At 65.1% G+C, this 115,343-nt stretch carries 97 protein-coding genes (1 of these 97 running past the window's edge); 69 read left to right on the top strand and 28 right to left on the bottom strand.

Annotation, left to right across the window (positions count from 1 at the left end; all coding sequences use genetic code 11):
- The 15 genes from H578_RS0107115 to H578_RS0107045 form a co-directional block, all read left to right on the top strand.
- Positions 1–429 carry the end of a carbohydrate ABC transporter permease gene (locus H578_RS0107115; RefSeq protein ID WP_022873004.1) on the top strand. 534 nt of this gene lie to the left of the window's left edge, so 429 of the gene's 963 nt are visible here — the last part of the coding sequence; its start codon lies beyond the left edge, outside the window; it ends in the stop codon at positions 427–429.
- A 15-nt stretch (positions 430–444) separates the two neighbouring features.
- Positions 445–1,335 (top strand): carbohydrate ABC transporter permease, encoded by an 891-nt coding sequence (locus H578_RS0107110; RefSeq protein ID WP_084710049.1) that lies wholly within the window; start codon positions 445–447, stop codon positions 1,333–1,335.
- Positions 1,332–3,356 (top strand): alpha-galactosidase, encoded by a 2,025-nt coding sequence (locus tag H578_RS15245; protein ID WP_022873002.1) that lies wholly within the window; start codon positions 1,332–1,334, stop codon positions 3,354–3,356. Before H578_RS0107110 ends, H578_RS15245 begins: the two co-directional genes overlap by 4 nt.
- A gap of 49 nt (positions 3,357–3,405) precedes the next feature.
- Entirely contained in the window at positions 3,406–4,131 is a 726-nt protein-coding gene (locus H578_RS0107100) for an SDR family NAD(P)-dependent oxidoreductase (protein WP_022873001.1), read from the top strand.
- A gap of 37 nt (positions 4,132–4,168) precedes the next feature.
- A complete protein-coding gene (locus H578_RS0107095; protein ID WP_028464033.1) occupies positions 4,169–4,885 on the top strand; it encodes a FadR/GntR family transcriptional regulator in 717 nt (238 codons plus the stop codon).
- Positions 4,882–6,030, top strand: a complete 1,149-nt coding sequence (dgoD, locus tag H578_RS0107090) for a galactonate dehydratase (protein WP_022872999.1) — start codon at positions 4,882–4,884, stop codon at positions 6,028–6,030. The genes H578_RS0107095 and dgoD overlap by 4 nt, the downstream gene beginning before the upstream one ends.
- Before the next feature lie 10 nt (positions 6,031–6,040).
- Positions 6,041–6,670: a bifunctional 4-hydroxy-2-oxoglutarate aldolase/2-dehydro-3-deoxy-phosphogluconate aldolase gene (locus H578_RS0107085; protein ID WP_022872998.1), complete on the top strand. Its 630-nt coding sequence runs from the start codon at positions 6,041–6,043 to the stop codon at positions 6,668–6,670.
- Positions 6,667–7,623 (top strand): sugar kinase, encoded by a 957-nt coding sequence (locus H578_RS0107080; protein WP_245554942.1) that lies wholly within the window; start codon positions 6,667–6,669, stop codon positions 7,621–7,623. The genes H578_RS0107085 and H578_RS0107080 overlap by 4 nt, the downstream gene beginning before the upstream one ends.
- A complete protein-coding gene (locus H578_RS13955; protein ID WP_022872996.1) occupies positions 7,620–8,609 on the top strand; it encodes an SMP-30/gluconolactonase/LRE family protein in 990 nt (329 codons plus the stop codon). The genes H578_RS0107080 and H578_RS13955 overlap by 4 nt, the downstream gene beginning before the upstream one ends.
- An 88-nt stretch (positions 8,610–8,697) precedes the next feature.
- Positions 8,698–9,747, top strand: coding sequence for a galactose-1-phosphate uridylyltransferase (gene galT, locus H578_RS0107070; protein ID WP_022872995.1), 1,050 nt, complete (start codon positions 8,698–8,700; stop codon positions 9,745–9,747).
- The gene (gene galK, locus H578_RS0107065) at positions 9,748–10,908 is read left to right on the top strand and encodes a galactokinase (protein WP_022872994.1); all 1,161 of its coding nucleotides are present in this window, start codon (positions 9,748–9,750) and stop codon (positions 10,906–10,908) included.
- A gap of 16 nt (positions 10,909–10,924) precedes the next feature.
- A complete protein-coding gene (locus tag H578_RS0107060; RefSeq protein ID WP_022872993.1) occupies positions 10,925–12,109 on the top strand; it encodes a Gfo/Idh/MocA family protein in 1,185 nt (394 codons plus the stop codon).
- Positions 12,106–12,798 (top strand): ThuA domain-containing protein, encoded by a 693-nt coding sequence (locus tag H578_RS0107055; protein ID WP_022872992.1) that lies wholly within the window; start codon positions 12,106–12,108, stop codon positions 12,796–12,798. Before H578_RS0107060 ends, H578_RS0107055 begins: the two co-directional genes overlap by 4 nt.
- An 8-nt stretch (positions 12,799–12,806) precedes the next feature.
- Positions 12,807–13,925, top strand: coding sequence for a Gfo/Idh/MocA family protein (locus H578_RS0107050; RefSeq protein WP_022872991.1), 1,119 nt, complete (start codon positions 12,807–12,809; stop codon positions 13,923–13,925).
- A 135-nt stretch (positions 13,926–14,060) separates the two neighbouring features.
- The gene (locus tag H578_RS0107045; protein WP_022872990.1) at positions 14,061–15,359 is read left to right on the top strand and encodes an ABC transporter substrate-binding protein; all 1,299 of its coding nucleotides are present in this window, start codon (positions 14,061–14,063) and stop codon (positions 15,357–15,359) included.
- An 87-nt stretch (positions 15,360–15,446) separates the two neighbouring features.
- On the opposite strand, the gene H578_RS0107040 is transcribed toward H578_RS0107045, so the two are convergent.
- Positions 15,447–16,427, bottom strand: a complete 981-nt coding sequence (locus H578_RS0107040) for a LacI family DNA-binding transcriptional regulator (RefSeq protein WP_245554940.1) — start codon at positions 16,425–16,427, stop codon at positions 15,447–15,449.
- 189 nt (positions 16,428–16,616) lie between these two features.
- On the opposite strand from H578_RS0107040, the gene H578_RS15600 reads away from it, so the two are divergent.
- The 6 genes from H578_RS15600 to H578_RS0107010 all read left to right on the top strand — a co-directional run bounded on the left by H578_RS15600 (position 16,617) and on the right by H578_RS0107010 (position 24,437).
- Positions 16,617–17,852, top strand: a complete 1,236-nt coding sequence (locus H578_RS15600) for a sugar ABC transporter substrate-binding protein (RefSeq protein ID WP_022872988.1) — start codon at positions 16,617–16,619, stop codon at positions 17,850–17,852.
- On the top strand, positions 17,849–18,763 hold the full coding sequence (locus tag H578_RS0107030) for a carbohydrate ABC transporter permease (RefSeq protein ID WP_022872987.1): 915 nt from the start codon (positions 17,849–17,851) through the stop codon (positions 18,761–18,763). The genes H578_RS15600 and H578_RS0107030 overlap by 4 nt, the downstream gene beginning before the upstream one ends.
- Positions 18,760–19,575 carry a carbohydrate ABC transporter permease gene (locus H578_RS0107025; RefSeq protein WP_022872986.1) on the top strand — a complete coding sequence of 272 codons (816 nt, stop codon included), beginning with the start codon at positions 18,760–18,762 and terminating at the stop codon, positions 19,573–19,575. Before H578_RS0107030 ends, H578_RS0107025 begins: the two co-directional genes overlap by 4 nt.
- Before the next feature lie 23 nt (positions 19,576–19,598).
- Positions 19,599–21,575, top strand: a complete 1,977-nt coding sequence (locus H578_RS13945; RefSeq protein WP_022872985.1) for a glycoside hydrolase family 127 protein — start codon at positions 19,599–19,601, stop codon at positions 21,573–21,575.
- Between the two features lie 151 nt (positions 21,576–21,726).
- Positions 21,727–23,832 (top strand): beta-galactosidase, encoded by a 2,106-nt coding sequence (locus tag H578_RS0107015; protein ID WP_022872984.1) that lies wholly within the window; start codon positions 21,727–21,729, stop codon positions 23,830–23,832.
- A 92-nt stretch (positions 23,833–23,924) separates the two neighbouring features.
- The gene (locus H578_RS0107010) at positions 23,925–24,437 is read left to right on the top strand and encodes a hypothetical protein (RefSeq protein ID WP_022872983.1); all 513 of its coding nucleotides are present in this window, start codon (positions 23,925–23,927) and stop codon (positions 24,435–24,437) included.
- Between the two features lie 36 nt (positions 24,438–24,473).
- On the opposite strand, the gene H578_RS0107005 is transcribed toward H578_RS0107010, so the two are convergent.
- The 5 genes from H578_RS0107005 to H578_RS0106985 form a co-directional block, all read right to left on the bottom strand.
- Complete coding sequence (locus tag H578_RS0107005) at positions 24,474–26,072, bottom strand: aldehyde dehydrogenase (NADP(+)) (RefSeq protein ID WP_022872982.1); 1,599 nt, start codon at positions 26,070–26,072, stop codon at positions 24,474–24,476.
- 93 nt (positions 26,073–26,165) lie between these two features.
- Positions 26,166–27,119, bottom strand: coding sequence for a 5-dehydro-4-deoxyglucarate dehydratase (gene kdgD / locus H578_RS0107000; protein WP_022872981.1), 954 nt, complete (start codon positions 27,117–27,119; stop codon positions 26,166–26,168).
- Between the two features lie 93 nt (positions 27,120–27,212).
- Positions 27,213–28,103, bottom strand: coding sequence for a LysR family transcriptional regulator (locus H578_RS0106995; RefSeq protein ID WP_022872980.1), 891 nt, complete (start codon positions 28,101–28,103; stop codon positions 27,213–27,215).
- 140 nt (positions 28,104–28,243) lie between these two features.
- Complete coding sequence (locus H578_RS0106990) at positions 28,244–29,377, bottom strand: L-talarate/galactarate dehydratase (RefSeq protein WP_022872979.1); 1,134 nt, start codon at positions 29,375–29,377, stop codon at positions 28,244–28,246.
- Between the two features lie 92 nt (positions 29,378–29,469).
- Entirely contained in the window at positions 29,470–30,486 is a 1,017-nt protein-coding gene (locus H578_RS0106985) for a LacI family DNA-binding transcriptional regulator (RefSeq protein ID WP_022872978.1), read from the bottom strand.
- 42 nt (positions 30,487–30,528) lie between these two features.
- Here H578_RS0106985 and H578_RS0106980 point away from each other — a divergent pair, with 42 nt between their 5' ends.
- From H578_RS0106980 to H578_RS13940, 4 genes are all read left to right on the top strand, one after another.
- Positions 30,529–31,011, top strand: coding sequence for a 6TM ABC transporter family protein (locus H578_RS0106980; protein ID WP_156837247.1), 483 nt, complete (start codon positions 30,529–30,531; stop codon positions 31,009–31,011).
- 17 nt (positions 31,012–31,028) lie between these two features.
- Complete coding sequence (locus H578_RS0106975; RefSeq protein ID WP_022872976.1) at positions 31,029–31,376, top strand: L-rhamnose mutarotase; 348 nt, start codon at positions 31,029–31,031, stop codon at positions 31,374–31,376.
- Positions 31,377–31,831: 455 nt separating this feature from the next.
- Positions 31,832–32,992 carry an L-rhamnose isomerase gene (rhaI, locus tag H578_RS0106970; protein WP_022872975.1) on the top strand — a complete coding sequence of 387 codons (1,161 nt, stop codon included), beginning with the start codon at positions 31,832–31,834 and terminating at the stop codon, positions 32,990–32,992.
- A 34-nt stretch (positions 32,993–33,026) separates the two neighbouring features.
- The gene (locus H578_RS13940) at positions 33,027–34,058 is read left to right on the top strand and encodes a LacI family DNA-binding transcriptional regulator (RefSeq protein ID WP_022872974.1); all 1,032 of its coding nucleotides are present in this window, start codon (positions 33,027–33,029) and stop codon (positions 34,056–34,058) included.
- Positions 34,059–34,064: 6 nt separating this feature from the next.
- Here the strand turns inward: H578_RS13940 and H578_RS0106960 are convergent, their stop codons facing one another.
- Positions 34,065–34,913, bottom strand: a complete 849-nt coding sequence (locus H578_RS0106960; RefSeq protein ID WP_022872973.1) for a fumarylacetoacetate hydrolase family protein — start codon at positions 34,911–34,913, stop codon at positions 34,065–34,067.
- 204 nt (positions 34,914–35,117) lie between these two features.
- Here H578_RS0106960 and H578_RS0106955 point away from each other — a divergent pair, with 204 nt between their 5' ends.
- Both H578_RS0106955 and H578_RS0106950 read left to right on the top strand, forming a co-directional pair.
- Positions 35,118–36,416: an ABC transporter substrate-binding protein gene (locus tag H578_RS0106955; RefSeq protein ID WP_022872972.1), complete on the top strand. Its 1,299-nt coding sequence runs from the start codon at positions 35,118–35,120 to the stop codon at positions 36,414–36,416.
- 71 nt (positions 36,417–36,487) lie between these two features.
- Entirely contained in the window at positions 36,488–37,525 is a 1,038-nt protein-coding gene (locus H578_RS0106950; protein WP_022872971.1) for a zinc-dependent alcohol dehydrogenase, read from the top strand.
- A gap of 4 nt (positions 37,526–37,529) precedes the next feature.
- Here the strand turns inward: H578_RS0106950 and H578_RS0106945 are convergent, their stop codons facing one another.
- Positions 37,530–38,327 (bottom strand): IclR family transcriptional regulator, encoded by a 798-nt coding sequence (locus tag H578_RS0106945; protein WP_022872970.1) that lies wholly within the window; start codon positions 38,325–38,327, stop codon positions 37,530–37,532.
- A 141-nt stretch (positions 38,328–38,468) separates the two neighbouring features.
- Between H578_RS0106945 and H578_RS0106940 the strand changes: the two genes are divergently transcribed.
- Together H578_RS0106940 and H578_RS0106935 are read left to right on the top strand one after the other, a co-directional pair.
- Complete coding sequence (locus H578_RS0106940) at positions 38,469–39,527, top strand: Gfo/Idh/MocA family protein (RefSeq protein ID WP_022872969.1); 1,059 nt, start codon at positions 38,469–38,471, stop codon at positions 39,525–39,527.
- On the top strand, positions 39,527–40,405 hold the full coding sequence (locus tag H578_RS0106935; protein WP_022872968.1) for an amidohydrolase family protein: 879 nt from the start codon (positions 39,527–39,529) through the stop codon (positions 40,403–40,405). Before H578_RS0106940 ends, H578_RS0106935 begins: the two co-directional genes overlap by 1 nt.
- A gap of 29 nt (positions 40,406–40,434) precedes the next feature.
- On the opposite strand, the gene H578_RS13935 is transcribed toward H578_RS0106935, so the two are convergent.
- The gene (locus tag H578_RS13935; RefSeq protein ID WP_022872967.1) at positions 40,435–41,379 is read right to left on the bottom strand and encodes an aldo/keto reductase; all 945 of its coding nucleotides are present in this window, start codon (positions 41,377–41,379) and stop codon (positions 40,435–40,437) included.
- A gap of 89 nt (positions 41,380–41,468) precedes the next feature.
- Here H578_RS13935 and H578_RS0106925 point away from each other — a divergent pair, with 89 nt between their 5' ends.
- Both H578_RS0106925 and H578_RS0106920 read left to right on the top strand, forming a co-directional pair.
- A complete protein-coding gene (locus H578_RS0106925) occupies positions 41,469–42,401 on the top strand; it encodes a dihydrodipicolinate synthase family protein (protein ID WP_084710047.1) in 933 nt (310 codons plus the stop codon).
- On the top strand, positions 42,401–43,558 hold the full coding sequence (locus H578_RS0106920; protein WP_022872965.1) for a mandelate racemase/muconate lactonizing enzyme family protein: 1,158 nt from the start codon (positions 42,401–42,403) through the stop codon (positions 43,556–43,558). Before H578_RS0106925 ends, H578_RS0106920 begins: the two co-directional genes overlap by 1 nt.
- Positions 43,559–43,610: 52 nt before the next feature.
- Here the strand turns inward: H578_RS0106920 and H578_RS13930 are convergent, their stop codons facing one another.
- The 3 genes from H578_RS13930 to H578_RS0106905 all read right to left on the bottom strand — a co-directional run bounded on the left by H578_RS13930 (position 43,611) and on the right by H578_RS0106905 (position 47,552).
- Entirely contained in the window at positions 43,611–44,693 is a 1,083-nt protein-coding gene (locus H578_RS13930; RefSeq protein ID WP_281163349.1) for an ABC transporter substrate-binding protein, read from the bottom strand.
- A gap of 76 nt (positions 44,694–44,769) precedes the next feature.
- Positions 44,770–46,089 carry an ABC transporter substrate-binding protein gene (locus tag H578_RS0106910; protein ID WP_022872963.1) on the bottom strand — a complete coding sequence of 440 codons (1,320 nt, stop codon included), beginning with the start codon at positions 46,087–46,089 and terminating at the stop codon, positions 44,770–44,772.
- 191 nt (positions 46,090–46,280) lie between these two features.
- Complete coding sequence (locus tag H578_RS0106905) at positions 46,281–47,552, bottom strand: cupin domain-containing protein (RefSeq protein WP_022872962.1); 1,272 nt, start codon at positions 47,550–47,552, stop codon at positions 46,281–46,283.
- 226 nt (positions 47,553–47,778) lie between these two features.
- On the opposite strand from H578_RS0106905, the gene H578_RS0106900 reads away from it, so the two are divergent.
- The 5 genes from H578_RS0106900 (at position 47,779) to H578_RS0106880 (ending at position 54,694) form a co-directional block, all read left to right on the top strand.
- Positions 47,779–48,987, top strand: coding sequence for a Gfo/Idh/MocA family protein (locus H578_RS0106900; protein ID WP_028464027.1), 1,209 nt, complete (start codon positions 47,779–47,781; stop codon positions 48,985–48,987).
- Positions 48,988–49,021: 34 nt separating this feature from the next.
- Positions 49,022–49,783 (top strand): DeoR/GlpR family DNA-binding transcription regulator, encoded by a 762-nt coding sequence (locus H578_RS0106895; protein ID WP_022872960.1) that lies wholly within the window; start codon positions 49,022–49,024, stop codon positions 49,781–49,783.
- A 113-nt stretch (positions 49,784–49,896) separates the two neighbouring features.
- Positions 49,897–51,936: a bifunctional rhamnulose-1-phosphate aldolase/short-chain dehydrogenase gene (locus H578_RS0106890; RefSeq protein ID WP_022872959.1), complete on the top strand. Its 2,040-nt coding sequence runs from the start codon at positions 49,897–49,899 to the stop codon at positions 51,934–51,936.
- Between the two features lie 36 nt (positions 51,937–51,972).
- On the top strand, positions 51,973–53,403 hold the full coding sequence (locus tag H578_RS0106885) for a rhamnulokinase (RefSeq protein WP_022872958.1): 1,431 nt from the start codon (positions 51,973–51,975) through the stop codon (positions 53,401–53,403).
- Between the two features lie 34 nt (positions 53,404–53,437).
- Positions 53,438–54,694 (top strand): alpha-hydroxy acid oxidase, encoded by a 1,257-nt coding sequence (locus H578_RS0106880; RefSeq protein WP_022872957.1) that lies wholly within the window; start codon positions 53,438–53,440, stop codon positions 54,692–54,694.
- 119 nt (positions 54,695–54,813) lie between these two features.
- Here H578_RS0106880 and mmsB read toward each other — a convergent pair whose 3' ends face one another.
- The 5 genes from mmsB to H578_RS0106855 all read right to left on the bottom strand — a co-directional run bounded on the left by mmsB (position 54,814) and on the right by H578_RS0106855 (position 61,179).
- A complete protein-coding gene (gene mmsB / locus H578_RS0106875) occupies positions 54,814–55,995 on the bottom strand; it encodes a multiple monosaccharide ABC transporter permease (protein WP_022872956.1) in 1,182 nt (393 codons plus the stop codon).
- 15 nt (positions 55,996–56,010) lie between these two features.
- The gene (gene mmsA / locus H578_RS0106870) at positions 56,011–57,564 is read right to left on the bottom strand and encodes a multiple monosaccharide ABC transporter ATP-binding protein (RefSeq protein WP_022872955.1); all 1,554 of its coding nucleotides are present in this window, start codon (positions 57,562–57,564) and stop codon (positions 56,011–56,013) included.
- A 36-nt stretch (positions 57,565–57,600) separates the two neighbouring features.
- Positions 57,601–58,758 (bottom strand): multiple monosaccharide ABC transporter substrate-binding protein, encoded by a 1,158-nt coding sequence (gene chvE, locus H578_RS0106865; protein ID WP_022872954.1) that lies wholly within the window; start codon positions 58,756–58,758, stop codon positions 57,601–57,603.
- Between the two features lie 277 nt (positions 58,759–59,035).
- On the bottom strand, positions 59,036–60,061 hold the full coding sequence (locus H578_RS0106860) for a LacI family DNA-binding transcriptional regulator (protein WP_022872953.1): 1,026 nt from the start codon (positions 60,059–60,061) through the stop codon (positions 59,036–59,038).
- 86 nt (positions 60,062–60,147) lie between these two features.
- Positions 60,148–61,179 carry a LacI family DNA-binding transcriptional regulator gene (locus H578_RS0106855; protein WP_022872952.1) on the bottom strand — a complete coding sequence of 344 codons (1,032 nt, stop codon included), beginning with the start codon at positions 61,177–61,179 and terminating at the stop codon, positions 60,148–60,150.
- A gap of 108 nt (positions 61,180–61,287) precedes the next feature.
- On the opposite strand from H578_RS0106855, the gene H578_RS13925 reads away from it, so the two are divergent.
- The 12 genes from H578_RS13925 (at position 61,288) to H578_RS13910 (ending at position 78,110) form a co-directional block, all read left to right on the top strand.
- Complete coding sequence (locus H578_RS13925; RefSeq protein ID WP_022872951.1) at positions 61,288–62,418, top strand: Gfo/Idh/MocA family protein; 1,131 nt, start codon at positions 61,288–61,290, stop codon at positions 62,416–62,418.
- Positions 62,419–62,421: 3 nt separating this feature from the next.
- Positions 62,422–63,339: a DUF6807 domain-containing protein gene (locus H578_RS0106845; RefSeq protein WP_022872950.1), complete on the top strand. Its 918-nt coding sequence runs from the start codon at positions 62,422–62,424 to the stop codon at positions 63,337–63,339.
- Positions 63,336–64,106, top strand: coding sequence for a cupin domain-containing protein (locus H578_RS0106840; RefSeq protein ID WP_022872949.1), 771 nt, complete (start codon positions 63,336–63,338; stop codon positions 64,104–64,106). Before H578_RS0106845 ends, H578_RS0106840 begins: the two co-directional genes overlap by 4 nt.
- A 129-nt stretch (positions 64,107–64,235) precedes the next feature.
- Complete coding sequence (locus tag H578_RS0106835; protein WP_022872948.1) at positions 64,236–65,624, top strand: dicarboxylate/amino acid:cation symporter; 1,389 nt, start codon at positions 64,236–64,238, stop codon at positions 65,622–65,624.
- A gap of 308 nt (positions 65,625–65,932) precedes the next feature.
- The gene (locus H578_RS0106830; RefSeq protein ID WP_022872947.1) at positions 65,933–68,857 is read left to right on the top strand and encodes a TIGR03773 family transporter-associated surface protein; all 2,925 of its coding nucleotides are present in this window, start codon (positions 65,933–65,935) and stop codon (positions 68,855–68,857) included.
- Between the two features lie 103 nt (positions 68,858–68,960).
- The gene (locus tag H578_RS0106825; protein WP_022872946.1) at positions 68,961–70,472 is read left to right on the top strand and encodes an anchored repeat ABC transporter, substrate-binding protein; all 1,512 of its coding nucleotides are present in this window, start codon (positions 68,961–68,963) and stop codon (positions 70,470–70,472) included.
- Between the two features lie 57 nt (positions 70,473–70,529).
- Positions 70,530–71,537, top strand: a complete 1,008-nt coding sequence (locus tag H578_RS0106820) for a choice-of-anchor M domain-containing protein (RefSeq protein WP_022872945.1) — start codon at positions 70,530–70,532, stop codon at positions 71,535–71,537.
- Positions 71,530–72,363, top strand: a complete 834-nt coding sequence (locus H578_RS0106815) for an anchored repeat-type ABC transporter ATP-binding subunit (RefSeq protein ID WP_022872944.1) — start codon at positions 71,530–71,532, stop codon at positions 72,361–72,363. The genes H578_RS0106820 and H578_RS0106815 overlap by 8 nt, the downstream gene beginning before the upstream one ends.
- Positions 72,356–73,336, top strand: coding sequence for an anchored repeat-type ABC transporter permease subunit (locus tag H578_RS13920; protein ID WP_022872943.1), 981 nt, complete (start codon positions 72,356–72,358; stop codon positions 73,334–73,336). Before H578_RS0106815 ends, H578_RS13920 begins: the two co-directional genes overlap by 8 nt.
- A 175-nt stretch (positions 73,337–73,511) precedes the next feature.
- On the top strand, positions 73,512–76,169 hold the full coding sequence (locus H578_RS0106805; RefSeq protein ID WP_156837246.1) for a choice-of-anchor M domain-containing protein: 2,658 nt from the start codon (positions 73,512–73,514) through the stop codon (positions 76,167–76,169).
- A 29-nt stretch (positions 76,170–76,198) separates the two neighbouring features.
- Positions 76,199–77,182: a choice-of-anchor M domain-containing protein gene (locus H578_RS15595; RefSeq protein WP_169558507.1), complete on the top strand. Its 984-nt coding sequence runs from the start codon at positions 76,199–76,201 to the stop codon at positions 77,180–77,182.
- On the top strand, positions 77,166–78,110 hold the full coding sequence (locus H578_RS13910) for a lytic transglycosylase domain-containing protein (protein ID WP_022872940.1): 945 nt from the start codon (positions 77,166–77,168) through the stop codon (positions 78,108–78,110). Before H578_RS15595 ends, H578_RS13910 begins: the two co-directional genes overlap by 17 nt.
- 53 nt (positions 78,111–78,163) lie before the next feature.
- Here H578_RS13910 and H578_RS0106785 read toward each other — a convergent pair whose 3' ends face one another.
- Positions 78,164–79,201 (bottom strand): GTP-binding protein, encoded by a 1,038-nt coding sequence (locus H578_RS0106785; RefSeq protein WP_022872939.1) that lies wholly within the window; start codon positions 79,199–79,201, stop codon positions 78,164–78,166.
- Between the two features lie 68 nt (positions 79,202–79,269).
- Here H578_RS0106785 and ykgO point away from each other — a divergent pair, with 68 nt between their 5' ends.
- A complete protein-coding gene (ykgO, locus tag H578_RS15920) occupies positions 79,270–79,392 on the top strand; it encodes a type B 50S ribosomal protein L36 (protein WP_084710041.1) in 123 nt (40 codons plus the stop codon).
- 47 nt (positions 79,393–79,439) lie between these two features.
- Here the strand turns inward: ykgO and H578_RS0106780 are convergent, their stop codons facing one another.
- From H578_RS0106780 to H578_RS0106770, 3 genes are all read right to left on the bottom strand, one after another.
- Positions 79,440–80,393, bottom strand: a complete 954-nt coding sequence (locus tag H578_RS0106780) for an NAD(P)/FAD-dependent oxidoreductase (protein ID WP_022872938.1) — start codon at positions 80,391–80,393, stop codon at positions 79,440–79,442.
- A gap of 192 nt (positions 80,394–80,585) precedes the next feature.
- Positions 80,586–81,521, bottom strand: a complete 936-nt coding sequence (locus H578_RS0106775) for an electron transfer flavoprotein subunit alpha/FixB family protein (protein WP_022872937.1) — start codon at positions 81,519–81,521, stop codon at positions 80,586–80,588.
- Positions 81,518–82,333, bottom strand: coding sequence for an electron transfer flavoprotein subunit beta/FixA family protein (locus H578_RS0106770; protein ID WP_022872936.1), 816 nt, complete (start codon positions 82,331–82,333; stop codon positions 81,518–81,520). Before H578_RS0106770 ends, H578_RS0106775 begins: the two co-directional genes overlap by 4 nt.
- Positions 82,334–82,622: 289 nt before the next feature.
- Between H578_RS0106770 and H578_RS0106765 the strand changes: the two genes are divergently transcribed.
- The 5 genes from H578_RS0106765 to H578_RS0106745 all read left to right on the top strand — a co-directional run bounded on the left by H578_RS0106765 (position 82,623) and on the right by H578_RS0106745 (position 87,464).
- On the top strand, positions 82,623–83,027 hold the full coding sequence (locus H578_RS0106765; RefSeq protein ID WP_022872935.1) for a DUF4190 domain-containing protein: 405 nt from the start codon (positions 82,623–82,625) through the stop codon (positions 83,025–83,027).
- Positions 83,028–83,141: 114 nt separating this feature from the next.
- The gene (locus H578_RS0106760) at positions 83,142–84,278 is read left to right on the top strand and encodes an acyl-CoA dehydrogenase family protein (protein WP_022872934.1); all 1,137 of its coding nucleotides are present in this window, start codon (positions 83,142–83,144) and stop codon (positions 84,276–84,278) included.
- 4 nt (positions 84,279–84,282) lie between these two features.
- Positions 84,283–85,401: an o-succinylbenzoate synthase gene (gene menC / locus H578_RS0106755; protein WP_022872933.1), complete on the top strand. Its 1,119-nt coding sequence runs from the start codon at positions 84,283–84,285 to the stop codon at positions 85,399–85,401.
- A 50-nt stretch (positions 85,402–85,451) separates the two neighbouring features.
- Positions 85,452–86,603 (top strand): M20/M25/M40 family metallo-hydrolase, encoded by a 1,152-nt coding sequence (locus tag H578_RS0106750; RefSeq protein ID WP_022872932.1) that lies wholly within the window; start codon positions 85,452–85,454, stop codon positions 86,601–86,603.
- 12 nt (positions 86,604–86,615) lie between these two features.
- Positions 86,616–87,464 (top strand): GNAT family N-acetyltransferase, encoded by an 849-nt coding sequence (locus H578_RS0106745; protein ID WP_022872931.1) that lies wholly within the window; start codon positions 86,616–86,618, stop codon positions 87,462–87,464.
- Here H578_RS0106745 and H578_RS13905 read toward each other — a convergent pair.
- Positions 87,454–90,714 (bottom strand): beta-phosphoglucomutase family hydrolase, encoded by a 3,261-nt coding sequence (locus tag H578_RS13905; protein WP_022872930.1) that lies wholly within the window; start codon positions 90,712–90,714, stop codon positions 87,454–87,456. The genes H578_RS0106745 and H578_RS13905 overlap by 11 nt on opposite strands.
- 169 nt (positions 90,715–90,883) lie before the next feature.
- On the opposite strand from H578_RS13905, the gene H578_RS13900 reads away from it, so the two are divergent.
- The 5 genes from H578_RS13900 to H578_RS13890 all read left to right on the top strand — a co-directional run bounded on the left by H578_RS13900 (position 90,884) and on the right by H578_RS13890 (position 95,933).
- Complete coding sequence (locus tag H578_RS13900; RefSeq protein ID WP_022872929.1) at positions 90,884–91,855, top strand: acyl-CoA thioesterase; 972 nt, start codon at positions 90,884–90,886, stop codon at positions 91,853–91,855.
- Positions 91,856–92,167: 312 nt separating this feature from the next.
- Positions 92,168–93,271 (top strand): CPBP family intramembrane glutamic endopeptidase, encoded by a 1,104-nt coding sequence (locus tag H578_RS15590; protein ID WP_022872928.1) that lies wholly within the window; start codon positions 92,168–92,170, stop codon positions 93,269–93,271.
- A 151-nt stretch (positions 93,272–93,422) separates the two neighbouring features.
- Positions 93,423–94,772 carry an MATE family efflux transporter gene (locus tag H578_RS0106725; RefSeq protein WP_028464018.1) on the top strand — a complete coding sequence of 450 codons (1,350 nt, stop codon included), beginning with the start codon at positions 93,423–93,425 and terminating at the stop codon, positions 94,770–94,772.
- Positions 94,773–94,802: 30 nt separating this feature from the next.
- The gene (locus tag H578_RS0106720) at positions 94,803–95,423 is read left to right on the top strand and encodes a hypothetical protein (RefSeq protein WP_022872926.1); all 621 of its coding nucleotides are present in this window, start codon (positions 94,803–94,805) and stop codon (positions 95,421–95,423) included.
- 78 nt (positions 95,424–95,501) lie between these two features.
- Complete coding sequence (locus H578_RS13890; protein WP_022872925.1) at positions 95,502–95,933, top strand: hypothetical protein; 432 nt, start codon at positions 95,502–95,504, stop codon at positions 95,931–95,933.
- 257 nt (positions 95,934–96,190) lie between these two features.
- Here H578_RS13890 and H578_RS0106710 read toward each other — a convergent pair whose 3' ends face one another.
- Positions 96,191–97,084: an ArgP/LysG family DNA-binding transcriptional regulator gene (locus tag H578_RS0106710; RefSeq protein ID WP_022872924.1), complete on the bottom strand. Its 894-nt coding sequence runs from the start codon at positions 97,082–97,084 to the stop codon at positions 96,191–96,193.
- A 74-nt stretch (positions 97,085–97,158) separates the two neighbouring features.
- Between H578_RS0106710 and H578_RS0106705 the strand changes: the two genes are divergently transcribed.
- Positions 97,159–97,920, top strand: a complete 762-nt coding sequence (locus H578_RS0106705) for a LysE/ArgO family amino acid transporter (protein WP_022872923.1) — start codon at positions 97,159–97,161, stop codon at positions 97,918–97,920.
- Here the strand turns inward: H578_RS0106705 and H578_RS15585 are convergent.
- The gene (locus tag H578_RS15585) at positions 97,917–98,705 is read right to left on the bottom strand and encodes a CGNR zinc finger domain-containing protein (protein ID WP_022872922.1); all 789 of its coding nucleotides are present in this window, start codon (positions 98,703–98,705) and stop codon (positions 97,917–97,919) included. The genes H578_RS0106705 and H578_RS15585 overlap by 4 nt on opposite strands.
- A 258-nt stretch (positions 98,706–98,963) precedes the next feature.
- The gene (locus tag H578_RS0106695) at positions 98,964–99,434 is read right to left on the bottom strand and encodes an SRPBCC family protein (RefSeq protein WP_022872921.1); all 471 of its coding nucleotides are present in this window, start codon (positions 99,432–99,434) and stop codon (positions 98,964–98,966) included.
- A 61-nt stretch (positions 99,435–99,495) separates the two neighbouring features.
- Between H578_RS0106695 and H578_RS15580 the strand changes: the two genes are divergently transcribed.
- The 4 genes from H578_RS15580 to H578_RS13865 all read left to right on the top strand — a co-directional run bounded on the left by H578_RS15580 (position 99,496) and on the right by H578_RS13865 (position 104,944).
- Complete coding sequence (locus H578_RS15580; protein WP_022872920.1) at positions 99,496–100,815, top strand: hypothetical protein; 1,320 nt, start codon at positions 99,496–99,498, stop codon at positions 100,813–100,815.
- A complete protein-coding gene (locus H578_RS15575; RefSeq protein WP_022872919.1) occupies positions 100,812–102,362 on the top strand; it encodes a phytoene desaturase family protein in 1,551 nt (516 codons plus the stop codon). Before H578_RS15580 ends, H578_RS15575 begins: the two co-directional genes overlap by 4 nt.
- A gap of 168 nt (positions 102,363–102,530) precedes the next feature.
- On the top strand, positions 102,531–103,634 hold the full coding sequence (locus tag H578_RS0106680; RefSeq protein ID WP_022872918.1) for an LLM class flavin-dependent oxidoreductase: 1,104 nt from the start codon (positions 102,531–102,533) through the stop codon (positions 103,632–103,634).
- Between the two features lie 140 nt (positions 103,635–103,774).
- On the top strand, positions 103,775–104,944 hold the full coding sequence (locus tag H578_RS13865; RefSeq protein ID WP_022872917.1) for a hypothetical protein: 1,170 nt from the start codon (positions 103,775–103,777) through the stop codon (positions 104,942–104,944).
- A gap of 31 nt (positions 104,945–104,975) precedes the next feature.
- Here the strand turns inward: H578_RS13865 and H578_RS0106670 are convergent, their stop codons facing one another.
- Both H578_RS0106670 and H578_RS15570 read right to left on the bottom strand, forming a co-directional pair.
- Complete coding sequence (locus H578_RS0106670) at positions 104,976–105,533, bottom strand: hypothetical protein (RefSeq protein WP_022872916.1); 558 nt, start codon at positions 105,531–105,533, stop codon at positions 104,976–104,978.
- Between the two features lie 282 nt (positions 105,534–105,815).
- Entirely contained in the window at positions 105,816–106,943 is a 1,128-nt protein-coding gene (locus H578_RS15570) for a polysaccharide deacetylase family protein (RefSeq protein ID WP_022872915.1), read from the bottom strand.
- 191 nt (positions 106,944–107,134) lie between these two features.
- Here H578_RS15570 and clpB point away from each other — a divergent pair, with 191 nt between their 5' ends.
- Together clpB and H578_RS0106655 are read left to right on the top strand one after the other, a co-directional pair.
- Positions 107,135–109,765: an ATP-dependent chaperone ClpB gene (gene clpB, locus H578_RS0106660; RefSeq protein WP_028464014.1), complete on the top strand. Its 2,631-nt coding sequence runs from the start codon at positions 107,135–107,137 to the stop codon at positions 109,763–109,765.
- Positions 109,765–109,962, top strand: a complete 198-nt coding sequence (locus tag H578_RS0106655; protein ID WP_022872913.1) for a hypothetical protein — start codon at positions 109,765–109,767, stop codon at positions 109,960–109,962. Before clpB ends, H578_RS0106655 begins: the two co-directional genes overlap by 1 nt.
- Positions 109,963–110,039: 77 nt before the next feature.
- Here the strand turns inward: H578_RS0106655 and H578_RS15565 are convergent, their stop codons facing one another.
- On the bottom strand, positions 110,040–110,768 hold the full coding sequence (locus tag H578_RS15565; protein WP_022872912.1) for a septum formation family protein: 729 nt from the start codon (positions 110,766–110,768) through the stop codon (positions 110,040–110,042).
- Positions 110,769–110,922: 154 nt separating this feature from the next.
- Here H578_RS15565 and H578_RS0106645 point away from each other — a divergent pair, with 154 nt between their 5' ends.
- The 3 genes from H578_RS0106645 (at position 110,923) to H578_RS0106635 (ending at position 115,167) form a co-directional block, all read left to right on the top strand.
- Positions 110,923–111,102 (top strand): DUF3073 domain-containing protein, encoded by a 180-nt coding sequence (locus H578_RS0106645; protein ID WP_022872911.1) that lies wholly within the window; start codon positions 110,923–110,925, stop codon positions 111,100–111,102.
- A gap of 14 nt (positions 111,103–111,116) precedes the next feature.
- Positions 111,117–112,097 carry a Sir2 family NAD-dependent protein deacetylase gene (locus tag H578_RS0106640; protein WP_022872910.1) on the top strand — a complete coding sequence of 327 codons (981 nt, stop codon included), beginning with the start codon at positions 111,117–111,119 and terminating at the stop codon, positions 112,095–112,097.
- Between the two features lie 115 nt (positions 112,098–112,212).
- Complete coding sequence (locus H578_RS0106635; protein ID WP_022872909.1) at positions 112,213–115,167, top strand: helix-turn-helix transcriptional regulator; 2,955 nt, start codon at positions 112,213–112,215, stop codon at positions 115,165–115,167.
- The last annotated feature ends 176 nt before the right edge of the window (positions 115,168–115,343 follow it).

The following is a 115,343-nucleotide window of genomic DNA, read 5'->3' as shown; positions in this document are numbered from 1 at the left end:
CTGGCCGATCCGGACCTGGCGCTCTACGCGGTGCTCATCGCCGCGGTCTGGCGGCAGGTCGGCTACATCATGGTCCTCTACCTGGCCGGGCTGAAGAGCTGCGACGAGTCGCTGGAGGAGGCCGCCGCCGTCGACGGCGCCAACGCGTGGACGCGGTTCTGGCGGATCGTGATGCCTCAGCTCAAAGGGGTGCACACCGTGGTCTTCGCGGTCACCGTGATCGACTCGCTGCGCACCTTCGACATCGTCTGGGCGATGACCCGCGGCGGCCCGTACAACGAGACCCAGCTGCTGAGCACCTACATGTTCCAGCAGGCCTTCACCACCGGAAACCTGGGCTACGCCTCGGCGATCTCCGTGGTGATCTTCGCCCTGGCCATCGGCTTCATCATCACCTACCTGGTCCGCCAGTCCCGCAACGAGGACTGAGGAGGAGAGCTCACCATGACATCAACGACGACAACGACGACGTCGTCGCCCCCCACGGCCCGCGCGCGGCAGGTGCGCAGGCGGCGTCGTCCGGCGCGCTCGCCCTGGCTGCACGTGGCGATGGTCCCTATCTCGCTGCTGTGGATCAGCCCCATCGTCTTCGTCGGGTTCGTCTCCATCCGTTCCTTCGACGACATCGCCACCCGCGGCATCGGTGCGCTGCCGGCCTCGATCTCCTTCGAGGGGTTCGTGACCGCGTTCGAGGGCGGCGGGCTGTGGAGGGCGCTGGGCAACAGCATCGTGGTGACCGCCGGGGGAGTCTTCCTCTCGCTGGCGCTCTCCGCGGTGGCGGCCTATGCGCTCAGCCGCTTCCAGATCCCGCTGCGCAAGACCATCCTGCTGACGATGCTCGCCGGGAACCTGCTTCCCCCGCAGATCCTGCTGGTGCCGGTCTCGGCGATCACCGACAGCCTGGGGATCTACGACACCCTGTTCGCCCTGACCATCGTGCAGGTCGGATTCGGCATCGGCTTCTACACCTTCGTGCTCTACGGGTTCATGCGGAACCTGCCCGACGAGGTCTTCGAGGCCGCCCGCATCGATGGTGCCGGAGCGGGCAAGATCTTCTGGGCCATCGTGCTGCCGCTGTCCCGGCCCTCGATGGCCGCGCTGGGCGCACTGTCGACCACCTGGATCTTCAACGACCTGATCTGGGCGATGACGGTGCTGCGGACCGAGGACAAGTTCCCGATCACCGCCCAGCTGCTGAACATGATGGGCGGGTTCGGCAGCTCCTGGAACGTGATCGCCGCCGGTGCGCTGGTCGCAGCGATCCCCACCGCCGTGGTGTTCTTCATCTTCCAGAAGCAGTTCGTCTCCGGGCTGCTCGTCGGGACGGACAAATGAGCGGCCAGGACATCGAGCAGCACGGCCTTGAGGCATGGCGGCTGGCCACCCGCTCCGGGGAGTATGTGGTGGGCCTCGCGCCCGAGCGCAGGGGTCTGGTGCTGCTGCATTGGGGGGAGGCGGGACAGGCCGCCGGCGAGGCGCGGCTGCCCCGCCGCAGCACCTCCTTCGAGGACCCTCTGGACCTCCTGCCCCTGGAGGCCACCGCCCTGGGCACGCGCTCGGTGCACAGCGCCGAGCTCGTGGTCCGCAGAGCCGACGGGCTGCGTGGGGCCCGTCTCGAGCTCGACGGCGAGGTCGTCCTCGACGAAGGTCATCTGATCTGCCCGCTGGCCGACCCCCTCATAGGTCTGCAGGTCGAGCTGCACCTCCGCACCCGGCCCCAGCACGAGGTCGTGGAGAAGTGGACGGTGCTGCGCAACACCGGCGAGACCGATCTGGAGCTGCTGCGCGCCTGGGGCGGGGCCTTCGAGGTGCCCGGCGGCCAGGGGGCGACGGTGGACCTGCTCCACGGGGCCTGGTCCCGGGAGTACGGACAGGCACAGGTGCAGCTGGGCGCCGGCACGCTGAGCATCGGCAGCCGGCAGGGCATCACCTCGCACACCTACGCCCCGGTCATGACGGTGCGCGGCGGCCGGGACCCGCAGCTCGCCCATTCGGCGGCGCTGGGGTGGAGCGGCTCCTGGCGGATGAGCGCCGATGCGCCGCCGTTCACCGGCCGGATACGCATCGCAGGAGGGCCCGACGACGAGTCCGGCGTGCTCACCCTGGGCCCCGGGGAATCGCTGAGCACCCCGGTGCTGGCCGGTCTCCAGGTCCGCGGAGACGCCGACGCGGTGGCCCAGGAGTGGCACCGCTATCAGCGCAGTCTGAGCCGTAGCACCGGTCCCGAGCATCGTCCGGTGGTCTGCAACTCCTGGTACGCCACCGGCTTCGACGTGGAGGTGGACCACCAGCTGCGGCTGGCCCAGGCCGCCGCCGACATCGGCGCAGAGGTCTTCGTGGTCGACGACGGGTGGTTCCGAGGCAGGACCTCGGACCGGGCCGGACTGGGCGACTGGGAGGTGGACTCCCAGAAGTTCCCGCGAGGCCTGGAGGAGCTGATCCACGGAGTGCAGGCACGCGGGATGCGGTTCGGCCTCTGGGTGGAGCCGGAGGCGGTCAACCCGGACAGCGACCTGTACCGCGCCCACCCCGAGTGGGTCCATCAGGTCCGAGGCCGGCCCCTGCGCACCCTGCGGAACCAGTACATGCTGGACCTGGGCCGCCCGGAGGTCGAGGACTGGGCGACGGACATGCTGCGCGGCCTCCTCTCCCGGTACGACATCACCTATCTGAAGTGGGACATGAACCGTTCCATCGAGGACGGCGGGCAGTCGGCCCCTGGCGGGGACGACTGGTCCTGGCGGCACACCCGGGCCTACTACCGGATCCTGGAGATGATCCGCCGGGAGTTCCCTCAGGTGACCGTGGAAGGATGTGCCGGAGGTGGAGGCAGGATCGATCACGAGGTGCTCGCCCGCACCGATGTGGTCTGGCCCAGCGACGAGACGGGACCGCGGGACAGGCTTGCCGTGCAGCACGGCTTCCTGGGCGCCTTCCCCAGCTGGGTGATGAGCTCCTGGGTGACCGACGAGCCCGATGTGCTCGACCGGGATCCCGCGAGCCTGGAGTTCCGGTTCGCCGTGGCGATGGCCGGGGTGCTCGGCATCGGGGCGGACCTGCTGGGCTGGGACGAGGCTGCCCTGGGCAGGGCACGTGAGCTCGTGGAGCTCTACAAGCAGGCCCGCGCCACGGTCTTCGAGGGGACCGTGCACCGCCACGGCGACCCCGCCGGGGAGTTCTGCGCGGTGCAGTACACCGGTGAGGAGGCGGTCTTCGTCCTGGCCTACAGGCGGCCCGGCGGGCCCGAGCCGGTGGAGCTCCCCCTGAAGGGGGAGGCCGGCCGGAGCATGCCGCCGGTGCCGATCCGATGGCGGTGGGGGGACTGTGACGCCGTCCTGCTGCCGCGGAGCGCATAAATCATTAAATAGGCCTACAGTGGAGCAGGTCCTAGGAAGGAGATGGCCCATGCCTACGGCAGTCGTGACCGGTGCCGCCCGCGGGATCGGCCTGGCCACCGCGCAGACCCTGCATGCCGCAGGCTGGCAGGTGGCGCTGACCGATGTCGACCCCCTGGTGGCCGAGCGCGCCTCTGCCCTGGGCGCCGGTGCGAGGGGATGGGCGGCCGACGTCGCCTCCGCGCCCGACTGGCAGCGGCTGGTCGGCGAGGTGCGTGAGGAGCTCGGCCCGGTCGGTGCGCTGGTGCTCAACGCGCTGGCCACCGATGTCACGCCTCTGCATGAGATGACCCCGGAGTCATGGCAGCGTCAGCTCGACGTCAACCTCACCGGGGCCTTCCACGGGGTACGCGCCTGCCTGCCGGATCTGCGCGAGGGAAGGGGCGGCGTCGTCATCGTCTCCTCGGTGCACGCCCACTTCGGGCTGCCCGACGTCCCCGGCTATGCAGCCTCCAAGGCGGGGCAGACCGGGCTCACCCGTCAGCTGGCCGCGCAGTACGGCTCGCAGGTGCGGGTCAACTGTGTCACCCCGGGCCCCATCCGCACAGCGCAGTGGGACAGGGTGACCGAGGACCAGAGGGAACACAGCGCGGCCCAGACCGCATTGGGCAGACTGGGGGAGCCGGAGGAGGTCGCCGAGGTGATCGCCTTCCTCCTCTCGGAGAAGTCCTCCTACATGACCGGGGCCACGGTCGCCGTCGACGGCGGCTGGAGCATCACCAAGGACTCGGCATGAGCGAGCAGAACGTGTGTGAGGAGCTGAAGAGACAGTGGTGAGCGGCTATAAGGGACGAGGTGTGCACGGCAGCACCGTGGAGCTGCTGGGTGCCCGGATCGTCAACGGGAGCATCGCTCCCGGAGAGGTCCTGGACCTGCAGGAGATCGGCCAGGAGCTCGACCTCTCGCTGACCTCGCTGCGGGAGGCGATCAAGGTGCTGATGGCCAAGGGGCTGCTGGACGCCCGTCAGAAGAAGGGCACCTTCGTACGCCCCCGCTCTGAGTGGAACGCCCTGGACAGCGACGTGCTGCGCTGGCGGCAGACCGTGGGAGACTCCGAGGCGGTGCTGCGGGACCTCGCCGAGGTCAGGACCGCCATCGAGCCCCGGGCCGCCGCACTGGCCGCCGAGCGCCGCACGGAGGAGGACGTCGCCGCGCTGCAGGAGGCGCTGGAAGGGATGAAGGCCGCCCGCGGCGGCAGCGCCGACGAAGCCGCCCGCGCCGACCTCGTGTTCCACCAGGTGCTGCTGCGCGCCACCGGCAACGAGCTCTTCGCCCAGATGAGGGTCTTCGTGGAGCCTGCCCTGATGGTCCGCGATCAGCTCGTCCACGATCACAAGGTCGCCGATCCGGTCCCCTCCCACCAGCGGGTGGTCGAGGCGATCGTGGCCCGAGAGCCCATGCAGGCCGCCGATGCGGCGATGTCGCTGCTGGAGCAGAGCGTCGAAGACGTCACCCGCGTGCTGGGCGACGAGCGAGGAGAGAAAGCATGAAGATCACCAGGATCGAGACATTCTCCGTGCCGCCGCGGTGGGTCTTCTGCCGTGTGGAGACCGATGAGGGCATCGTCGGCTGGGGCGAGCCCGTGATCGAGGGCCGCTCGGAGACGGTGCGCGCCGCCGTCGGAGAGCTGTCCGAGATGCTCATCGGCCAGGACCCTCGGCAGATCGAGCGCCATTGGCAGAAGATGACCAAGGCGGGCTTCTACCGCGGCGGACCGATCCTCTCCAGCGCGGTCTCCGGGCTGGACCAGGCGCTCTGGGACATCCTGGGCAAGTCCCTCGGCGTGCCCGTGCACGTGCTTCTCGGCGGCCCGGTGCGGGACAGGGTCCGTATGTACGGCTGGATCGGTGGGGACGACCCGGCCGGGGTCGCCGACTCCGCGCGGCGGCAGGCCGAGGCCGGGCTGACCGCGGTGAAGATGAACGCCACCGGCCGGTGGGACCGCATCGCCGCAGCCCCCAGCATCCGCGAGGTGGTCGAGCGTGCCGAGGCGGTGCGGGAGGCGGTCGGTGAGGACTTCGGCATCGCCCTGGACTTCCACGGCAGGGTCGGTCCGGCCGACGCCCGCAGGCTGCTGCACGCCCTGGAGCCGGTCTCCCCGCTCTTCGTGGAGGAGCCGGTCCTCCCGGAGCTCGGCTCCCGGCTGCCGGCGCTGGCCGCCTCCACCACCATCCCGCTGGCCACCGGGGAGCGGCTCTACGACCGGGTCAGCTTCCAGCCGGTGCTCGAGGCCGGCGTCGCCGTCGTCCAGCCAGACCTCTCCCATGCCGGAGGGATCTCCGAGTCTCGGCGCATCGCCGCCCTGGCAGAGATGCACGGCGCGCTGTTCGCCCCGCACTGCCCGCTGGGGCCGCTGGCACTGGCCTCCTGCCTGCAGGTGGACTTCGCCACGCCGAACTTCCTGATCCAGGAGCAGTCCATCGGCATCCATTACAACGACGGCGCGGCCCAGCCCCTGGACTACGTGCTCGACACCGCCCCGCTGCAGTTCCCCGACGGCTGGATCCAGCGGTGGGACGCCCCCGGCCTGGGGGTGGAGGTCGATGAGGAGGCCGTGCGGGCCGCCGACGCCCGCGGCGGCAGCTGGCGCAACCCGGTCTGGGAGCACCCCGACGGCTCCTTCGCGGAGTGGTGAGGAGAAGGCCATGACACAGCAGAGCTTCATCGACCGGTTGGGCGATCACCGGCTGCTCGGCATCATCCGGGGCAGCGACCCGGAGGCCAGCATCGCCTCGGCGCTGGCGCTCGCCGAGGCGGGCGTTCGGTTCTTCGAGATCTCGCTGACCAGCGCCGGGGCACTCCAGGTCCTCCGAGAGGTCACCCGGCAGGCGGGCCGTGAGGTCGAGATCGGTGCCGGCACGGTGCTCACCGCGGCCGAGGTCGACGCCGCTCTGGAGCACGGGGCCGGCTATATCGTGACCCCGGCCCTGGCGCCCTCGGTGCCGTATGCGGTCTCTGCCCAGGTGCCGGTGCTGGCCGGGGCACTGACCCCCACCGAGGTGCTCAGCGCAGTGGAGCAGGGAGCGGATGCGGTCAAGATCTTCCCCGCAGGGCGGTTCGGTCCCGGCTATCTGAAGGACCTGCGCGGGCCGTTCCCGGAGGTCCCGCTGATCCCGGTCGGCGGAGTCGGGGCGGAGGACGTGCCGGGCTATCTCGCGCACGGCGCGCTCGCCGTCGGGGTGGCCAGCCCGCTCTGCGGCGACGCGCCCGACGGCGGCAGCCTCGAAGGTCTGCAGGCCCGTGCCGCAGAGTTCCTGCGGGCTGTGGCGCGGTGAGCGGCGCATCTGTGGCCGAAGGATCCGACGGCATCGACGTGCTCACCGTGGGCGAGACCATGACGGCGGTGCGCTGCGCAGGGCCTCTGCGGCTGGGCGGTCCGGCCCAGATCACCGTGGCCGGGGCGGAGAGCAACCTGGCGATCGGCCTGGCGCGGCTGGGCCATCGTGCGGCCTGGTCCGGCCGGCTGGGGCCCGATGAGTCCGCCGAGCTGATCCTGCGCACCCTGCGTGCGGAGGGCGTGGACACCAGCACCGTGGCCCGGGACCCGGAGGCCGGGACGGGGCTGCTGCTCTTTGAGCGGCGTCTGGCGGACCTCACCCGCGTGGAGTATCACCGGGCCGGCTCGGCCGGATCCCGGTGGAACGCCGGGGACATCGAGCCTGCGCTTGCCCTGAGGCCCAGGATCGTGCACGTCACCGGCATCACTGCCGCACTCTCTGGTGCGGCCCGGGAGGCGCTGAGCGACCTGGTGGCCGGTGCACGCGGACAGGGTGCGCTGGTCAGCGTGGACGTGAACTTCCGCGGCAGGCTCTGGAGCCGGGATCAGGCCCGGCCCATGCTGCGGGATCTCGCCCGCCGGGCCGACGTCGTCATCGCCTCCGAGGACGAGCTGGAGCTGGTGGCCGCCGAGCCGGAGGAGCTCCTGGAGGCCGGGGTGGGCGAGGTGGTGACCAAGCGCGGCGCGGCAGGAGCCTCTGCGCTGACCCGTGAGGGCGAGGTCTCCGTGCCGGCGCGGCGGGTGCAGGTGGTGGACACCATCGGTGCCGGGGACGCCTTCAGTGCGGGCTATCTCTCCGGGGTGCTGGACGGATGTGAGGTGGACCAGCGCCTGGCGCGCGGGGCGACGCTCGGGGCCTTCGCGGTGGCCAGCGCGGGAGACTGGGAGGGCCTGCCGACACGGGAGGAGCTTGCCCTGCTCGACGTCGACGAAGGAGAGAGCATCCGATGAGCGAGAACGTGACGGATCAGAAGCGCCCGGGTCAGAACCAGGCCGAGGGCTCTGTGGTCGCCGGCAGCTGGGAGCCAGTGGACCAGCGCCGCTGGCAGCTCGGTGAGGGCGCTCGGTACCTCGGTCCGGCCTCCGAGGGCCCCGGCGGCTTCGTCTGCGTGGACCTGCTGCGGGGCCGGCTCTTCAGCACATTGGGCGAGCCGGACGCCCAGCTGACCCTGCGCGCAGAGCTGGACCGTCCGCTGGGTGCTGTCGCCCTGCGGTCGGGCAGAGCCGGGAGCTGGGAGGAGAGCACCTGGGTCGCCGCCCTCGGGAAGGGGCTCTCGCTGCTGCGCGCCGAGGACGGCGTCCTGCAGGAGTCCGAGGTGCTGGCCTCCCCGGCGGAGCGTCAGGCCCAGCCCGAGCTGCGCGTCAACGACGCCGTCGCCGATCCGCACGGCCGCTTCTGGGTCGGAGCCATGGCCTACGAGGGCGACGAGGGGCAGGGCTTCCTGGCCCGTCTGGACCCCGACGGCGGCGTCGAGATCGTCCTGGAGGACATGTCGATCCCCAACGGGCCGGCTTTCAGTCCCGACGGGCGCACCATGTACTTAGCGGATACTCCCACTGGCCAGATCACAACCTACGATGTCGACCCCGCCACTGGCAGCCTCAGCGCACCACGGCCTTTCGTTCAAGTGGAAGAGGGCGGCCCCGATGGAATGACTGTCGATGCTCAAGGCTGCCTCTGGTCCGCAGTCTGGGGTGCCGCCTGCCTGCACCGGTACAGCCCCACCGGTGACCTGCTGGAGCGGATTCCTGTCCCGGCGCGGCAACCCACCAGTGTGGCGCTCACCGCCGAACCCCCGTACCGGGCGCTGGTGACTACCGCCGCCATCGGTCTGGAGACCTCCGCTGCGCACGACGGTCGGGTGCTCACCGCACCGGTCACCGTGGCCGGCATCAGCACCCCGGTCTACGGGTTGGGCGCAATAGACGTGACCTGAGCCACCGAAGCTGGCATGCTTATGCGGGGTCTGTGCACCGCTGAAGGACCGGACCTGCCTCGTACCGCCACCACCAGCTGAGGGAGACATGAACAAGACGACGGCGAATCTGGCCGATGGCCGGGAGATCTTCTTCTACGACGACGAACCCAGGCAGCGCACCGTCGTCGACCCTCGGGATATCGAATACGCCGGTGGAGGTTCTGAACTGCGCTGGGACCCGTTCCTCGCCGAGTACGTCGCCGTGGCTGCGGCCCGGCAGAACCGCACCCATAAACCCGCAGCGGACAGTTGCCCGCTCTGCCCATCCACAGAGGACCGACCCACCGAGGTGCCCCAGGCGAGCTACGACGTCGTCGTCTTTGAAAATCGTTTCCCCTCCTTCTCCGGGGGCCACGGCCGATGTGAAGTCGTCTGTTTCACCCCCGAGCACACCACCTCCCTGGCGCAGCTGAACACCCGGCGGCTACGCACAGTGGTCGACGCCTGGGCAGATCGGACTGAAGCGCTGCTGGGCAACTATGGGGTGGAACAGGTCTACTGCTTTGAAAACCGCGGCGAGGAGATCGGGGTGACCCTGCACCACCCCCACGGCCAGATCTACGGCTACCCCTTTATCACCCCACGCACGGAAAAGATCCTCGCCTCGGCGGCGGCACACCGGGAGGCCACAGGTGAGGACCTCTTCGCCACCACCCTGGCCGCCGAGCAGGCCGCAGGGGAACGGATCGTGGCCAGCAATGAGCACTGGACCGCGTTTGTGCCCTCATGGGCGCGCTGGCCGGTGGAGATCCACATCTACCCGCACCGTGACGTTCGCACCCTGCCGGAGCTCACCGAGGCCGAACGCGACGCTTTCGCCACCCTCTACCTGGACGTGCTGCGCCGGGGGGACAAGCTCTTCGCCACCCCGCTGCCGTACATCTCCGGCTGGCAGCAGGCGCCGGCCTCCGCAACAGGGGACTTCCGCCTGCACCTGCAACTGTTCTCCATCCGCCGGGCGGACAACAAACTGAAATACCTGGCCGGCTCCGAATCCGGGATGGGCGTCTTCATCAATGACATCCCCCCGGAGCACATGGCCGCCCGGCTGCGCCAGACCACCATCACCGCCGACGACGCCGAGGTGAGCGCCTGAATGCCCACTGTCGACATCACCGCGCTGAAGCAGACCTTCACCGAACTCTACGGACGTGACCCCCACGGCGTGTGGGCCGCCCCCGGCCGGGTCAACCTCATCGGAGAACATACCGACTACCAGGGTGGGTTCGTCATGCCCTTCGCCCTACCGCACGCCACCTACGCGGTGGCCGCCCGCCGCGACGACGGGGTGATCCGGGTCCACTCGGCGAACAACGGAGAGACTCACCAGGCCGAGGTCGCAGCCTTGCACCCGCAGTCCGTCCAGGGCTGGCCGGCCTATGTGCTGGGCATGTTCTGGTCCCTGAAACAGACCGGGTATGAAGTCTCCGGGGCGGACCTGGTCATCGAGACCGCGGTGCCTCAGGGGGCGGGGCTCTCCTCTTCGGCGGCCCTTGAGTGCTCCACCGGGCTGGCAGTCGCTGAGCTCAACGGGCACGACGTCGCCCCCCTCACCTTGGCGCAGATCGCTCAGCGAGCAGAGAACGACTTTGTCGGCATGCCCTGCGGGTTGATGGACCAAATGATCGCCATGCTGGGCCGCGAAGGACACGTGGTGCAGTTCGACAACCGTAGCCTTGAGGCCGATATCGTGCCGTTCAACGCCGAAGGTGCGCAGATCCTGGTGGTCGACACCAAGGCCCCGCACCGGCTGGTTGATGGGGAGTACGCCGCACGCCACCAACAGTGCCAGCAGGCCGCCGAGCTGCTGGGCATCGGCCAGCTGCGCGAACTCAACGACCCCGGTGCCCCGACCCTCAGCGATGTCCTCACCCGTCTTGAGGACGAGGTGCTGCGCAAGCGAGTCCGCCACCAGGTCACCGAAAACCAACGGGTGCTGGAAACCGGGCAGGCACTGGCCGCCGGTGACCTGGTCACCGCCGGGGAACTGATGAGCGCCTCCCACGCTTCGCTGCGGGACGACTACGAGGTGACCGTCCCGGAGGTCGACCTCGCCCAGGAGACCCTGGTGGAGGCCGGAGCCTACGGCGCCCGAATCACCGGTGGCGGGTTCGGTGGCTGTGTGATCGCCCTCGTGCGGACCGGAGACACTGACCGGCTCGCCGCAGCGGTGCAGGATGCCTACGCCCAAGCCGGCTACACCGAGCCGGGTCCGTTCGTCGCGGTGCCCTCGGCCGGTGCCCGGCGCATCGAGTGAGACGATCGGAGCCGCTATGACTCAACCGCTGCGGGTAGCGGTGATCGGCCACGCCTTCATGGGAGCCGCCCACACCCATGCCTGGCGCACCGCCTCCCGGTTCTTTGACCTGCCGTACACGCCTGAGGTGACGTTGCTGGTGGGTCGTGACCCCGAACGCACCGCCGCAGCCGCGACTCGGCTGAACATCGCTGAGACCAGTACCGACTTCTCTCAGGCGGTGAACCGGGAGGATATCGACGTCGTCGACATCTGCACCCCCGGCAACACTCACGCGGAGATCGCGGTGGCCGCGCTCGAAGCCGGTAAGCACGTCCTGTGTGAAAAACCTCTCGCCAATACCGTCGCCGAGGCCGAACAGATGACCGCCGCCGCAGAGCGAGCAGCCCACCGCGGAGTCCACAGCTTCTGCGGATTCAGCTACCGCCGCGCCCCCGCACTGGCCCTGGCCCAGCAGTTCGTCGCCGAAGGTCGACTCGGTCAGATCCGACACGTCCGTGCCCAATACCTGCAGGACTGGTTAGCCGATGCGGATGCACCGCTGACCTGGCGGCTGGATAAGGACACCGCTGGAAGTGGAGCCTTAGGCGATATCGGCGCTCACTCTATCGACGCCGCCCAGTGGGTCGCCGGGCAGCGGATCGAGGGGGTCTCGGCGATGCTCCACACGTTTGTGCCCACCCGCCCGCTCACCGGAGACACCCAAGGGCTCGGGGGAACCGGCAGCGCAGAAGCCGCCCGCGGAGCCGTGACCGTCGACGATGCCGCCGCCTTCACCGCCCGGTTCAGCGGCGGGGCAGTCGGAGTGTTCGAAGCCACCCGCTTCGCCCTGGGTCGGCGCAACGCCAACCGCCTGGAGATCAACGGATCCCACGGGTCGGTGGCCTTCGACTTCGAGCGGATGAACGAGCTGCAGTACTTCGACGGCCGAGAGGAGCAGGCCGCCCAAGGTTTCCGCACCATCCAGGTGACCGACGCCGTCCACCCCTACACCGACCACTGGTGGCCGGTGGGACACGGCTTGGGCTACGGGGATCTCTTCGTCCACCAAGTCGCCGACGTCGTCGCCTCCCTGCACAGCCGGCACCCGGCTCAGCCGGACTTCGCCGAGGCGCTCGATGTCCAGCGGGTCCTTCACGCCGTGGAGACCTCCGCCGGTGAGAACAGCCGATACACCCCCGTGGAAAGGCACCAGGTATGACCAAACGAGCGCTCATCGTCCGCGGCGGCTGGGAGGGCCACCAACCGGTGGAGACCACCGACTTCTTCCGCCCCTTCCTCACCGCCAGCGGCTACGAGTACACCATCCACGACTCCCCGGAGATCTACGCCGATGAGCAGACGATGGCTGCCACTGACCTCATCGTGCAGTGTTTAACCCAATCGACCATCGAGAAGGAACAGATCGCCGGGCTGCGCACCGCCGTGGAGGCCGGCACGGGGCTGGCCGGCTGGCACGGTGGCATCATCGACTCCTTCCGGGCCAGCGATGACTACCTCCACCTGATGGGCGCTCAGTTCGCCCACCACCCCGGAAAACACCCCGAGGAGCGTATCGGGGAACAGTCAGACAACTACATCCCCCACCGCATCGACATGCTCCCGGCAGCTGCCGAGCACCCCATCACCCGCGGTATCGACAGTTTCGAGCTGGTCACCGAGCAGTACTGGGTGCTCCACGACCAGCTCATCGACGTGCTGGCCACCACCACCCTGCCGGCCCGAGAATTCGACCCCTGGCACCGTGAACACGTCAGCCCCGCGGTGTGGACCCGGCAGTGGGGCAAAGGCCGGATCTTCGTGGCCACCCCCGGCCACCGGGTGGAGAACCTCGAGCACCCCAGTGTGCGGACCCTCATAGAACGCGGCATGCTCTGGGCCAGCCGGTGACTCCCAGGGTGAACACGGCAGGGTCCGCGGTCAGCACATCAGCGGGGCTGCGCATCGGCATCGTCGGCGCCGGGGTCATCAGTGCTCAGTACCTCGCCACGATCGCCCGACTGCAGGACCTGCGGCTGACCGCAGTGGCTGATCTTGACCTGCAGCGGGCGCGCGCGGCGGCCGAACCCCACGGTGCCCGCGCCCTCACCGTGGAGCAGTTAGTGGAAGCCGAGGACGTCGACGTCGTCCTCAACCTCACCATCCCCGCCGCCCACGCGGAGATCACCCTGGCGGCGGTGGCCGCGGGGAAACACGTCTACGGGGAGAAACCCCTGGCCGCCAACACCGCTGAGGGGCATCAGATGCTCACCGCCGCTCAGGAGGCCGGATTGGTGGTCGGCTGCGCCCCCGATACGTTCCTCGGTACCGGGGTGCAGACCGCCCGCCACGCGCTCGACGACGGCGTCATCGGCACCCCAGTCAGCGCCACCGCGACCATGGTCACCCCCGGACACGAACGGTGGCACCCCCACCCGGACTTCTACTACCAGCCCGGCGGGGGACCGTTGCTGGACATGGGTCCGTACTACATCACCGCCCTGATGACGCTGCTGGGGCCGGTGAGCCACGTGATGGGAGCAACCTCCGCACTCCGGAAGGAGCGAATCATTGGCTCCGGGCCCCGGGCCGGGGAACAGATCCCCGTGCGTACCGCCAGCCACGTCACCGGCATCCTGATCCACACCAGTGGGGCGATCTCCACGCTGGTGACCAGCTTTGACGGCACCGCCACGCAGGCGGCCCCGATCGAGATCCACGGCACCGAAGGGTCTCTGGCCGTTCCGGACCCCAATACCTTCGGCGGCACGGTCTCAGCTATCACCACAGGCCACCAGTGGCAACAGCTCCCCGTTGCTGCTGGGTACCGCCAGGCCGCCCGTGGGTATGGACTGGCCGATCTGTACTGGTCCGGGGCTTTCACTGGTGCCCCGCAGGCCGGACGGGCTCGGGGCGAGCTGGGCCTGCACGTGCTTGAGGTCATGGAGAGCGTGCTCTTAGCGGCAGAGACTTCTCAGGCAGTCACCCTCACCACCTCTGTCCAGCGCGCGGCTGCGGTCGCACTCGACCCCCGGTAGAGGATCTCCGCTTCTCCGGCGGCGCTCCGTGGAGGCTGGCGAGCAGGCGTTACCGGTGAGTTTTGACACATGTCTGATGCGGGACATACGGTTGTAAATCGATTTAATCCGTATCACCACCCCTGAGGACGCACCATGACTGACAACACCCCTGTGCGCCGTCGTGCTCTCAAGCTCACTGCCGCTGCCTGTGCGGGCATCCTGGCCCTGAGCGCCTGCGGTAACGGCGGAGACGACGACGGCGAGATCACCTTGACCGTGGCCTGGTGGGGCTCCGACACTCGCCACCAGAACACCTACGACATCATCGAGGCCTACGAAGAAGAGAACCCCGGAATCCGCATTGAGCCGCAGTACGGCGACTGGGACGGGTACTGGGACCAACTGGCCACACAGTTCGCCGGCGGAGACGGCCCCGATGTCATCCAGATGGACGACAACTACCTGCGCGAATACGGTGAGCGCGGGCAGCTGCTGGAGCTGACCGAGGTGGACGTCTCCGAGCTCGACGAGGATGCCGTGGAGAACGGTCGCACCGAGAACGAAGGCCTCATCGGTGTGACCACCGGTATCAACGCCATGGTGCTGCTGGCCAACCCGGACATTTTTGAGCAGGCCGGTGTGGAGATTCCCGACGACACCACCTGGACCTGGGATGACTACCGGGAGATCGCCGCCACCATCACCGAAGAGGTTGAGGACGTCTATGGGGCCACGGGCCCCGGACAGCCGCCGGACCTGCAGATGTGGCTGCGCCAACAGGGCCAGCACCTGACCACCGAAGAGGGTGAACTCGGTTTCGACGCCGCCGACGCCGAAGAGTACTTTGAGCACCTCCTGCAGTTCATGGAGGAGGGTGCCTATCCGCCGGCTGCGGTCATTGCTGAGGACCAGACCCCGGGTCCGGATGAGTCGATGACCGGCTCCAATGAGGTTGCCATGGGGATGTGGTGGACCAACCAGGTGCCGGCGATCTCCGAGGCTGCTGGAGTGGACATGGTGCCGCTGCGGATGCCATCCCAGACCGGCAATGCCGAGGAGAACGGCATGTGGTTCAAGTCCACCATGCTGTGGTCGGCCAATGCCGGCACCGACCATCCAGAGGAAGTCCAGGACTTCATCGAGTGGATGGTCAACTCCGAGGATGTCGCCCTGATGAACGGTACCGACCGTGGGCTGCCCTCCCACCCGGCCGGACGGGAGGCCGTGCTCGAGGAGCTCGACGGGCCGGACCTGACCTCCGCGGAGTTCCTGCTGGAGATCGAGGATGAGGTGGCCGCCCAGGATGCTGAGCCGGTTCCGGCTATGGGCTTCAGCGCGATGCAGGAGATCCTCCGCCGCTATGAGCTTGAGGTCTTCTTCGAACGCCAGAGCCCGGCCGAGGCCGCTGAGGCCATGATCGCTGAGATGGAGTCCGAAGTCGGCGCTCCGTGAGCATGACAACGAGGACGGGATGAGCAATCCCTGAGCAGGTGGGGTGTCGCCGTATGGTGGCACCCCACCGTTGTCTGTGGTGAGGGGTTAAAGGCCCACGGAGGATTCGCGGATGACCAACTGTGGCTCGACCACCTCGCGGGAGCCTTCCGGTACGGCACTGTCCAACGCCAGGGACAGAAGCCGGGCGGCCCGGCGGCCAATCTCCTTGAACCGGAAGTCGACGCTGGTCACCGGGGGTTGACCACCGCTGACCAGCGGATCCCAGTTGTCGAAGCTGGCCACCGCAATGTCCTCAGGGATGCGATAGCCCATGGCCTTGACGGTTTCGATGATCCCCCGGGTGATCCGATCACTGCCCCCGATGATGGCATCGACCGGATGATCCCCCTCCATGAGTACACGGGCAGCGGCACGTCCCCAGGTTTCAGTCCAGGAGCCGAACAGTGGTCTCGCTGTGAGGTTCAGATTGTGCTCCGCCAGCACAGAGGTAATTCCTTCCACGCGTTCCTGTGCTGCGGAGTAGGCCGGGTCCCCGGAGATGTGGGCGATGTTCCGCCGTCCCAAAGCCAGCATGTGCTCGGCGACCAGCTCTCCGGCCCGGACATTGTCAGTGGTGACGCAGTGGTCGTTGTCATCTTCGGAGGCCGCATAAGCGTAGACCACAGGCATGGGAACTCGATGGCTCACCGACGGCCGGGTGTCCGGACGGGCGCCGACCACAATGAGCCCGTCGACCTGTCGACTGACCAGCGCGCGGAGGTGGTGACTTTCCCGGATGGGATCACCCCGTCCATCGCAGAGGAAGACCGAGGTCCGGTCCGCACCGAAAGTATCCTCAGCACCCATGAGGATGGGCAGGCTGAACCGTCCTTCGAGATCATCGGTGATGAGCCCGACGGTGCCAGTGCGGGTGGTGTGCATCGCCTGAGCCAGAGCATTGGGTGTGAAGCCAAGGTCTTCGGCAACGTGCCGTACGCGGGCTTGGGTCGCCTCGCTGACCTGACCACGGCGACCGTTCAATGCTTTGGAAGCCGTGCTGGGGGAGACGCCGGCCGTTGCGGCCACATCACGCAGTGTCACGCGTTTTCGGTGTATTTCCATTGCAGCTCCCGGATGTACCTTCCATGGCAGTAGGCCTGACAAGGATACCTGCTATATCCCCTCAATAAGGTATTGCATGTGATCTACCTCACTGCTATGTTGAGCGAAAACGATTTCGGTCGTTTCTCGCACCGCTCATAGAGGAGGAATCCCATGTCACCCACTCGAAGCCTTGCTACCGGGGCAGCGCTCACCGGATTGCTGGCCGTTTCAGCCTGCGGTGGAGACGCCGCCGGGGATGAGGAACAGACGCTGACCGTCTGGCATTACTTCGCCGAAGATGCTCAGGTCGAGCTGATGGATACCTACAAAGAGAGATTCGAAGAAGCCCATGACGGCGTCACCGTGGAGAACGTCTACGTCCCCTATGACGAGATGAACTCCCGCTTGGTCAACTCCGCCGGCGCGGGGGAAGGTCCCGACGTCGCGGTCTTCAACGGAGCCGAAGCCTCCATCTTGGCCCTGGGTGGAGCGCTGGCCCCTATCGATGAGTACTGGGAAGGCTTCTCCGATGCCGACCTCATCTCCGACTCGGTGTTGCACGAAGTCGACGAGGAACTCTACGCCGTGCAGGGTTACGTCAATTTGCTGGGTCTCTGGTACAACGCAGAAATCCTCGAGGAGATCGATGTGGAGGCGCCCACCACCATGGAGGAACTGGAAGCGGCCATGGCCGAGGCCTCCGAAGCGGGGTACCGCGGAATCACCCTCACGGGATTGCCTAACTCTCAAGGGGAGTGGCAGGCCTATCCCTTCCTCAGCGAAGAGGGGTTCAGCTACGAATCCCCGGAGGAGGAAGCTCTGGTCAATGCTTTCACCCGGGTCGAACAGTGGGTCGATGAAGGCTGGCTCTCCCAAGAAGCGGTCACCTGGGACCAGACTGTTCCCTTCCAGGAGTGGTCCGCCGGGGACACCGCCTTCGCGGTGAACGGCAACTGGCAGCGCGGTAACGCCGAGGCCGACGCCGACTTCAACTACGGCGTGGTGCCACTGCCCCTGTCCGAGAGCGGCCAGGTCTACCTGGGCGGTGAGGGACAGGGCATCGGGGTCAACAGCGAGAACCCAGATCTCGCCTGGGAGTACCTCGAGTCCACCTACCTCGACCCCGACGGACAGTTGGAAGCCCTCGAGATCGTGGGATCGCTGCCATCACGCTCAGATGCTGCGGAGGAAGATCTCGTCACTGAGGATGAGATTCTCGCACCCTTCAGTGAAACGGTTTCCCAGTTCGGGGCGACCTACCCCGATGGCGTCATTCCGCCGGAATCGGTGGGAGACGTTCAGGTGGGAATGGCCCAGGCCTGGAGTGCCGTCATCGGCAAGCAGTCCTCACCAGAGGATGCCGCCGCTGACGCCATGTCGGTCCTTGAGAGCCTGCCTGAGCAGTGACAGCAGTTCCGGTTGTTCCCAGTCGGGCTCGCCGGCGGGGGTGGCATAACTCCCGCCGGCACCTGATCTTCGCGCTTCCGGCAGCCCTGTTCATGGCGGTCTTCGCCGTCTACCCGCTGCTGCAGCTGGCCTGGATGAGCGTCCACGACGTCACCCAGGCCACGTTGAACCAAGGCGGTTGGGATTTCGTCGCCTGGGATAATTTCCTGCGCGGCTTCACCGCCGGAGAAAGTCCCGCCGCCATTGTGCGCACCCTGGTGGTGGTCTGCATCGTGACCGTCGCGGGTATGCTGCTCGGCCTCGCTGTGGCGATCGCCTTGCGCACTAAGGGGTGGTGGTCGGCAGCACTGTTAGCGCTCATGGTCTTTGTGTGGGCCTTGCCCCCGGTGGTCAATGGCTCGGTATGGAAGTTCCTCTTGGCCGAAAGTGGACTGGTCAACACGCTGCTGGGCTTCATCGGGATCAGCCCGGTGCCCTTCCTTTATGACCCGCAGTGGGCGTTGATCTCGGTCGCCTCGGTGGCGGCCTTCGCCGTCATCCCATTCAACGCCCTGGTTTTCCGGGCCGCGCTGATGGCCATCCCACCGGAGATCTTCGAAGCAGCGGCCGTCGACGGCGCCACACGATTCCAGGAAATCCGTCACATCATGCTCCCTGCAGTGCGTGGAACCACGCTGGTGCTCTTCGTGCTCACGGTCGTCTACGGTTTCCGCAGTTTTGACTTCATCTACGTGATGACCTTCGGCGGCCCGGGGACGGCGACAGCGACCCTGCCCTTCCTGGGATACCTCCAAGCCTTCAACCGATACGACTACGGCCTGGGTTCGGCCACATCGTTCCTCGCCGTCGTCGGCGTGCTCGTGCTGGCGGGGGTCTACGCACGCACCATCGGAAAGGAGGAACGGTCATGAATACCAGCGCCGGACCGGTCGCGATCCTGACCAAGCTGTTCTTCACCCTGCTCTACGGGGTACCGATGGTGTGGATCGTTCTGACCTCCTTCAAACGTTCCTCGGATGTCTTCGATCCTTCTGCGGCCTTCGTCTTCGAACCCACGGTCCAGGCCTATACCCGGAATCTCAACAGCAACCTCTTCGATGCGCTCCAGCAGTCGGTCAGCATCGCAGTGGGAACCACGGCCCTGGTGCTGCTGATTGCGGTTCCGGCGGCCTATGCCCTGGCACGAGTGGCCCACTGGTCGGTCACGCTGGGGCTGGTGGCCCTCATCGTGCTGCAAATGATGCCCCAGACCGCACTGGTTATCCCATTGTTTCGGCACTTCGGCCAGTGGGGACTGTTGGACTCCTTGACCGGGGTCATCATCGCCGACACAGCCCTGCTGGCACCCTTTGCCACCTTGTTACTGAGACCTTTCTTCCGAGCGGTTCCCATGTCATTGGAAGAATCAGGCTCTCTCGATGGGGCCGGTATGTTCCGCACCTTCTGGTCCATCGTGCTGCCATTGGCGCGCAACGGGGTCTTGACCGTCGGATCGATCACGTTCCTGCTGGCCTGGGGAGAGTTCCTCTACGCGGTGAGTTTCATGCTCAGCCCCGGCGGTTACCCCCTCTCGGCTCTGCTGGCCCAGCAAGTCTCCGCCTTCGGCATCGACTGGCCTGGCTTGATGGCCTTAGCGGTGCTGACCTCGATTCCCATCCTCATTGTGTTCGTTTCAAGCTACCGGCTGCTCCGCGACGGATTAACCGTCGGGGCAGTCAAGTGACCCCGTCTGGAGACGTATTCGATATGACTATTTCCCCCGTTCAACCCCGTGCCGGCCGCTTCCGACCGCTCGGCATCGAGGAGGTCACCCTCGAGGGTGGCTTCTGGGGGCAGCGCCAGGAGCTGACCCACTCGGCGGTCATTCCGCATGTCGAGCACTGGATCGAGAAGACAGGGTGGGCGGCGAATTTCGACCGTGCAGCAGCCGGTACGCTCCCTGCGGGAAGAAGCGGTCGGGAGTTCTCCGACTCTGAGGTCTATAAGCTGCTCGAAGGGATGGCCTGGGAAATCGGCCGCACCGGAGACCAACACCTCGAAGCGCGTTTCCAGGCCCTCAGCGCCCGGGTCGCTGCCGCGCAGGAAAGCGACGGCTACCTCAACACCATGTTCGGACGACCAGGGCAACAGCCCCGCTACTCTGATCTGGAATGGGGGCACGAACTCTACTGCTTCGGTCACCTCATTCAGGCCGGGGTCGCGCGGGCCCGTTGCTACGGAGAGGACCTGCTGGTACGCACTGCGGTGGCGGCTGCTGAGCACGTGTGCCGAGAGTTCGGCGCGCCCGATGACCCGCGCATCTGCGGACACCCAGAAATCGAAACAGCACTGGCCGAACTCTCTAGGGTCACCGGGGACACGAAATACCTCCGCCAGGCGCAGCAATTTATCGAGCGGCGGGGACGGGGCGCGCTGGGGAAGATCTTCTTTGGACAGGAGTACTTCCAGGACGACACACCGGTCCGGACAGCGACCACGTTACGGGGGCACGCGGTCAGGGCCCTGTACCTCTCCTCTGGAGCGGCCGACGTCGCCATCGATACTGGAGATGACGAACTTCTCACCGCCGTGTCGAATCAGCTCACCAGCGCACTGGCCCGGCGCACGTACCTCACCGGCGGAATGGGCGCCCACCACGAAGGGGAGGCCTTCGGTGGGGACTTCGTGCTTCCCCCCGACCGCTCCTACTCTGAGACCTGCGCCGGCATCGCCTCGGTCCAGCTGAACCATCGTCTGCTATTGGCCACCGGTGATCCGGTGCACGCTGATGCCATCGAACGCACGCTCTATAACGTCATCGCTGCCGCCGTGGCGCAGGATGGGCGCAGTTTCTTCTATACGAACACCCTGTATCAGCGTGTTGCCGGGGACTCCCCGGACCAGGAGGAACCGAGCCCCCGAGCCGCCTCCAGTGTGCGGGCTGCCTGGTTCGACGTCTCCTGTTGTCCCACTAACTTAACCCGCACATTAGCGTCCTTGGGCGCCTACGTGGCCACTGCCGATGATGACGGTCTCCAGGTGCATCAGTACATGCCAGGTACGGTGGAGACCACACTTGCCGGTGGCCGGAGGGTCACCCTGCGTATCGAGACCGACTACCCCTATGCCGGCAGTGTGCGCATCCACGTGGTGCAGGCCCCCGAAGACTGGCGACTGAGCCTACGCGTCCCAGCATGGGCGCAGGGGACTCGCATCTGGTGGGGCAGCCACGAGCCGGTCAGCGCTGATCCTGGCAGTTTCCACATTCCCGGGACCGGTGAGTCGCAGACGGGCCTGGCAGCCGGGGACACGGTCACCGTGGAATTACCGGTGGCCCCCCGCTGGACCTGGGCCGACCCCCGGGTTGATGCCGTGCGCACACACGTCGCGGTCGAATGCGGTCCGGTGGTCATGGCCCTGGAATCCACGGACCTGCCAGCAGAGATGGTCCGCCAGGGAGTCAGTGATGTCTCCGGAGTGCGCGCTGATCCCCGATACCCGTTACGCGGGGAAGGTAAGACCGTCTACGTGCCGGTGCGGGCCCATCGGGACACCGACCGTGCCTGGCCCTATGCGCCGACGGCCACCCCCGAACCCGGTGAGAGTGATGATGTGCTCTTCATCCCGCTGATCCCTTACCACCGCTGGGGCAACCGCGGGCCCGCCACCATGCGCGTCTGGTTGCCCGAGGTGCCAGCAGCCAGTGCTCAGCTACGTCAGCGGCACACCGAGGCCTCCCCCTGATGTGACCCTGGTGAGGTGCCCCGCTGCCGTGAGCACCTTGGATGAGGGGGACATCACTTTATCGATAGGGTGGTGCCGAGCCACTGCCCTTCAGGGGTAGATACAGCCTGGCACCTGAGGGTGCCCGGAGACCTCCGAACCAAGGAGAGAGATGAGCACCAACCGCGCACGCACTGACTCAGCACCTGAATACCGCTGGCCGGAGAAAGTCCCCGGACTGGCCTATGGCGGGGACTACAACCCCGAGCAGTGGCCCCAGCAGACCCGGCTAGAAGACATCGAGTTGATGACCGAAGCCGGAGTGAATCTGGTCAGCGTGGGTATCTTCTCCTGGGCGATGCTCGAACCACGTCAGGGCGAGTACGACTGGGGCTGGCTCGATGAGACCCTCGACCGGCTCGCTGAGGCCGGTATCTACGCGGCTTTGGCGACCGCCACGGCCTCCCCGCCGCCATGGTTGACCCATCAGCACCCCGAGATCCTGCCCCAGACGGCTGAGGGTGTCACCCTGTGGCCTGGGGCCCGCCAGGCATACTCGGTCTCCAACCCGGTCTTCCGCGACTACGCCGTGGGCATGACCCGAGCTATGGCAGAACGCTATGCCGACCACCCCGCCCTGGCACTGTGGCACGTGGACAATGAGATCGGCTGCCACAATTCCCATGACTTCTCCGACGACGCCGCTGCGGCCTTCCGCCGGTGGCTTGAGTCCCGCTACGGGACAGTGGAAAATCTCAACGCCGCGTGGGGAACGGCCTTCTGGTCCCAGCGGTATTCCAGTTTTGAGGAGATCTTGCCTCCGCGCACTGCGCCCATGTTCGTCAATCCCACCCAGAAGTTGGACTTCTACCGGTACTCCTCCGATGAGCTGCTCAGCTACTTCCGGGACATGAAAGCCGTACTGCGTGAGGTCACCCCTGATGTCCCGGTGACCACTAATTTCATGTGCACCACCCGTTCGAAGAACATGGACTACTTCGACTGGGCCGACGACATGGATGTCATCGCCACCGATCACTACACCATCGCCGATGACCCGCAGCGCCACATTGAACTGGCCTTCAGTGCTGACCTCACCCGCGGTGTGGCCCGCGGCAAGCCGTGGATGCTCATGGAGCACTCCACCTCCGGGGTGAACTGGCAGCCGCGGAACCACACCAAGCCCCCGGAGGAGATGCTCCGCGACTCCCTGGGGCACGTGGCCCGGGGAGCTGATGCGGTGATGTTCTTCCAGTGGCGGCAGTCCAAAGCCGGTGCGGAGAAATACCACTCGGCGATGGTGCCCCACGGGGGCCGTGACACTGACGTCTACCGCACCACCGTGCGCCTCGGGGATGCGCTGAAGCAGTTGGAGCCGGTCAAGGGCACTGAGGTCACCGCTGAGGTGGCGGTGCTCTTCGACTACGAGGCCTGGTGGGGAGCCGAACTGGACTCCCATCCCAATAATGACTACTCCTATCCGGAGGAGGTGCTGCGCTGGTACCGCGGCCTGTGGAATCTCGGGGTGACCACCGACGTCGTACATCCCAGTGATGACCTCAGCGGGTACCGCAGCATCATCGTCCCGGGGCTTTACCTCACCGACGACGCCACAGCGGAGCGGATCGCCGAGGCCGCCTCCCGAGGAGCTAGCGTGCTGGTCACCTACTTCTCCGGCATCGTTGACGAGTACGACAATGTCCGCCTGGGCGGTTACCCGGGGGCATTCCGCCAACTGCTCGGTATCCGCACCGAGGAGTTCTGGCCTGTGCAGCCGAACGAGCGAATCACCCTGGATGATGGCAGCACCGCTGACTTCTGGAGCGAGAAGATCACCGTCACCGACTCCGGTTCTGGTGCCGCTGAGGTGGTGCGCCGTTTCGCGACCCTTCAACGGGTCGATGACCCTGCCGCTGCCGCTGCGACCACAGCGCCGACCGGTATCTTCACCCTGGCGGGGCTACCCGCGGTGACGCGCAACACCGTCGGCGAAGGGGCAGGGTGGTACGTGGGCACCCGGCCCGACGACGACGCGGTGAAGAGCATTCTCACCGAGGTGCTCACCGAAGCCGGTGTCGCCCCGGAGCATGAAGACGCGCCCGAAGGGATCGAAGTGGTCCGGCGCCGCAGCGAGACCGAAAGCTTCCTCTTCGTCTTCAACCACACCGGCAATGACGCCAAGCTCAAGGTCAAGGGGCACGAACTGCTCAGCGACAGCAAGATCAAAGGCAAGCTGAACGTCCCTGCTGGAGGAATCGCCGTCGTCCAGGAGACATAGCCGCCCGCCGTGCCCAGCTGCTGCCCAGGCGCAGTCAGGAGAATGTGTCCTGGATCATATAGCTGAACCCAGCGATCAGGAAGGTGGTGGCCATGAGTCGGACAACGGACCGGCCCTCTGTGCCGCGCGTGCAGCCCCGGCGGCCGGGGACCATGAAGGCGGCGGCGTTTCTGATCGCGGCCGCCGGGGTCACCATCATCGTGTCTGGAGCGCTCTTCGGCCTTGCCGCCCCAGACCCCGCGGAGCTCGGGCCCTTCATTCGCGCAGTAGGCCGCCTCGGCATCGCCGCACTTGTGGGCGTCCCGCTCCTGCTGGTTGCGGCTCGCGGCACCAGCGGTTCGCGACGGTGGCGAGTGGCGGCCACTGCCATGATCGCCCTCACACCGGCCCTCCTGCTGCTGCATCCCGCATTGGTGTTGACGGTCCTGCCGGCCCTGGTGGGCCTGGTGCTTCTCTGGGTGCCTGCGAGCAACGCGTTCGTCCGCGCGACCCAGGAACCTCAGTCGCGCTTAGACATGGGGCGGATCGTCAAGGACGACACCTTCCAGAGCAGGATCCCCTTCAGCAATCTCGGCCAGGGCGTCCACCAGCCGCCCGGGCTGTGAGCCCCAGCTCTTCTTCGGTAGAACGTCGCTGGAGGGTCAGGACTCGAGCTGGAGGTCGCCGTCGATGCGCCGGTTGAGGTTCCACGGGTTGTCGGCCTTGACCGGTTCCGGCAGCAGCTCCTCCGGCAGGTTCTGATACGCCACTGGACGCAAGAAACGCTCAATGGCTAGGGTCCCCACACTGGTGGTGCGGGAATCCGAGGTGGCCGGGAAGGGGCCGCCGTGCACCATGGCGTGGTTGACCTCCACCCCGGTGGGCCAGCCATTGGCAAGAATCCGGCCCGCTTTCTGCTCCAGCAGTGGCACCAGCGGGGCAGCCTGAGCGTAGTCGGACTCGGCCACATGAATAGTGGCGGTCAACTGGCCTTCCAGCCGCTGAGTCGCCTCGGCCAAATCGGCCGGGGAGTCATAGCGGATCACCAGGGAGGCGGCACCGAAGATCTCCTCGTGGAGGACCGGGTTGTTCCGGAACTGCTCAGCCGAGGCCTGGTACACCGCCGGCGCCGGGGCGTTGTCATGGGGCCCTTCGGCTCCCCGGCCGACCAACTCCACTCCCGTCTGGGCGGCCAACTGCTCCACGCCCTGCTTCCAGGACTGGCAGATTGAGGCAGTGAGCATCGTCTGTCCCTCCACTTGGGCGGCGGCCTCACCCACAGCGGTGACAAAGCGGTCACCAGCTGTGCCGGATGGCACAAAGACCAGACCCGGCTGAGTGCACAGCTGACCCGAGGAGCCGGTGACCGAGGTGATGTACGCCTGAGCAAGTGCGGCGACGTCGTCGTCGTTCTTCTCCAGAACACCGGGGAAGAAGAACACCGGGTTGATACTGCTCATCTCCGCGTACACCGGAATGGGAACCTCACGGGCAGCGGCGGCCTGCATCAGCGAAACCCCGGCGGCGCGGGACCCGGTGAAGCCCACCGCGGTGATCGCCGGATCAGAGGCCAGGGCCTGGCCGATCGAAGCACCCGGACCGTAGATCAGGCTGAAGACCCCAGGATGAAGGTCGGCATCGGCCACCGCCTGGGTGATCGCCTGACCGACGATCTCTGAGGTTCCCGGGTGGGCGTTGTGGGCTTTGAAGACCACAGGACAACCGGCAGCTAGGGCGGAGGCGGTGTCTCCACCGGCCACCGAGAAGGCCAGCGGAAAGTTGCTCGCACCAAAGACGGCCACCGGACCCAAGGGGATACGGCGCTGGCGAATATCCGGGCGCGGCAGCGGCGTGCGGTCTGGAATCGCGGGATCCCAACGGACCCCGCGGAAATCCCCGGCGCGGACCACAGAGGCGAACAGGCGCAACTGGTTCACCGTGCGACCGCGTTCCATGGTCACCCGGGCCTCGGGCAACCCCGTCTCGGCCATCACCCGGGCGGCCAGTTCCTGCCCCACGGCCTCGATATTGGCGGCGATGGACTCCAAGAAGCTCGCGTGGGCTTCCGGTTCCAGCGTGGAGAAGCTCGGGTAGGCCTCTGCCGCAGCGGCGGTGGCCTGGCTCAACTGTGATTCGTCAATGAGGGTGTAGCCGGGCTCCAGCTGTTCCCCGGTGGCGGGGTTGTGGCCGTGGACAGTGCGGCCAGTGCCGGGCACCTGCTGACCAGCGATGAGGGAGGATCCGGTGAGATTCTGCGGCATAGTCGTGACTCCTGTGGTGAACGGATCAGAGGGTCTTCAGCCCCGCAGCTGAGGGGCCCCGGGGCGGTGGAGCATGGATGATAAAGCGGGGGATCAGACAGCCGAGAGTGCTTCGGCCCCACTGGTGGGACGGATGCCGGCGGCGTCGATGAGATCGGAGAGATCCTGGACATCCTGCTCGGTGAGATCCTGCAGCGGTGGGCGAACCGGGCCAACGTCCCGTCCCACGGCCTTCAGTCCTCCTTTGACGATGCTCACCCCGTAGCCCTTCACCCGGTCACGGATCTGAAGGTAGGGCAGCACGAACCGGTTGAGTTTCTCGGTCACCGCGGCACGGTCCTGGCGGCGCACATCGGCGTAGAACTCCAGGGCGAACTCGGGGACAAAGTTGTACATGGCTGAGGAGTAGGTGCTCATCCCCAGCTGCAGCATCGGTAGGGCGAAGGTCTCCGCTGTGGGCAGTCCGCCCAGGTAGAACAGCCGGTCACCGTTGGTGGCCACCACCCGGGTGACCGCCTCGATGTCCCCGGTGGCGTCTTTGAAGCCGATGAAGTTCTCGTGTTTCTCCGCCAAGCGGGCCACGGTCTCCGCTTTGTAGACCGCGTTGGCTCGGTTGTAGACGATGACCCCGATGCTGGTGGCCTCGCAGACGGCGTCGACGTGCGCCTCAAGCCCGGCCTGATCGCATTCGGTCAGGTACGGCGGCAGCAGCAGCAGGCCCTCGCAGCCGGCAGCCTCGGCCGCCTGGGCGTTGGCTACAGCCTGGTAGGTGGCACCTCCGGCGGAGCCCAGCACTGGCACCGCCCCGGCGGCCTCTTCTGCTGCGGCGCGGACCACCTGGGCGTTCTCTTCCACCGAGAGGCTGAATCCCTCACCGGTGCCGCCGGCGGCGAAGAGCCCGGCCACGCCCTGCCGGGCCTGCCAATTCACATGGGCCCGGTAGGCGTCTTCATCGATCTGCAGGTCTTGTGTGAAGGCGGTGACGGGGAAAGAGAGCAGACCGTCCTTGAGGTGGTCGGCTAGTTCCTGCGGGGTGTACTGGGGCACGAAGATCTCCCTTGCGATCAGTCAGGGCGCGGCAATGCTGCCCTCACCCTATGGATGGTTTCCGGCGTAGTCCACGCCTTGTTTTGTATGGGCTTATGTGCCGGAGGCATCGCGCTCAAGAGCGGTCAGCAGCCGGCGCAGCGCAGGGTTGAACCGCTGGCGGTTCCACACCGCGTGCAGTTCAACCACATTGTCCGGAGAGGCCTCCAGGCTCAGGTGCTCCACGCCGTCGATGCCGAGCTTGCGGGCCGAAGCCGGCACAAAGGCGGCGCCCCGGCCGGCAGCGACCAACGAGATCATCGTCAGGATCTGACTGACGGTGTGGACCACATTGCCGTGGTGGATGGGGACATTGCGGATGGACAAATCGTAGAAGTACCGCGCTTTGGAAGGGTGGTGCATGATGAGCGGCACGTTTTTGAGGTCTTTGGCGGCTACTGGGCGGCCTAACTCGGTGAGCCGGTGCCCGGCCGGGACCGCAAGTTCTAAGGGCTCGGCGTGCAGCAGACGGGAGTCAAAGAGGTCTGAATCGAAGGGTGGGCGGGCGAGTCCGACGTCGATCTCGTCCTTGGACAGGGCCGCGATCTGTTCACTGGTCACCATCTCCCGTAAGTCGACGTCGACCTCGGGAGCGGTCTCGGCCAGATCGGCCAGTAATTGCCCTAGCACGCTGAACCCGGAGGCCGCGGTGAAGCCGATCCGCAGCACCCCCGCCTGGCCGCGGGCAATCCGTCGGGCGGCCTGAGGGGCCTGTTCAGCGGTAATGAGGACTTTGCGGGCCTGCTCGAGGAAGGCGGTTCCAGCGGGGGTCAGGGCCACCCGGCGGTTATCTCGTTCGACCAGCTTGACGCCGACGGACTTCTCCAACTTCTGGATCTGGCGGCTCAGCGGGGGCTGGGTCATATTGAGCCGCTCAGCGGCCCGCCCGAAGTGCAGCTCTTCCGCCACGGCGACGAAGGAACGCACCTGATCGAGGGTAAACACGATGCCCTCCAGGTATCAATAGACGAGAAAAACAAACCTAGTGTGCATCATCGTGCCATGTGGTGTGTGTCATATCAAGTCCCTAGGTGTGTCGCGGTGTGGCAAGGAAGCCGATGAGCGGAGCCTGCGACGTCGTCGGTTTAGGGAGTGCCGAACTCGACGGCGTCTGTGGTCCAGGCACGCGACTGCTCGCTGAAGGTCAATCCCAGGCCTGGGCGGTCCGGGACGTGCATCCGTCCCTCCGAGATCTCCAGGCGTTCGTTGAAGAGCGGGTCCAGCCAGTCGAAGTGCTCCACCCAGGTCTCCCGCGGGTAGGCGGCGGCCAAGTGGAGGTGGATCTCCATGGCGAAGTGTGGAGCCAGATCCAATCCGGCCTGATCGGCGAAGGCCGCCAGCCGCAAAAACTGGGTGATACCGCCGACCCGGGGTGCATCTGGCTGGATGATGTCGCAGGCGCCGGTCGCGATGAGTCGTTCGTGTTCAGCCACCGAGGCCAGCATCTCGCCGGTGGCGATGGGAGTGTCGAGGGCGTCAGCCAGCGCGGCGTGACCTTCGGCGTCATAGGCATCCACCGGTTCCTCAATCCACACCAGGTTGAATTCCTCGAGTCGGCGACCCATTCGCAGCGCGGTGGTGCGGTCCCACTGTTGATTGGCATCGACCATGAGCGCAACGTCCTCGCCCAGATGCTCCCGCACGGCGGTGACGCGCCGGATGTCTTCAGCCGAATCCGGCAAGCCCACTTTGATTTTGATTCCGCCGACGCCGGCGGCGAGCACCTCATCGGCCCGGGCAGTGATCTCCTCAACACTGGCGTGCAAGAAGCCTCCGGAGGTGTTGTAGGTCCGGACCGCGTCCCGGTGGGCACCGAGTAGCTTGGCCAGCGGCAGGCCGGCTCGCTTGGCTTTCATATCCCAGAGGGCGACGTCGATGGCCGCCAGAGCTTGTGTGGCCACTCCGCTACGCCCCACTGAGGCCCCGGCCCACAGCAGCTTGGTGTAGAGCTTGCCGATGTCGTTGGGATCTTCGCCGATCGCGTGAGCTGCGACTTCCTTGGCATGGGCGTATTGGGCCGGCCCACCGGCGCGTTTGGAATAGGAGAAGCCAACGCCTTCGAACCCTTGCTCGCTGGTGATCTCTGCGAAGAGGAAGACCACCTCGGTCATCGGTTTTTGGCGACCGGTGAAGACTTTGGCATCTGAGATGGCGGTGTGTAGCGGCAGCGTGACGGAGGACAGGCGGATATGGCGAATGGCATCAGTGGTGGAAGTCACATGGTGGATCCTAGCGAGGGGAGCCACTCTGCGGCAGTGACGCGGGCCGGACAAGAGATGCCGGTACGGTATCTCACCACACCGGCATGGGATCACTCACCCAGGGTCGACTCACGGGCGACGAGGCTGGGAGTGAACACCACGTGCTCCACGGGAGCTTCCGGGTTTTCGATCGCGGTCTGCAGCAGTTGCGCAGCCCGGCGACCCATATCGGCGGTGGGCTGGGCGATCGAACTGATCGGCACTGTGGCTGAGGCGGCGAACTCGATGTCGTCATAGCCGATGAGGGCAATATCCTCAGGCACTGTGACCCCGGAGCGGGTGAGCTGTTGCAGCGCCCCGAGGGCCACCAAATCGTTGGTCGCGAAGACGGCGTCGGGTCGGCTTGAGACGGGGCGGCTGAGCAGTTCCTGTACGCCCCGTCGGCCGGCCTCAATATTCATCGCGCCGGTGTCAAAGAATTCCACCAGTGCCGTGCCGTTGAGTTCGGAGCGTTCCACAGCGGTTTTCGCCCCGCCATACCGGTGGGCCACCTGACGGATCGTGCCGGGGCCTCCGATCACCGCAATGCGTCGCCGTCCCAGCTGCAACAGGTGCTCCGCAGCAAGCCGGCCCCCGAGGGTGTCATCGACGGAGACTGAGGAGAACTCATCGGTACCGGCTTTGCGGTCCACGATCACCACCGCCGTGCCGCGTGCGGCGACTTTGCGCAGCCGAGCGAGGACATTGCCCACCGGCGAGATGAGGATCCCAGCCAGGCGCTGCTCCTCGAAGAGCTGCAGATGGGTCAACTCCCGAGCAGTGTCCTGGTCGGTGTTGCCCAGCAGCATGGGTCGTCCCAGTTCGGCCAGGGTGTCCTCGGCACCCTGGGCCACACCGGTGAAGAACGGGTTGGACGAGTCCATCACGATCATGCCGACCGCGCGGTTGCGCTGCTGGCGCAGTTGCCGGGCCGCGTCATTGCGGACGTAGTCGAGTTCCTCGATAGCCACCTGTACCCGCTTCAGGGTGGCGGCCGAGACCTTTTCGGGGTGATTGAGGGCGTTGGAGACCGTTGCTGGGGAGACGCCCGCCCGTGCCGCTACGTCCCGCACCTGTGCCGAAGCCATGCGGTTTAGGATACAGCTCACATTTCAGGCACGATGGTCACTATGCCTGATAAGGTCCCGCCCCCCAAGACCCTTCGTCGTCTCCTCCACTGCGTCCTCGGTGCCCTATGCGGCACGCTCGTGGTCGTCCTGGTGGGTATGCCGTATCACATGCTCATCGGACGCTTCGGCGCTGATGCCCTCGTCGAAGCCTTATGGGCCTATCTGGGGGTGTATGTCCCGCTCGGGGTCGTGGCGGGAATCTTCGCCGGGCTCATCTCTGCCGTGGGCCGGTGGTTGTGGAGTTCTACGCCACTGGAGTCAGCGATTGCCGCCGGAGCTGCTGCCGCGGCCATCGGGTTGGCGGTGACCTTCGGATTCGTCTTCGGTACCGGTGACCCGGTCTTCGATATTGCGTGGATGCTGCTGGTCGCCGCCGGCGCCGGATGGGGCGGATACCGGCTCGATCAACGTCTGGACCCCACCGAACCGATGAACACCGACGACGGCCCCACCAGCCGCGGCGGTATGGCCGATTACCAGTAACCACCAGAGGAGAACACATGCGTAAGGTCTGCTTCCAGCTCCAGGTCAAACCCGAGCGGATGGATGAATACATCGAGCGTCACGCTGCGGTGTGGCCCGAGATGCTGCGCGCATTAAAGCGCAATGGGTGGAACAACTACTCGCTGTTCATTCGTGAGGATGGGCTACTCATCGGCTACTTCGAGACCGAATCCCTTCAGGCCGCTCAAGCTGCCATGGAAACCGAGGAAGTCAACGCCCGGTGGCAGGCGGAGATGGCCGAATTTTTCGTGGCCCTCGAGGGCGCCCGCCCCGACACCGGCTTCGTGGAGCTCAAAGAGGTTTTCAACTTGGAGGAGCAGCTGGCCGCCGTCGAAGACGACTAAAGCCGCCGTGGGTTCCCGGCATCGATGAAATCGAGTCATTGGACCTGCTTATCCGTCGTTGAACGGTGATGTCCGTGTCCTTCCCTCCGGGAATCTATAAACAAGACCGACTAGCAGCAGCAGTTCGAGATGATCCGGAACATGCAGCAACGACATTGCGAGCTCTGGGATATCCCGTGGAGTGGACTCATTCGAACCAAGCACCCCCACAGCCTGCTGTCGAAAAACTACAGCAGCTGTGAACGACTCTTCGAGCGTTTAGCAACCTTATGTCGTCGCCTGCGAGTCGACCCTGGGTGAGTGACTTCTGTGGCGGCGTCGAACACATGATTGACACTGCTGTGACCTGAGTCATAACATCGTGGCATTGAAACGATTTACTCGCGTGGGGGACGCCTGCGTGGGCCACGACCTGTGACCCAGCTGCCGAACGGGGCTGGAAGAGAAGAGGACCAATGCCGACCTTCGCAGAGATTGCTCCCCAACTGGAGCACCAGGCCATCGAAGTGCCCTCCTGGGCCTACGGGAACTCAGGAACCCGGTTTAAGGTTTTCGGATCCCCCGGCACCCCGCGAACGGTCGAGGAAAAAATCGCCGACGCCGCCACGGTCCACCGGTTCACCGGACTGGCCCCCAAAGTGGCTCTGCATATCCCCTGGGACCAGGTGGACGATTTCGGTGCGCTGACCCGTTACGCCCAGGACCAGGGCATTGAGATCGGCACGATCAACTCCAACACATTCCAGGATGATGACTACAAGCTCGGTGGGTTGACCCATCACGATGACTCCGTGCGCCGAAAGGCCATTGACCACCACCTGGAGTGCATCGAGATTATGAACGCCACCGGGTCGCGGGACCTGAAAATCTGGTTAGCTGACGGCTCCAACTACCCCGGGCAGGCGGATATGCGCGGCCGGCAGGACCGGCTGGCCGACTCCCTGCAGACAATCTACGCCCAGCTCAGCGGTGAGCAACGTCTGGTCCTGGAGTACAAGATCTTCGAGCCCAGCTTCTACCACACCGATGTGCCGGACTGGGGCACCGCCTTGGTGCACGTCCAGGCCCTGGGGGACAACGCCGTGGTCTGCCTCGACACCGGCCACCACGCCCCCAGCACCAATGTGGAGTTCATCGTCACCCAGCTACTGCGGGTCGGCAAACTCGGTTCCTTTGACTTCAACTCCCGGTTCTACGCCGACGACGACCTCATCGTCGGCTCCGCTGACCCCTTCCAGCTGTTCCGCATCCTCTTCGAAGTGATCCGCGGTGGCGGCTACGGACCCGAGTCCGAGGTCGCCTTCATGCTGGACCAGTGCCACAACATCGAGAAGAAGATCCCGGGGCAAATCCGCAGCGTGCTCAACGTTCAGGAGATGACCGCCCGGGCACTGCTGGTGGACCGGGACGCCCTGGCCGCCGCCCAACAGGCTGGTGATGTACTTCAAGCCCACCAGATCTTCATGGATGCCTTCTACACCGACGTCCGGGCCGACCTGGCTGCCTGGCGGGAGTCCCGTGGACTGCCTGCAGAGCCGATGCGCGCCTATGCCGAGTCCGGCTATCAGGAGAAGATCGAAGCCGAGCGCGTCGGCGGCACGCAGATGTCCTGGTAAGGCCAGCTGCTCGCAGCGGTGAGATGCTCGTGACATGAGTCAAACGAAGACGACGATTCGCGACGTCGCGCAGCGCGCGGGAGTCTCAGCCGGCACGGTGAGCAATGTGCTCAACCGGCCCTTCTATGTCAACGCCGATACCCGCCAGCGGGTACTGGAAGCCATCCGGGAACTGAACTTTGTGCCCCAGCAGCGGGCGCGCCAGTTCCGCCCTGGCCGGGTGCGGTCCCTGGGGGTGGCGGTAGCTAACCTGGGCAATCCGTTCTTCGTGGATGTGGCGTTAGGAGCCGAAGAGGCCGCGCGCAGCCGCGGAGTCGGCGTCGTGATCTCCAACAGCGCTGACGATGCCGAACGGGAAAACCAAAACCTCGAGCTGCTCACCCAGCAGCGGGTTCAGGGGCTCATTATCTCCCCGGTGGATGAACTCAGTTCCCGGTTGCAGATGATGCACGACCGTGGGGTGCCCATGGTGTTCGTGGACCGGGTCGGGGAGGAATACCAGCACGCCTGGAGCGTGGTGGTCGACGACGTCGCCGGTGGCAGACTGGCTGCCGAACATGTCCTGGAGCGCGGGTACCGGCGGTTAGGGTTCGCCGGGGATCCGGAGATCTCCCCTAAAGTGCGGCGGCGCTTGCGGGGAGTCAAAGAAGTCCTTGCCGGGCACGACGACGTCGTCCTTGAGGTCATCTCCACCGGCACCTGGACTGTGGAGTCGGGTCGGGAGGCCGCTGAGCACGTGGTGGATATGCCCGCCGAGGAGCGCCCGGCGGCCCTGCTGTGCGCCAACGACCATATGGCCCTCGGGGTTCTGCAGAGTCTGAGCCGGGCCGGACTGCGGGTTCCCGAAGATATCGCCGTGGTGGGTTATGACGACCTGCAGTGGGCCGCAGCCGCCAACCCGCCCCTGACGACGGTGCGGCAGCCACGGTATGAACTCGGGGCGACCGCGGTGGAGATGCTGCTGGAACTTTTTGACCGCAACGGGGCCGAAAACGGCGCCCCCCCGGCTGGATCACCCAAACACGCTGTGTTGACCCCTGAGCTGGTCGCCCGGGATACCACCTGAACCACCTCAGGTCTGGTGAAAGACCTGCCGCTGACGGCCCAACCCCTCCACCTCGATCTCGACGACGTCCCCGGCCGTTAAGTACGGGTACTTCCCGGAGAGTGCTACTCCCTCTGGTGTGCCGGTGAGGATCACATCCCCCGGCTCTAAGGCCATGTGCTGGCTGAGGTGGTAGACGATGTGCTCTACGCCGAAGATCATGTCGGCGGTGGTGGAGTCCTGGCGCGGTTCACCGTTGACCCAGGACCGCAGCCGGAGGTGATGAGGATCAATCTCATCGGCTGGAACGAGCCACGGGCCCAAGGGGGAGAAGCCCGGGGCGCATTTGCCCTTGGACCACTGACCGCCGGAGGTTTCCAGCTGGAAGGTCCGCTCGGAGAGGTCATTGCCGGTGAGGTAGCCGGCGATGTGTTGGCGAGCGTCCTCTTCGCTGGACAGGTAGAGGGCACGTTGGCCAATCACGATGCCCAGTTCCACCTCCCAGTCCGTGGTGGTGCTGCCGCGGGGGATGTAGGCGTCGTCATGGGGCCCGGCCACTGTATTCGGGGTCTTGAGGAAGATGACCGGCTGCTCAGGCGGTTCAGCCCCTGATTCGGCGGCGTGAGCCCTGTAGTTCATGCCGATGCAGAGCACAGCCGAAGGTCGGGCGATAGGGGCACCCACGCGCTGGTCCTCGGTGCTGACTCGTTTCAGTGCTCCCGTGCCCAGGGCTTCACGGACCCGAGCGATCCCGTCGCCGGCGAGAAAAGCGCCGTCGATGTCGGTGGTCAGCGGTGTCAGGTCGTAGTCGAGGCCGTCGTCGCCGGTGACCACTGGTTGTTCGGCGCCAGGCTGGCCGATTCTCTTCAGGTGCATCCTGAGGTCTCCTTCTTCAGGGGAGTGATTCGTGCAGAACAAGGGGTTGGGGCCTCGACGGAAGGGGCCACCCACCCGCCAGAACTTCAGCATACAGAAATAGACTTCAACATCCTGTTGCCAGAGTGGCACGCATCACTATAGACTCCAGAAGTCAACTTCACCATGATGAATATTTCATCGCGATCGACCAAAGGATCCGTCATGAGATTCAAACAGGCCCTCACGGTTACGGGTGCACTGAGCACCGCCGCTCTGCTGCTCTCCGCATGTGCCCAGGGAGAGGCCGAAGGCTCCGACGACGACGCCGGCAACGGCGAAGCCGAAGACGTCACCATCTCGTTTACCTGGTGGGGCGGGGACGCGCGCTACCAGAACACCCAGGAGATGGTTGACCTCTTCGAAGAGGAGTACCCCCATATCTCCGTGGATATCCAGTACGCCGACTGGCAGGGCTACTGGGACCAGCTGGCCACTCAGGCCGCTGCCGGGGATGCGCCAGATGTCATTCAGATGGATACCCGCTACTTACGCGAGTACATCGAAAACGGAGTCCTGTTGGAACTCGACGCGGTCGAGACCAGCGAATACGCCGAGGAGCTGCTGGAAAACGGGCTGCATGAAGGCAGCCTCTATGCCCTACCGGTGACGTCGAACTCTTTTGCGCTGGTGACTAACGAGGAACTGTTCACTGAGGCTGGGCTCGAGCTGCCCGACGACGAGACCTGGACGTGGGAGGACTTCACGGAGATCACCGCAGAGATCTCCGCCAATACGGACGGGTATGGTCTGGGGCGTCCTCCCGGTGATGCCGGACTGGAGCTGTGGTTGCGCCAGCACGCCGGAGTCAACCTGGTCGACGGGGAAGGGGAACTCAGTTGGCAGCCAGAGGACGCGGAGTCCTACTTCGACCTGTTGCAACAGATGTCGGATAGCGGCGCTTTGCCCTCGGCTGAGGAAGTCTCCGAGGACCGGGCTGCGGGCAATGAGCAGACCTTTATCGGTACGGGTCAGGCGGCCTTGAGCCCGGGATTCGATGCCAATGCCGTGGGGATCTCTGCAGCGGGGGATCTGGAACTGACGGCCTTGCGCTGGCCCAGCCCCACGGGCTCCTCGGCTGATGCGGAGTTGTTCTACCGGGCTTCGATGTTCTTCTCGGTGTACTCCGGCAGTGAGCACCCCGAAGAGGCTCAGCTGTTGGTGGACTTCCTGGGTAACAACGAAGAAGCCGGGCAGATCCAACTCATCGAACGCGGAATCCCCGGTAATGAAACGATCCGGGACCTCATTCGTGACGACCTCGACGACATTGAACGTGACGTCCTCGAATACAACGAATCCATCGCTGATGTGGCCACTGAACCCCCGCCGTTGCCGCCCGAGGGCTACGGCGCGGTGGAAGACATCGTCTTCCGCTATGAAGAGGAGTTCCTCTTCGGTCGGGTCAGCGCTGCCGAGGCCGCCGAAGGCGTCCACCGCGAAATCACCGAGGCCATCAACTAAGACCGGTTGATCCGCTTCAGCGGACTATTCGACCCCCTGTGAGACGAAGGACTCGAGAGCGAAGGAGAATAATGCGCGCACTGGTTCTGGAGGACTTCGGCCGGTTGGCCGTCCACGATGTGCCGAAACCGCAGCTTCAGGCGGGGCACGTGCTGCTGCGCATCATCGCCGTCGGGATCTGCGGATCTGATCTGCACGGATTCACCGGGGAGAACGGCCGTCGCCACCCCGGGCAGATCATGGGGCACGAGGCCGTCGGACGCATCGCCGAACTCGGTGAGGGGGTCAACCCCGCCGACTTTCCCCTCGGGGCGGCAGCGACCTTCAACCCGGTGGTGGTACCCGAAGACCAGCTGGAGGATTACCGGGGCCGGGAGCAGCAGGCTCCGGGAAAGACGGTCCTGGGGGTGCATCCGCACGTCACCGCCGCCTTCGCGGAGTACATCAGCGTGCCCGCCCGCAATGTGATCCTGGTGGGGGAGGAAGTCCATATCGACTATGGGGCTCTGATCGAACCCTTGGCCGTGGCCGCTCACGCGGTCACACAGGCCGGGATTCATCCCGGGGATCGGGTGCTCATCGTCGGCGGCGGGCCCATCGGACAGTCGGTGATCGTCGCCGCCCAGCAGGCCGGTGCGGACAGCATCATCGTCAGCGAACTCGACCCGCGCCGCCGGGACCTTTGTGCGCAACTGGGAGCCATGGTCCTGGACCCGGCCGGCGCCACCGGGGATCAGCTGCTGGAAACGCCCGCTGATGTGACGGTCGATGCTGTGGGTGTCACTACCACCCTGCGGCAGGCTCTGCGCAGCACCCGTGACGGCGGCACCGTCTGCCTGGTCGGGATGGGCACACCCACTGTGGAAATCAGCGCCTACGCCATCTCCACCGAAGAGCGCGCACTGGTGGGCAGCTTCACCTATACCGCCGAAGACTTCCGCCGCGCCGCTGAGTGGGTTGCCCAGCAAGTCACCGACTTCGCTCCGTTACTCTCCGCCACGATCCCCATGGAGGAGGCCCAGGCAGAGTTCACCCGTCAGGCTGCCGGTGAGGTCGCCCCCGGAAAGGTGCTCATCCGCATCAGCGAGCAGACCCGCGAGGCCCCCTGAGGCGCTACCGGTGGCCCAGGGCGGCGGAGAACCCTTCGGCTGCCCGCTGGATGACCTTCAGGCTCTGCTGTTCGAATTCCTCAGTGAAGCGGACTACCGGTACGGAGACGCTCATCGCCGCCACCACTGTGCCGCGGTGGTCCTTCACCGGCACGGCCACGCAACGCACCCCCACGGTGTACTCCTCGTGGTCGGTGGCGTAACCGCGCTGGCGGACACCGCGCAGGTGCTCGAGGAGTTCGTCGATGTCCTTGATGGTGGTCTCGGTGTACTGTTCCAGTTCGGCGTCCCCGATGCGGCGGCGGACCTCAGTGTCCTCCAGCGCGGCCAGCAGCACCTTCCCGACCCCAGTTGCATGGGCCGGAAGCCGGCCGCCCACGTGCGATTCCAACACCAGGCGCTGATCGCCTTCGGCCTTGGCGAGGTAGACGTTATGGCGACCACCATCGAGCACCGCCAGCTGGATGGTCTCATTGAGTTCATCGCGGGCGGAGTTCATGAATGGCTGGGCGCGTTCGGCCAGGCTCAGCGCCCGCTGATAGGCGTTGCCGGCCTCCCAGGCGCGGATCCCCAGGGTGTACTCGCGGGTTGATTCGTCGAACTCCACCCACTGAGCCGCATGCAGGGTTTTGATGAGCGCGTGCAAGCTGGACTGCGGGTAACCGAGTTCCCGGACGATCTCCGGGAACCGCATGGGGGCCCCTCGCTGGGCGAGTAAGTCCAGGATCGCCAGGGCGCGGACCGCTGATTTCACGGCGCCTTCACCGGTGGATGCGCGCCGCGCAGCTTTTTCTTCACTCATGTGAAGTTCCTATCACATAGTTGACCATGCCGGGGTGCGGTGCTTGAATCACCCTGTGCACACCCTACCGATCCGCCCGACGCCGCCGGCCCGCCTCCGTCACAGAGACTCCCCTCTGCTCACTAGCGTGAGTGAGGTGCGATGAGCCGCGAACCGGTGCGTGTCGGCGTCGTCGGCGCCGGCTGGTGGACCACTAAAACGCACCTGCCAGTGCTGACGACCCACCCCGACGCCGAGGTTGTGGCGCTCTGTGACCTCGACGCCGAGCGCGCCTCCGCTGCCGCCGAGGCCTTCGGTGTTCCTGAGGTGTTCTCCGATGTGCATCAGCTGACAGAACTGGTCGACGCCGCCGTCGTCGCCACTCCGCAGGGAGCCCACCACCAGCCCGCCGCCGTACTTCTTGATGCGGGAATCGACACCCTGGTGGAGAAACCGTTGACAGTGGACCCGGCGGAGGCCTGGGACTTAGTCGCCCGTGCTGAAAGCAGTGGGGCTCGGCTGCACGTGGGTAATACTTTCCCCTATCAGCCGGCAGTGCAGCGGGCGCGCGAGATCCTCACCTCCGGGAGGCTCGGCGGTCGGGTGCTTGCCACTGGACTGTTCTCCACTGCGGTGTCCCACCTCTATTACGGCAACACGGAGCCGGCTCGCACCAATACCGGGGCGCTGGCGGCACCCATGCCCGCCACCTACGCCGACCCGGACTCCGGGGGTCATCTCTACACCCAGCTCAGCCACGCGGTGGCGGTGCTGCTGTTCATCCTCGATGAGCCGGTTGTGCGCGTCTGTGCGCTGGAGCATCGCGGCGGAGCCGAGGTGGACATCGCCGACGGACTGACCATGACCACCGCCTCCGGCATGGTGCTCACCCTGGCGGGGGCGGGGACTGTGCCCGCCAATGACCAGCGGGTCGAGGAGTACCGGTTCTTCGGTGAGAGTGGAACGCTACTGCTCGACACGGTTGCCTCCACGGTCGAACTGCGCCATGGATCTCGGGAGGGTTCCGGTGCGTGTGAGCAGGAGCGGTTCGCCGCGACTGATATTGCCGTGAGCCCACCCCAACAGCTCATCGCCTCCGCCCAGGGAGCCGAGGTGATCGCCCCCGGGCGGCTCGGGGCCCGAGTGGTGGAGGTGCTGGCCGCCGCCCGGCAGTCCGCCCGCACCAACGGTCAGCCCATTGAGATCAAGGAGCACGCCTGATGCCTCAGCCACAGCGCATCGTTGACGCCCACCACCACCTGTGGGATATCGAACGCAACCGGTATCCCTGGGACTTCTCTTATCTGGCGCAGGACTACACCGCGGATGTCGGAGCCGCCCCGGTGGTCGGCACCGTGCACGTGGAGGCCGCCCACGATCCACATCACCCGGTGGCGGAAACCCGATGGTTGGAGGAGGTAGCCCAACACAGCGGTTTCCCGCAGGCCATCGTCGCCTACGCGCCGCTGGAATCCGCCGCATTGCGCCAGTTGCTCGATGACCATGCCGCCGCCAGCCCGCGGCTGCGCGGCATCCGACAGATGCTCAACTGGGAACCCCAGGACCAGATCGCCCGACGGCCAGGTCTCCTCGACGACCCCGCATGGGAGGCCGGACTGGATGAGCTGGCTCGGCGTGAGCTCAGCTTCGACCTGCAGGTCTTCCCCTCCCAGCTGCAGCGGGCCGCCGAAGTGGTCGCCGCTCACCCGGAGGTGCTCTTCATCCTCAACCACGGGGGATACCTCCAACAGGCTACTGATGAACGGGATGACCTGTGGCGGGCGGGACTGCGCGCCCTGGCTGCTTCGGAGAACGTCGTGGTCAAAGCCTCAGCCTACGGGTCCGTGGAACCGGCATTCTCCGAGGAGGGGCTCACACGTTACGTGACCGAACTGGCCGAAGTGTTCGGCGTCGAACGCCTCCTCTGGGGCAGCAATGTACCGGTAGAAAAACAGCACGTGAGCTTCACGAACCAACTGGATGCTTTCCTGCGGGTTACCGCTGATTGGTCAGTGACCGAGCGGGCGGCCTTCTATGCGGAGAACGCACTGCGGATCTACCGCATCGACGAGGCTGACCTGCTGGCCCCCGCGGAGTAAGTGGGCGACTTCAATCAACAGTCCGGTCCTCAGTCCACGCCGGGAACGTAGACCCCCGCTGCGCTGAGTGCCTCCCAGGCCGTCTCCGGGACCACCGCGGAGGCACAGGCGATGAGGTCCTCTAAGTCGGCTCGGTGGCGCGGCCCCCACAGCACCCGGGAGACTGCCGGATGCCGCAGTGGATACTGCACCGCAGCGGCACGCAGACTGGTTCCGGCTGCGGTGCAGACCGTCTGCAGGTAGTGGGCGCGGGCCAACTCTGCGGCCTTGGCCGGCCGGTAGTCCACCCGGGTGGCCGACTGCGGATCAGCGAGCAGTCCCGTATTGAACACTCCGCCGATCACGACGTCGACCCCTCGCCGGGCGCAGAGCTGTAGTAGCTGGGCAGCGGACTGATCTAACAGAGTGAACCGCCCGGCGATGAGGACTTCGTCAAGATCGAACTGTTTGACCGCCGCGGTGGCGAAGTCCACTCGGTTGGAGCCGAGGCCGATCCGATCCGTCAGCCCCGCAGCCCGCATCCGCACCAGTTCCGGCAACGCCTCAGTGAGTGCCTGCTGTGGGTGATAGTCCGGATCGTGGAGCAACAGGGTTTCAGTCCGCGGGCAGCCCAGCCGAGCCAAGCTCTCCTCATAGGAGGTGCGCACCCCAGCGGCGGTGAGGTCGAAGACGGTGCGGACGTCGTCGCGGGTGAACTGGTCCTCCGGCACATTCTGCGGGCGTTGGTCCCCCAGGGGGCGGACGAGCCGCCCGGTCTTCGTCGATAGCAGGGGCGCGGGTACGTCTGGAGACTTCTGGCGTAGCCGCAGCACGCTCTCACCGAGGAGCTGCTCGGCCCGGCCGCAGGCGTACATCGGCGCAGTATCCACGTGAGACACCCCGGCGTGCAGGGCGGCGGAGACCACGGCGGTGAACTCCTCGGGCTCGGGAGTGTGTGCTGCCAGAGCCGCTGTGCCCAGACCGTAGTGCCTCATGTGACCACCTCAAGGGAACTTCAAGAATGTGTAGCTGACTTCATAATCTAGTAGTATTGTGGTGCTTCACACAATACTGACGGAGGACTATGAGTACGCATTCGCCTGCGCCCCTGCGCGGGATCCCCCCGGTTCTCGTGACCCCCTACACCGCAGCAGGCGATATCGACCATGCCGGGGTGAAACGCCAAGTCAACTGGCTCCTGGAGCAGGGCGCACAAGCTGTTGCCCTGGGGCTGGCCAGTGACGTCACCCGGCTGACGGCCAAGGAACTCGCCGGACTGGTGGAAACGGTGAAGCACCAGTTACCGCAGGCCACGCCGCTGATCTGCGCGTGCACCGGCGCCTCCACCCGTGTTGTAGTGGATCTCGGCACCCGGCTCGCTGCCGCCGGAGCCACGATTCTGATGGTCTCCCCGCCGAAAGTGCCGGGGTTGACTGCCGAGGCGGTGCTGGGTTTCTACCGGGACCTGGCTGGAGTGCTCGAGGTCGGCATCATCGTCCAAGACGCGCCCCAGGAGACCGGAGTGAGCGTCAGCGATGACACGATCTCCCGGCTGGCCATGGAGGTGCAGCAGGTCATCGGGGTCAAGCTCGAATCCCCGGACGCTCTGGAGCGTATGGCTCGGCTTTCTGTACCGCTGCGGGAGGCCGGAGTGCTCATGCTCGGCGGCGCCGGTGGTGCCGACTACCTGCTGGAACTGGAACTCGGTGCCGGAGGAACGCTGCCCGGACCGGCGTTGGCCGATGTATTCATTCGGATCGACTCTCTGTGGCGGGCCGGTGACCCGGAGGCCGCAGCCGCCTTGTTCTACCGGTATGGGCCCGCCCTGGAGATCGCCCGCCGGGGCATGGTGCCCTTTGTCTATGCGCAGAAACGGTTGCTGCAGACCCGTGGCGTGGCTACTGGTCTGCACGCGCGTCAGCCCGCTGCCGCGGTGCCGCCGTGGATCGAAGAGCACGTGGAGACCATCTGCACCCGAGTGGCCGGTCTTGAGGCCACCGAGACGAAAGGACGCTAATGTCGGTTCCTGTCATCACCAGTTGCCAGCTGGAGTTGCTCAGCTATAAGTACACCCCTCAGGAAGCCTGGGGCTGGCCCGGGGGCCGCTATGACGGCTGGACCTCTGGGTTTATCCGCCTCACCGGTGAGGACGGCACCGTCGGCTACGGGGAGATCGGTGACGGGCTCAACGTGCGTCAGATGGTCCGACCCATCGTTGACTGGACTGCTGAACGGGTCACCGGTTTGCCCGCCGAGCCGCGGGGAGTGCTGGAAAAGCTCACCCGCGCGGCTCCCAGCTGGGGGCACGGAGGGCTGTATCAGAGTGTGGTTAGCGGGATCGAGGCTGCCTGCTTCGACCTTCTTGGACGGCACCTCGGGGTCCCTGCTCACGTGCTGGTCGGTGGGGCCTACCGCCGAGAACTTCCCGCCTATGCCAGCGGGGGTCTCGCTGAAGACCCTGAGGAGCTCGCCGCGGAAGTGCGCGGTTATGTGGCCGATGGGTTCCAGGCGGTGAAGATCCGCATTGGCTACGGTCTGGATCGAGATGAAGAGCGCGTCGCCGCGGCCCGTGAGGCGCTGGGTCCTGACGGTGATCTCATGGTGGACCTGGGGGCCAGCTATCTGCCGGATCCTCCGGATGTGCACCAGGTGATCGCCATGGCCGCCCGGTTCGAGCCGTACCGTCTCTACTGGTTCGAAGACCCCCTACCGCGGACTGAAGTTCACGCCCATGCGATTCTCCGCGGTGAGATGCAGACCCGCCTGGCGTTCGGGGAGGCCGAGCGCACTCCGGACCACATTGTGCGGATGTTGGAAGCCGGTGCCGTGGATATCATCCAGCCCGACGCCGTCTCCACCGGTGGAATTCTCCGACTCGTCGAGTTGGGTGCCCTGGCTCAGTCTCACGGGGCCCGCCTGGCTCCGCACACCTGGTGCAGCGGCCCGGGGCTGATGGCCAACCTGACAGTGGTGGCCGCCTCCCCGGCGGCGGTTTACCTGGAGGTTCCCAGGGTGCCGAACCCGCTGCGGGAGCAGACCCTGCAGGAACCGCTCACTCTGGTCGATGGCAAGGTGCAATTGCCCGACACACCAGGGTTGGGGCTCAATGTCACCGAGGAGATCCGTTCCTGGAGTTACGACCCCACCGCCGGGCCTCGCCTGGCCAACGCCTAACCACCGGCCGGCCTCTCCGGGGCTAAGCACGGGGCTGACCGGACGGTTCGGTTCAGTCGAGAACATCTTCGGCTTCTGCCATGAACCCAGAGGCAGCTTCCTCTGCGCTCATGCGATCGAAGTAGACCTCTTCTTCGTAGCGGCCGAGGATATCCGGCACGGCACTGAAGCCCACCGGGGGCACTGGCTCGGCTTCCCCGACTTCATCTTCGATCTCGGTGAGGAACTCCGCCGAGCGCTGGTCGTAGCCTTCCAGGTCGTCGAGGATGTGATCCAGAACCTCCTGGTTCGGCGGAACGCCACGCTCGGTGAGCAGGATCTCCCCGGCCTCCGGTGAGTTGACGAAGAAATCGATGAACAACTGGGCTTCCTCCGGATGGTCGGTCCCGGCATAGACGGACAGCTGTTGGGAGGGCTTCATCCACACTCCGTTCTCCGTGGCAGTGCCAGCCTGGCTAGGCAGGCGTAGCAGCTCAATCTCGGAGCCGGATGCGTTGGCCACACTGGTCAGCTCATTGGACCAGATGGACCCCATGGCGGTCATGTTCGTGCTGACCGGCCGTTCCTCAATGCCGCCGTCGAAGGCCTCAGACAGCAGCTGGATAGGTGGGGTGCCGCCGTCGGCGATCATCTCGTCAGTGAGGGTGAGGTACTCGGTCAGCTGATCCTCGCTCAGTCCCAGTTGCCCTTCTTCGGTCACCAGGGTGGAGCCATGTTGGCGTAGCCAGGCTTGGAGCATCCCGTCGCCGGTGGCGCCGCTACTGCCATAGGCGTCCTCAAGATTCTCGCTGAGCTCCACGGAGAGTTCGTAATAGTCGTCCCAGGTCCAGGTGGTGTCATCGGGCAGGTCAATTCCGGCTTCGTCGAAGAGATCCACGTTAGCCGCGATGGTCAGGGCATTGGTCCCCACGGTGATACCGAAGAGGCCTTCCTCGGTACGGCCGGTGTCCACCACGTTCTCATCGAGACCAGAGGTGTCGACCTCGGTGAGGTCCAGCAGCGAGTCGCGGTCGGCGTACTCCCGCAGATAGACATCGTCCATTTGAAGGATATCGGGGGCGTCGCCGCCGGCTACCTGGGTGGTGAGCTGGTCCCAGTACCCTTGCCAGTCGCTGTACTCCGGTTCCACCGTGATGTGGGGGTAGTCGATATACGTGAAGGGCCCGACGTCGTCGCGCTGTCGACGTCGGGCCCTTCACGGGTCATGGGGTTCAGTTCAGAGCGTCTTCAGCCTCCTGAATGAAGTTTTCCGCGGCTTCTGCAGGAGTCTGGCGTTCGAAGTAGACCTCCTGCTCATAGCGGCCCAGGATGTCCTGGATGGCGCCGTAGCCGGCTGGCGGCACCGGCTCGGCCTCGCCGACTTCATCGCCGATGTCGACCAGGAACTCCGAGGCACGCAGATCAGCCCCATCGAGGCTGTCCAAGACGGTCTCTTGCAGGTCCGTGTTGGGGGTCAGTCCACGCTCGGTCTGCAGGATTTCCGCGGCTTCCTCCGAGTTGACGAAGAAATCGATGAACAACTGGGCTTCCTCTGGGTGATCGGTGCCGGCGAAGACCGAAAGCAACTGTGAGGGCTTGTACCAGGATCCGTTGTCCTCAGCACTGCCGCTTTGGCTGGGTAGGCGCAGCGGCTGCAGTTCTGCGCCCGAGGCGTTCTCTAGGCTGGGCATCTCATTGGACCAGCGCATGTGCAGTGCCGCCTCGTTGGTGCCGATGAGACTCTCTTCCGGACCGGCGTCCCAGGTCTCGGCCAGGTGCGCCGGGTCCGGAGTGCCGCCTTCCTGGACCATGTCCAGGTTGTACTGGAAGAACTCCTCGGCCTCGGCGGCGTCGAAGCCGAGTTCGCCGTCCTCGGTGACCAGTTGGCTGCCGTTCTGACGTAGCCAGGCCTGCAAGGAGGCAATCCCGCCGCCGGTGGTGGACCCGTAGGCGCCCTCGAGGTTGTCACTGAGTTCCACGGAGATCTCGTGGAAGTCCTCCCAGGTCCAGGTGGTGTCATCGGGTAGCTCAACGCCGGCCTCCTCGAATAGGTCGGGGTTGGCCACCACGGTCCAGGTGTTGGTGCCTACGGTGACGCCAACCAGACCGTCCTCGGTGGTGCCTGCGTCAACGATCGCCTCGTCGAAGTCGGAGACATCGACCTCGGTGAGATCCAGCAGGGTGCCCCGGTCGGCGTATTCGCGGAGGTACATGTCATCCATCTGGAAGACATCCGGTGCATCCTGGGCTGCGGTTTGGGTGGCCAGTTGATCCCAGTAGCCCTGCCAGTCGCTGTATTCGCCGGCAATGGTGATATCGGGGTGTTCGGCCTCGAAAGCTTCGATGACCTCGTAGGTCAGGTCGGCGCGGTGATCGGAGCCCCACCAGGCGAAGCGCAGTTCGACGCCGTCGTCATCGTTGTCACCGCCGCCACAGGCGGTCAGGGCCAGTGCGCCGATGAGTCCCGCGCCGGCCAGGCGGATGCTGGGGCGGAGGGAGCGGTTACGGCGGCCGGCATGGCGGTCAGAGTGCAGAGAACGGGTGCGTGACATGGATTCCTTCGGACGGAGAGAGTACTCATCAGAGGTTCAATGAACCTTTTGCGCCAGACTATCGTGATGAGGCTCATACGTTCAAAGTGGGGACGCTTAAGTCCTCCATCCGCCGCGACTGCTCGACGGCAGGAGCCCAGACGCAGCCGCCTGCATCAGCAGACGAGCGTCCAGGCTCCTGAAGGGATGTATCAGCTGAAGAGGTGCTGGTCTCGAGTCCATTCGGCGCTGGTGGGGCCGAAGTGCTTCAGGATGACCAATTCCTCCGAGGGGGAGGTGTTCTTCACGGTGACGCCGGCACGAGCAGCCTCGGCGGTGACGAAGTACTCGTCATAGGTCAGCTGGCCATAGCGGATCAATGTCGGTGATTCCAGAGGCTGGGTATCCCCGCCGGTGGTGGTGATCTCCCCGCGCCCAGCCACCACGATGAACCCGTAGGCGTCCTGATCGTCCACGCTCACCGAAGCACCCGGTGCCACAGTGAGCTCCTTGGCGCTAAAGGCTTCCGAGCGATAGGTGACCCATTTCTCTCGGTAGCCGGGGTCGCCGTCGTCGTGAGCGCTCTGAGAGGCGGAGGTCTCCACTGGCGGTGTGAATCGGCTGGACCAGAAGTTCGGGTCGGTGTTGAGCTCCCAGTCGATAAGGTCGACCACGAAGTCCAGGTCACCGTGATGCTCGGTGGGAATGTCCTTCCAGAGCAGTTCATCGCCTACTTCGCGGTGGTTGGACCAAGACTCACACATGGCGAAGACATCCGAGGCGGCCTGCGGCTCGTAGGTGCACACGCTGGCTGGGGCGTGCAGTACCCCAGCGGGAACATCCCACCCAGTCCCCAGGGTGATCCGGTAAGCCTTGGAGAGCTCAGTGATGCGGTTATCCCCGCCGCGGAGGAAGGCGGCCAGCTTGTCCTTGACCTGCTCGCGGGTCACCTCCGGGTGCAATCCGAAGTAGGTGACTCCCACCTCACCGAAGTGGTCGTTCATCTGCGGTGGGTAGTAGTACGCCTCCGGTTTCGGCTCCTTGCCCACCAGCTGGGCGTGCTCATGCCGGTGATGAATATGGAAGGGTAGGGGTGCTTGATTGTCGAAGAACTTGGAGTACATCGGCCAGGCGCGGTGGCTCTCCCAGAGGTCCCCAATCGCCCGAGCACCGAAGTGTTCGATGAATTCGTCGAAGGGGACGACGCCGCCGTCAGGGTCCACAGCCAGGGATAGTCCCTCATAGGGATCAGTCAGAGGTCCGTTCTCAGCTCGCACCGCGGAGGCCAGCCAGCGCTCGTCAATACCGCCGCGGTCCTTGGCCAGTGGGAAATAGTCGTTAGGGTGCAGTTTCAGTCGCCGACCAGGTGTGCAAAAGGCGCGCGGTACCCAGGCCGGAGCCAATCGCACCACACCGCTGGCGAAGGCTCGGTCCATCGCCTGTGCAGAGGTTGTTACGCCCTGATACGGCCCTGCTGTGGTCATCTGCTTACTCCTCGAGAAGTCAAAGGCGGTGAAGGGGAGTCCGACGACGACGTCGCCCCTCGTAAATCGTTTCATTGAACTGACAGTGACGCTAGTCACCTGAGGATCAGCATGTCAATAGAGAGACGAGCGTGAAATGTGACAGGGTATATCGCACAAACTGTCTCCTACTGTGCGAAGAGGAATTCTCGTGCCGTTCACCCTTCCGCCCGAGCCGACCACCCCGATGACGAGCGAGGCCGGGAGTTTCACCCTGGGCATCGTCGGGGCTGGCCAGTTCGCCGGTAGTTTCGCAGCGCTGTGGAATCTGCACCCGAATGTCGTCCAGTTGAGGGTGACTGATGTGCTGCCCGAGCGGGCGGAGAAACTAGCTGCACGTTTCCCCAGGGCTGAGGTGGTCGCCAGTTTCGAGGACATGCTGGCCTCTGATGTGGATGCGGTGGCGATTTTCACTCAGCGCTGGACCCACGGACCATTGGTGGTGCAGGCCCTGCAGGCGGGAAAGCACGTCTACTCGGCGGTGCCGATGGCGGTTGAGATCACTGAAATTGAGCAGATAATCGCAGAGGTTGAGCGCACCGGTCTGATCTACATGATGGGTGAGACCAGCTACTACAATCCCGCCACGGTGTACATGCGGCACAAGATCCGAGCCGGAGAGCTCGGCCGGGTCTTCTATGCCGAAGGCGACTATGTCCATGACATGGACCTAGGCTTCTACGCTGCCTATCAGTACAGCGGTGGGGAGAACTGGAAAGCGACGGCGTCGTATCCGCCCATGCTGTACCCGACCCACGCGGTGGGGGGTGTGCTGGGAGCATTGCCTGCCCGGGCCGTGAGCGTCAGTTGTATAGGAATCGAAGATGATCGCGGCGACGGGGTCTTCGACCGCGAGGTCAGCCAGTTCAACAACAGCTTCTCCAATGCCACCGCGTTGTTCGAACTCTCCGATGGCGGAGCGATGCGTACTAACGAGATGAGACGAGTGGGATATCCCTCGCCGATCCGGGAATCAAGGTTTCGGTTCTTCGGCACAGAGGCCAGCTTCGAACAGTTGGCCCACCACACGGTATGGAATGACAAGAAGGACTCATACGACATCTCCGAGCAGTTCATTCCGGTGCGGCGTGGAGCAGAGACCCTCCAGGAGGTTGATCCCGACCTGCGGGCCGCCTTCAGCTCCGGAACTGCCCCGGTCCACGAAACTGCCCGATTGCCTGCTGAGTTCGACGGTGCTCCCAATGGGCATGAAGGTTCCCACCACTACCTCGCCGATGACTTCGCACGGGCCGTGGTCACCGGCCAGCAGCCACCGGTAGATGCCCACCGGGCGGCAATTTTTACTGCCCCGGGGATCATTGCTCATACCTCTGCCTTGGAAGGCGGTATCCGTCTACCCATCCCGGACTTTCGTGAGGCTTCAGGCTCCGAGTGAGCTCCTCAACCAGGCTCGGGTAGCATCGCGGTCTATGGCGACCTCATCCTCCCTCGGTGCGGAGAGCCGCCGTGCCACATTGCTGGAGATCCTGCAGGCGCAGGGGCGGATCAGCATCGCCGAGGCTGCCGATAACCTCGACGTCTCCCCGATGACCCTGCGGCGGGACCTCGCCGATCTTGAAGCTGCCGGTCGGCTCCGCAGGGTTCGGGGTGGCGCCGTCGCCCCACCCCAGCCGCGTAGTTTTGCCGAACGCAGTGCGCGCCGGGCGGCTGCCAAGCGCACGATCGCGCAGAAGGCCCTGCAACTGGTGCCTGCAGAAGGGATGTGCGCGGTCGATGCCTCCTCCACCGCGGGTGTGCTGCTGGCGGGCCTGAGTGAGGCAGCCGACCTGACCGTGGTGACCAATTCAGCGGAGAACTTCGAGGCTGCGGCTGGTAAACCAGGTATCACCCCGGTGCTCATCGGTGGGCATCGGCAGGCCACCACCCGCAGTTTCGTGGGACCGCTGGCTGAGCTTGTGGCCTCGTCAGTGCACTGCAGCCGGTTCTTCACCTCGGCCGCCGCGCTGGACGCCACCTGGGGGAGTTCTGAATCCACTCCAGAGGAGGCCTCGCTGAAGCGCACTGTTGTCGAGCACTCGGATTCCACAGTACTGCTGGCTGATTCCTCCAAACTGGAAACCCGTGCCGCCGCCCGGGGAATTGCGCTTGAGGACGTCGACTTACTCGTCACTGAGCTGGATCCCTCCGATTCCGCACTGGACCCCTACCGCGAGCTCATCGACCTCGTGTAGACAGGACATGAGTCACATCCCACTCATTGATCTACATCACAAGCAGTGATAGTTTGTGTTCGATTGAACAGAATCGAACATCCCGTGGAACTGGCAGAGGAACAGGGGTCCCCATGGACAAGCAGGCCACCGTCTCCGCGCTCATCGAGCGCTCCAACCGATTGGGTTCTGACCCGAAGAACACCAACTACGCCGGCGGTAACACCTCCGCCAAGGGCACCGACCGTGACCCGGTCACCGGTGAGGACGTCGAACTGCTCTGGGTCAAAGGTTCCGGCGGTGACCTCGGCACCTTGAAGGAATCCGGCCTCGCCACCCTCCGGCTGGACCGGATGCGTGCCCTGGTGGACGTCTACCCGGGCGTGGATCGTGAAGATGAGATGGTCGCTGCCTTTGACTACTGCCTCCACGGCAAGGGCGGGGCAGCCCCCTCCATCGACACCGCGATGCACGGGCTGGTCGACGCCAAGCACGTCGACCACCTCCACCCCGATTCCGGTATCGCCATCGCCACGGCCGCTGACGGCGAGGAGCTGACCCGCACCATCTTCGGTGACAAGGTCGTCTGGGTGCCTTGGCGTCGCCCCGGCTTCCAGCTGGGTCTGGATATCGCCGAGATCAAAAAGCAGAACCCGCAGGCCATCGGCTGCATCCTCGGCGGCCACGGCATCACCGCCTGGGGGGACACCTCGGAGGAGTCCGAGCAGAACTCGCTGTGGATCATCGACACCGCCCAGCGTTACATCGACGAGCACTCCACACCGGAACCCTTCGGCCCTGCGCTGGAAGGCTACGCTGCTCTGCCGGAGGATGAGCGCCGGGCCAAGGCGGCTGCGCTGATGCCGACTATCCGCGCCATCGCCAGCCAGGACAAGCCCCAGGTGGGGCACTTTACCGACGACGACGTCGTCCTCGACTTCCTCGCCCACGCGGAACACCCGCGCCTGGCTGAGTTGGGTACTTCCTGCCCGGACCACTTCCTGCGCACTAAGGTCAAGCCCTTGGTGTTGGACCTGCCAGCCGATGCCGACATCGACACCGCCAAGGCTCGCCTGCGTGAACTACACGCCAGCTACCGCGAGGACTACCAGGCCTACTACGACCGGCACGCCGATGCTGACTCACCCGCCATCCGCGGGGCGGACCCGGCCATCGTGCTGGTGCCCGGGGTGGGCATGTTCAGCTTCGGCAAGGACAAGCAGACCGCCCGGGTGGCCGGTGAGTTCTACATCAACGCCATCAACGTGATGCGCGGGGCTGAGGGGATCTCCACCTACACTCCCATCGACGAGCGGGAGAAGTTCCGCATCGAATACTGGGCGCTGGAGGAAGCCAAACTGCAGCGGATGCCCAAGCCGAAAGAGCTGGCCACCCGCATCGCTCTGGTCACCGGGGCAGCCTCCGGGATCGGACGGGCTATCGCTGAACGGCTCGTCGCTGAAGGGGCTGTGGTTGCCATCGCTGATCTCAATCTTGACAAGGCCCAGGAGACTGCCGCGGAACTGGGTGGCCCGGATAAGGCCATTGGGGTTGCCGCCGATGTCTCGGATGAGGCCGCGGTCCAGCGGGCGGTGGATGAGACGCTGCTGGCCTTCGGTGGTCTGGACATCGTGGTGAACAACGCCGGGCTGAGCCTGTCGAAATCCCTGCTGGAGACCACAGAGAAGGACTGGGACTTACAGCACGACGTCATGGCCAAGGGCTCCTTCCTGGTCTCGAAAACTGCCGCGAAGGTTCTCATAGAACAGGAACTCGGCGGCGACATTCTCTACATCTCGTCGAAGAACAGCGTCTTCGCCGGCCCCAACAACATCGCCTACTCCGCGACCAAGGCAGACCAGGCCCACCAGGTGCGCCTGCTGGCCGCTGAGCTGGGTGAGCACCAGATCCGGGTCAACGGGATCAATCCCGACGGCGTGGTGCAGGGCTCGGGCATCTTCGCCTCCGGCTGGGGTGCCAACCGCGCTAAGACCTACGGCATCGAGGAAAAGGACCTGGGCAAGTTCTATGCTCAACGCACGATCCTCAAGCGGGAAGTGCTGCCCCAGAACGTCGCCAATGCCGCCTTCGTGCTGCTGAGCCAGGACATGTCCCACACCACGGGACTGCACGTACCGGTCGACGCCGGGGTGGCCGCAGCCTTCCTGCGCTGAGGCACTGAACCGCTCAGGCAAGGAGTCAGGACTGATATGAGTACGACGACGCATCTCGCCGTGGATCTCGGCGCCTCCTCCGGACGCGTGGTGATGGGCAGGATCGGACCCGACACTCTGGAACTCCACGAGGCCGCCCGCTTCGCCAACGGCCCGGTGGACCTGCCCGACGGGCTGCACTGGAACCTGTTAGGGCTCTATGAGAACGCCCTGGCCGGACTCAGCAGTGCGGTACGGCAGGCCGCCTCGGATGGCACCGGTGCGGTCAGCATCGGGATCGACTCCTGGGCGGTGGACTACGGGTTGTTGCGCGGCGAAAGCCTGCTCGGCACCCCGTTCCACTACCGCGATTCCCGGACCGAACGCGGGGTGCAAGCGGTCCACCAGAAGGTGCCCTTCGAAGAGCTCTACCGCCGCAACGGATTGCAGTTTCTGCCGTTCAACACGCTGTACCAGCTGGCCGCTGAAGACCTGTTGAATGACGCCGAGGCGCTGCTGCTGCTCCCGGATCTGCTCGGCTACTGGCTGACCGGCCAGCGACTCACTGAGGCGACGAACGCCTCCACCACCGGGCTGCTGAATGTGCACACCCAGGACTGGGACACCGAGCTGATGGGTCAACTCGGCGTTGACCCGGGTCTCTTCACACCTGTGGCACCCTCGGGCACCACCCTGGGGCAGACCCGTGAGTCCCTGACCGGGTTGCTGGCCGGACAGCGACTACCGGTGACCTTAGTGGGTTCACATGACACAGCCTCCGCGGTCGTCGGGGTCCCGCTCTCCAGTAGGGACGCGGCGTATATCTCCTGCGGAACCTGGGGGCTGGTCGGCCTGGAACTCGACACTCCCGTGGTGACCGAGGAGTCGCGGGCGGCGAACTTCACCAACGAAGGCGGCGTCGACGGTCGCACCCGTTTCCTCACCAATGTGATGGGTACCTGGCTACTTTCGGAAACACTGCGGATCTGGGAGCAGGATTCCGGGCAGCCACAGAACTTGCCCGCCCTGCTCGATGCCGCCGCCCAGGTGCCCGATGTCGACGTCGTCGTCTTCGATGTCCAAGATGAGCGGTTCGTGCCACCGGGGAATATGCCCGAACGCATCGCCGCCCTGTGCGCGGAGACCGACCAGCCCGCACCCACGGAGAAACCACAGATCGTCCGAGCGATCGTGGAGTCGATCGCCGCCGGGTTCGCTCGCGCCCTCGACGATGCCGCCCGGCTGGCCGAAAAGCCTGTCGATGTGGTGCACCTGGTCGGTGGTGGTTCACTCAATGCCCTGCTGTGCCAGGCCACGGCCGACCGCTCGTCTCGCCCGGTGATCGCCGGCCCGGTCGAGGCCACCGCCATCGGCAATCTGCTCATCCAGGCGCGCACCGCCGGGACGCTTTCGGGCACCCTGGAGGAACTGCGCGAACTCATCACTCGCACCCACGAGCCCATCACCTATCGCCCGCGGGCGACATAAGCTACAGAGGATTACGTACCTCTAAGGAGAATCCATGGTCCAGCGTCAGATCCCCAAGCCCCGCGACCTCGCGCCGCTGATGCAGTTTAAGAAGTTCGACTTCAATGCATCCCGGCGCCGGCTCTCGGCGGCACTGACTATTGAGGATCTGCGCGCCATCGCCAAGCGCCGCACACCCAAGGCTGCCTTTGACTACACCGATGGTGCCGCCGAGGGGGAACTCTCCCTGGCTCGGGCGCGGCAGGCCTTCGAAGACGTGGAGTTCAACCCCTCGATCCTGCGGGACGTCTCCACGGTGGACACCTCCACCGAGATCTTCGGCGGACCTTCGGCCTTGCCATTCGGTATCGCCCCGACCGGGTTCACACGACTGATGCACACCGAAGGTGAGGTCGCCGGAGCTGGGGCCGCCGGGGCGGCCGGTATCCCCTTCACTCTCTCCACCCTGGGCACCACCTCCATTGAGGAGGTCAAGGCGGCCAACCCGCATGGGCGCAACTGGTTCCAGCTGTATGTGATGAAGGACCGGCAGATCTCTTACGAGCTGACTGAACGGGCCTCGGCCGCCGGGTTCGACACGATTTTCTTCACCGTGGACACTCCTATCGCTGGGGCGCGGTTGCGGGATAAGCGCAACGGGTTCTCCATCCCGCCGCAGCTGACGATCAACACGATTCTCAACGCGATCCCCCGGCCGTGGTGGTGGTACGACTTCCTGACCACCCCACCGTTGGAGTTCGCATCCCTGACCTCCACAGGAGGCACCGTCGGGGAGCTGCTGGACAAGGCGATGGACCCTTCCATCAACTTTGAAGATTTAAAGACCATTCGCGAACTGTTCTCCGGCAAACTGGTGGTCAAGGGCGTGCAGAACGTCGAAGACGCCAAGAAGCTCGCCGATCTGGGAGTCGACGGTATTGTGCTCTCCAACCATGGGGGGCGGCAGCTGGATCGGGCCCCGGTGCCGTTCTACCTGCTGCCGGAGGTGGTCCGGGAGGTCGGCAATGACCTCGAGGTCACCCTGGACACCGGGATTATGAACGGCGCTGACATCGTGGCTTCCCTGGCGCTGGGAGCGAAGTTCACCTACATTGGCCGGGCTTACCTCTACGGGCTCATGGCCGGTGGCCGGGCCGGTGTAGACCGGACTATCGAGATCCTCACCGACCAGATCGTGCGCACGATGAAGCTGCTGGAAGTTTCCGAGGTCGGCGAACTGGAGCCCAAGCACGTCACCCAGTTGCGTCGGCTGCAACCGCGCAGCACCGCCGCTGTGACTGCCCCACACTGAAACTGCACCTGCCTTGACCCGCCGTGCGGGGAACACTCCGCAGCGGGATGTACGACGGCTCCGGGAATATGCCCGGGCTGATTCCCGGAGCCGCCAGGGAGATGGGGTGTGAGGCGGGTTTATTTCTCTACGGCGACGCGCTTCTTGTTCCAGACGTCGAAGGCGACCGCGAGCACCAGCACCACACCCCGAACCACATTCTGGGTGGACTGGTCGATGCCCATGATCTGCATCCCGTTGGACATCACCGCCATGATGAGTCCACCGATGATCGCCCCCTGGACCTTGCCCACACCGCCGGTGACCGCGGCCCCGCCGATGAACGCTGCGGCGATGGCATCGAGCTCGAACATGTACCCGGCTCCAGGCTGGGCGCTGTTGGAACGAGCCGAATACACGATGCCGGCGATCGCGGCGAGCACTCCCATATTGACGAAGAGCAGGAAGTTGACCCGCTTGGTCTTCACTCCGGAGAGCTTCGCGGCCTGCAAGTTACCGCCCATGGCGTAGATGTGTCGGCCAAACACGGTGCGCTGGGTGACGAACCCGTAGATGAGAACCAGGGCGGCCAGCAGGATCAGCACAATGGGCAGCCCCCGGGCATTGGCCAGACGCCACGCGAAGGCCAGAATCACCGCAGCGACCACGAGGATTTTCACTGCGAAGAGCCACAGCGCCTCCACCGGCTGCTTATACTTCAGCTTCCGCATCCGCACCCGCCACTGCTGGACTGCGAAACCCAGCACCGCCAGCACGCCGATGAGCAGAGTGAAGACGTCATACCCAGGACCGCCGAGTAGCCCGTTGAGGAAGCCTCCGGCGATCATCTGGTACTCGGAAGGGAAAGGGGAGAGCGAGACATTGTCCAGAGTCTGCATGGTCAGTCCGCGGAAGATGAGCATCCCCGCCAGGGTGACGATGAACGCAGGGATCCCCACGATGGCGACCCAGAACCCCTGCCATATCCCCACCAGCACACCGGTGATGAGCGCGGCGATGATCCCCACCCACCAGGGCATGCCTTCTCGGATGACGACGACGGCGGCCACCGCACCGGTCAGCGCCACCACCGAGCCCACCGAGAGGTCGATGTGTCCGGCCACGATAATCATCACCATCCCGATGGCCAGGATGAGGATGTAGGAGTACTGCAGTACCAGGTTGGTGATGTTGCCCGGGGAGAGCAGCGTCCCACCGGTCAGGATGGTGAACAGCACCACAATGAAGACGAATGCAACGTAAATCCCGCTCTGACGGATATTGCGCGTCATGAGCTCCAGCAGATTCGATGTACCTGCCATCGGTGGTTTCTCCCCTCAGTCCGTGGCCGCTGCGACAGTGTCAGCGGGTTCTTGGGTCATCAGCTCCATCAGGCTTTCCTGGGTGGCCTCCTCCGCACGCTGCTCTCCAGTGATCCGACCTTCAGAGAGGGTGTAGATGCGGTCGCAGATACCGAGCACCTCCGGTAGTTCCGAGGAGATGACGATGATTGCCTTCCCGGAGGCGGCAAGTTTGTTGATGATGGAGTAGATCTCGTACTTGGCGCCGACGTCGATCCCACGGGTGGGTTCGTCGAGGATCAGCACCTCCGGCTCGGTGTAGAGCCACTTGCTCAGCACCACTTTCTGCTGATTGCCTCCGGAGAGTTGCCCGACCACGGACATCACCGAGGGTGCCTTGATGTTCAGTGACGTCCGGTAGCGCTCGGCCACGGCGATCTCCTCATTGCCGTTGACCACCCCGCCGGTGGCGATCTTGTGTAACCCCGCAGCGGTGATATTGCGTCGGATGTCCTCAATGAGGTTCAGTCCATAGCGTTTGCGGTCTTCACTGACGTAGGCGATCCCGTGGTCGATGGCCTCGGAGACGCTGGTGAGCTTGACCGGTTCGCCGTGCAGATAAGCGGTGCCAGAGATGTCCCGGCCGTAGGACTGGCCGAAGATGCTCATGGCCAGTTCCGTCCGGCCCGCCCCCATGAGCCCGGCGATACCGACGACTTCCCCGGCGTGCACCTTCAGGCTGGCCCGGTCGACCATCACCCGGCCCGGCTGGGTCGGGTGCATCACCGTCCAATCCTCGATGCGGAAGACCTCTTCACCGATGACCACATCACGTTCGGGGTACATGTGCTCCATGTCCCGGCCGACCATGCCCTTGATGATCCGGGGTACGAGGTTCTCCCCGGTGTGCATATCGATGGTCTCAATGGTGCTGCCATCGCGTAGCACCGTGGTGGCATCGGCGATCGAGGCGATCTCGCCCAGTTTGTGGGAGATGATGATGCACGTGACTCCCTCATCCCGCAGCCCACGGATGATGCTGAGCAGGTGCTCGGAGTCGTCGTCGTTCAATGCTGCGGTCGGTTCGTCGAGGATGAGGAGTTTGACGTTTTTACTCAGGGCCTTGGCGATCTCAACGAGTTGCTGCTTGCCCACGCCGAGGTAGCCCACCGGTGTGACGGGGTTTTCATCCAGCCCCACCTTGTGCATCAGCTCCACAGCCTTGGCATTGGCCTCGTGCCAGTTGATGACCCCGCCGGTGGCGACTTCGTTGCCGAGGAAAATGTTCTCCGCCACTGAGAGGTGAGGCACCAGCGCCAACTCCTGGTGGATGATGACGATGCCGCGTGCTTCGGAGTCGTTGATCGACTGGAAGCTGACCTTTTCGCCGTCAAAGACGATGTCGCCGTCATAGCTACCGGCGGGGTGGACGCCGGAGAGGACCTTCATCAAGGTGGATTTCCCGGCGCCGTTCTCCCCGCAGATGGCGTGGATCTCGCCGCGGCGAACGGTGAGGGTGACATCGCGCAGAGCGACGACGCCGGGAAACCGCTTGGTGATGGACCTCATCTCAAGGATGTGGTCGCTCATGACCTGCTGCTCCTTCTCGAGGGTGCCGGTGGTGGACTACAGCTGGCCGGTTTCGACTTGTTCTTCGGTGTAGTAGCCGGAGTCGACGAGGATCTCCTCGTAGTTGTCCTGCAGGACCATCTCCACCTCGAGCAGGTAGGAGGGGACCACGATCTCCCCGTTGTCATAGGTTTCGGTGTCATTGGGCTCGGGTTCGGAGCCGGAGAGGTACGCCTCGGCGGCATCAACGGCCTGCTCTGCGAGCAGACGAGTGTCCTTGAAGATCGTGGAGTGCTGGACCCCCTCAGCGATCAGCGAGATCGAGGCGATCTCAGCGTCCTGCCCGGTGACAACCGGCAGTCCGTCCTCGATGGTGTCTCCCCAGCCGTCATTGCGCAGGGCGTTGATGATGCCGCGGGAGAGCGGATCAGCCGGGGCCAGTACCCCGTGTAGCTCCTCGCCACCGGAATAGTGGGTGGTCAACAGGTTCTCCATACGCTCCTGGGCGGTCTCCTGTTCCCAGCGCTGGGTGGCCGCCTGGTTGATGTCGGTCTGACCGGAGGGCACCTCCAAGGTGCCGTCGTCGAGGTAGGGCTGCAGCGTGTCGATAGCGCCCTCCCAGAACAGGTGGGCGTTGTTGTCATCAAGCGAGCCGGCGAACAACTCAATGTTCAGCGGACCCTCCGGTGCGTCGTCGGCCTCTTCAAAGTTCTCGTCGAAAATACCCAGCCCGTAGAGCAGGGCAGAGGCCTGGTTCACCCCGACCTCGTAGTTGTCGAAGGTGACGTAGAAGTCGACGTTCTCACTGTTGGTCAGCAGCCGGTCGTAGGCAATGACCGGGATTCCGGCATCGGCTGCGGCGTCGAGCTGGCTGGTCAGGGCCGAACCGTCGATGGAGGCGATGATGAGGACATCGACTTCCTGGGTGATCATCTGGTCGATCTGCTGAGACTGGGTGGGGATGTCGTCATCGGCGTACTGTAAGTCGACGTTGTAACCCTGTTCCTCGAGCCCTTCTTCCACTGCGGCTCCGTCGTTGAGCCAGCGTTCGTAGGTTTGGGTGGGCATAGCCACCCCCACGGTGAGGTCCTCAGGGTCGGCTTCGGGATCCGGCCCGGAGGCTCCGGCGCCCTCACCTTCACAAGCGGTGAGCGCCAATGCCATGGCGGCGGAGGTTGCCAGGACTGCCTTGGTGCGAATGTGTCGGACTGACATGGTGTCTCCTTTGAACTGGACCTGCCGGTCTGGCAGGGGTATGCGCACGGCCCCTCTGCGCGGACCTCACGGCCTCTATGCGGTGAGATGCATCACGTGATGCATGTCTCAGCAATGTTAACGTTCACATAGTTACGGATGTCAAGGGCTCGCGCGAAGTTCAGCAGCGAAGCCCCTGGTGAGCGCTTGAACAGCGAGTCAACCGGGCCGGTGAGGCAGCCCCAGGCGGTGTGTCCCAGGCGGTGGCGAGTACTGTGCCGATGGCGCCAGTGAGACCTTAGCTGCGCGCGGCGGTGGACCCGCGGATGACCAGTTCGGGGCCGATGAACTGAGGTACCTGCATCAGGCCACGACTGTCGGTCAGCAGTAGCTCCAGGGCCGCCCGGCCGGCTTCCTCGAAAGGCTGGGAGACTGTGGTCAGCGGCGGGGAGAAGTACCCGGCGGCGTCGACGTCGTCGTACCCCACCACGGAGATGTCCTGCGGCACGGTGAGCCCGTGTTCTTTCAGTGCCTTGATGGCCCCCAGGGCGATGAAGTCGTTGCCGGCGAAGAGGGCATCGGGTGGTTCATCATTGAGCAGCAGGGTCTGTGCGGCCACATAGCCGTGCTCGGCGGTCCAGCCTTCGGCTTCGACCATTTCCGGGGCGGTCATATCCGCAACCGCCAGGGCTTGCCGCCAGCCGATGATGCGGCCTCGGGCGTCATACCAGTCGCTGGGGCCGGCGATATGGGCGATGCGTTGGTGACCTTGTTCGATGAGGTGGTCCACCGCCCGTCGGGCACCGAGTTCCTGGTCAATGCCGGCGACGTTCATGTTGTTCGCCGGCCACAGCCCGGAGGTGACAATGACCACCGGGATTTTCTTGGACAGTTGCTTGGCGGCCTCGGCGATCGTGGGCACAGGGGTGATGACCACGATGGCTTCGATGCCATGGCCCAAGAAGAACTCCAGGGTGTGGGCCACCGTTTCTGGCCGGGCATCACGGATGACGCTCAAGGCCGTGGCGAAACCATGCTCCCGGGCAGCTTCCTCAATGGCCAGGGTCATCCGGGTCGGGCCGAAATCAGTCTCTCCCTGGCTCACCACGCCGATGAGGCCGCCGCGCCGGGTCTTCAGTGCTCGGGCCTGAGCATTGCGACGGTAGCCGAGCTCGCGCATAGCCCGGTCCACCCGCTCGCGGGTATCGGCACGTACGGCTTCGGGATGGTTGAGCACCCGGGAGACAGTTTGGTGGGAAACACCGGCATGCCGGGCGACGTCGATCATCGACGGCGGCCGGCTCCCGCTTTTGCCCAGTGCCACCAGGCGCACCCTTTCTTCAGCCCTCGGGAAGGACCCGCGAACGCTCACATCCTGTCATATGCCGGGCGCTGCGCCGGGGGTGAGCTTCAGCGTTGAGGGGTGGAGGCCCGGAGGATGACTTCGGTGTCGATGCTCACTTGGGCCGGTTCTTCGTCCTCCTTTGGGCGCAAGGCCAGCTCCACTGCCTGTTGTCCCAGAGTGGACAGCGGCACCCGAACAGTGGTCAGCGGTGGGGTGACATCCCGGGCCAGGGCGATGTCATCGAATCCGGCCAGGGAGACGTCCTCGCCCGGGGTGAGCCCTGCATCGCGCAGCGCCGTTCCGGCCCCAATGGCCATGAGGTCGCTGGTGGCGAAGATCGTGTCGAGATCTGCGCTGCGCCGCAGCAATTCCTCCGCCCCGGCGTATCCACCTTCGCGGGTGAAGTCCGCCTCGACGACGGCGTCGTCGTCGAGTTCGATCCCCGCCTGTTTCAGGCCTTCCCGGAACCCGCGGACCCGGTCCTCATTGGTCAGGTACTTCCGGTGCCCGGTGACAATGCCGAAGCGCTGCCCACCGCGGGCCACCAGGGCCTCGGCCAGCTGCCGGGCGCCTTCCCGGTTGCGGATCTCAATGAGGTCATATGGGGAGGGTCCCTGAGAGATCACCACGACTCGTCCCCCGGCGGCCGCATAGGCCTGCAGCTGCTCATTGAAAGCCTCTGCCTGGGGGGAGTCCGGGTGACGGGAACCGGTGACGATGATCGCCTGGGGGCGCTGGGAGCGGAAGGTCCGCACCGCGGCGAGTTCATCCTCGGCACGACGCCGTCCCACCGCCATGGTCACCATCATTCCGTGCTCACTGGCTTCATCGAGCACACCGGCGGCAATGGTGCTGAAGTAGGGGTCGGCGATATCGGCGACGAGGACCGCGATAGTCGGTGAGGCGCCTTTGGCCACTGTCTGCGCTGACAGATTCGGCAGGTATCCCAGCCGGGCGGCCACCTCTTCGACGTGCTTTTTGACCTGTTCGTTGACCCGGCGAGTACTGCCGTTGATGGCCCGTGATGCGGTCGCGATGGAGACTCCGGCGGCCTTGGCCACCTCCTCGAGCGTGACGTGATGTGGTGTAAGCGTCATGGTCCCTCTTTTAGTTGCATCGGTAAGCGTTTGCCTCTAGCCTAGTGGAGGATGTGAGCCTGGTCACCCAGGACGCAAGACTACGCGTCGAAGGATGGAGCGCCGTACATGACCGCAGAGACTGTGACCACCCCCGCATCGGGCACCGGAGAAAAGGTCCGCGTGGGGCTCATCGGGGCCGGCGGTATCGCCGGAATCGCGCACTTGCCCACACTGAAAGCGCACCAGGATCGGGTCGAGGTCGTCGGGATCGCGGACCTGGATGCTGATCGGGTGACACAGGTGGCTGATGAGTGGGGGATTGCTGGTCGGTATGGGTCGGCTGAGGAGTTGTTGGAGGCTCAGCGGCCTGATCTGTTGGTGATTTGTACTCCTCCGGTGGCTCATAAGGACGCGGTGATTGCTGGGTTGAAGGCGGGGGCGTGGGTGTGGTGTGAGAAGCCTCCGGTGTTGACTCTGGCGGAGTATGACCAGGTGGCCTCTTATGAGCAAGAAGGTGGGCCGTATGCCTCCTATGTGTTCCAGCACCGGTTTGGGTCTGGGGCTAAGCGTTTACGGGAGCATGTCGAGGCCGGGACTCTGGGGCGGCCGTTGGTGGCGCTGTGTAATACCTTGTGGTTCCGTCCGCATTCTTACTATGAGGTGCCGTGGCGGGGGAAGTGGGAGACCGAAGGTGGTGGCCCTGCCATGGGGCATGGGATCCATCAGATCGATCTGTTGTTAGAGATCCTGGGTCCGTGGGAGGAGATCACCGCTCGGGCTGAAGTGCTCGATCGCAAGATCGAGACAGAGGATTTCTCTACCGCGATTGTGAAGTTCGCCAATGGGGCGGTGGCCACGGTGGTGACCTCGGTGGTCTCTCCGCGGGAGGTTTCTTATCTGCGGTTTGATTTCCAAGACGCCACAGTGGAGGTCGAGCACCTCTATGGGTATGACAACAATTCGTGGAGGTGGACTCCGGCTCCGCATAAGGAAGATATCGCTGAGGTGGAGTCGTGGAAGCCCGCTGATAATGTGCCGTCTTCGCATAAGCAGCAGTTAGCGGAGTTGTTGGACTCGATGGCTGCTGGTGCCCGGCCTCGAGCCTCCGGAGAAGACGGACGCCGGACCCTGGAGTTCATCGCGGCGTTGTATCAATCCGCTGAAACCGGTCAGACCATCCGCCGGGCCGAACTCACCCGCGAAGGCACCTACTACCACGGCATGCACGACAACACCTACGTCTACGGAAAGAAGTAAGCCATGGCCCAGTTCGATGTGGAGAACCTCGGCACAGCGCTCGCCGTCACTGCCGGGGATACCGAGATCCTGCGCTACGTCATCCACCCGGACTCTCCCCAGGATGAGGCACCCAAGCCCTACTTCTTCCCGCTGCGGTTCCTCGACGGGGCAGAGGCTGCGGTCCGCCGCCCCTGGGATCACCGCTGGCACACGGGGCTGCAGTTCACCTGGTCCCATGTGGCCGATCAAAACTTCTGGGGTGGGCCCACCTTCCACGTCGACGACGGCTACAAGATGCGTGGCAACGTCGGCAGTATGAAGCACACCGGGTTCGCTTCTGAACCCACCGGAGGCGACGACGTCGTCTTCGACGAGACTCTCGAATGGGTCACCTCCCGGGATGAGCACTGGTTCAACGAGCACCGCGTACAGCGTGTGCACTCCCTGGACACTGACCGTGGCATCTGGGCAGTGGATCTGGACACCGAGCTGACCAATGTCTCCGGTCAGACCCTGCCGCTGGGCAGTCCCACCACCGCTGGGCGGCCCAACGCTGGCTACACCGGCTGGTTCTGGCGCGGACCGCGGTCCTGGACTGGCTGCGAGGTGGTCAACTCCAACGGTGAAGAGGGCGAGGACAACACGATGGGCTCCGTCGCCGACTGGGTCGCCTTCTCCTCTGAGCACGACGAGCTCGATGGCGGCGGCACAGTGCTGGTGATCGCCGGGTCCTCCACCTCCCAGGATGCTGAGGTGCCGCCGATCAAGTGGTTCACCCGCACCGGAATCTTCACCGTGGCCTCCCCCTCACCGGCCTTCGACCAGGAAATCCACCTGCCCGATGGCGGTACGCTGACGCTGAATCACCGGTTCGTGTTCATCGCGCACCAGTGCAGCCGGGAGGAGCTGACCTCCCTGGGAGAGGAGTTCGCCCTGTGAACCAGTCCGCCGGTACCCCCCAGCCCCCACCGAATAGTCTGCCGCGATTCCCCGGTGGGACCTCAGTCAGTCACCTGTGCGTCTACGACTGGGAGACCCCCGATGGTCTCCACGGCGGGTCCCCCCACTTGCACACCCTCTCCACGGAGGCCTATGTGGTCACCGCCGGGCAGGGTGCGGTGCAGACCATCAGCAGCGAGGGTCCCGCCGAGGACACCTTGCAGCCCGGCTCCCTGCTGTGGTTCACCCCGGGGACCATTCACCGGCTCATCAACGAGGCTAACCTCGAACTCGTTGTCGTCATGCAGAACGCCGGGTTGCCTGAGGCTGGCGACGCTGTGCTGACTTTCCCCGAGGAGATCCTCGCCGACCCGCAGAAATACCAGCAGGCTGTGGCACTGCCCACGGAGGGTCCAGAGGAGAAACGCGCCGAGGCGGCACGCCGACGTCGTGACTTAGCCATCGAGGGGCAGCAGCAGATCCTCGAAGCCTTCAACGCCGGCAACGGTCCCGAACACATGCGCCGACTCTGGCGTCAGGCCACCGCCCTGGTCACCCCCAAAATTCCGCACTGGCGGCAGATCTGGTCCGCCAATGTGGAGGCCCAAGCCGAGCTGACCCGCCGGCAGCTGACCGCATTGGAGAACGGTAACGGTGAGCACCTGGGACAGTCCCAGGTGATCCGCGGGGCACCGCGGCCCGGACCGCGCCTGTTCGGCATGTGCGGGCGGCTGCAGACCTGGAAGGCCGAAGACTTCACCGCCTGAGAGGTCGGTCACACTCCACCATTCCCCTCTGCGCTGATTCGGGATAGGTTTGTGCCCACGCAACTGGTCTGAATCTCGGCTCACGCCCTTCGACAACGCCGTGCGTGAGCCCGCACCGTGGGAGGCAGCGTGGCACAGCAGAAGAACGAGCAGACACACCAACCGAGCCTGTGGCGCCGGTATCTCGACTTCCCGCTGATCTGGAAGCTGACCATCGCCCTGGTCCTGGGTATCGTCGCAGGGCTGATCTTCGGACCGGATATCTCCATCATCGAACCGCTGGGGCAGATTTTCATCAATCTGCTCATGATGCTGGTGATGCCGCTGATTCTCTTCACCCTGGTCGCCGGGGTGGCCTCCGTCTCCCCGAAGACTATTGGTCGCATCGGCGGCAAAACGCTGCTGTACTACATGGTCACCACCGCCTTCGCCATGGTGATCGGCATCGGCCTGGCGCTGCTCATCTCACCCGGTACGGGCCTGGACTTGCCCTCCGATGCGGAGGCCGACGAGGCGGAGGCGCCTCCGCTGGCGGAGGTGCTGGTCGACATCGTGCCGGACAACATCTTCGGAGCACTGGCTGAGGGTCAGGTCCTGGCGGTGATGTTCTTCGCCCTGGTGGCCGGGGTGGCGCTGGCCTATATGCAAGACAGCAGTGATGAGCGGCTCTCGTCGATCGCTGCGGATATCCGCCGGTTCGTCGACGGTGGCGTGGAACTGGTCTTCATCATCATCCGTGGTGTGCTGCAGTACTCCCCGATCGGTGTCTTTGCCCTCATTGCCGTCGTCGTGGGGGAGACCGGCACCGATGCCCTGCTGCCGTTGTTGACGCTGACCGGAACCGTCTATGCGGGGATCGCCATCCAGATCTTGGTCTATGTGGGCCTGCTGGCCTTGTTCCGCGCTCCCGTTGTCCGCTTCTTCCGCGAAGCGAAGGAGCCGATGCTCACTGCCTTCGTCACCCGTTCCTCGGGTGGGACCCTGCCGGTCTCCACCCAGGCGGCCGAACGTCTCGGTGTCCGCCGGGGTGTGTACTCCTTCACCCTGCCCTTGGGTGCCACGGTGAATATGGACGGAACGGCGATCTATGTGGGGGCCGCGACGGTTTTCGTCGCCAATGTCACCGGAACGGAGCTGAGTCTCACACAGCTGGTGACCGTGGCGGCGGTCGGGGTGCTGGCTTCTATTGGAACCGCAGGTGTGCCGGGGGCCGGGCTCATTATGCTCACCATGGCGGTCACCGCGGCGGGACTGCCCATGGCGCCGGTGGCCTTGGTTGCTGGGATCGATGCGATCTTGGATATGGGGCGGACCATGAACAACGTCACTGGAGATCTGGCCGGTACCCGCATCATTGCCAAGACCGAGCCCGGAATGCTCGTTGATCCGGACAACCCACCCGAGGGCCCGGACGATCCGGAGGACACAGCACCCGGAGGTGGGCAAGAACCTCAGGGTGAGCAGGCACCCACCTCCGCATCGGAACCCACAGTGGACGACGACGTCGACCGCACCTAGTTCCGGGATGTTTCCTCAGCCGCTGCGCTCAGGGTAGCGGTGCGCGGCGTTCCATCTTAGGTATTCCGTACCCCAGGCTGTGACGTCCGGCTGGGGTCAGCAGCCTTGCCCAGTGTGCGTGACGGTGTCGGTGAGAAGACCCTTCAAGGGGGACTCTCGACACAATTAGTGTAAATGAGAATCGTTCGCTATAGTTGTGCTGTCTTGTCGAGAGATCTTCTACCTGCCACAGCAATCCGGGGGAACGTGGCACACAGAAGACCGCACACCGTCTATGCGCCAACGCGCTGGATTGCTGAGAAAACCGTATGAATTCATCACTCGTGACCGGCCCGGCTTCCCCACGGCGGCGTTATGGTCGGGGGGCTTCTGCCGCGGCCATCCTCGGGAGCCTGGCCCTCACCCTGGGGCTGGTCGCGCCGCACGCAGCGGCTGCCCCCGCACCTGAAGGGGTCCCGGAGGCAGACGACCGCGAGGTCACCATCGACCGCGGCCATGTCGACGTCTTTTATCTCAACCATGAAGACGGCGAGCCATACTTGGCGTTGAAGGATGACACAGTCTCCCCCTATGCAGTCCGTGACGCCGACGACGTCATCCTGCGGGTTCCCGAAGAGGCTCTCATAGAGTTCCCTGAAGCCCCCGCGGTGCCGGCCGACCTGCAGGGCGAAGAGGTCTACTGGCTGCCCGACCCCCAGGATCCCGACCTCGTCTGGCCCGGCTGGGAGTCCCAGCCGCTCGCCGGGATGGTGGAAGGCCACAGCAGCGGCGATATCACCGTGGACATCACCATCGAAGAGCTCGATGGGCCTGGGGAGGTCTACCTCTGGACTGGTAGCAGCTTGGACCCCACCGCTCAGCCGGTGCTGAGCGAAGGTTTCCAGTTCCCCGGCACGATCCACCAGGACTATCTGGCCCATGTCCACGCTGACTGGGCCTTCACCGAGCCGGGGGACTACTGGTTCACCACCTCTGCCGAAGTCCACATCACCGACACCGGCGAAACGTTCGAAACCAACCAGCAGGTCTACCACTTCTCCATCGGTGACTTCGACCGCGATGACCCGGAGCCCACGGAGACCGAATCCCCGACGGAGACGCCCACCGAGACTGAATCTCCGACGGAGGAACCCACAGAGACAGAGTCCCCGACCGAAACCGAGTCCCCGACCGAGACGTCCTCTCCCACCGAGGATCCCACGGAGACCGAGTCCCCCACCCAGCAGCCCACAGACCCCTCCCCGACGCAAAGCCCTACGACCACGCAGACCCCCACCCAGCCGCCGGGTGACGATGAGAATGATGATGACACCCCGGAGTTGGGTAATGGCGGTAACGGCAACGGTGAAAGCACCCGTGAACGCTGCTGGGACCAGTACCCCATCGACCAGGGGCACGTGGACGCCTTCTACTTCAATGATGACGACGGCGCCCCCTACCTGGCACTGAAAGATGACACGGTCTCCCCGTATGCCATCCGGGATCCCTTCGATGTGGACCTCCAGGTCAAGGAGTCCGCACTGACTCAGATGCCCACTGAGGACGTCGTCCCCGAGGGCATCCAGGGGCAGGAGGTCTATCACCTGCCCGACCCGCAACACCCTGACCTGCTGTGGCCTGGCTGGGAGTCCCAACCGCTGGGTAATACCAGTTATGACGTCGTCGACATCCACATCACCGACGTCGAAGGCCCCGGAGAGATCTACATGTGGACGAACTCCGGGTTTGGGGAGCTCTCCGAGATCCTGGCCAACGGCTACCAGCTGCCCAACACGATCCACCAGGACTACCTGGCCCACGTCCACGCTGACTGGGCCTTCACCGAACCCGGGGCCTACTACCTCACGGTCCAAGGCACGGTCACCGATTCCGGCAGCGGGAATGCCGTGGAAACCAACGAGGCTGTCTATCTCTTCACCGTGGGTGAAGAGGGCTTGTCCGATGACTCCCGTTTCGACTGCAGCCACCTGAACCCCACTCCGCCTCCCAGCGGTGACGGCCCCGGTGACAACGGGGACAACGGCAATGGCGGTGGCAACGGGGCACCGCCCAACGGCGGCGGAACCGGACCCAACGGCGCACCCGGCGGCAACGGTCCCGGAGGTGGGGGCGGCGGAAGCGCACCCACTGACGGTGAGCGCTGCATCCCGCTGGAGGAATACAACCGTCTCTACGGTGACGGCGGCTCAGGCAACGGCACTGACGACGGCGGCAACGGCTCCGGAGGCGGGGCCCAGGACGGACCGGAAGAAGGGCCCGACGGTGGGGCTGACGAAGAGATCGCCCCACCGAGTGGAGAGGTGGACTACGGCAACGAAGGCCACTTCGACGTCGGCCCCGTCTACGAAGACGGCGACTTCCGCTTCATGATTAAAGATGACCGCACCGCACCCCCGGTGTGGCGGGACTACAACGAGATCATCTTTGTCCTTGACGACAACGCCCATCGCCCGGCTGACACCTTGCCGGCGGACCTGGACTTCGTCTCCGGAGGCGACGACGTCTGGATGATTCAACAGATCCAGGAACCCGGGGTGCCCTGGCTGGGGTGGAACACTCAGCACGAAACGATCGTCAATGGCCCCGGCGGCGACGGTGTGACGATGACCCTGGAGAGCGTCGACGGGCCGGGTGAGATGGCGGTGTTCCTCAACGGGAACTTCGGCGACCTGGTCGGTGACCCGGTCTTCGACACCGTAGGTGGACCCTCCAGCTTCGAGGTCCCGGCGAACACCCACCAGCACGGCAACTGGGTCTTCACCGAACCCGGCAGCTATGACGTGACCATCACGTTCACCGCCGACGGGTACTCGGACACCGGGGTGCTGAGCTTCGAGGTCGGCAACGGCTCCGGGCCCCAAGCCTCCGGTGTGAGTGAGCAGGTGGCTCCTGCCGCCGGAGTGCTAGCAGTGGACCGGGTCTCCGACACGGTCGAAATCGGCGGTGAAGACGAGGACTCCCGCAACGGGGATGACGACGCCACCGGCGACGAGGAGAACACCAATGGCGGCGGTTCCGGAGGCGGGGGCAACGATGTCCCCGAACTGGGTGCGGGCCAGGGGCTCACCCCGGACGGGAGACCCTGCACCCTGGCTCAGACCGGTGCCAGTGCTGAGATGCTCACCGGGCTCGGGGTCAGCCTGCTGGTCCTCGGCGGAGGATCCGCGGCCCTGATGTTCGCTCGGCGCGCCCGCCGCGAATCCGAGGTGTCTGCCCTGTATGCAGCACGCTGATTGGAGAACTCCTGTGCCCCGTCGGCACCCCGGACGACGACTAGATCGGTCGGCGGGGCACAGGTCCTCTCAGGGCAGCACGCGGTTAGCGGCCCTCGCTGCCGTGGCGAGTCTGGCCCTCACCGGTTGCGCGGAGGCTGAGGCCGCCCCGGAGGAGGATGAGCTTTCGATTGTGACCACCACCGGGATCCTCGCGGATCTGACCCGCAACGTGGTCGGCGACCGAATGCGCGTGGACCAGATGGTGCCTGAGGGTGCCGACCCGCATAGCTACGAACCCACCCTGCGGGATGTGCGGACCGTGGCGTACGCTGATGCTGCGTTCTCCAACTACATGCTGTTGGAGGACCACGCGATCATCCGCACTCTGGATGCCAATATCCCCGCGGATGCGCCGAATGTCTCGCTCGCCGAATCGGCGGTGCAGTACTCCGCGGAGATCATCCCCCTGGTGGAGAACGTGTCCCTGGACACCATCTGGTTGGGCATGCGGGTTCGCGGCACCGGCGAGCAGTACGGAGCGGACCGCACCTCCCATGTGGAGTTGCGTGCCACGGAAGTGCAGGGCCCCGGGGATCTGGTCGCCTATCTCACCGAGTCATTTGGCACCCCGCGGTTCTACATCGACTCCTCGGATGGGATCGATGACGACGACGCCACGCGCCTGCCCACGAATGCTCACACCCATATGAGCTGGGCCTTCACCGAACCGGGGGTCTATGAGTTGACGCTGGAGGCGGACCTGCACGTTGATGAGGAGACCAGCGTGTCGATCGCCGAGGAAGCGACCTTCACCTTCGCGGTGGGGGTCAACCCGCACGCGATCGAGGGCGCTGAGGACGCCGAGGTGCTCACCCACGGCCACGGGGACCTCGCCGTGGATATGGATACCGAGGAGATCTACCTCTACTACGACCCCCACGGTGGTGGAGACCAACTCCAGGAGGAGTACTCCGGGGAGGACGTCATCATCGAGGTGCCCAATCGGGCCTTGCATGAGATCCCCCCGGATCCAGGTTTTCGGTTCCTGGGTCGGGCCGGGGATCAGATCTACCAGCTGCCTCAGGCGGTCCTCGGGGCCCATGTGCACGGCGAAATTGACCCGCACCTGTGGCATAACGTCTCCAATGCTCAGGCGTATGTGGAGATCATTCGGGACACGGTCATTGACTTGGATCCCGAGCATGCCGATGACTACCGGGCCAACGCCGATGCCTACCTCTTGGAGCTAGAGGAGCTGGATGAGTACATGGCTGAACGCATCGGTCAGATCCCTGAGGCCAATCGGCACCTGGTGACCACCCATGACGCCTTCGGTTACCTCGGTGCCGCCTATGACATCGACATCGCCGGTTTCGTCACCCCGAACCCCTCGACCGAGCCCTCCATGCAGGAGCGACGCCGGCTCGTGGAGACAATCCGCAATCTCCAGATCCCCGCGGTCTTCCTGGAGCCGAATCTCATCGCCCGGTCCTCCACCTTGGAGGAAACCGCCGCGGATCTTGGTGTTGAGGTCTGTGAGATCTACGGTGACGCGTTCGACGACGACGTCGACACCTATGTGGAGATGATGCGCTTCAACGCCGACTCGCTGCACACCTGTCTGACCCCTTGACCATCACCGCGGCGGATTCGCGGAAACTTCCGTACCACCCACCTGGAGAGGAGACGCATGTCTCACCCTGAAACGACCCTCTGGCGCCGGCTGCTGACCGCAGGGGCCGCTGCAGGCCTGTTGCTGACCACCGCGGGGACCACCGCGGCGGTGGCCACTGAGGAGGATGATCCCCTCGATCAGACCGTCGAACGTGACGAGGAGGTCGGTGAGGAACGGGTCGTGCTCGAACGCGGTCACGTGGACCTCGGGCCGCGTCTGATCGACGGTGAATGGCAGCTCATGGCCCGGGATGACTCCATCGCCCCACCGGTGTGGCGCTTCCTCGATGACATGGTCTTCCACATGAGGGATGCCTCCATCCAACAGGCACCCGATGACGAGCAGTACGACTTTATCCCCGCCGAACCCGGTGAAGACCTCTACCTCATCCCGCAGACCGAGGACTACGACGTCCCCTGGCTGGGTTGGAACACCCAGGATCCCGACGTCGTCGAGCAACTGGTCCGCGGGATGTCCCTGCGTCTGCACGCGGTCGACGGGCCCGGAGACTTCACGCTCTTCCTCCAGTCGGGCAACTTTGACCCGCCCCAGCAACTCTGGGACTCCACCACCTTGGAGGAAAGCGGCGCTCAGGACATCTGGGCGGATACGAACACTCACGTCCACGGCAACTGGGTCTTCACCGAGCCGGGTATTTACCTCCTCGACGTCGAAGTCCTCGGTGATCTCGACGACGGCACTGAAGGTGCCGACCGGGCGGTGTTGCGCTTCGCCGTCGGGGAGGACACGGACCCGCACGAGGCTTTTGAGGCCGAACTCAGTGAAGACGCCGTCGAGGCCGGTGACCAGGGTGAGGATACGGATATCGACACCGGTGAAGCCGGTGACACTGCCGCCGTCGATGAGGACGGCCTGCCGCTGGCGACCGTGGCGATCGTCGTCGGTGTAGGAGTGATCCTGCTCGGGGGAGCGGCCCTGGCCGTGGGGCTGCGTTCCCGTCGGGCCAAACAGGCCGCTGAGGAAGAAGTATCCGCCACCGGTGCACGGAGGGGCCATGACTGAGACCACCGATACCTGGAATGGTCGCGCTGACACGGGCCCGGCCGTGGAGACTTCCGCTGAGGAGGCAGTGCATCTCAGTGATGGATTGCAGGTCGAAGGTCTCGCCGTGGACCTCGGCGGGCGCCCGGTGCTGCGTGGGGTGGACCTCAGTGTGGCCGGGGGAGAACTGGTGGGGCTCATCGGCCCCAACGGTGCCGGTAAAACCACGCTCATCCGCTCGGTGCTGGGGCTGACTCCGGTACGCGAAGGGCACATCACCGTGGAAGGCCAGGCCAACACCCGGGCTCGGCGGGGCATCGGATACGTGCCGCAGCGTCATGAGTTCGCCTGGGATTTCCCCATCAGTGTGCACGACGTCGTCCTTTCCGGTCGGGTGGGAACCATCGGCTGGTTCCGCCGGGCCGGGGTGGAGGATTACCGGGCCACCCGGGAAGCCCTCGACCTGGCGGATATGACCCACTTAAAGGACCGACCGGTCGGTCAGCTCTCCGGTGGTCAACGTCAACGGGTCCTGGTGGCCCGTGCGCTGGCCCTTCGACCCCAGGTGCTGCTGCTGGACGAACCGTTTACCGGTTTGGACATTCCCACCCAGGAGCTGCTCACTGACCTGTTCCGAGACCTGGCCAGTCAAGGACGTGCCCTGCTGATGACCACCCACGATCTGGCCGGGGCGATGCACACCTTCGACCGGCTTTACCTCATCAACGCATCCGTGGTGGCCTCCGGGCGACCCGGTGATCTGCGTGATGCCGAGATCTGGACCCGGGCCTTCGGTTTCCGGGAGGATTCACCGCTGCTCAACGCGCTGGGAGTCAAAGATGTCTGATGTGCTGTTCTCACTGGGGATGCTCACTTTCGGGGAGTTCCTCCAAGACCTCACCAACCCGCTGTTGTCTTTCTTACCCAAGGCGTTGGTGGTCGCGGTCATGGCCGCGATCATCTGCGGGGTGATCGGTAGCTATGTGGTGCTGCGCGGCATGGTGTTCGTCGGTCACGCCGTGGCCCACTCGGTGTTCCCCGGTATCGCTCTGGCCTTCATCCTCCAGGGTTCCCTGGTGCTCGGCGGCATGATCGCCGGGGTGGTGACTGCCGTGCTGGTGGCAGTGTTCTCACAGAACCGCCGGCTGAAGGAGGACGCCGTGATCGGGATCTTCTTCGTGGCGGCCTTCGCCCTGGGTATTGTCATCATCTCTACGGCCCCGGGGTACTCCGGTTCTCTGGAGAGTTTCCTCTTCGGTTCTATTACCGGCATCCCGGATTCGGATATCTATGTGGTGGCCGGGGCGGGATTCCTGCTGTTGGGGGTGGCATTCCTACTGCACAAGGAATTCGTGGCTGTCAGTCTGGACCGGGAAATGGCGCGCTCGGCTGGTCTGCCTATCCTGGCGCTGGACATCGTGCTGTATGTGATGGTCTCTGTCGCCGTCGTCGTCTCCGTGCAGGTGATCGGCAATATTCTCGTCGTCGCACTACTGGTGGTCCCCGCGGCCACCGCTCGGCTGTTGACTGACCGGCTGGGGTGGATGATGTTCCTCTCCCCGACCATCGGGGCACTGTGTGCCTTCTTCGGCCTGTACCTCTCCTGGGCGATTGATTTGCCCACCGGTGGAACGATCGTGTTGTTGGCCACCGCGGTGTTCCTGCTGACCTGGGTGCTCGCGCCCAAACACGGTCTGCTGGGCAAATGGTTGGCCTCCCGCAGCGTGGATGACAACGACGACGAACCTCACCTTGAAGACGCTGCGCCGCCTCAGACCCTGCGCGCTGGAGAGGACGAACCTGCCGCCACACTGCGCTAGGGCTGCTTTCTCAGTTGACCGCATCAGCACCTCCACGTAGCATGAATGAAACTGAGAGTCATTCGCATTAGATAGCCGGGAGAGGTTCTGGGGTTCTCCGACGGTTCTCTTCAGCGGCTCCGTTTCCTTGAGGTAATCCCCAGCGGCGCACCGCGCCCGAGATGGAAAGTAGAAGATGACGAACACTGCAGATGTTCACGTCCCCCTGGTGAGGCGGCGTCGGCCGCGGCGAAGCCCCCTGAAGAAGGCGGCAGGACTGGGGTCGGTATCCGCGTTAACGGCGGCGTTGTGTGTTTCCGGTGCGGTGGCCCCGGCTGGGGCTGAGGAGGTCAGCCCACCGCAGGTCGACGAACGGCCGTATGTGATCGAGCAGGGTCACGTGGACGCCTTCTACTTCAATATCGGTAGCGAGCGGAACCCGTTTGATGAGCCGGCTGCCGAGGGTGAGCCGTATATGGCGCTTAAGGACGATACGGTCAGTCCTTACCAGATCCGCCGCCCTGAAGATGTGGAACTGTATGTGCGCCAGGCTGCGCTCTATGACCCTGTCCCCGACGCTCCCGCCATTCCAGAAGAGCTCCACGGTGAGACGGCGTATATCCTCCCCTTGAGTCAACAGCAGAATTTGCTGTGGCCCGGTTGGGAAAGCCAGCCCCTGGTTAACCTCGTCGAAGGGGCCAGGCAGAGCGACTACGACGTCGATATCCATATCCAGGACGTGGAGGGCCCCGGCGGGGTCTTCCTCTGGACCCAGGGCTCCTTCGGCGCGCCGGGCACTCTCATGGCAGATGGCCGTGTCCGGTTCCCAGGAACCATTGAGCAGAGCTTCCTGGCTCATGTGCACGCCTACTGGGCCTTCACCGAGCCCGGGGACTATGTGCTGGACGTCGTCGCCGATGTGCACCACCCCGGCAGTGAGCAGAGTTGGCAGACCAATACTGAGGAGTACCTCTTCTCCGTCGGGGAGTTCGTACGGACCCCGGAGGTGATCGACGTCGTCGGTGACCGCACCTATGAGGCGGGCGAGGCGGTTGAACTGACCGCGGCACCGGAGAAGGCCGCCGTCGAGGTTCCCCGTGTCGACGGTGAATGGACCGTCGTGGAGCCTGAATGGCAGTGGCAACAACTCGACGGCGAAGACTGGGTCGACCTCGACGATCAGACCGATGAGACCTTCACCGCTGAAGCCGAGGCGGGAGAACGGCAACTGCGCGCAGTAGCCACCTACCCGGATAGGTTCCTCGCCACCGAGCACGAAGTGGTCTCAGAGACCGTGCGGATCTCTGCGGAGATCCAGCAGAGCGTGGCATTCGGCGACCTGGAGGACACCTATTCCCAAGGTGAGGAGATCGCCCTGCAGGTCGTGGCGGATCCTGAGCTGGACCAGGATGCTGCCATCAGCTGGGAATGGCAGTTGCCCGGCACAGAATGGGCTCCCATCCCTGACACTGAGGGTGTTTCCCACACGCTGATTGCCGAGCACGCGCTCAACGGCACCCAGGTCCGCGCCCACGTCACTACGGGCGGAGAAGACTACGAACTCGGCCCAGAAACACTCCACGTCGACACCACCGACGAGCCCAACCAGACCGTGGCCATCTCTGGTGCCCAGGACGAATACAGTCACGGTGACCCCGTAGAGCTGTCCCTCGACGTCGAGCCCTCCACTGTGCTGGAGAACTACCAGTGGTACCTCCAACTCGACGGTGAGGAGGAAGCAACCGCCATCAGTGACGCCACCGGTTCCGAGTACTCCTTCACCTTCGAGGAGGACGTCGACGGCGCCCAGATCGTCGCCGCCGTCCAAGATGCTGACGGCGGTATCGTCTACGGTCCCTCCGACCCCGTGACCCTCCACCTGCGCCAGGATGACGAGGATGACGAAGACGAGGACGAAGACAACGGTGAAGACGAAGACGACGGTGAAGACGAAGACGACGAGGATGAAGATGGACGTGATGATGACGACGAGGATGACGACACGGAGGATCGTCAGCCCAGCAGCGAGGACCTCACTGAGGACACCTACGGTGCGGTAGACGCCCCGGAGACCGCTGAACTCGGCGAACCCATTCTGGTGAGTGTGGCCGAAGGCCACCAGGGGGAGCAGGTGCACTCCTACCTCTTCTCCGACCCGCTCGACCTGGGTGTTGCCACTGTGGACACCGACAACCAGATCAGCATCACCATCCCTGATGATGAGGACCTCATCGGAGAGCACAGTCTGGCTGTCTACACCGACAGCGGAGAGATCATCGGTTGGGACACGATCGAAATCCTTGCCAGCACTGATGACGAGGACGACGACGCCGACGATGACCAGGACAACGGCACAGAGGACCCCGACGGCAACGGGGGTGACCGGGATGAGGAAGACCCCGACGGCACCCCTGGTGACGAGGACGGCAACGGTTCTGGTGACGATGAGGATCCCAACGGCGCCCCTGGTGATGAGGACGGCAACGGTCCCGGAGATGACGAGGATCCCAACGGCGGTGGACCCGATGAACTCGGCAACGGCGGAGGCACTGGTCCCAACGGCGGGCCGGACGCAGATGAAAACGGTGGCCCCGGACCTGATGGCGACGGCACCCCAGAAGAAGACGAGGACGACGACCTCCGCTCAGCTCCCCAATCCGATGCCCGGGGCGGCGGGGGAGAAGACACCCCCGGCGGCGCTCCCGGTCAGCCCGGAGTCAAGGGCGCTGGCGGCCAGCCTCTGGCTGAGACCGGGGTGGACAACCGTGGTCTCATCGCCATCGGACTGTTGCTGCTCACTGCGGGAGCCGGTGCCGGGGCCCTGATGTTCGTTCGGCGCACCACACCCGAATGAGCCGAGGCCCAAGTGAGGCACCCGTGCCGGTGACTCAGCAGCACCTGACCACCGGGCCGCCTCGTGGGCGTTCACGGGGTGCGGTGGTTACCTTCCTGGCCGCTGTCCTCGCACTGCTGGTGAGTAGTTGCGGGGCCGGTGTCCAGACGGAGGTGACCACCGCGCCCACCCCGGAGGCCGAGCCAGCCTCCGACGGGTACTACATCCAGGACCTCGGCACCAGCACCCTGGGCCCCGCCTTCGACCGCAACGCCTGGCGGCTGCTGCTTCATGAAACCGGTGAAACCGAGGATGCCAGCACCTGGCGTTATCCCAGCCGCACCGCCCTGGAAGCCGGCCCCGAAGCCGAACTCCGCGTCCCCGACAACGAGCTCTACAGCTTCCTCGACGCTGAACCCGGCGACCACGTCTGGGTGCTCTCCGAAACTGAAGGTGGGGATACCCCAGCCTTGAGCTTCTCCGTCCAGTCACCGGAAGCACACAGCAGCATCGACACTGCAGTCACCTTCCTACTGACGGCGGTGGAGGGTCCCGGCACCCTCACCACCTACACCCAGAGCGCCGAAAGCGACCCCGAGCCGTTATGGGATTCCCGGGAGGCATTTCCTCAATCCATGGGGCTCGAGGTCGGCGGCGAGACCTCTGTGAACTGGGTCTTCACCAAGCCGGGGGTCTACCACGCCCAGCTTGCGGTGCGGGCTGAACTGCTCGATGGATCCGAGTTCTCGGATACTCAAGTCATCTCCTTTTCCGTGGGGGATAACCCCAACGGGGAACGGGCGCTGCGCACGCAGTGGGACGGGCCGGCCGCTGCGTCCTACTTCCACGCCGCAGAAGGTGACACCGCCGATCCGGGCCGTGACTGGATCGACATCACACTGCTCGCATCAGCGATCGGCCTGGCCCTCATTCTGCTGACCGTCCTGATGACGGTGACCCTCCGAACCCTGCGGCGGGGTCGCCGCCCCGCCCAGCCACCCACTGAAGAACGCGAGTATGACCACACCATCTGACGACGACCGCACCACTGAACTGCCTGCCCAGCCGGGTGAAGAGGCAGTTCCTTTTGATGACCTCATCGACGCCACCGCTGAGAACCCCGCGCCCCGGGCTGCGCAGGATTCCGGCTATGAGGTCTGGGAGGAACCGGTGCCACGACCGCGGGCCCGGCGGGGCCGCTGGGTACTGCCCACCGCCACAGGCGCGCTGGTAGCACTCGGGCTGACGATCCTCGGGGCAGGGCTCGGGGCCTCCCAGCTCGGGGCGGAAGAGTCCCAGCCGGAAGACCCCGCGGCCAATGTGGTTCGCCCCACGATGCCGGAGGACGCCGGGGGAAACGACCCCGAGCGTGCCGAGGATCCCAACCAGGAGGCAGGCATCAGCGCGCTCGTCGACCCGGACTGGGTCGAGGATGTCTCCACTGGGTCCCATATTCCAGAACCCGTCCTGGCCGCCTATGCCGGTGCCACCCTTTCGGTCAATGACAGCTTCGAGGAGTGCAACCTCGGGTGGAACACACTGGCGGCCATTGGGTATGTGGAAACCCAGCACGGAAGCTACGGGGGAGCGCGACTGCACGAGGACGGCGTCGTACACCCCACGATTCTGGGTCCGCAGCTAGACGGCAGCGAGGACTTAGCCGAGATCCCCGACACTGACGGTGGGGTGCTCGACGGCGACGACGTCTGGGACCGTGCCGTGGGACCCATGCAGTTTCTGCCCGCCACCTGGGAGGAATTCGGCCAGGACGGCAGCGGCGACGGCAGTGCCGATATCAACAACATCGAAGACGCGGCACTCTCGGCAGCCGTTTACCTGTGCTCCTGGGGAGATATGACCGACCAGGAGAACTGGATCGCCGCGATCCTGGCCTATAACCCCTCCCGGGAGTACAACCACGAGGTGGCCGAACGCGCCAACCACTACGCCAACTTCGGATGAGGGCCAGCCGGTAACGAGGCCAGGTTGGCCCTCATCCGGTCGGGTCGCCGCGGTTAGTGCGGGGTCCAAGCGGGGAAGGGGTCCTCGAATGTGGCCCACAGCATGGGTCCGGCGGCGAACTCCTCATCGGTGAGTAAGGCCGCATCCAGGGCTGCGGTGAGCCCGTGCAGGTCGAGTTCAATGCCGATCAGTGCGATGTCCTGCCCCATCGTGAGCATTTGGCTGGGTTCGGTGATCTGGTGATCGAAGCTCAGCGGCAGCAGGCTGATGACCCCACCGACTTGTTCCCAGTGGGCGGTGATGTGCGGACGTGTGGCGAGGCGGCAGAATCCCGAAGAGCGCACCAGTTTCCCGAACGCGCCGTGGTCGATCTCGCCATCGAGCAGGTGCCGCAAACGGGCAGGGTGGAAGAGGCGAGGCTGGTCGTAGCGCATGGCCATCACCGCGGGGTGTTCCACCGCGGGAGAGAAGTTCTGGTTGAGCAGGCTGATCCAACCAGGGCGGGTTTGATCGGGCGTGTAGGGCGGGGCAGCGGCCGTGGGCGCCAGGTCTCCAGTGTCCCCTAAGTGCAAAGCCGCCTGCGGGTTGAGGTGACTGATGAGCGCGGTCAGCATCTGCACATAGTCCCCAGGCAGCGACTGCCAGTTGAGGATGACAACCGTGGAGGAGTACTCGATCTGCTGCACAATGAGCTCAGCGCGGGCAATGAACTCAGTACGTTCTTCCTGTAGGTCCCACAGGCGCTGCTGGTCTGTGACGATGTACTCCTCACAGAACAGATCCGAGACCAGGTGAGGGGCGTCTACCACGCAGACGATGTCACTGAGCCGGGTGTTGTGGGGTCCATCGGTGAGCTCGCCGATGACATCGGGCATATGAGCGTGCAGCGGTAACTCCACCAGTAGTTCGGGGCCGTAGGGTGCGCGTTCCAGGCGGTGGGTGATCGCGCGCAGGGCGTCCGACTGCACAGCGATCCGTTGGGCGCTGAGCAGTTTGCGCCCTTCGTGGCGGGCCAGCCGACGGGCATAGTCGCGGCGCTCTGGCCCGCAGGCACCGACCACGGCGATGACATCAAGGGGAGCAGGCTCCATGTGGCTCTTTCATCTCGGCAACGGTATGCTTAGATGTTAATGCTAGTCATTCTCAATTGGAGGTCAAAATGAAGGTTCGCAAGTCGCTGCGCTCCCTGAAGAAGCAGCCCGGCGCTCAAGTAGTCCGTCGGCGGGGTAAGACCTATGTCATCAATAAGCAGAACCCGCGGTTCAAGGGTCGGCAGGGCTGAGCCTGCGCTCGTCGGCTCAACGCTGGGTCTTCAGCGCTGGCTGAGGCTCAGTGCTGTTCGGCGAGATCGAAGTCCTCGGTGACCAGCACGCCGTTGGCCATCGCACCGGCGAAGGTGCCTGCGCTGATGGACATGGGGACATTAGCCATCGGACTGGCGATATTGCCCGCCGCCCAGACCCGCGGATGGCTGGTCTGGCCCCCGTGGTCCACCTGCAGGAAGGATCCTGCCGGGGTGTCTGCCCGCTCCAGTTCCAGGTGGCTGAGGTATTCATCGTTGGGGATGACCTGACCCAGGGTGAAGATGGCGTCGAGTTCCTGGGTGAATCCATCCTCTGTCACCACGGTGGCGGGCCCCTCGGGGTCACCACGGAGTTCTGTCACTGGCCTGGGGTCAATGTGGATGCCTCGGGATTCCAGCCGCCGGGTTGTGGCGGCGTCGAGCTCCCCGGCTCCGGCGCTGAAGAAGGTGAGGTTCTGTGTCCACTGGCGGAGTAGTTCAGCGTGGTGCAGTCCCATGGGGCTCAGGGCAAGCACCCCGATGCGCTGGCCGGCATACTCGGTGCCGTGGCAGTAGGGGCAGTGCAGTACTGTCTTTCCCCACCGCTGGTGCAGGCCGGGGATCTCTGGGAGGAGATCTCTCACCCCCGAGGCAGCAATCACCGCACGGGTGGTCAGGACTGCTCCATTGGCGAGGGAGACCTCTAGGGTGTGTGGAGCCGGCTGTTCAGGCGTCGGGGGTTGGGTCACCTGGAGAACTTCAGCAATGCGGAACTGCACACCGTAGCTGCCGGCCTCTTCCCGCCCGCGGGCCAGAAGATCGAGGGGATTGGTTCCCTCCTGGCCGAGCACAGTGTGCATGTGTTCGGCAAAGCGATTGCGGGGTTGACCGGTGTCCAATACAAGGGTGCGGCGTAGAGCCCGTCCCAAGGCCAGTGCGGCGCTGAGTCCCGCCGAGCCGCCGCCGATCACAATGGCATCCCAGATGCGTGGTTCCGTCATGTCCTCAAACTACTGCAATTGAGAATTACTAGCAATAGTGGGAACGGTGAAGACTTCGGGGTGAAAGAGCGGGCAGGGAGACCGGACGGCTGGGACCGCGCGGCAGAGACCGGACGGCTGGGATCGGACGGCTGGGACCGGACGGCTGGGACCGGACGGCTGGGACCGCCCGGCTCAGTGCGAGGATGACGCTCAGCTCCTCCGGCGGCGGATCTCCTCGATCATTTGCGGCAGCACCTCATTGAGATCTCCGACGACGCCGAAATCAGCGATCTCGAAGACCGGGGCGTCTTCATCCTTGTTGATGGCCACGATTGTGCCGGAGGTCTGCATACCGGCCTTCTGTTGGATTGCACCGGAGATCCCCACCGAGATGTACAACTGTGGTGAGACGGTCACTCCGGTCTGACCCACTTGGGCGGAGTGGTCGATCCACCCGGCATCAGTCGCCGCGCGGGAGGCGCCGATCGCCGCGCCGAGTTCATCGGCGAGCTCCTCGATGAGGCTCAAATCGCCGTCGATTCCGCGCCCGGCGGCCACCACCACCCGTGCCTCCGTCAGCGGTGGGCGGCCCGTGGAGGGCAGCTGTTCGGAAGCCAGCACCTCCGTCTGTTGGGAGGGGCCCACGGGCAGGGAGGTGACTTCTTGGGGGTGCCCGGGGACCACGACAGACTCCACACTGTTCGGTTTCAACGTGACGATGAGCGGACCCTCCCCGGTGACCTGCGACGTCGTCGTGTACGCCCCGGCAAGCACCTGCTTGGTCACCACCAGATCCGGGCTGATGTCCGTAGCGGAGGTGATGAGCCCGGTCTCCGCCCGCACCGCAAGCCGGGCCAGAGCGTCGACGGCATCCGGGGTATCGGCACCGAGGACGACGTCGGCATGGGACTCCGCCAGCGCCGTCTCCAGTAGATCGGCTAGGGCGGCATCCGGGGGCTCGATCAGCCCGGTGCCGGTGTAGATGTCATGGATCCCCTTCACCGACAACGGCTGCGGGACTACCTGCGGGTCCGCACCGGTGACCACGTGCACCGCGCCGATCCGCCCGGCCAGCGAGAGCAGTTCCCGCTGGGCACCGGAGAGCTCTTCGTCCAAGCGGTCAAAGAACACCAGAACATTGGTCACAGCAGACGCTCCTTCACCAGGTAGTCCACGATCTTGGCACCGGCATCGCCCTCATCAGTGATGATCTGCCCGGAGGTCCGCGGGGGCCGTGCCGCAGCAGTGAGCACCTCCACCCGGGAGGTCACCGCAGAAGCCGCCACACCCAGGTCGGTGAGAGCCCAGGTGGTGACCGGTTTCTTCTTCGCCGCCATGATCGCTTTGAAGTTCGGGTAGCGGGGGTCGTTGGCCTGGTCGGTCACCGAGACCACCGCCGGTAAGCGAACATCGAGCCGTTGCTGGACGTCACCGGAAATCCGGGCAACCACCAGGTGCCCGGTGGTCAGGCTCAGCTCAGTGGCCTGGGTCAGTGCCGGTACGCCGAGCCGCTCGGCCAGCTGCGCGGGGACTGCACCGGATTCGCCGTCCTCAGAACTCATCCCGGTGAGGATGAGCTGTTCAGCGGGCTCATCGGCGTCGAACTCGGCAGTCTCGAAGATCTTCTGTACCGCAGCGGCGGCCGCGGCTGAGGTGGCGAAGATATCGGCCCCGGCCAGGGCGTCGTCGGCGAGGTGGAAGGCCTCATCGGCTCCGAGCTGCAACGCTTTCTTCAGGGCGGTGCTGGCTCCGGCGGGGCCCACGGTCAGGGCGGAGACCCGGACACTGCGCTCCGGCAGGCTCTCGCGGAGCTGGAGGGCTGCCTCAATGGGGTGCTCGTCGAGCTCGCCGAGGATACCCTCGGAGCGGTCCAGCCGGCGCTGCTCGGTGAAGCGGCGCTCCAGCTGCGCGTCGGGCACCCATTTGACCAGGGTGATGATGTGGACAGGTCGGGACATGTTCCCATCGTCGCACGACGCCGGGACAACTGGCTCAGCAGGCTACGTTCTGTAACGCGTGCACAGGTAGGGATGCAGGAGGGATCGGTGGCCATAGGCAGCAGGGATCATTCTGAGTCCGGGTCAGGCGGGCTGGCAATACCGGGTCTCCGCACTGCGGAAAAGCGGCGGAATCACACGATGGATTCGGGCAGCGTGGAGCCAGCGTCCAGATTCACGTAGATACGGTGACACCAACTGACCGAAGAGAGTCCTGAAAGAAAGACAGAGCCTGAAGGAGGCTTACGTCATGAGTCAGCAATCCCAGCCCAATGATCCGGCACAGCAGGCCGGAGCCACTCCGTACCAGGGGTTCGATCAGCCCGGCACGGACCCCCAGGGTCAGCACGGCACCGCCCCGGGGGTTCCCGGTGAGCCGCTGGCCACCAAGGAAAACGACACCGTCTCCATGGTGTTGGGGATCGTCTCCATCGTGGCCGCCGTGCTCCTGGGTCTGCTCTTTGGCATGTTCGGTGGCATTGTCGCGATCATCCTGGGGATCATCGCCGTGGTGCTCGCCGGTAAGGCAGAGAAGGAAGGCCGCCAGGCCAAAGTCGGTAAGATCACCGGTTGGATCGGCCTGGGACTGGGAACACTGAGTGTGATCCTCGGGGTCATCGGACTGATCTTCCTCGCCAGCCAGGGCGTCATCTAGCCTTCTGTCACCACCCTGGATCCCTCTGAGCTGCCCTGGTGGTGTGACCGGCGTATGACGCCGGTGTGCTTTGTCCACACGGCCGGTTTCGAGGTCGGGGATACGATGTGAAGCGTGTACCAAGGCTTCTATGACGAGATCCATGAGGAATTCCGCGACGTCGTCCGCGAATTCGTAGCCCGCGAGGTCGCCCCGGACTATGCATCCTGGGATGCGGCCCACATGATGCCCCGCCGCCTGTGGGAGGCCGCAGCGGAGAACGGACTCCTCGGCCTGGCTGTCCCGGAAGAGTACGGGGGGTTAGGCCTGAACGACTACCGGTTCCGCATGGTCATCGATGAGGAGCTCGCCCGGGCCAACTGCATGGCCGCAGCCCTGGCCTTCCATCTTCACGATGACTGGGTGCTGCCTGCGGTGCTGAGCCTGGCCACCGAGGAACAGAAAGCCACCTGGCTACCCCGGTTCACCGACGCCAGCTTTGTCACCTCCGTGGCGTACACCGAACCGGGCGCCGGCTCCGATTTACGCGCGGTCCGTTCCAAGGTCGAACGCAACGCGGACGGCTCCTACACGCTCAATGGTCAGAAGACGTTCATCGGCAATGGCATCAGCGGTGATGGTTCCCTGGTGCTGGCCCGCGATGGCGAGGGCTACAGCCTCTTCCTGGTGGAGAAGAAAGACAACCCGGGTTACACCCCCGGCCGTCAGCTGGACAAGATGGGGCTGAAAGCCTCAGATACCGCTGAGTTGTTCTTCGACGATGTCCACATTCCCGCCGAAAACCTGCTGGGTGAGCCGGGACGCGGCCTGGAGCACATCAAGGACCTGCTACCCCAGGGGAGACTGGCCTTATCGACGGCCGCCGTCGTCGTCGTCGACGCCGTGCTCAGCCAAACGGTGCGTTACGTCGCCGAACGCGAAGCCTTCGGTCAGCGGATCGCCGAGTTCCAGAACACCCGGTTTGCCCTGGCCGATATCGCCGCCAGGCTGGAGGCTAACCAGCGCTACATCGCCGGTGTGCTGGAGCAGTTCCACGCCGGTGAGCTCGACGTCGTCGCCGCCTCCAAAGCGAAACTCACCACCACGGAATTCGCCAAGGAGGCAGTGGACACCTGCCTGCAGCTGCACGGAGGCTACGGCTACATCCTCGAATACCCGGTGGCGCAGGCATACCTGGCGGTACGGCTGATGACGATCTTTGGCGGTACCTCCGAAATCCTCAAAGAAACGATCGCCCGGGAGCTGAGCTGACCCCATGCACGTGGAATCCATCACCATCCGCCGACTGCGCATGGAGATGCTCACCCCCTTCACCACCAGCTTCGGCACCCAAACCCACCGGGATCTACTCATCGTCGAAGCCCACGACGGCGAGACCACCGGATACGGCGAATGCGTCGCCCTGGCAGCCCCCATCTACTCAGAGGAAGCCACCAGCACCTGCCAGGTGGCCCTGACCGAATACCTCATCCCACTGCTCGCCGCCGCGGAAATCACCCACCCGCGCGAGGTGACCGAGGTACTCGCGCCGATCAAGCGCAACAACATGGCCAAAGCCGCAGTGGAGGGCGCCTACTGGGATCTGTGGGCCAAACAGCAGGGCATCAGCCTGGCCGAGGCCTACGGGGGAACCCGCGAGCAGATCGAGGTCGGGTTGAGCATCGGGCTGAAAGAGACCGACGCGGACCTCCTCGAGGCCGTCAGCGCCGCAGTGGAGACCGGATACCGGCGAATCAAGATCAAGATCGCCCCGGGCCGGGATGTGGACATGCTGCGCGCGGTCCGGGCACAGTTCAGCCAGACCCCCATCATGGCCGATGCCAACTCCGCCTACACGCTCGATGATCTGGACGTCTTCACCGCGCTCGACGAGCTCGACCTGATGATGATCGAACAACCCTTGGCCCACGATGACATTGTCGACCACCGTAAGCTCGCCGAGCAGATCCGCACCCCGGTGTGCCTGGACGAGTCCATCCACTCGGCCGAAGACGCCCGCAAAGGTATCGAACTGGGCTCCACCGAGATCATCAACCTCAAAGTTGGCCGGGTCGGCGGGATCACCGAATCCCTGGCGATCGAACAACTCTGCCGCGACCGCGGGATCGGACTGTGGTGCGGCGGCATGCTGGAGACCGGCATCGGACGGGCCCACAATGTGGCCATCGCCTCTCTGCCCGGTTTCACCCTCCCCGGGGATACCGCACCCAGCTCCCGGTACTGGGCCGAGGACATCATCGAACCGGCGGTGACCATGAGTCCCGACGGGCGCATCGAGGTGCCCTATGGCACACCCGGGCTCGGGTACGACGTCGTCGTCTCCCGTCTGGATCAGCACACCGTCTCCTCCACCACCCACCCGCTGAAGACCTGATCCGGCTGACCCAGCTGACCGACCCACTGTGAAAGGACCGCCACACTCCGATGGTTGACCCCACACCCGCTCTGCTCCGCGCCGCTGAGACCCGCCTACCACAGCTCATTGAGGATGTGCGCCGGCTCGTGGAGGTCGAAACCCCCTCCGAGGATCGGGCTGCTGTAGCCCGCGGCGCCGAGGTGGTCGCCGGGCTCATCGAACAGCGGCTAGGGCTCACCCCAGAGACCCTGGAGATCGACGGGGTCACCCACCTGCGGGTGCGGTTCGGATCGGTGCCGCCGAAAGTTCTGCTGGTCAACCACCAGGACACTGTCTGGCCACACGGCACCCTGGCACGCAAACCCTTCACCCAGCAGGACGGTGTACTGCGCGGGCCCGGAGTCTTCGACATGCTCACCGGGTTGGCGATGTCCATCCACGCCGCAGCGATCCTCGCCGAGGCGGGAGAAGACCTCACCGGGCTGGGCATTCTGGTCACCGGGGATGAGGAACTCGGATCGGTGACCTCCCGGGATCTGCTCCTCGAGGAAGCCGCAGAGGCCCGGGCCGCTTTCGTCATGGAAGGGGCACTGGACACCTCCCTGAAGATCGCCCGTAAAGGCACCTCGATGTACACCGTGGTGGTCCACGGCCGAGCAGCCCACGCCGGACTGGAACCGGAGAAGGGCATCAACGCCGGGATCATCCTGGGGCAGCTGCTCCCAGAGATCGAAGCCCTCGGTTCAGCCGAGCACGGCACCACAGTGACCCCTACCGTGCTCTCAGCCGGCACCACCGGCAACACTGTGCCCGATCGCGCTCAGGTGGAGGTCGACGCCCGCGCCAAGACCATTGCCGAACAGGAGCGGGTCGATGCCCAGATCCGCCAGTTGAGCACCGATATCGAAGGTGCCCGGGTCGAGGTCACCGGACGGATCAACCGTCCCCCCATGGAACGCTCCGCCGCCGAAGAGCTCTACGCCCGGGCCGAGCAGATTGCTGAGAGCATCGGCATCGGGCAACTCACCGGCGCGGAGGTCGGGGGCGCCTCCGACGGGAACTTCACCGCCGCAGCGGGGGTGCCCACCCTCGACGGGATGGGAGCCACCGGTGGCGGTGCCCACGCCGAGCACGAACACACCCTGGTGGAGAACATCGCCCCCCGCACCGCCCTGCTGGCCGGGCTGATCGCCGCCACCCTGTCTGACAGCGACCAGTAAGGTCGGGACCTGATGAACCAGCCCGCCGATCCTCTTCAGCAGGCACGTGGTGAGGCCGATGCTGCCGCAGAGGCCGCCGGTGTCGTCATCCGGGAACTGAGGCGGCCGGAGCAGGCGCAGGCTGCCGCCGACTTACTGGCCGAGATCTGGAGTCCCGGTGGAGCCGGTGCCGCACCGGTGGAACCAGGACTGCTCATCGCCCTGGAACACGCTGGAAACTACACCACAGGAGCCTACGACGACGCCGGCAGGCTCTTCGGGGTCACCGCCGGTTTCTTCGGCGCACCCCAGGCGGCGATGATGCACTCGCATATCGCCGGGGTCCACCCCGACGCCGCCGGGCGGGGAATCGGGGCCGCGATGAAGCTGCACCAGCGGGCCTGGTGCCTCGCCCGGGGTGTTCACACCATGGAATGGACCTTCGACCCGCTCATCACCCGCAATGCCCGGTTCAATCTACACAAGTTGGGCGCTGAGTTCGCCGAGTACTTACCGCAGTTCTACGGGCAGATGCGTGATGCCACCAACGCCGGGCAGGGCAGCGACCGGGCGTTGATTCGCTGGCCACTGCGCAGCCGCTGCACCCCCATCACAGGGGAGCCGGACCGGGTGCTGCTGCACATCGGGGACGATGATGCACCCGTGGCGACTGCGCACGGAGCCGATGTGCTCCACGCCGCGGAGGGAGCCGGCGTCGTTGGGCTCAGCGTGCACCCGGATATGATGCGGCTGCGTCGGCAAGCCCCGGAGCTTTCCGCGCAGTGGCGAGTCAGCCTCCGGGAGACGATGCAGCCGCTGCTGCAGGGCGGCTACACCGTCCGCGGCGTGACCGGTGAGGGCACCTACCTGCTCAGCCGATGATCTGCTCGGCCTGTTCGGTGGAGCGTTCCTTCTGGTGCGCGCGGGCCTGATGCTCCAGCTTCACCGTCCACACCTCCCCGGGTTCTAACAATTTGTGCTTGCCTTCGACGTTGACGTCGATGGGCTCAGCGGAGCCTTCAGAGAGGTTCAGGGTGACGTGAGCGTGGTTGATGCGCACCAAGATCGGCTGGTTGCGATACCGCATCCGGAAGGTGACCTCCGGCAGCTCATCAGGCAGCAGCGGGTGCAGCCAGAGCGCATCCGAACGGGTCTCCACACCGCCGTAGCAGCGGATGACCATATCCACAGTGGCCGCCATGGCGCCGAGGTGGATGCCCTCCCGGGTCGTGCCGCCCTGGGTGTCGGAGAGGTCAGCCTCCAGTGCCTCCTTGAACAGGTTCCAGGAACCGGCCCGGTCGAACCGGGCGGCCACCCAGCCGTGCACCACCCGGGAGAGGGTAGAGCCGTGACTGGAGCGGGCCAGGTAGTACTCCACCGTGCGGCCGAAGTCCTCGATGGTCAGCTCATACCCCATGTACTTCAGATGGGCGATGAGTTCATCGGCGGAGAAGATGTAACACAGCATGGTGACATCGGCCTGCTTGGAGAGCTTGTACCGGTTGGTCATGTCCCCTTCGGCCTGCAGGATGAGGTCCAACCGGCCAATATTGCCGTACTTGGCCCGGTAACCCTCCCAGTCGAACTCGAGGAGATCCTCGTAGCCCTCAAACTGGCTGATGATCCCGTCTTCATGGAAGGGCACCCGAAGCCGCTGGGCGATGTGCTCCCAGTGGTCCAGTTCGTCTTCGAAGATGTCCAACCACTCGGAGAGGGGATCGTCCCGGGAATCCAGCTCACGCACCAGCCCGGCGGTGTGCCGCAGCGTCCAGGAGAGCAGCACATTGGTGTAGGCGTTGTTACGCAGCCCTGAACCGGGGGTCTCCGGGTAGCCGTCGTGATACTCATCGGGGCCCATGACGCCGTCGATGTCATACCGGTCAGCTTCGGCGTCGTACTGGGTCATGGAGACGAAGAACCGGCAGATCTCCACCAGCATCTCCGCACCGTAATCGGAGAGGAACGTGTAGTCCTCAGTGGCCTCGAAGTACTGCAACACCGAGTAGGCGATGGCCAGGCCCACGTGCCGTTGCCGGTGGGAGTTATCCGGCATCCACTGCTGGGAGCGCGGGTTCCACAGCTCGCTGGGAGTCTCCTCCCGCCCATCGGAGCCGGACTGCCAGGGGAACATCGCCCCGGCGTAGCCCTCCGCCTTGGCCATGGCGCGGGCCTCGGTGAGGCGGCGGTACCGGTACATCAGCAGCCCACGGGTCAGCTCGGGTCGGCGCAGGGTGAGCATGGGGTACATGTACATCTCGTCCCAGAACAGGTGACCCCGGTAGCCCTCCCCGGTCAGCCCACGGGCCGGCAGGTTGGCATCGAGGTCTCGCCGGGCGCCGAAGGCAGTCTGCAGCACATGAAAGGTGTGCAGATTCAGTGCCAGTTGCTGGCGCTCATTGCGGCGGCCCTGGTCCTGGTCGCAGCCGATGGATACTGCGAACCGGTGCCACAGTGCTCCCCACATCTCCTCGTGGTAAGTCAGCATCTGCCGGAACCCGGTGGAGCGCTGTACGCGTTTGACCGCGTTGTGCCACACCGTGGAGATCGCATGGTCATGGGAGTTGGAGACCGCGGCGATCTTCTCGATCTTCACCGGCTGGCCGGCGTCGACGTGTAGGGAGATGTCGTGACCGGCCACCAGGTCCCCCTCCATGACGGGTCGGCGCATGGGGTTGGGTTCCCCGCCGGAGGTGATCCGGGTGCGAGTCGCCACAGCGATCTGCACTTTGGACTGGTTGGTTTGGGTCTCCAGCAGCACCGTTTCACCGTCGACCTCGCGGGAGTCCACCGGTTCGAGGTGATTGCCGGCCAGTTCCCGGTCGGCGGCGACATTGCGGTTGGCGACCCGGCCTTCGATCATCGAACGCACATTGAGGTTGCCGGACCAGTTTTCGGCCTCGACTTTGACCTCCATGGCCGCTAAGTGCACTCCGGCTAAAGACTGGAACTGTCGGATGGTCACTTTGGTGCGCCGGCCGTGGAGGTCCTGGTAACGGGCTACCCGAGTCAGCAGCCCTCGGCGCATATCCAGTTCCTGGCTGTATTCCAGCAGTTCTGGTGAGCTGGGCAGCAGAGGGTTACCGGCCTCCGGGGTGACCTGCAGGAAGGTCCAGTCCGGCACATTAACCATGTGCTCGGTCTCCACTGTCTTGCCCATAATGTCGGTGTTGAGCCGGTTGAACACCCCGGCGATGTAGTTACCCGGGTAGTGGGTGGCATCGGCTGAGGTCCCCGGGTAGGAACCGCGGGTGCCCCAGTAGCCGTTGGCCATGGCACACAGGGCTTCCCGGGTGGGCTCGTCTTTGGGGTCGAAGGAGTCGTACTTCAGCACCCAGGTGGGGTCGTAGGGGCGGGTGGTGCGCGTGGCCAGCTTCGCCACAGAGAGGTCTTTGACCACGATGTCCGCTCCGGCATCCTTCAGCCGGCGGGGGTCATCGCCTCGGTTGAGGCCCACCACCATGCCGAAGTCGCCCTCCTGGCCGGCCTGCACACCGGAGGCGGCGTCTTCGATGACGATCGCGTCCTGCGGTTCCACCCCCAGCATGATCGAGGCGTGGAGGAACATATCTGGAGCCGGTTTCCCGGGCAGACCCAGGTGGGCCATATCCGTGCCGTCGACGATGACATCGAAGACCTCAAGGAGCCCGGCGATGCGCAGCACCTCCCGACCGTTGCGGGAGGAGGTGGCCAGAGCCACCGGAATACCGTCGGCGCGTAACTGGTGGATCAGTTCCACCGTGGTGTCGAAGACCTCGACGCCGTCACGTTCAAGGACTTTCTCGAAGTAGCCCTGCTTACGGGCGGCGAGCCCATGCACGGTCAGCGCATCGGGGGAGTCGGCGGGACTACCGTCTGCGACCTCCAATCCGCGGGCGGCCAACAGGGAGCGCACACCGTCTTCCCGGGGCCTGCCATCGACGTAGCGTAAGTAGTCCTCGTCGGTGAATTCCGGCTGCGGGGAACCGGCGATCTCACTGAGGGCGGCGTCGAAGAGTTCCTTCCATGCCGTGGCGTGGACGCCGGCAGTGTCGGTGACCACACCGTCCATATCGAAGATGACGGCGCGGAAGTGACGCAGGGCGTGACGCTTGGCCTCGGCGCTGTGACGGAAAGGATTCTCAAAGGGGTGCATGTGTGTGATTTACCTCACGCTCGTTGGCTAGTAGAGGTCCTGACAAGTTCGGTCACATCGTCGTGCTCTGGCCCATCCTATGGGCACACTGAACGGCGGGCCTAGCATCCACTGAAAGTTTCCTGAATATCTGTCCACCTGGTAGGTGGAAGCCGATAGAGTCGTGCCTGTGGCCCGGCGTTCCAGCATTGAACTGACTTTCCGCGAGGTAAGTGGCTCCTCGCAGCACCCCGCTGTGGCTGCCGGCGTCGTCGTCGATTGGATTGATAAAACCGCCTACGCCTGTGCTGCCTCCTGGGCCCGCACCCAATGCGTAACCTCCTATGTGGGCAATATGCACTTCGCGGTCCCGGTGCCGCGGGATACCCCGGTGACCGTCCAAGCTCGGGTGGTCCACACCGGCCGCCGCAGTGTTCACGTGCAGACCCGGGTGTTGATCCGAGGCTCTGAGGGCTGGACGGTATGCACCGAGTGCTTCATGATCTACGTGGCCATTGGCGCCGACGGTGAGCCGGTGGAGGTGACTCCCTTCACCCCGCAGACGGAGTTGGAGCGCCGGCGCGACGTCGACGCCTCCCGTCGGATGGTGCACCGCCGGCAGATCGAAGAGGAGATCCGTTCCCTGCCCGAATCCATGGGCACCTCAGAGAGCGTGACCTTGCGGTTCATCGCCGACACTGACGAACGCTACCCCGACGGCAAAATTCGCGGCGGCGCGGTGATGAAGTGGATCGACCTCGCTGCCGAGATCTGCGCGGAGCGGTACTGCGGTTACGACGTCGCCAGCGTCCTCACCGGGGGTGTCCGGTTCTACCGGCCCATCACCATTGGGGACCTGGTAGAGGTCGATGCCCGGTTGGTGCTCACCGGAACCAAGTCCATGCACGTGCTGGTGCGGGTCCGTGCCGGCCAGCGCAAGGAGCGCCGCCCCCAGGATGTCGCCTACGGGCTGCCGGTGATGGTCTCCCCCGATGGTAGTGGCTCAGCCCGGCCGATCCCCGCCTGGCAGCCGCTCAGCGATGAAGACCACACTGTGGCGGAGAAGGCCCGCCGGATCCGCGACCTGCGTAACGCCACCCTGCTCAGCCCGAGCCCACCGCCGGTCAGTGGGGCTGAACCCACGCCTGCCACCACCGCCTGAGGCAACACGCAGGTTGCATCCTTACCCCACCGGAGATCACAACTACGCCCTGGGGAGGATGGGTTCCCCCAGAAAGCGCCGTTAGGCTCGGAGACGATGAGCCAGACACCACATTCCCCAGATTCGCCAGATCCCGGGCCGTACGGGCCGCCACAACAGTTACCTGGCCCCGAGGGAGCACCTCAACACGGGGACACCCCCCAGCAGGCAGGTCCCCCTCAGCAGGTAGGTCCGCAGCACGGAGCCCCACCGTATGGGCCCCCGCATTACGGCGGTTCCCAGGAAGATGCGGGTGCCCAGAATGCGGGCCCGGTGTATGCCGGTCCGCAGTATGGACCCGGACCGTACCCCCAGCAGCCGGGTGGTTTCCCCGGGCAGTATCCACCCGGGCAATACCCGCCAGGGCAGTATCCATCGGCCCAGCACCCGCATACCCAGCGCCCGCACGCTCAGTATCCGCACGACCAGCACTCCGGCGGGAAGAAGGAGATCCCCTACGGGTTTCAGCCCAAGGGGGCTTTCGCCTCTCCCGGCGATGACCCGAAGGGCCGGCCGGTGAAGCCGACGCTGGCCAAAGGTCTGCCGCCCAAGCTCTTCGGCCGTTTCGCCCAACCGGATTCCGAACCCGGCCGACTCTCCTGGTGGGACCTCATCCCCACCATCCCCTACCTGTTCATCTTCATCATCATCCCCATGGCGACGATGGCCATCCTGGGAGACCTCGACGCCGCAGTGGAGCTGGACCCCGATCAGGGTGACTGGGGCCTGGAATTCGGGCTCAACGCGGTGCTGTTCATCGCGTTCCTGCTGGCCATCGCCCCCATTGTGGGTAAGTCATTCATCCGCAGCTTCCGGGTCTTTACCCACCACGCCTTCGCCTGGCTGAAGCTGCTGGCCATTCCGGTGCTGTGGGTAGTGACGATCGTGCTGAACTTCATCATCAACGTCAGCCTCTTGGCCGCCACCGGCGAAGAACCCGAGCAGAGCGTCAACCAGTTGGGTGTTGAGGCGATGATCGCTGCGGTCCCCATCTGGGCAGCCCTGCTGATCTTCGGGCTGATTGGCCCCTTCGTGGAGGAGTACTTCTTCCGCCACTTACTGGTCGGCAAGCTCTCCGTCCACCTCAATATCTGGGTCTGCGCGGCGATCTCAGTGGTCGTCTTCGCCGCTATCCACGTGATGACCGAGCTGTTCACCGCCTCCGGGGTGGAGATCGTCATCGCCTTAGCCGGTTATCTGACGATGTCGATCGTCTTCACCCTGACGTATATCTTCAGTGGACGGTCCCTGGTGTTCGTGTGGCTGCTGCACGCGTTCAACAACGTCGTCGCCGTGCTTCTGCTGTACTTCTTCGGCCCGGTTCTCGACCCCTCGGGGACGGTGCTGAGCTTCTTCAGCGCCGGCTCAGTAGCATGATGGGCTCGTGAGCACTACACCGCCCGAGGACGCCGGGGATACCGACGGCCCCTCACGCCCGGAGCACGCCGGGAAGCCCCAGGGGGCCGGCACGCCCGAGGGAGCCGACTCACCACAGAGCGCACAGGCCCCTGGGCGGGATCGGCGGCCCATCTCCCGGCAGATCCTGTCCCTGGCGATCCCCGCACTGGGTGCCCTCATCGCCGAACCGCTGTTCCTGCTGGCCGATACCGCCATCATCGGCCGGCTCGGGGTGCCCGAACTGGCCGGAGCCGCGCTCGGGGTCACGGTGATGAACACTGTGGTGGGGCTGATGATCTTCCTCGCCTACTCGACCACTCCCGCGGTAGCCCGCTATGTCGGAGCCGGGAAACTGCCTAAGGCGCTCGCAGCTGGACGCGACGGGGTGTGGCTAGCTGTAGCTCTCGGCGTCGTACTCGCCCTGGCGGGGCTGGCCTTTGGGGAAGAGATACTGACCGGGCTGGGCAGCAGCGGAGAGATCCACCCCCATGCAGTCGCCTACCTGCTGTGGTCGCTGCCCGGGCTGCCGGCGATGCTGCTGGTCTTCGCCGCGGTGGGTACGCTGCGCGGTCTTCAAGACACCAAAACCCCGCTTGTGGTGGCTGCAGCCGGGTTCGCGGCTAACGCCCTGCTGAACCTGGTGCTGGTCCACCCGGTGGGGCTCGGGGTCGCTGGAGCGGCCATCGGCACATCCATCGCCCAGTGGGGGATGGCCGTGACGTACCTGGTGATGCTCATCCCGCGGTTGCGGGCGCACGGCGTCGGGCTGGCCGCTGACCCCATCGGTTTGCGGACCTCGTTCACCGTGGGGTGGTGGATGTTCCTGCGGACGCTCACCCTGCGCGCGGCGCTGCTGGCCACGGTGGTGGTCGCCACTGACCTCGGCGCGCAGACTTTGGCTGCCCACCAGGTGGCGTTTACCGTGTTCTCCACGCTGGCCTTTGCGCTCGACGCGCTGGCCATCGCCGCCCAGGCGCTCATCGGCCGGGAACTGGGGGCCTCGCGGCAGCATGAGGCCCGCCGGCTGGTCCGCACCATGGTGGTGTGGTCGCTGGGCTTCGGGCTCATCACCGGGGCGTTGACGGCGCTGGCTGCCCCGTGGGTGCCACGACTGTTCACCCCCGATGCGCAGGTGGCCGCCGGTATCACCGTGGCCTTGCTTGTCATGGCGGTGGCCCAACCGCTGGCCGGTTATGTGTTCATCCTCGATGGGGTGCTCATGGGTGCCGGTGATGTGAAATACCTCGCCATGGCCGGACTGGTGAACCTGGCTATCTACATTCCTTTCCTCGGTTGGGTGCACCGGTGGGCTACGGATCCACAGATCGACCTGTTCCGCCCGCCGATGGCCGCCTCCGGTACGGAAACGATCCTCTGGCTATGGGTCGGCTTTGCCGTGGTGTTCATGGGGGCTCGCGCGCTCACCCTGGGGGTGCGGGCTGCGGGCACCCGGTGGATGGTTCTCGGTGAGAGCCGATGAGGCGCCGTCGGTGGTAGTAGACTTCCCGGCGTGTCCGTGACACGAACCGACCCCGAGACCGCTCGCGCCCTGGCCCGGCCCACCTGGCTACGCGCGGGCTTAGCTGCGCTCTTCGGCGTTTTCACCCTGGTCTGGCACGGCAACGAGACCATTGTTGAGTTGTGGTCGGGTGAGGACCTGCTGGTGGCTCGCATCGCGATCGTCGTGTACCTGGTGCTCAGTGCCACCGCCATCTGGGAAGCCGCCAAACAAGACGTGGTCCCCACCGGGTTGCGCTCAGCCCTGGCTTTGGGGGCCGCAGTGCGGCTGCTCTCAGGCGTGGCCGTGGTGTTTGTGACCACGACGACGGCGATCGCCGTGGCAGCTGGTGCCGGTCTGCTCATCTGCGGGGCGGCTGAAGCGGTCGCCGCCCGGCGGTCTCGTGCCGGGTTTGTGCCCGCCCGAGACCACACCCTGGTCGGGACGTTGGAAGCCCTGGCCGGAGTGCTCCTGGTGAGCTGGTGGGGGCTGGAGATCGAAGGCGTGGTCGGCATCATCGGAATGGCCGCGATCCTTACCGCCGCTCTGCTCGGGGTCGCCGCCGGTGGTCTGACCCACGAGCTGCGCGTGGCAGATAAACGGCAGCAACGCCAACAGCAGGACCAGAAGTAGCCCAGTTCTCTACGTCGTGTAGAAAAGAGTAGACTGGGACGGCCCCACACCCCCGTACGTGCTAAGGAACCCACACTCGTGCCCGAGGAGCCCCAGGACCGGCGCCGGTCCCTGCTGGAGAGCGTCAAAGCACCCCTGCTGTTCTCCTTCGCATTGGCCTTCGTCGCCGGGTTTGTCACACTGTTCGCCTCATCTGGCGGTTCGGACAACCCGCGCGTGGAGCACACGGTGGGTGCCGAGGGTGGGCTGAACAGCCCGATCAACCTCTCGCTGATTGCTTTCGGTGTGGTGTTCATTGTGGCGTTGCTGGTGGTGTCCATGCTGCAACTGGCCTCCCGGGAGAATCCAGAGCACCTCTCCGAGGGTGCGGGGGTTAACCGGAATTCGGAGGAGCTGTACCGGCGGCAGGTGGCCGAGCGGCGGGAGCGGCAGCGGCGCGAAGAGCAGAAGAAAGCCCGCGCCCGGGGTGAAGAGCCCCCTTACGGGCGCGACGCCGACCCGGATAACTAAGAGCCCATCCGCACCTCCCGCCTGCGTCCCTGAACCCCACACCCGCCCTGCTTAATCCCCGTTCGGGTTACCACACGGTCCACCCTGAGCCCCCACGCCCGCCCCTCGCCCAAAACACCGCGGGTTTGTCGAACCTCAGCGGGATATATGGCGCGGAGGTTCGACAAACCCGCGGAGTTTGCGGTGGGCGGGTGGGGTTGGTCGGTTTAGCTGAGTGGGGACGGGGTTGGCGACGTCAGGGGCGGTGGGCAGGCCCTTTACTCCATGCGGGCGGCGGCTCGGTGCACCGCTTCGGTCAGCCGGTCGAGCGCCGGTGTGGTGGCACTCCAGTGCTGCCAGTGCAGCTGGGCATCTTGTGGTCCGATCTCCGCACAGACCACTAGGTCCCGGTGGGTGCCCTCGACGACGCCTTCTGGCATCTGCGCCTGCGGGATCATCCCCCAGCCGAGCCCGTAGCCCACTGCCGCGTTGTAGGCCTGAACGGAGGGCACCAGATGTGTCACCGACGGCGTCGTCACCCCGACTCGGGCGAGGGCGGTGCGTTGCATATTGTCCCGGATGGAGTAATCGACCAGCGGCACCTCACCCCACTGCACGGCGCCGGCGTCGTCGCGGTGTCGGTCCAGCAGCTCTGCGCTGGCCACCGGCCAATAGCGCATCACCCCTAAAGGTTCTGAACGGCACCCGGAGACCGGTGTGGGCTCCTCAGTCACCGCCGCGGCCACGGTGCCGTTGCGCAGCAGTTCATGGGTGTGTTCTTGGTCCTCGGCGTGCAGGTGCAGTTCCACGTGGTCCCACACTGCCGCCTCGCGGAGCACGTAGAGAAACCAACTGGCCAAGGAGTCGGCATTGACGCCCACCGCCAGGGTGACCGTGGGCTCATAGTGCGCCGAGGAGCCGCGAAACCCCAGTGTGCGGCGGGCTTCATCCTCCAGCAATAAGGTCTGCCGGGCGATGCGCAACAGGGTTTCACCGGAGGCGGTGGGCCGCACCGGCACCGTGCGGGTCAGCAGCACGTGCCCGACCTCCTTCTCCAAGGCCTTGATCCGCTGAGAGAGCGCCGAGCCGGAGATCTGCAGCAGATCCGCCGCGGCCTCGAAAGTCCCCTCATCCACGGCGAGCACGAAAGCCCGCAGGTGACCGGTATTCATACCTGAAGCATAGCTTCAGAGACTGAAGAATCATGAGCTGGTGCGGATTCCATCGGCCGCGCAGAATCAATCACATGATGACTGTGCTGCTGACCGGGTTCCTCGCCTGCATGGCGCTCATCGTGGCGATCGGCCCCCAATCGGCCTTCCTGCTCCGGCAGGGGTTACGCCGCGACCGGGTTGCCGTGGCCACCGCCTGCTGCCTGCTGGGGGATGTACTGCTCATCGCGGCTGGCACCGCCGGGGTCGGCGCCATTTTGGACACCGCGCCCTGGTTGCTCGAGGTCATCCGCTGGGCCGGGGTCGCATACCTGCTCTGGTTCGCTGTGCGGTCTTTCCGTTCGGCCATGCGGCCGCGGGACGACGTCGCCCTCCTCTCGCCTGAGAAGCAGAACCCAGCATCACCGCAGCACCGACAGCGTCATCGCGAACATTCCGGACAGAACCGTGAGCTCCTCGAGGTCACCATGACGTCCTCGATTCCGGTGGTGAAGCCCGACGACGCCGTCGCCACTCGTCAAAAAGTGAAGGTCACCCACGTCTCCCGGGTGAGCGCCGTGGCCGCCACCGGATTGACCGTTTCCATCCTGAACCCTCACGCCTGGGTGGACTCGCTGGTGGTGCTGGGCTCGATGGCCAATAGCTTCGCCGATGAGCGGTGGTTCTTCGCCGGCGGGGCGATGCTCGCCTCGGTGGTTTGGCTGCTGGGATTGGCCTGGGGCTCTTCAGCCCTAGCCAAGGTGCTCAACCGGCCCCGAGTCTGGCAGGTCATTGACGCCTCAGTTGGTGTCATCATGGTCGCCGTCGCCGGGCTGCTGGCCGCCCACGGCTTCTAATCCGCGCTGCGCTTTTTAGCTTTCTTCTCCCGTTTGGCGCGTTCTTCCATCAGCTCAGAGCGCATTCGTTCCCGGAACTGCTTGGCCGCCACGGCACTGGCTGAGGTCGGCTGGTTCAGTGCCGCGGCCTTTTCTGCGGAGGAGGGCTTGGTGATCTTCCGCGGGGCGGAGCTGCGGCCGTTGGTGCTCTCAGTCTCATCGCTGCGGCGGGCGGCCTGCCGTGCCCGGTAGGCGCGCACGTGGGCCCGGTTGGCGCAGTTGCCGAAGTCACAGAAGAGTTTGGAGCGGTTGCGTGTGAGGTCCACGATGGCGGCGTCGCAGTCTTCCCCCTTGCAGATCCGCAACCGGCCGGTCTCCTCTTCGGTGACCAAGTGGCTCAGTGAGGCGGCGAACGTGGCAGTCATGACGTCGCTGACCTTCTTCGAAACCGGCACCGGCACCACGTGGAACCGCAGGGGCTTCTCCGCCGGATCCACCGGTTCCAGGCGGGTTCCGACGCCGTCGAGCAGCTGATTGACGAGCTCGACGGTCTCCTGGGTGGTCACCGGGGAGCGGCTCCAGACCTGGCGCAGCACCGAGCGCAGCTGGCGCACTCGCTGCAGATCCTTGCGGTCAGCAGTGGAGCTGGGCCAGTTGAGCTGGGGGTCCTGCTCGGCGAGATACGTCTTCAGGCCTTCGACAGTCTCCAGCGAATCAGGGTGTCGTTTGGCGCTGCGTAGACCCTCATCAGTGTTGATGAGGTCTGCCGCGGCGATCAGCGCGCGATTGATCTCTGCGTTGAACATGTGTCTCCTATGACGCGCGGCGCGCTGGAACGGCAGCGCTGCCGCTGGGTGCAACGGTGAACAGGCATGGGGGTCCCGGACGTGAACGGCCGTCCGGGCCAGGCTCGCTCAATCCCCACAGTGTAGCCCGCACCGGCGCTGACGTGGGCCTATGTCATATTTCACCCCCTTCAGACCCGACGGTGTCAGGGGTAGAAGGGGGTAGGGATATGAGGTCTGACCAGGAGGTATCGCGCAGAGCGAAACTAGACGAAAGTATTACTCCATCAGGTGCTTCAGGCGCTGCAAAGAGGCTCGAATGCTCGCCGCGTTCTGCTGGGGAACCCGCGCGCGATCCAGCAAGGCCCGCACCGCCGGGTTCTGTCGCGAGGCGTCATACGCTTCGGTAACCCGGGTGGATGTGCCGTTGTAGTCCAGCTCCCAACGCCAGCGGTGCCCGGTCGGCTGAGCCCACTCCAACACCCGCAGTTGCTCCGCCCGGGTGACCTGCAAGGGTAGCCGGTAGGGAATCCCGAACTTCCGCATATGCACGCTGAAGGTGTCCCCCTCGGAGAGGTCATGGGGCCCCTTGGCCCGGTCGCGGACCGTCCCGGACCCATCAAACTCGTGGTGCCGGTGTGGGTCAGCGACCACCGCCCAGATACGCTCCGGTGGCGCGGTGATCTCCAGGGTGTAGGCGATGACGTAGTCGCCGGCGTCGACTCTTTCCGGTGGGGCGGAATCGCTCATGCACGTCACGATACCCAGTGGACCTGTTGCCGGGAACCCGGCATCTGGTATTTCTGGAGAGGTGATTCCCTTCGGCACGCACGGCAAAGCGCGCAGGCTCGCCGCGCTTGCCGCTGCCGAAGAAGCCGCACATCCCACGACGACCACACCTTCACAGGCGGAGATGCAAGCTCGCCTCCAGGTGTTCATCGAGTCGCGAGCGATCTGGTGCGCGATCCTTGGCGGCCTGATGGGACTCGTCGTCGGGCTCGTGGTCTTCTGGGGGGAACGTGTGGTCCTCGCCGAGTCCGAGTACTCCGGGGACTCCCCGGCCGTGCAGTTCTACGCGTCGATCGTCGGTGGGGTGGCCGCGGGGGTCGCGTTTCTCATCGGTTGGTCGCTCAATACCCGTATGGCGAACCTGTGGCTGGGGCAGCGGTGGCGGCTACGCCAGCTCATCGACACTCTGGCCCTGGTGGTCGTGCACTCCTCCATCGCGGTGATGGCCGCCCTGGGGATTTTCCGGCTCTTCCAGGACGCGTTCATCGGGCTGACGGTCGATGACCTCGCCGGGGCGGTGTTCTGTGGACTCGTGGGGGCGGTGGCGGCCTACTTTAGTTTCAACTCCGGGGCGCGCATCAACGCCTTCACCCTCTCCACCATCCTGGCCTCCTTCATGGCCAGTGGTGTGCTGGTCTCCATGCTCTTTGCAGAAAACCCGTTCTGGTGGCATGTGATGTTCTCCGAATTGGGGACCGGGCAGGCCGGCAGCACGAGTTTCTGGACTTTCAACACCACCCTGGTGGTCTCCGGGATCATCATTACCACCCTGACCGCCTTCATCACCCGCGACTTGGAGATCTGGGCCGAGCACACCCGGGACAAGCTCACCGAGCGGATTCAGCGGCGGCAACAAGAGGCCGCAGCGGCGTCCTCCCGCGGTAAAGTGCCGCTGCGCCTGCGGGCCACTGCGCCGTTTGCCCGGCACCTGTGGACCCCGCGGGTGATGGTGGTACGCATCGGGATGATCGTCATGGGGCTTTCCCTGGCGGGAGTGGGGCTGATCCCCATCAGCCTGCACCACGACGCCCACGTGGTGGCCACCGCCTCCTTCGGTTTGTCTTTTCTCTTCCTGTTGGTGGGGATCCCCTACTGGCTGCCCGGGTTTCCGCGTACCTTTTACCTGGTGAGCTACCTCTCTGCCGCCGGTCTGGTTTTCGCCTTCACCCTGTGGCGGCCGGTGGGCTACTACAACCTGACGTCTCTGGAGCTCATCGGGGCAGCGATCCTGTTTTCCTGGTTGATTATCTTCGTGCGGAACATCGCCGCGCAGGTGGAACGGGTCCGGCAGGTGGTGCCTCAATCGCAGCTGGGTGGCACGGACTCTGAGGCTGCCGGATGAGCCCCGCGGTCGCCGTCGTCGGCTCCGGACCCAATGGGTTGACCGCTGCGGCGTATCTGGCCCGGGCGGGGCATGAGGTCACCGTCTTTGAAGCGAGGGACACCCCTGGTGGTGCGCTGCGGTCGGCGGAGTTATTCGGTCCGGGGCTCATGAGTGATCTTGGTGCCAGCGTGCACCCGTTGTCGGTGAGTTCTCCGGCGTATCAGGACCTGATCGGGGATGAGGTGACCTGGGCCCACCCACCGGTTCCAGCCGCCCATGGGCTCGACGACGCCGATCCGGTCCTGCTTCACCGTTCCTTGGACACCACGGCGGAGGGTTTAGGGCCAGACGGCCCGGTGTGGCGAAGGCTCATTGCACCGCTGGCCGAGGATTTCGGGGCTCTACAGCGGGCTGCGTTCACTCCGCCCAGCTTGCCGCTGTCCCAGCTGGTGCCCCAGGGGGTGCTCTCTCGGGTGGCCGGTTTCTGGCGGCTGGGCACTCGCGGTGGGCTGCCCGCTCGGGATGTGGAGCGGCTCTTCCGTACGGAGTCCGCACGCGCTCTGTTTGCCGGGTTGGCCGCTCACTCCACGGCTCCGCTGAACCGGTTGATGACCTCGGCTTTTGGGGTGCTGTTCGCCGCTGCCGGGCATTCCTGTGGCTGGCCGGTGGTGGCCGGTGGCTCCGGGCGGATCGTCGATGCGCTCACCCAGGTGGTGACCTCCCACGGCGGTCAGATCGAAACCGGATTTGAGGTGACGGCAGTGTCCCAGGCGCCACTGCCCCCGGGGCGCCTGGGAGTCCGCAGCGATCTGCGGCCGAGGGGTTGGAAGCTGCGGGGGCTCACCCCGGGCAGGCGTCGGCGTCGGGAACGGACCGCGGCGGAGGTCTACGACGTGGTGGTGCTGGATCTCACTCCCGCCCAGCTGCTCCGGTTGGATGGGCTCAAGCTGCCCGCCCGAGTTCAGCGGCGGTTTTCCTCCTGGGACTACGGCCCCGGCCTGGTGAAGATCGACTTCCTCTGCGATGGGCCCATCCCGTGGGCGCGGGAGGAATTAGCTCAGGCTGGCACTGTGCATCTGGGTGGTAGTGCTGGGCAGATCCACGCCGCCGAGGCGGCCATCAGTCGTGGAGTGCTGCCCGGCCGGCCCTATGTGCTGCTGACTCAGCCGGCAGTCGCTGACCCCACACGGACCCCCGACCACCGCACGATCGGCTGGGCCTACGCTCATGTGCCGCGCGGACTGTCCGGGCCGGGGGTGAAGCGGGCTGCCCGACTCATCGAAGAGGAGATCACCCGGCAGGCTCCCGGGTTCGGCGACGTCGTACTCGAACGCACGGTGTGGGGGCCGGCAGAGCTTCAGGCCTGGAACCCTAACCTCATCGGAGGGACGATCAGCGGTGGGATGCCGACGGTGGGACAGATGTTTGCCCGACCGCGGCTGCTCTCCCCCTATGAGACGGGTGTTGAGGGGGTTTACCTGTGTTCCTCGGCCACTCCGCCCGGCGGTGGGGCTCACGGCATGGGCGGGCACAATGCTGCTGCCACCATCCTCAGCCAGCTCTGAGCGGCACGCTGTGTCACTGAAACCAGCAGAGCGCAGTCATCAAGCCATCGAACCAGCGGTACCCAGCCACCAAGCTTTTCAAATTTGAAGGAATGCCGGCGCAGTTCTGGCCGTTGGCAGGGGAGAACACGTCCGTGACCCCGAACAACCGGGAGAAGTGAGTACACCATGAGCCAGACCAGCCCGCAGCCTGTCAGCACGGAACGCAGAGTCCCGGAAGCCGGTTTTGAGTTCGGCCTGCACACCTTCGGTGACGTCACCTCCACCCCGGATGGCAGCCGACAGCTCAGTCAGCCTGAGGTGCTGCGCAATGTACTGGCCGAGGCGAAGCTGGCCGATGAAGTCGGCGTCGATGTCATCGGGGTGGGCGAGCACCACCGCCCGGATTATGCGATCTCCGCTCCCGACGTCGTACTCTCTGCCATGGGTGCGGCCACCGAGCGGATCAAGCTGATCTCCGCGGTGACAGTCCTCTCCTCCGATGATCCGGTGCGGGTCTACCAGCGCTTCGCCACGATCGATGGGCTCACCGGTGGTCGGGCCGAGGTCTCCCTGGGGCGGGGTAGCTTCATCGAGTCGTACCCGCTGTTCGGTTATGACCTGGCGGATTACGAGAAGCTCTTCGAGGAGAAAACAGACCTCTTCGTCAAGCTGCGCAGCGAGGGGAAAATCACCTGGTCGGGGGAAACCCGTGCACCCCTGAAGGACCAGGAGGTCTACCCCAAGACTGACCACGAGCACGGTCTGCCGACCTGGATCGCCGTGGGCGGTACCCCGAACTCGGTGGTGCGTGCGGCCCGGCACGGTGTGGGCCTGGAGCTGGCGATCATCGGCGGCGCACCGCATCGTTTTGCCCCCATGGTGGACCTCTACCGCCGGGCACTCGAGGAGTTCGGGCAGCCGCAGGATCTGCGGGTGGCGAGCCATTCGCACGGGTTCGTGGCTGAGACCGATGAGAAAGCCGCGGAGATCTTCTACCCCTCCTGGGCGGAGGTCATGGCTCAGCTGGGTCGGGAGCGTGGTTGGGGTGGCGGCTACCCGAGCCGGGACCAGTTCGAGCAGGAGATTGTCCACGGTGCGCTGTTCGTCGGCTCTCCGGAGACCGTGGCGGAGAAGATTGTGCGCACCGCCAAGCAGTTGGGTATCACCCGGTTCGGCTTGAAGTACGGCAACGGCTCCCTAGCGCATGAGCACATGATGGAGGCCATTGAGCTCTACGGGACTAAGGTCAAGCCGTTGGTGCTCGAACGCCTCCAGGGGGTAAAAAGGTAAAGCGGTCAAGGGGGCACAGAGCCCCACTGAGGGGGTTTGGCGGAGGGTGGGCGCTGCGGCGACTGGCTCTCGGGGAACTTCCGGCCTCAGCTCAGCCTCCGATCACCGGCCGCTGAGGTTTAGCACCTAACCTGTCCGGCGTGCCTGAGCAGGAGAAAGAGCAGACGACGACGCCGGAGGACTCCACCGAGCGCAGCTCACCTCATGAGCACGCGGCCCAGACGGAGCAGCCCCATCACAACCAGGGGCAGCAGGAGCCACGCCTGCCGGAGGAGGATGAGCGCCGCACTGTTGTCATCTACTCGGACCCGGGGCGGACCTCCCATCTGGTGCGTCAGCTGCTCGATGAGCAGAACCGGGACTGGGCTCGGCACTCCCGGATTAAGCACGAGCAGGTTCTCATCCCGTTGCGCACCAACGGCACCTTGGACTTAGACACCGCGCAGCACTGGGCGCGAGAGGCGGAATCGGACATTACGATCATCGTCACCGAGATTCCCCGGACCGCCGGGCGGCGGAGTAAGTCAGTGGAGTTGCACTTCGCGGAGAAACTGGCGGTGGTCTCCCTGCCGGCTTTGGGGCCGGTGGCGGTGAAGCATTCGCTGCGCCGGGAGATGGATCGGGCGGTGCGTGCCTTGATCTATGACTCGGTGGCCGAGGCGAAAGCCCACGGCGGGTTCACCTCCCGGGTGGAGGACCAGGATGGGCACGAGACGGTGTACATCACTCCGCGGGCCTATTTCCCGGGCCGAATCTGGATGTTGCTGGGAATGGTGGCAGCCAATGAGCCGTTGTGGTCGCTGCGTAAACTCTCGGCGATGTTCGCCGCGGCCGCAGCCACAGGTGCCTTCGGTGTCTTCTTCCCCACCATCTGGGAGATGGCCGAGGCCCTGCCGGCCTGGCGGCTGGGGTTGACTTCCCTGGCCGCGGTGACGGTGATCGTCGGCTGGCTGATCCTCTCCAACGGGCTGTGGGATACCAATGAGGCCGCAGGCGGCAAGCTGGAAGCGGTGCTGTACAACACGTCAACGGTGCTGAGTCTGCTGCTCTCAGTGGCGGTGCTCTACGGCCTGTTGTTCTTAGCGATCCTGACCATGGGGCTATTCGTCATTGAGCCGGGCTTCATGGGCGAGACCCTCGGTGGGGAGGTCACGCTGGTCGAATATGCCCATATCGCCTGGCTGGCGGCCTCGATGGGGACAGTGGCCGGTGCTTTCGGGTCGAATTTCGACGACGACGCCGACCTGCGCAACCTCACTCAGGGGTCTCGGGAATTGCAGCGCTACCCCAAGGATGAACAGCAGCGCTGAGCTTGAGGCCCTCGGGGGCGTCAGGCCCGCATTAGGCTCCGAGCAGGTGGATGAGCCCCACCCCAAGCAGCGCGAATCCGGCACCCCACAGGATGATGGAGATGAACATCCACAGCATCACCCAGTGTCGGCTGGCCCCGAAGGAGACCATCAGTGGGGCAGTGAACTGGCTCGGCAGCGCGAACGGTCCCAGGATGGAGACCCCGGGCACCCCGAATTTATCGAGCAGCCGCTTGGCTTTGTCCCGACGGGCCTGCTGTCGTGGGGAGTACTCCTTGGGTTCCTGCCGCTTCAGTACCGCCGACCGGATTCCGTGGGCCCCGTAGACCAGCACCGCCACGGAGATCGTATTGCCCGCTACGGCGGAGGCCAGCGCCGCCCAGAACGGCATCCCGATGAGTACACCGAGCAGCCCGCCCGTGTAGGACTCCAGGAACGGGATGGCCGAGAGGGCGATGATTCCCAGCCACTGCAAGGCTTCAGGGAGGCCGTCCACCCAGGCTTGCAGGTCGCCGAGGAAGGTTCCTTCCATCGCGGTCGCAGAGGAGGCAAGGGTGGCGGTCTCAGAAAGTGTCAGCGTCATGTCCATGGCCTCTATTCTTCGTGGTGACGCCGACGACGTCGTCAGCCCAGCGGAGGATACTGTCCACCCTGGTCTATCCCCCACTTAGGGGGGAACCGCCATCACGATTCCGGCCGGGGTAGGTGACCTTGGTGTCTGTCCTCCACTTCGTCCAAACCTCCGCGGGAATGTACAACCACCGCGCCATATATCCCGCGGTGTTTCGACAAAGCCGCGGAGGTTTCGCTGTGTGGCGGGGGCAGGTGTGCACTGGGCGGGGTCGCCGCGGTGGTGTGGCGGGGAGGGTGCTTAAGGGCTCATGCCCCGGCGGTAGACCTGCCCATCAGCCCCGTGGCCGATGATCTCGCTGACAGTGACCAGGTGGTACCCCTCGGCGAGCAGATCCGCGACGATGGCCGGCACCGCCTGCGCGGTGGAGGCGTGCAGGTCGTGCAGTAGCACGATGGAGCCGGGCTGAACCTGCTCGATCACCTGGGCGTGGGTCTCGGCAGCGTTGCGGGTGGCCCAGTCCCGGGAGTCGACGTCCCACATAATCATCGGCCCACCGACCTGCCGGTTGATCTGTTCGGTGGTGGCACCGTACGGCGGGCGCACCAGACGTGGGCGTACTCCCGAGGCGGATTCCACAGCGTCGGCGGTGCGAGTGATCTCATCGGCTAGCTGCTCGGGGGTCAGCTCGGTGAAGTTGGTGTGCGACCAGCCGTGGTTGGCCACCTCGTGCCCGGCAGCGGTCACCTGGGAGGCGATGAGCGGATGGGCGGCAGCCATATGCCCGGTCATGAAGAAGGTGGCCCGCCCGTTGACGGCCTCTAGTGCAGTGAGCACAGCCCGGGTGTTCGGCACCGGCCCGTCATCGAAGGTCAGTGCCACGCAGTTGACCTCGGCACAATTGACCGGACCGGAGGGATTGGTGGTGAAGATCGGGTCCTCACGCTGAGCGTCGGGGGCCTGCCCCTGGTCATCGGGGGCCGGTGTGTGCTCATCTGGGGTGCCGGCGTCGTCGTCGGTGTCGTGGTCGTCCGACGACGGCGGCTGGTCTTCGGTCTCCTCGCGCACCTCGTCGTCGGTGCCTTCCTCCTCGGGATCCGGACTGGGCTCGGGATCCTCGGGATCCTCCGGCTGCTCGGGCGGCTGGTAACTCGAGGCGTAGTCGGCCACGCGCTGACGCAGCTGCTCGGCGTGGGAGTTCAGGATCTCCGACCAGACCGGGTCGACGTCATCGGCGGTGTTCTGGTCCGAGGTCTGTGTGGAGATGATCGAGCGCACATCGGCAGCGCGTTCGTTGACCGCCTCGGTGACATGCGAGGCGGGGGAGGTGTCGGAGGCGCCGCGGTCGGCGGTCCCGGGGGCAGAGGCTCCCAGGGTGAGCAGGCAGCTCAAGCCGGCGGCGCACAACAAGCGGGGAAGGTTGCGCACAGGCCTCAGCGTAGAGAAGCGTAGAGTGCCGAGCTGCTGCGGCGCGCCGAGAACCTGAGAAAAACCTGTGACGTTCTGCGTGTCGATCCAGAGGAATAGAAACCCGCAGATCAAAGTTGAGTACAGGTGACTTAAGTTTTCCAGCCTGCGGTGCTTCAATGGCGAGTGCCGCCGACCCGAAGGGGGACACCATGGACGTCAAACTCACCACCAAATCCCAGGAGGCCGTCTCCGCTGCGGCGATGAACGCCTCCACCGCCGGCAATCCGCAGGTGGAACCGGCCCATATGCTCAAAGCCCTCATGGACCAGCGCGAATCCGTCGCGGTAGCGGTCCTCAAAGCCACCGGTGCCGACCCGGATACTGTCTCCACGCGCGCTTCGGCGGCCATCAAGCAGTTGCCGTCGACCACCGGCAGCTCCGTGGCCAGCCCCCAGTTCAGCCAGGGGGGACTCGCGGTCATCAAGAACGCCCAGGCCGAAGCCCAGCAGATGGGTGACGAGTACGTCTCCACCGAGCACCTGCTGCTCGGCATTGCTGCGGACACCGGCCCGGCTGGCCGCGCCTTGAAAGACAACAACGTGGATGTCAAAGCACTGCGCACCGCGGTGGAGTCCGTCCGCGGGGACCGGAAAGTCAACACCCCGGACCCAGAGGCCACCTTTGAGGCCCTGGAGAAGTTCGGCACGGACCTGACCGAACTGGCCCGCGAGGGCAAGCTGGACCCGGTGATCGGCCGCGACGCCGAGATCCGCCGCGTCATCCAGGTACTCTCCCGCCGGACCAAAAACAACCCGGTGCTCATCGGTGAACCCGGGGTGGGGAAGACCGCCGTGGTCGAAGGTCTGGCCCAGCGCATCGAAAACGGCGATGTCCCCGACGCGCTGAAGGGCAAGACGTTGATCTCGCTGGACCTCGGTGCCATGGTCGCCGGGGCGAAGTACCGCGGGGAGTTCGAAGAGCGGCTCAAGGCGGTGTTGGAGGAGATTAAGAACGCCGACGGGCAGATCGTCACCTTCATCGACGAGATCCACACGGTGGTCGGCGCCGGAGCCTCCTCCGAAGGGTCCATGGACGCCGGCAATATGCTCAAGCCCATGCTGGCCCGCGGGGAACTGCGCCTCATCGGTGCCACCACCCTGGATGAGTACCGGGAGAACATCGAGTCCGACGCCGCCTTGGAGCGTCGTTTCCAGCAGGTGTACGTGGGTGAGCCCAGCGTCGATGACACCATCGCCATCCTGCGCGGTATCAAGGAGAAGTACCAGGCCCACCACGGGGTGGAGATCTCCGATGCCGCCCTGGTGGCCGCCGCCCAGCTCTCCGACCGGTACATCACCGGCCGTCAACTGCCGGATAAGGCCATCGACTTGGTCGATGAGGCCGCCTCTCGGCTGAAGATGGAGATCGACTCCGATCCGGTGGAGATCGACGAGCTCCGCCGTGCCGTGGACCGCCTGGAGGTGGAGAAGCGCTGGCTGGAGAAGGAGACCGACGCCGGCTCCCGGGAGCGGCTGGCCGCCCTGGAAGAAGAGCTCGCCGATAAGAAAGAGGAGCTCGACGCACTGACCGCCCGCTGGGAACGGGAGAAAGGTGCTCACTCCCGGGCCGCCGATCTGCACCGCAAGCTCGATGAGCTGAAGTCCGCCGCCGAGCGGGCCGAGCGCGACGGCGACTTCGCTGAGGCCGCGCGGCTGCGCTACGGGGAAATCCCCCAGGCGGAGAAAGAGCTCGCCGCCGCTGAGGAGCAGGAGGCCGGTGCCGCCGCTGAGGAGCGCATGGTCTCTGACAAGGTCGACGCCGACGCCGTGGCTGAGGTGATCTCCGCGTGGACGGGGATCCCAGCCGGGCGGATGCTTCAGGGTGAGACGGAGAAACTACTGAAGATGGAAGAGCTCATCGGCTCCCGACTCATCGGCCAGCAGAAGGCCGTGCAGTCAGTGGCCGATGCAGTCCGCCGAGCCCGTACTGGGGTCGCCGACCCGGACCGGCCCACCGGTTCCTTCCTCTTTTTGGGACCCACCGGGGTGGGGAAGACCGAGCTGGCCAAAGCGCTGGCCGAGTTCCTCTTCGACGACGAACGCTCCATGGTCCGCATCGATATGTCCGAGTACTCGGAGAAGCACTCGGTGGCCCGGCTGGTCGGGGCGCCTCCGGGGTACGTCGGCTATGACGAAGGTGGGCAGTTGACCGAAGCCGTCCGGCGTCGTCCCTATTCAGTGGTGCTGCTCGACGAGGTGGAAAAAGCCCACCCGGAGGTCTTCGACATCCTGTTGCAGGTGCTCGACGACGGCCGACTCACCGATGGACAGGGCCGCACAGTCGACTTCCGCAACGTGGTGCTGATTCTGACCTCCAACCTGGGCAGCCAGTATCTGGTGGACCAGTCCATCGACCAGGACGCCAAGCGCAAGCAGGTCATGGATGTGGTCAACGCCAGCTTCAAACCGGAGTTCCTCAACCGGCTCGACGACATCGTGATGTTCGACCCGCTGACCATGGATCAGCTGACCAGCATTGTGGATCTGCAGGTCGATGCACTGCGCGAGCGGATGGCCGCACGGCGGCTGACCCTGGAGGTCACCGACTCGGCCAAGGAGTGGTTGGGTCTGACCGGCTACGACCCGGCCTACGGTGCCCGGCCGCTGCGCCGCCTGGTCCAGCGGGAGATCGGTGACCAGCTGGCCCGCGCTCTGCTGGCCGGGGAGGTCGAAGACGGCGACACGGTCATCGTCGACCGGGACGAATTGGCCCTGGAGGGTGATTCCGTTCACGGGCTGACCGTGCGGAAGAAAGAGGTGGTGGAAGGAGTGAACAGCTGATGGCGGAGTCGGCCTCCGTGCCTCCGCCTCCCTTCTGGGAGAACTGGAGGCACCTGCTGCTGGGACTGGTGCTTGTCATGTTGCTGGCGGCCGTCGGCGTGGGCCTGGCCTGGGCGCTGCTCAGCGTGGTGGAGCTGGTCGTCGAGGTGCTCTACGAGTTGGTCATGGGCCAACACGCCGCCAGTTCAGTGGGTTAGTGCCGGATTCCGCGGGGCAGTAGCTGCTGTGGGCAGGATCGGATCAGCCGGGTGTGTGCGATACCGGATATGCCCGGCTATTCGTCCTCAGTGTCGTCGTCGGCGTCGTCATCCTCATCCTCCGGCTCGTCTGAGTCCTCTGCGTCTTCGGCGTTTTCGACGTCGATGTCCTCGGTCTCTACTGTCTCGGCATCCTCGTCCTCATCACTGGCGAGGAAATCCCCGCTCATGGTCTGACCGTCGGGCCGGGTGAGGAAGCAGGAGACCATGCGGTCGCCCTCGGAGCGCCACGTGGTCTGGGTGGGGTGCCAGACCTCGACGTGGAGTTCGTAGTCCACCTCGGCCAGCGCCTCGGAGCTGAGTTCGATGTCGTCTTCGCACCATTGGTGGGCCACATCGAGGACGAGTTCATCGCCGGGGTAGTCCTCTTCGTCTTCGTCGAACTCCTGGCGCAGCAGCACCTGGGCGTCATAGGAGCGTTCACAGTCGACGACGTCGGCGGGGGTGTCCTCATCGACGTAGCCACTGAGGCACCACCCGACTTCCCAGTCCTCGGAGGGCACATCTCGGGCGTGGACGCCGTCGGCCGGCGTGTCGGTCCAGGTCCAGTCGGTGGTCTCCTCAGTGGGGGTTTCGCGCAGAACGAACCACCACAGCAACCCGCCTGTGAGTAACACCACCAGTACCCCGGCGATGAGGAAGGGAATCGCGTTGAACCGCCGCCCGGTGTCCCCCTCGGCTTCCCGGCGGGCGCGCCGGGTGAGGGGTTGTTCGGGTGCGGAGGAGGTGGTCTCGTCCTCGCTCATATCCTGCTCAAAACCCCCCGATCGGTGCGACGCGGCAGAGAGCATCATGCTAACTTAGAGACCACGAACCACTTCATCTGAACAGTCAAGCCCGCGGTGAATGTTGAGCCACTCACCGGACGGGGCGATGAGAGACGTTAAGGGGGTCCCGCTCATGGGGCGTGGCCGTCAGAAGGCGAAAGCAACCAAGCAGGCGCGGGAGATCAAGTACTTCACCCCGGATACCGACCTGTCTGCTCTGGAGCGGGAGCTCGCTGCCGCGCGCGGCGAGAACCCTGACTCCGGTGAGGATGAGGAGTACGAGGATGGCGCCGCAGGAGACGACCGCCGCTGAGTCCTGAGGCGACTGTGCCCACCGGCGATACCGAACCGGTTCCTGCGGTGTTCAGCCAGCAGGCTGAGCGAGCCCACCGGGCCGCCTTGCGTTCGATCGCCCGGATCGTAGAAGACTGCGTGCCGCCGCAACCGGAGGAAACTGCTCGGGCGGGGATTGAGTCCTTGCTCCGCCAGGGCGCGGTGCTGTGCGTGACCGGGGCGGGCATCTCCACTGATTCAGGGATCCCGGACTACCGTGGTCCGCAAGGGTCGCTGCATCGGCACCGGCCCATGACGTACCAGGAATTTAAGTACGACGCTGCCGCTCGCCACCGGTACTGGGCGCGAAGCTTTGTTGGGTGGCGGCATATGGGAGCCGCCCGTCCAAACCTCGGGCACCGCGTCCTGGCTCAATGGCAGGCCGATGGGGTGGTCTCCGGGGTGGTGACCCAGAACGTGGACGGTCTGCATGCCGAAGCGTACCGGGAGCTGACCGGCTCTGAACCCGGCGTTGATGAGCTGGTGACCCTGCACGGGGATTTGGCGACGGTGGCCTGTTTGACCTGCGGCAACCGGGAAGACCGCCGAGCCCTTGATGTCCGGCTGGAGGAAGCAAACCCCGGTTACGCGGAAGCGGCCATGGTCGCCGCGGAGAACGTCAACCCGGACGGGGATGTCACTTTAGATGAGTCCTGGGTGCAGAAGTTCCACCTGGTGCCCTGCCTGGTCTGCGGGGCCGATACTCTCAAGCCCGACGTCGTCTACTTTGGTGAGAATGTGCCCGCTGAGCGCAAAGCCGCCGTCGCGCGTTTAGTGGAGCGCTCCTCCGGGCTGCTGGTGGTGGGTAGTTCGATGGCGGTGATGAGTGGGTTCTCCATCGTGTTGCAGGTTCACCGTGCCGGTAAGCCGGTCGCGGTCATCAATGGTGGGCCCTCCCGGGCGGATGCCAAGGCGCGGTGGCGATGGCGCACCCAGCTCACTCCGGCCCTGGAATCGTTGGCAGCCAGCCTCTGAGGCTCGGCGCCTGAGGATCGAGGTCTTGCTGGTTTGTACCAGGTCTGGTCCTCCCGGAATTCAGCGCCTGCGGCGGTAGTATTTTACTGGATCTCTACCACTACTAAGGAGTAACGTGAATCAGCCGGGGCCTCTGTTCGTCGGGCGTGCCCAGGCCATTCAACAGATCCGGCAGGCCGCTGAACGAGCGGCCCAGCGGATTCCGCAGTTCGTCTTTATTGAAGGCTTCGCTGGGGTGGGCAAGACCGCGCTGGTGTCTGAAGCGCTGGGACCTTACAGCGACTGGCCGGAGGTCACGCTTTCACTTGATGAGGGGTTCCGGGATAAACCCGGTTCCGTGTTCGCGTATTTCGCGCAGCTGCAAGGGCCCACCTCACCCGGGTTGGGAGTGCTCTCCGGGGAGGAGGCGACCTCGGATGAGGCCATCCAGCATGGCCTGCAGCGTGCGGCAGTGCTTGAGTCCCCGGCTGTTATCCGATTGGCGAACTTCCACCACATTGACGAGCTGTCCGCGGAGACTTTACTCAAGGCCGCCAGCGGCGTGTTCAGTGCGCCGCTGCTTTTCATTGCCACGAGTCGACCGGACCCCCGGCGGCAGGTGGCCCGGTTTGCGAATATGTGCCGGACCAGCCGTAACGGGCTATACCTGGATGTGCAGCCCTTTGGGCGGCATGACACCCGGCGGATGCTCCAGCACTACATCTCCACTCCCCTGGCTCAGGACGTCATCGACGAGGTGTGGCGCGCCACAGCCGGATATCCGGCCCTGGTGAAGACCGTCGGAGAGATTGTGGCACGCACCCCGGTGGGCAGCCGGGCCCTGTATCCGGCGCTCTCAGAGGTGGACGGAAGTGCCGCTCAGCGTCAGATGGTGGTGGCGGTGGAGTATGCCTTAAACGCCGCAGATGCTGGGACTGTTGATGCGGTGCGCCTGTTGGCGGCCAGCCGGCATCCGCTGGGGCGGGCTGAACTCGATGACATGACTCAGTGTCCACTCGATGTCGGTGGGTTACTGGAGACCGGGCTGGTCACCTGGGATGAGGACCGGTTCGCCTATGCCATTCGAAACCACCCGGTGGCGCGGGCGGTGCTCTCTGCTCTGCCCCCGGAGCAGCGGGCTGAAGTGCACCTGCGCCTGGCCGAACGGCAGGAGGGCGCCGAGGCGGTTTTCCAGCGTGCCGCCGCCCTGCGCTACAACCCCGAGAGCGGCTCCGTAGATGAAGTGCACGCTCAGTTGCATAACTTTGCCGCCACTGCGCTGATGCGCACGGATTTACCGGCGGCTTTTAGCTTCTTCCGGACTGCGGCCCAGCTGCGACCGGACGCGGAGACAGTGGAGAAATTGCTCGGTGTGGCGATTCCTTTAGGTCGGCTCGATGTGCTCACGCTCTTTGAGAACCAGGTGGACGCCTGGCAGGCCACTCCACTGCGGGAGGCGGTGCTCGCCATGCTCGCCCTGCAGAGAAATGACCTGGATACTGCGGTGACGGTGTTGTGGAGTCAGCGTCGCCTCAGCCCGGAGATGCCCGGTGCGTTGGCCTATGCCCAGGCGGTGGTTGAGGTCAGCGCCGAGGTGGCGATGCGCGGTCAGCAGGACCGGCTCGGGGGACCCCGGATGCAAGCGTTGATGATGCTCGCGGCTCAGGAAGAGGGGCTCAAGCACGCCCTGGAGAACGCCGCCAGTGAGGCGGAACGACATCAGCTCCAGGGGGTTTTGGTCCTCACTGCCGGGCTACGTAGTCTCGGGGAGATCTGGCAGGGTCTGGAGTACACCCGTCCGCAGGATATGAGCCGGGGTATTGAGGACTTAACCCTGATCCTGGAGCGCCTGCAAGAGGTCCCCGGTACGGAGGCTTTCCAAGAGTTGATCCGTGGGGCTCGGGGTGCACGGTACCGGCAGATTGGCGATCCCTTCGCCGCCTATGAGGACCTCAAGGACTTGGCGGAGATTCCCATTGCCAACCATTTCATCGTCAACGCCCAGGTCCAGTTGGCCATGGTGCTCTTCAATGCCGGGTACTGGCAGGAGGCCGAACGGGTCGTGGAGCGTGCTGCCGGTCGGGCGATTCTGCGCCGGGAGTCAGCCCCGTCACTGGTGGCCTATGCCATCTATGCGTTGATCCACGTCGCCCGCGGGGACACCGCTGCTATGGAGCCTCTGATGAAGGACCTTGAGTCCGCAGAGTCCCAGGGGCCAGCGATCTCGGTCCACGTGGAGTGGGTCAAGGCGTTCATCTCCGTGGTGCAGGGGGACCATGAGATGAGTGTGCAGCACTTGCTGGCCATGCGCGATGAAGCTGGCAGCTGGTGGTCCATCGGGATGGAGCCCATGCTGCTGCTGGTTCGGGCGGCGCACTACGCCGGGTGGTCTTCGATGATTGGTCCGCTGCGTAAGTCCATGCGCCTGGGGGATTCCCCGGCGTGGGTGGAGTTCCACTGGGCCATCGTCTGTTATTTGGATGCCTTCGACGCCTGGGCCCAGGGCCACCTGGCCGATGCGGTCGAGCATTTCCGCAGCGTGATCGCCTGGCATGAGACCCAGCCGCCGCTGCGTTCTGGGCAGCTACGCACTGACGGTGGCGGCTACCGGATGCACAAGTCCTTCGCCTCCCTTGACCTGGCGATCCTCGTCGCTCTCAACCAAGAGGAGCTGGCCGAATACGTCGACGTCGCTATCGAGGCGGCTGAATGGGCCGCCTCCACCTTCCGCAGCGCCGGGGCGGAGACCGTTGTCGGTGCCGCGTTGGAGATCCTCGGTGGGCTCCACCAGCCCACTGCACAGGACCGTCTTGCCTGGGCTGCCCAAGCTCCCCAGGATGCTGCTCCCCAGGATGCTGCCGCGGAGGATGGGTCCTCCGGTGGGGAGCATGCTCTACCCCCGGAGTGGGACCAGCTCACTGCCCGGGAGAGGGAAGTCGCCGAACTGGTGGCCGCGGGAAAGACGAATAAAGCCATTGCGGCGGAACTCGGGGCGGCAGTGCGCACTGTGGATACTCACGTCAGCCGGATTTTGAAGAAGCTCGGCCTGCGTTCGCGGCGCGAACTGCGCCATCTGCACAGCTCCCCGTGACATATCGGGACATATTTGGCACCCGTTTGAGGTGTCGATAACCCGGTCACGAAATACGTACCTCTCTGTCACGTCGAAATCTCGGGGGGTGCCTCTATGGTTTTCGTCAAGCTGCTAGGGCGTGCCCGGTTCTGCCTCTGATGGTTTCGGGGTCTTGGTAGAAGGTCCCGTCACGC

This window comes from Nesterenkonia alba DSM 19423 (assembly GCF_000421745.1).
In the GTDB taxonomy this organism is placed as follows: Bacteria; Actinomycetota; Actinomycetes; order Actinomycetales; family Micrococcaceae; genus Nesterenkonia; species Nesterenkonia alba.
Note: the sequence above shows the minus strand (reverse complement) of the source record. Positions and strands in the feature narration are given on the sequence as shown.

Excerpts from the sequence above, each read along its gene's own strand:
- H578_RS0106695 (WP_022872921.1), bottom strand. The coding sequence starts at position 99,434 with ATGAGCGATTCCGCCCCACCGGAAAGAGTCGACGCCGGCGACTACGTC.
- H578_RS0106845 (WP_022872950.1), top strand. The coding sequence starts at position 62,422 with ATGGCCCAGTTCGATGTGGAGAACCTCGGCACAGCGCTCGCCGTCACT.
- dgoD (WP_022872999.1), top strand. The coding sequence starts at position 4,882 with ATGAAGATCACCAGGATCGAGACATTCTCCGTGCCGCCGCGGTGGGTC.
- H578_RS13925 (WP_022872951.1), top strand. The coding sequence starts at position 61,288 with ATGACCGCAGAGACTGTGACCACCCCCGCATCGGGCACCGGAGAAAAG.
- H578_RS13910 (WP_022872940.1), top strand. The coding sequence starts at position 77,166 with ATGACCACACCATCTGACGACGACCGCACCACTGAACTGCCTGCCCAG.
- H578_RS0106980 (WP_156837247.1), top strand. The coding sequence starts at position 30,529 with ATGCCTGATAAGGTCCCGCCCCCCAAGACCCTTCGTCGTCTCCTCCAC.
- H578_RS0107025 (WP_022872986.1), top strand. The coding sequence starts at position 18,760 with ATGAATACCAGCGCCGGACCGGTCGCGATCCTGACCAAGCTGTTCTTC.
- H578_RS0107045 (WP_022872990.1), top strand. The coding sequence starts at position 14,061 with ATGACTGACAACACCCCTGTGCGCCGTCGTGCTCTCAAGCTCACTGCC.
- H578_RS0107015 (WP_022872984.1), top strand. The coding sequence starts at position 21,727 with ATGAGCACCAACCGCGCACGCACTGACTCAGCACCTGAATACCGCTGG.
- H578_RS0107060 (WP_022872993.1), top strand. The coding sequence starts at position 10,925 with ATGACTCAACCGCTGCGGGTAGCGGTGATCGGCCACGCCTTCATGGGA.
- H578_RS0106770 (WP_022872936.1), bottom strand. The coding sequence starts at position 82,333 with ATGTCCCGACCTGTCCACATCATCACCCTGGTCAAATGGGTGCCCGAC.
- H578_RS0106890 (WP_022872959.1), top strand. The coding sequence starts at position 49,897 with ATGGACAAGCAGGCCACCGTCTCCGCGCTCATCGAGCGCTCCAACCGA.
- clpB (WP_028464014.1), top strand. The coding sequence starts at position 107,135 with ATGGACGTCAAACTCACCACCAAATCCCAGGAGGCCGTCTCCGCTGCG.
- H578_RS0107010 (WP_022872983.1), top strand. The coding sequence starts at position 23,925 with ATGAGTCGGACAACGGACCGGCCCTCTGTGCCGCGCGTGCAGCCCCGG.
- H578_RS0107100 (WP_022873001.1), top strand. The coding sequence starts at position 3,406 with ATGCCTACGGCAGTCGTGACCGGTGCCGCCCGCGGGATCGGCCTGGCC.
- H578_RS0106765 (WP_022872935.1), top strand. The coding sequence starts at position 82,623 with ATGAGTCAGCAATCCCAGCCCAATGATCCGGCACAGCAGGCCGGAGCC.
- menC (WP_022872933.1), top strand. The coding sequence starts at position 84,283 with ATGCACGTGGAATCCATCACCATCCGCCGACTGCGCATGGAGATGCTC.
- H578_RS0106895 (WP_022872960.1), top strand. The coding sequence starts at position 49,022 with ATGGCGACCTCATCCTCCCTCGGTGCGGAGAGCCGCCGTGCCACATTG.
- H578_RS0106880 (WP_022872957.1), top strand. The coding sequence starts at position 53,438 with ATGGTCCAGCGTCAGATCCCCAAGCCCCGCGACCTCGCGCCGCTGATG.
- H578_RS0106900 (WP_028464027.1), top strand. The coding sequence starts at position 47,779 with ATGACGAGCGAGGCCGGGAGTTTCACCCTGGGCATCGTCGGGGCTGGC.
- mmsA (WP_022872955.1), bottom strand. The coding sequence starts at position 57,564 with ATGAGCGACCACATCCTTGAGATGAGGTCCATCACCAAGCGGTTTCCC.
- H578_RS0106710 (WP_022872924.1), bottom strand. The coding sequence starts at position 97,084 with ATGAATACCGGTCACCTGCGGGCTTTCGTGCTCGCCGTGGATGAGGGG.
- H578_RS0106910 (WP_022872963.1), bottom strand. The coding sequence starts at position 46,089 with ATGTCACGCACCCGTTCTCTGCACTCTGACCGCCATGCCGGCCGCCGT.
- H578_RS0106950 (WP_022872971.1), top strand. The coding sequence starts at position 36,488 with ATGCGCGCACTGGTTCTGGAGGACTTCGGCCGGTTGGCCGTCCACGAT.
- H578_RS0106830 (WP_022872947.1), top strand. The coding sequence starts at position 65,933 with ATGAATTCATCACTCGTGACCGGCCCGGCTTCCCCACGGCGGCGTTAT.
- H578_RS0107085 (WP_022872998.1), top strand. The coding sequence starts at position 6,041 with ATGACACAGCAGAGCTTCATCGACCGGTTGGGCGATCACCGGCTGCTC.
- H578_RS0106780 (WP_022872938.1), bottom strand. The coding sequence starts at position 80,393 with ATGACGGAACCACGCATCTGGGATGCCATTGTGATCGGCGGCGGCTCG.
- H578_RS0106820 (WP_022872945.1), top strand. The coding sequence starts at position 70,530 with ATGTCTCACCCTGAAACGACCCTCTGGCGCCGGCTGCTGACCGCAGGG.
- H578_RS0106705 (WP_022872923.1), top strand. The coding sequence starts at position 97,159 with ATGATGACTGTGCTGCTGACCGGGTTCCTCGCCTGCATGGCGCTCATC.
- H578_RS0106815 (WP_022872944.1), top strand. The coding sequence starts at position 71,530 with ATGACTGAGACCACCGATACCTGGAATGGTCGCGCTGACACGGGCCCG.
- H578_RS0106935 (WP_022872968.1), top strand. The coding sequence starts at position 39,527 with ATGCCTCAGCCACAGCGCATCGTTGACGCCCACCACCACCTGTGGGAT.
- H578_RS0106975 (WP_022872976.1), top strand. The coding sequence starts at position 31,029 with ATGCGTAAGGTCTGCTTCCAGCTCCAGGTCAAACCCGAGCGGATGGAT.
- H578_RS0107110 (WP_084710049.1), top strand. The coding sequence starts at position 445 with ATGACATCAACGACGACAACGACGACGTCGTCGCCCCCCACGGCCCGC.
- H578_RS15600 (WP_022872988.1), top strand. The coding sequence starts at position 16,617 with ATGTCACCCACTCGAAGCCTTGCTACCGGGGCAGCGCTCACCGGATTG.
- galT (WP_022872995.1), top strand. The coding sequence starts at position 8,698 with ATGAACAAGACGACGGCGAATCTGGCCGATGGCCGGGAGATCTTCTTC.
- rhaI (WP_022872975.1), top strand. The coding sequence starts at position 31,832 with ATGCCGACCTTCGCAGAGATTGCTCCCCAACTGGAGCACCAGGCCATC.
- H578_RS0106960 (WP_022872973.1), bottom strand. The coding sequence starts at position 34,913 with ATGCACCTGAAGAGAATCGGCCAGCCTGGCGCCGAACAACCAGTGGTC.
- ykgO (WP_084710041.1), top strand. The coding sequence starts at position 79,270 with ATGAAGGTTCGCAAGTCGCTGCGCTCCCTGAAGAAGCAGCCCGGCGCT.
- H578_RS0106750 (WP_022872932.1), top strand. The coding sequence starts at position 85,452 with ATGGTTGACCCCACACCCGCTCTGCTCCGCGCCGCTGAGACCCGCCTA.
- H578_RS0106945 (WP_022872970.1), bottom strand. The coding sequence starts at position 38,327 with ATGAGTGAAGAAAAAGCTGCGCGGCGCGCATCCACCGGTGAAGGCGCC.
- H578_RS0106985 (WP_022872978.1), bottom strand. The coding sequence starts at position 30,486 with ATGGCTTCGGCACAGGTGCGGGACGTAGCGGCACGGGCGGGCGTCTCC.
- H578_RS13945 (WP_022872985.1), top strand. The coding sequence starts at position 19,599 with ATGACTATTTCCCCCGTTCAACCCCGTGCCGGCCGCTTCCGACCGCTC.
- H578_RS15585 (WP_022872922.1), bottom strand. The coding sequence starts at position 98,705 with ATGTTCAACGCAGAGATCAATCGCGCGCTGATCGCCGCGGCAGACCTC.
- H578_RS0107055 (WP_022872992.1), top strand. The coding sequence starts at position 12,106 with ATGACCAAACGAGCGCTCATCGTCCGCGGCGGCTGGGAGGGCCACCAA.
- H578_RS0107005 (WP_022872982.1), bottom strand. The coding sequence starts at position 26,072 with ATGCCGCAGAATCTCACCGGATCCTCCCTCATCGCTGGTCAGCAGGTG.
- chvE (WP_022872954.1), bottom strand. The coding sequence starts at position 58,758 with ATGTCAGTCCGACACATTCGCACCAAGGCAGTCCTGGCAACCTCCGCC.
- galK (WP_022872994.1), top strand. The coding sequence starts at position 9,748 with ATGCCCACTGTCGACATCACCGCGCTGAAGCAGACCTTCACCGAACTC.
- H578_RS0106680 (WP_022872918.1), top strand. The coding sequence starts at position 102,531 with ATGAGCCAGACCAGCCCGCAGCCTGTCAGCACGGAACGCAGAGTCCCG.
- mmsB (WP_022872956.1), bottom strand. The coding sequence starts at position 55,995 with ATGGCAGGTACATCGAATCTGCTGGAGCTCATGACGCGCAATATCCGT.
- H578_RS0106955 (WP_022872972.1), top strand. The coding sequence starts at position 35,118 with ATGAGATTCAAACAGGCCCTCACGGTTACGGGTGCACTGAGCACCGCC.
- H578_RS15575 (WP_022872919.1), top strand. The coding sequence starts at position 100,812 with ATGAGCCCCGCGGTCGCCGTCGTCGGCTCCGGACCCAATGGGTTGACC.
- H578_RS0106925 (WP_084710047.1), top strand. The coding sequence starts at position 41,469 with ATGAGTACGCATTCGCCTGCGCCCCTGCGCGGGATCCCCCCGGTTCTC.
- H578_RS0106805 (WP_156837246.1), top strand. The coding sequence starts at position 73,512 with ATGACGAACACTGCAGATGTTCACGTCCCCCTGGTGAGGCGGCGTCGG.
- H578_RS13955 (WP_022872996.1), top strand. The coding sequence starts at position 7,620 with ATGAGCGAGAACGTGACGGATCAGAAGCGCCCGGGTCAGAACCAGGCC.
- H578_RS0106645 (WP_022872911.1), top strand. The coding sequence starts at position 110,923 with ATGGGGCGTGGCCGTCAGAAGGCGAAAGCAACCAAGCAGGCGCGGGAG.
- H578_RS0106920 (WP_022872965.1), top strand. The coding sequence starts at position 42,401 with ATGTCGGTTCCTGTCATCACCAGTTGCCAGCTGGAGTTGCTCAGCTAT.
- H578_RS0106905 (WP_022872962.1), bottom strand. The coding sequence starts at position 47,552 with ATGACCACAGCAGGGCCGTATCAGGGCGTAACAACCTCTGCACAGGCG.
- H578_RS13935 (WP_022872967.1), bottom strand. The coding sequence starts at position 41,379 with ATGAGGCACTACGGTCTGGGCACAGCGGCTCTGGCAGCACACACTCCC.
- H578_RS0106855 (WP_022872952.1), bottom strand. The coding sequence starts at position 61,179 with ATGACGCTTACACCACATCACGTCACGCTCGAGGAGGTGGCCAAGGCC.
- H578_RS0106670 (WP_022872916.1), bottom strand. The coding sequence starts at position 105,533 with ATGGACATGACGCTGACACTTTCTGAGACCGCCACCCTTGCCTCCTCT.
- H578_RS0106745 (WP_022872931.1), top strand. The coding sequence starts at position 86,616 with ATGAACCAGCCCGCCGATCCTCTTCAGCAGGCACGTGGTGAGGCCGAT.
- H578_RS0106885 (WP_022872958.1), top strand. The coding sequence starts at position 51,973 with ATGAGTACGACGACGCATCTCGCCGTGGATCTCGGCGCCTCCTCCGGA.
- H578_RS15565 (WP_022872912.1), bottom strand. The coding sequence starts at position 110,768 with ATGAGCGAGGACGAGACCACCTCCTCCGCACCCGAACAACCCCTCACC.
- H578_RS13920 (WP_022872943.1), top strand. The coding sequence starts at position 72,356 with ATGTCTGATGTGCTGTTCTCACTGGGGATGCTCACTTTCGGGGAGTTC.
- H578_RS0106785 (WP_022872939.1), bottom strand. The coding sequence starts at position 79,201 with ATGGAGCCTGCTCCCCTTGATGTCATCGCCGTGGTCGGTGCCTGCGGG.
- H578_RS15245 (WP_022873002.1), top strand. The coding sequence starts at position 1,332 with ATGAGCGGCCAGGACATCGAGCAGCACGGCCTTGAGGCATGGCGGCTG.
- H578_RS13905 (WP_022872930.1), bottom strand. The coding sequence starts at position 90,714 with ATGCACCCCTTTGAGAATCCTTTCCGTCACAGCGCCGAGGCCAAGCGT.
- H578_RS0106940 (WP_022872969.1), top strand. The coding sequence starts at position 38,469 with ATGAGCCGCGAACCGGTGCGTGTCGGCGTCGTCGGCGCCGGCTGGTGG.
- H578_RS13940 (WP_022872974.1), top strand. The coding sequence starts at position 33,027 with ATGAGTCAAACGAAGACGACGATTCGCGACGTCGCGCAGCGCGCGGGA.
- H578_RS0106655 (WP_022872913.1), top strand. The coding sequence starts at position 109,765 with ATGGCGGAGTCGGCCTCCGTGCCTCCGCCTCCCTTCTGGGAGAACTGG.